Source organism: Chitinophaga rhizophila (assembly GCF_019492185.1).
Taxonomy (GTDB): Bacteria; Bacteroidota; Bacteroidia; order Chitinophagales; family Chitinophagaceae; genus Chitinophaga; species Chitinophaga rhizophila.
This window is the reverse complement of record NZ_JAICCF010000005.1, coordinates 57,672-173,014: the sequence shown is the minus strand read 5'-3', so window position 1 is coordinate 173,014 and position 115,343 is coordinate 57,672. Positions and strand designations below refer to the sequence as shown.

Annotated in this window: 83 protein-coding genes (2 of these 83 cut by a window edge); 30 read left to right on the top strand and 53 right to left on the bottom strand. The window is 46.7% G+C overall.

Translation table 11 applies throughout. From position 1 onward, the window contains the following. Positions 1–1,205, top strand: partial view of a SusC/RagA family TonB-linked outer membrane protein gene (locus tag K1Y79_RS24975; protein WP_220252943.1) — the end only. It extends 2,245 nt beyond the left edge of the window; the window shows 1,205 of its 3,450 coding nt (coding positions 2,246–3,450); the start codon falls outside the window, past its left edge; it ends in the stop codon at positions 1,203–1,205. Between the two features lie 94 nt (positions 1,206–1,299). On the opposite strand, the gene K1Y79_RS24970 is transcribed toward K1Y79_RS24975, so the two are convergent. Next, the gene (locus tag K1Y79_RS24970; RefSeq protein ID WP_220252942.1) at positions 1,300–2,241 is read right to left on the bottom strand and encodes an aspartate carbamoyltransferase catalytic subunit; all 942 of its coding nucleotides are present in this window, start codon (positions 2,239–2,241) and stop codon (positions 1,300–1,302) included. Positions 2,242–2,326: 85 nt separating this feature from the next. Continuing rightward, positions 2,327–2,848, bottom strand: a complete 522-nt coding sequence (pyrR, locus tag K1Y79_RS24965; RefSeq protein ID WP_220252941.1) for a bifunctional pyr operon transcriptional regulator/uracil phosphoribosyltransferase PyrR — start codon at positions 2,846–2,848, stop codon at positions 2,327–2,329. Between the two features lie 135 nt (positions 2,849–2,983). On the opposite strand from pyrR, the gene K1Y79_RS24960 reads away from it, so the two are divergent. Further along, the gene (locus tag K1Y79_RS24960) at positions 2,984–3,463 is read left to right on the top strand and encodes a peroxiredoxin (protein WP_220252940.1); all 480 of its coding nucleotides are present in this window, start codon (positions 2,984–2,986) and stop codon (positions 3,461–3,463) included. A gap of 99 nt (positions 3,464–3,562) precedes the next feature. Here the strand turns inward: K1Y79_RS24960 and K1Y79_RS24955 are convergent, their stop codons facing one another. From K1Y79_RS24955 to prfB, 4 genes are all read right to left on the bottom strand, one after another. Continuing rightward, positions 3,563–4,495: a hypothetical protein gene (locus K1Y79_RS24955; protein WP_220252939.1), complete on the bottom strand. Its 933-nt coding sequence runs from the start codon at positions 4,493–4,495 to the stop codon at positions 3,563–3,565. Positions 4,496–4,498: 3 nt separating this feature from the next. Next, complete coding sequence (locus K1Y79_RS24950) at positions 4,499–5,899, bottom strand: MBOAT family O-acyltransferase (RefSeq protein WP_236059834.1); 1,401 nt, start codon at positions 5,897–5,899, stop codon at positions 4,499–4,501. A 287-nt stretch (positions 5,900–6,186) separates the two neighbouring features. Then, entirely contained in the window at positions 6,187–7,821 is a 1,635-nt protein-coding gene (pruA, locus tag K1Y79_RS24945) for an L-glutamate gamma-semialdehyde dehydrogenase (protein WP_220252937.1), read from the bottom strand. A gap of 287 nt (positions 7,822–8,108) precedes the next feature. After that, a protein-coding gene (gene prfB / locus K1Y79_RS24940; protein WP_220252936.1) for a peptide chain release factor 2 occupies positions 8,109–9,198 on the bottom strand; the annotation gives its coding sequence in 2 pieces (ribosomal slippage) (positions 8,109–9,137 and positions 9,139–9,198; 1,089 coding nt in all). A gap of 89 nt (positions 9,199–9,287) precedes the next feature. Between prfB and K1Y79_RS24935 the strand changes: the two genes are divergently transcribed. After that, a complete protein-coding gene (locus tag K1Y79_RS24935; RefSeq protein ID WP_220252935.1) occupies positions 9,288–10,091 on the top strand; it encodes a hypothetical protein in 804 nt (267 codons plus the stop codon). A 157-nt stretch (positions 10,092–10,248) separates the two neighbouring features. Beyond that, positions 10,249–11,898: a glucose-6-phosphate isomerase gene (pgi, locus tag K1Y79_RS24930; protein ID WP_220252934.1), complete on the top strand. Its 1,650-nt coding sequence runs from the start codon at positions 10,249–10,251 to the stop codon at positions 11,896–11,898. Positions 11,899–13,354: 1,456 nt separating this feature from the next. Here the strand turns inward: pgi and K1Y79_RS24925 are convergent. The 5 genes from K1Y79_RS24925 to K1Y79_RS24905 all read right to left on the bottom strand — a co-directional run bounded on the left by K1Y79_RS24925 (position 13,355) and on the right by K1Y79_RS24905 (position 19,011). Next, positions 13,355–13,780 carry a DUF3276 family protein gene (locus tag K1Y79_RS24925; RefSeq protein ID WP_220252933.1) on the bottom strand — a complete coding sequence of 142 codons (426 nt, stop codon included), beginning with the start codon at positions 13,778–13,780 and terminating at the stop codon, positions 13,355–13,357. A gap of 160 nt (positions 13,781–13,940) precedes the next feature. Then, complete coding sequence (locus K1Y79_RS24920; RefSeq protein ID WP_220252932.1) at positions 13,941–15,737, bottom strand: ABC transporter ATP-binding protein; 1,797 nt, start codon at positions 15,735–15,737, stop codon at positions 13,941–13,943. 84 nt (positions 15,738–15,821) lie between these two features. Further along, on the bottom strand, positions 15,822–16,751 hold the full coding sequence (locus tag K1Y79_RS24915) for a phosphoribosylaminoimidazolesuccinocarboxamide synthase (RefSeq protein ID WP_220252931.1): 930 nt from the start codon (positions 16,749–16,751) through the stop codon (positions 15,822–15,824). A gap of 135 nt (positions 16,752–16,886) precedes the next feature. After that, complete coding sequence (locus K1Y79_RS24910) at positions 16,887–18,257, bottom strand: exonuclease domain-containing protein (RefSeq protein ID WP_220252930.1); 1,371 nt, start codon at positions 18,255–18,257, stop codon at positions 16,887–16,889. Positions 18,258–18,429: 172 nt separating this feature from the next. Continuing rightward, positions 18,430–19,011: a DUF4142 domain-containing protein gene (locus K1Y79_RS24905; RefSeq protein WP_220252929.1), complete on the bottom strand. Its 582-nt coding sequence runs from the start codon at positions 19,009–19,011 to the stop codon at positions 18,430–18,432. A gap of 317 nt (positions 19,012–19,328) precedes the next feature. On the opposite strand from K1Y79_RS24905, the gene K1Y79_RS24900 reads away from it, so the two are divergent. Then, complete coding sequence (locus K1Y79_RS24900) at positions 19,329–19,901, top strand: TetR/AcrR family transcriptional regulator (RefSeq protein WP_220252928.1); 573 nt, start codon at positions 19,329–19,331, stop codon at positions 19,899–19,901. 57 nt (positions 19,902–19,958) lie between these two features. After that, positions 19,959–20,990, top strand: a complete 1,032-nt coding sequence (locus tag K1Y79_RS24895; protein ID WP_220252927.1) for an alkene reductase — start codon at positions 19,959–19,961, stop codon at positions 20,988–20,990. A 269-nt stretch (positions 20,991–21,259) separates the two neighbouring features. On the opposite strand, the gene uxaC is transcribed toward K1Y79_RS24895, so the two are convergent. The 8 genes from uxaC to K1Y79_RS24855 form a co-directional block, all read right to left on the bottom strand. Next, positions 21,260–22,693: a glucuronate isomerase gene (gene uxaC / locus K1Y79_RS24890; protein WP_220252926.1), complete on the bottom strand. Its 1,434-nt coding sequence runs from the start codon at positions 22,691–22,693 to the stop codon at positions 21,260–21,262. A 28-nt stretch (positions 22,694–22,721) separates the two neighbouring features. Further along, on the bottom strand, positions 22,722–24,386 hold the full coding sequence (locus K1Y79_RS24885) for a UxaA family hydrolase (protein ID WP_220252925.1): 1,665 nt from the start codon (positions 24,384–24,386) through the stop codon (positions 22,722–22,724). Between the two features lie 10 nt (positions 24,387–24,396). After that, positions 24,397–25,842 (bottom strand): tagaturonate reductase, encoded by a 1,446-nt coding sequence (locus tag K1Y79_RS24880; RefSeq protein ID WP_220252924.1) that lies wholly within the window; start codon positions 25,840–25,842, stop codon positions 24,397–24,399. Between the two features lie 50 nt (positions 25,843–25,892). Beyond that, complete coding sequence (locus tag K1Y79_RS24875) at positions 25,893–27,785, bottom strand: DUF4350 domain-containing protein (protein WP_220252923.1); 1,893 nt, start codon at positions 27,783–27,785, stop codon at positions 25,893–25,895. Positions 27,786–27,963: 178 nt separating this feature from the next. Beyond that, complete coding sequence (locus tag K1Y79_RS24870) at positions 27,964–30,147, bottom strand: glycosyl hydrolase family 28 protein (protein ID WP_220252922.1); 2,184 nt, start codon at positions 30,145–30,147, stop codon at positions 27,964–27,966. Positions 30,148–30,167: 20 nt separating this feature from the next. Then, the gene (locus tag K1Y79_RS24865; protein WP_220252921.1) at positions 30,168–31,817 is read right to left on the bottom strand and encodes a RagB/SusD family nutrient uptake outer membrane protein; all 1,650 of its coding nucleotides are present in this window, start codon (positions 31,815–31,817) and stop codon (positions 30,168–30,170) included. A 27-nt stretch (positions 31,818–31,844) separates the two neighbouring features. After that, positions 31,845–34,805: a SusC/RagA family TonB-linked outer membrane protein gene (locus K1Y79_RS24860; RefSeq protein WP_220252920.1), complete on the bottom strand. Its 2,961-nt coding sequence runs from the start codon at positions 34,803–34,805 to the stop codon at positions 31,845–31,847. Between the two features lie 302 nt (positions 34,806–35,107). Further along, positions 35,108–36,739 (bottom strand): glycoside hydrolase family 43 protein, encoded by a 1,632-nt coding sequence (locus K1Y79_RS24855; RefSeq protein WP_236059833.1) that lies wholly within the window; start codon positions 36,737–36,739, stop codon positions 35,108–35,110. A gap of 62 nt (positions 36,740–36,801) precedes the next feature. Between K1Y79_RS24855 and K1Y79_RS24850 the strand changes: the two genes are divergently transcribed. After that, positions 36,802–37,824 (top strand): LacI family DNA-binding transcriptional regulator, encoded by a 1,023-nt coding sequence (locus tag K1Y79_RS24850; RefSeq protein WP_220252919.1) that lies wholly within the window; start codon positions 36,802–36,804, stop codon positions 37,822–37,824. Between the two features lie 7 nt (positions 37,825–37,831). Here K1Y79_RS24850 and gap read toward each other — a convergent pair whose 3' ends face one another. Beyond that, complete coding sequence (gene gap / locus K1Y79_RS24845) at positions 37,832–38,839, bottom strand: type I glyceraldehyde-3-phosphate dehydrogenase (protein ID WP_220252918.1); 1,008 nt, start codon at positions 38,837–38,839, stop codon at positions 37,832–37,834. 20 nt (positions 38,840–38,859) lie between these two features. After that, complete coding sequence (locus K1Y79_RS24840) at positions 38,860–39,864, bottom strand: GlxA family transcriptional regulator (protein WP_220252917.1); 1,005 nt, start codon at positions 39,862–39,864, stop codon at positions 38,860–38,862. A gap of 135 nt (positions 39,865–39,999) precedes the next feature. Between K1Y79_RS24840 and K1Y79_RS24835 the strand changes: the two genes are divergently transcribed. Beyond that, positions 40,000–40,827 (top strand): helix-turn-helix domain-containing protein, encoded by an 828-nt coding sequence (locus tag K1Y79_RS24835; protein ID WP_220252916.1) that lies wholly within the window; start codon positions 40,000–40,002, stop codon positions 40,825–40,827. 253 nt (positions 40,828–41,080) lie between these two features. Here K1Y79_RS24835 and K1Y79_RS24830 read toward each other — a convergent pair whose 3' ends face one another. The 5 genes from K1Y79_RS24830 to K1Y79_RS24810 form a co-directional block, all read right to left on the bottom strand. Further along, complete coding sequence (locus tag K1Y79_RS24830) at positions 41,081–42,073, bottom strand: MBL fold metallo-hydrolase (protein WP_220252915.1); 993 nt, start codon at positions 42,071–42,073, stop codon at positions 41,081–41,083. A 45-nt stretch (positions 42,074–42,118) separates the two neighbouring features. Then, positions 42,119–43,192, bottom strand: a complete 1,074-nt coding sequence (locus tag K1Y79_RS24825) for a serine hydrolase domain-containing protein (protein WP_220252914.1) — start codon at positions 43,190–43,192, stop codon at positions 42,119–42,121. A 175-nt stretch (positions 43,193–43,367) separates the two neighbouring features. Beyond that, the gene (locus K1Y79_RS24820) at positions 43,368–43,589 is read right to left on the bottom strand and encodes a hypothetical protein (protein WP_220252913.1); all 222 of its coding nucleotides are present in this window, start codon (positions 43,587–43,589) and stop codon (positions 43,368–43,370) included. 83 nt (positions 43,590–43,672) lie between these two features. Then, the gene (locus tag K1Y79_RS24815; RefSeq protein ID WP_220252912.1) at positions 43,673–45,235 is read right to left on the bottom strand and encodes a M1 family metallopeptidase; all 1,563 of its coding nucleotides are present in this window, start codon (positions 45,233–45,235) and stop codon (positions 43,673–43,675) included. An 18-nt stretch (positions 45,236–45,253) separates the two neighbouring features. Beyond that, positions 45,254–45,676, bottom strand: a complete 423-nt coding sequence (locus tag K1Y79_RS24810) for a secondary thiamine-phosphate synthase enzyme YjbQ (protein WP_220252911.1) — start codon at positions 45,674–45,676, stop codon at positions 45,254–45,256. A gap of 135 nt (positions 45,677–45,811) precedes the next feature. Here K1Y79_RS24810 and K1Y79_RS24805 point away from each other — a divergent pair, with 135 nt between their 5' ends. Together K1Y79_RS24805 and K1Y79_RS24800 are read left to right on the top strand one after the other, a co-directional pair. Continuing rightward, entirely contained in the window at positions 45,812–46,657 is an 846-nt protein-coding gene (locus tag K1Y79_RS24805) for a universal stress protein (RefSeq protein WP_220252910.1), read from the top strand. Positions 46,658–46,765: 108 nt separating this feature from the next. Then, the gene (locus K1Y79_RS24800; protein WP_220252909.1) at positions 46,766–47,983 is read left to right on the top strand and encodes a PAS domain-containing protein; all 1,218 of its coding nucleotides are present in this window, start codon (positions 46,766–46,768) and stop codon (positions 47,981–47,983) included. Between the two features lie 65 nt (positions 47,984–48,048). Here K1Y79_RS24800 and K1Y79_RS24795 read toward each other — a convergent pair whose 3' ends face one another. Then, a complete protein-coding gene (locus K1Y79_RS24795) occupies positions 48,049–48,789 on the bottom strand; it encodes a metallophosphoesterase family protein (RefSeq protein ID WP_220252908.1) in 741 nt (246 codons plus the stop codon). Between the two features lies 1 nt (position 48,790). After that, positions 48,791–49,534 (bottom strand): nucleotidyltransferase, encoded by a 744-nt coding sequence (locus tag K1Y79_RS24790; protein ID WP_220252907.1) that lies wholly within the window; start codon positions 49,532–49,534, stop codon positions 48,791–48,793. A 178-nt stretch (positions 49,535–49,712) separates the two neighbouring features. Here K1Y79_RS24790 and K1Y79_RS24785 point away from each other — a divergent pair, with 178 nt between their 5' ends. After that, positions 49,713–50,186, top strand: a complete 474-nt coding sequence (locus K1Y79_RS24785) for a lipocalin family protein (RefSeq protein WP_220252906.1) — start codon at positions 49,713–49,715, stop codon at positions 50,184–50,186. Positions 50,187–50,437: 251 nt separating this feature from the next. On the opposite strand, the gene K1Y79_RS24780 is transcribed toward K1Y79_RS24785, so the two are convergent. The 3 genes from K1Y79_RS24780 to K1Y79_RS24770 all read right to left on the bottom strand — a co-directional run bounded on the left by K1Y79_RS24780 (position 50,438) and on the right by K1Y79_RS24770 (position 54,451). After that, positions 50,438–51,049: a DUF4269 domain-containing protein gene (locus K1Y79_RS24780; protein ID WP_220252905.1), complete on the bottom strand. Its 612-nt coding sequence runs from the start codon at positions 51,047–51,049 to the stop codon at positions 50,438–50,440. Positions 51,050–51,058: 9 nt separating this feature from the next. Next, entirely contained in the window at positions 51,059–51,880 is an 822-nt protein-coding gene (locus tag K1Y79_RS24775) for an ATP-grasp domain-containing protein (RefSeq protein ID WP_220252904.1), read from the bottom strand. Positions 51,881–51,961: 81 nt separating this feature from the next. After that, positions 51,962–54,451, bottom strand: coding sequence for a glycoside hydrolase family 95 protein (locus K1Y79_RS24770; RefSeq protein WP_236059832.1), 2,490 nt, complete (start codon positions 54,449–54,451; stop codon positions 51,962–51,964). Positions 54,452–54,882: 431 nt separating this feature from the next. Between K1Y79_RS24770 and K1Y79_RS24765 the strand changes: the two genes are divergently transcribed. Both K1Y79_RS24765 and K1Y79_RS24760 read left to right on the top strand, forming a co-directional pair. Further along, entirely contained in the window at positions 54,883–58,962 is a 4,080-nt protein-coding gene (locus tag K1Y79_RS24765) for a hybrid sensor histidine kinase/response regulator transcription factor (protein ID WP_317197503.1), read from the top strand. 10 nt (positions 58,963–58,972) lie between these two features. After that, a complete protein-coding gene (locus K1Y79_RS24760) occupies positions 58,973–59,542 on the top strand; it encodes an SMI1/KNR4 family protein (RefSeq protein WP_220252902.1) in 570 nt (189 codons plus the stop codon). Here the strand turns inward: K1Y79_RS24760 and K1Y79_RS24755 are convergent. After that, positions 59,539–60,615, bottom strand: a complete 1,077-nt coding sequence (locus K1Y79_RS24755) for a WD40 repeat domain-containing protein (RefSeq protein WP_220252901.1) — start codon at positions 60,613–60,615, stop codon at positions 59,539–59,541. The two genes, K1Y79_RS24760 and K1Y79_RS24755, sit on opposite strands and share 4 nt — an antisense overlap. A 155-nt stretch (positions 60,616–60,770) precedes the next feature. On the opposite strand from K1Y79_RS24755, the gene K1Y79_RS24750 reads away from it, so the two are divergent. From K1Y79_RS24750 to K1Y79_RS24730, 5 genes are all read left to right on the top strand, one after another. Next, complete coding sequence (locus tag K1Y79_RS24750) at positions 60,771–61,241, top strand: VOC family protein (RefSeq protein WP_220252900.1); 471 nt, start codon at positions 60,771–60,773, stop codon at positions 61,239–61,241. 727 nt (positions 61,242–61,968) lie between these two features. After that, positions 61,969–64,824 (top strand): TIM-barrel domain-containing protein, encoded by a 2,856-nt coding sequence (locus K1Y79_RS24745; protein ID WP_220252899.1) that lies wholly within the window; start codon positions 61,969–61,971, stop codon positions 64,822–64,824. 105 nt (positions 64,825–64,929) lie between these two features. Beyond that, positions 64,930–68,043 (top strand): SusC/RagA family TonB-linked outer membrane protein, encoded by a 3,114-nt coding sequence (locus K1Y79_RS24740; protein WP_220252898.1) that lies wholly within the window; start codon positions 64,930–64,932, stop codon positions 68,041–68,043. A gap of 18 nt (positions 68,044–68,061) precedes the next feature. Then, on the top strand, positions 68,062–69,624 hold the full coding sequence (locus tag K1Y79_RS24735) for a RagB/SusD family nutrient uptake outer membrane protein (RefSeq protein ID WP_220252897.1): 1,563 nt from the start codon (positions 68,062–68,064) through the stop codon (positions 69,622–69,624). Positions 69,625–69,653: 29 nt separating this feature from the next. Continuing rightward, positions 69,654–70,418: a hypothetical protein gene (locus K1Y79_RS24730; RefSeq protein WP_220252896.1), complete on the top strand. Its 765-nt coding sequence runs from the start codon at positions 69,654–69,656 to the stop codon at positions 70,416–70,418. Between the two features lie 109 nt (positions 70,419–70,527). Here the strand turns inward: K1Y79_RS24730 and K1Y79_RS24725 are convergent, their stop codons facing one another. Together K1Y79_RS24725 and K1Y79_RS24720 are read right to left on the bottom strand one after the other, a co-directional pair. Continuing rightward, positions 70,528–70,914 carry a hypothetical protein gene (locus K1Y79_RS24725; RefSeq protein ID WP_220252895.1) on the bottom strand — a complete coding sequence of 129 codons (387 nt, stop codon included), beginning with the start codon at positions 70,912–70,914 and terminating at the stop codon, positions 70,528–70,530. A 101-nt stretch (positions 70,915–71,015) separates the two neighbouring features. Further along, entirely contained in the window at positions 71,016–73,016 is a 2,001-nt protein-coding gene (locus K1Y79_RS24720; RefSeq protein ID WP_220252894.1) for a glycoside hydrolase family 19 protein, read from the bottom strand. Positions 73,017–73,389: 373 nt separating this feature from the next. Here K1Y79_RS24720 and K1Y79_RS24715 point away from each other — a divergent pair, with 373 nt between their 5' ends. From K1Y79_RS24715 to K1Y79_RS24690, 7 genes are all read left to right on the top strand, one after another. Then, positions 73,390–74,250: an alpha/beta hydrolase gene (locus K1Y79_RS24715; protein WP_220252893.1), complete on the top strand. Its 861-nt coding sequence runs from the start codon at positions 73,390–73,392 to the stop codon at positions 74,248–74,250. Positions 74,251–74,794: 544 nt separating this feature from the next. After that, entirely contained in the window at positions 74,795–76,048 is a 1,254-nt protein-coding gene (locus K1Y79_RS24710) for a PAS domain-containing sensor histidine kinase (protein ID WP_236059831.1), read from the top strand. A 21-nt stretch (positions 76,049–76,069) separates the two neighbouring features. Beyond that, complete coding sequence (locus tag K1Y79_RS24705) at positions 76,070–77,128, top strand: response regulator (RefSeq protein ID WP_220252892.1); 1,059 nt, start codon at positions 76,070–76,072, stop codon at positions 77,126–77,128. Positions 77,129–77,214: 86 nt separating this feature from the next. After that, positions 77,215–77,598 (top strand): hypothetical protein, encoded by a 384-nt coding sequence (locus tag K1Y79_RS24700; protein WP_220252891.1) that lies wholly within the window; start codon positions 77,215–77,217, stop codon positions 77,596–77,598. Positions 77,599–77,690: 92 nt separating this feature from the next. After that, on the top strand, positions 77,691–78,119 hold the full coding sequence (locus K1Y79_RS29605; RefSeq protein ID WP_394370783.1) for a MauE/DoxX family redox-associated membrane protein: 429 nt from the start codon (positions 77,691–77,693) through the stop codon (positions 78,117–78,119). A 93-nt stretch (positions 78,120–78,212) separates the two neighbouring features. Further along, positions 78,213–78,431, top strand: a complete 219-nt coding sequence (locus K1Y79_RS24695; protein WP_220252890.1) for a hypothetical protein — start codon at positions 78,213–78,215, stop codon at positions 78,429–78,431. Positions 78,432–78,494: 63 nt separating this feature from the next. Continuing rightward, positions 78,495–79,565 (top strand): hypothetical protein, encoded by a 1,071-nt coding sequence (locus K1Y79_RS24690; RefSeq protein WP_220252889.1) that lies wholly within the window; start codon positions 78,495–78,497, stop codon positions 79,563–79,565. On the opposite strand, the gene K1Y79_RS24685 is transcribed toward K1Y79_RS24690, so the two are convergent. The 8 genes from K1Y79_RS24685 to rmuC form a co-directional block, all read right to left on the bottom strand. Then, positions 79,559–80,917, bottom strand: a complete 1,359-nt coding sequence (locus K1Y79_RS24685; protein ID WP_220252888.1) for a RagB/SusD family nutrient uptake outer membrane protein — start codon at positions 80,915–80,917, stop codon at positions 79,559–79,561. The genes K1Y79_RS24690 and K1Y79_RS24685 overlap by 7 nt on opposite strands. A gap of 11 nt (positions 80,918–80,928) precedes the next feature. Continuing rightward, complete coding sequence (locus K1Y79_RS24680; protein WP_220252887.1) at positions 80,929–84,168, bottom strand: SusC/RagA family TonB-linked outer membrane protein; 3,240 nt, start codon at positions 84,166–84,168, stop codon at positions 80,929–80,931. A gap of 52 nt (positions 84,169–84,220) precedes the next feature. Continuing rightward, entirely contained in the window at positions 84,221–85,444 is a 1,224-nt protein-coding gene (locus tag K1Y79_RS24675; protein ID WP_220252886.1) for a FecR family protein, read from the bottom strand. Between the two features lie 54 nt (positions 85,445–85,498). After that, the gene (locus K1Y79_RS24670) at positions 85,499–86,011 is read right to left on the bottom strand and encodes a sigma-70 family RNA polymerase sigma factor (protein ID WP_220252885.1); all 513 of its coding nucleotides are present in this window, start codon (positions 86,009–86,011) and stop codon (positions 85,499–85,501) included. A 138-nt stretch (positions 86,012–86,149) separates the two neighbouring features. After that, a complete protein-coding gene (locus K1Y79_RS24665) occupies positions 86,150–86,530 on the bottom strand; it encodes a response regulator (protein WP_220252884.1) in 381 nt (126 codons plus the stop codon). Between the two features lie 27 nt (positions 86,531–86,557). Further along, positions 86,558–90,169, bottom strand: coding sequence for a response regulator (locus K1Y79_RS24660; RefSeq protein WP_220252883.1), 3,612 nt, complete (start codon positions 90,167–90,169; stop codon positions 86,558–86,560). A 390-nt stretch (positions 90,170–90,559) separates the two neighbouring features. Further along, positions 90,560–90,685 carry a hypothetical protein gene (locus K1Y79_RS29350; RefSeq protein WP_262903201.1) on the bottom strand — a complete coding sequence of 42 codons (126 nt, stop codon included), beginning with the start codon at positions 90,683–90,685 and terminating at the stop codon, positions 90,560–90,562. 172 nt (positions 90,686–90,857) lie between these two features. Further along, a complete protein-coding gene (rmuC, locus tag K1Y79_RS24655) occupies positions 90,858–92,291 on the bottom strand; it encodes a DNA recombination protein RmuC (RefSeq protein ID WP_220252882.1) in 1,434 nt (477 codons plus the stop codon). Between the two features lie 297 nt (positions 92,292–92,588). On the opposite strand from rmuC, the gene K1Y79_RS24650 reads away from it, so the two are divergent. Further along, the gene (locus K1Y79_RS24650) at positions 92,589–93,194 is read left to right on the top strand and encodes a porin family protein (RefSeq protein ID WP_220252881.1); all 606 of its coding nucleotides are present in this window, start codon (positions 92,589–92,591) and stop codon (positions 93,192–93,194) included. Positions 93,195–93,278: 84 nt separating this feature from the next. On the opposite strand, the gene K1Y79_RS24645 is transcribed toward K1Y79_RS24650, so the two are convergent. The 3 genes from K1Y79_RS24645 to K1Y79_RS24635 are packed head-to-tail and all read right to left on the bottom strand — an operon-like array spanning position 93,279 to position 97,245. Further along, a complete protein-coding gene (locus K1Y79_RS24645; protein ID WP_220252880.1) occupies positions 93,279–94,979 on the bottom strand; it encodes a DUF885 family protein in 1,701 nt (566 codons plus the stop codon). An 8-nt stretch (positions 94,980–94,987) separates the two neighbouring features. Then, entirely contained in the window at positions 94,988–96,235 is a 1,248-nt protein-coding gene (locus K1Y79_RS24640) for an NAD(P)/FAD-dependent oxidoreductase (RefSeq protein ID WP_220252879.1), read from the bottom strand. A gap of 8 nt (positions 96,236–96,243) precedes the next feature. Further along, entirely contained in the window at positions 96,244–97,245 is a 1,002-nt protein-coding gene (locus K1Y79_RS24635; protein ID WP_220252878.1) for a 4-hydroxyproline epimerase, read from the bottom strand. Positions 97,246–97,765: 520 nt separating this feature from the next. Here K1Y79_RS24635 and K1Y79_RS24630 point away from each other — a divergent pair. Then, positions 97,766–101,380, top strand: coding sequence for a PAS domain S-box protein (locus K1Y79_RS24630; protein WP_220252877.1), 3,615 nt, complete (start codon positions 97,766–97,768; stop codon positions 101,378–101,380). Between the two features lie 233 nt (positions 101,381–101,613). Here K1Y79_RS24630 and K1Y79_RS24625 read toward each other — a convergent pair whose 3' ends face one another. Beyond that, positions 101,614–102,378, bottom strand: coding sequence for a hypothetical protein (locus tag K1Y79_RS24625; protein WP_220252876.1), 765 nt, complete (start codon positions 102,376–102,378; stop codon positions 101,614–101,616). A gap of 272 nt (positions 102,379–102,650) precedes the next feature. Beyond that, positions 102,651–104,813 carry a DUF6055 domain-containing protein gene (locus K1Y79_RS24620; protein ID WP_220252875.1) on the bottom strand — a complete coding sequence of 721 codons (2,163 nt, stop codon included), beginning with the start codon at positions 104,811–104,813 and terminating at the stop codon, positions 102,651–102,653. Positions 104,814–105,109: 296 nt separating this feature from the next. Between K1Y79_RS24620 and K1Y79_RS24615 the strand changes: the two genes are divergently transcribed. After that, entirely contained in the window at positions 105,110–105,796 is a 687-nt protein-coding gene (locus tag K1Y79_RS24615) for a response regulator transcription factor (RefSeq protein WP_220252874.1), read from the top strand. Positions 105,797–105,858: 62 nt separating this feature from the next. On the opposite strand, the gene K1Y79_RS24610 is transcribed toward K1Y79_RS24615, so the two are convergent. From K1Y79_RS24610 to K1Y79_RS24600, 3 genes are read right to left on the bottom strand one after another with little or no spacing between them, the layout of a single operon-like run. Then, entirely contained in the window at positions 105,859–107,277 is a 1,419-nt protein-coding gene (locus tag K1Y79_RS24610) for an APC family permease (RefSeq protein ID WP_220252873.1), read from the bottom strand. Positions 107,278–107,295: 18 nt separating this feature from the next. Further along, positions 107,296–108,744 (bottom strand): aldehyde dehydrogenase (NADP(+)), encoded by a 1,449-nt coding sequence (locus K1Y79_RS24605; protein WP_220252872.1) that lies wholly within the window; start codon positions 108,742–108,744, stop codon positions 107,296–107,298. Positions 108,745–108,754: 10 nt separating this feature from the next. Next, positions 108,755–109,669 carry a dihydrodipicolinate synthase family protein gene (locus tag K1Y79_RS24600; RefSeq protein ID WP_220252871.1) on the bottom strand — a complete coding sequence of 305 codons (915 nt, stop codon included), beginning with the start codon at positions 109,667–109,669 and terminating at the stop codon, positions 108,755–108,757. A gap of 329 nt (positions 109,670–109,998) precedes the next feature. On the opposite strand from K1Y79_RS24600, the gene K1Y79_RS24595 reads away from it, so the two are divergent. Then, a complete protein-coding gene (locus K1Y79_RS24595) occupies positions 109,999–110,874 on the top strand; it encodes an AraC family transcriptional regulator (protein ID WP_220252870.1) in 876 nt (291 codons plus the stop codon). A 79-nt stretch (positions 110,875–110,953) separates the two neighbouring features. Beyond that, positions 110,954–111,949, top strand: coding sequence for an L-glyceraldehyde 3-phosphate reductase (gene mgrA / locus K1Y79_RS24590; RefSeq protein ID WP_220252869.1), 996 nt, complete (start codon positions 110,954–110,956; stop codon positions 111,947–111,949). A 120-nt stretch (positions 111,950–112,069) separates the two neighbouring features. Here the strand turns inward: mgrA and K1Y79_RS24585 are convergent, their stop codons facing one another. The 3 genes from K1Y79_RS24585 to K1Y79_RS24575 form a co-directional block, all read right to left on the bottom strand. Further along, entirely contained in the window at positions 112,070–112,885 is an 816-nt protein-coding gene (locus K1Y79_RS24585; RefSeq protein ID WP_220252868.1) for a hypothetical protein, read from the bottom strand. Between the two features lie 1,077 nt (positions 112,886–113,962). After that, complete coding sequence (locus K1Y79_RS24580; RefSeq protein ID WP_220252867.1) at positions 113,963–114,736, bottom strand: phosphosulfolactate synthase; 774 nt, start codon at positions 114,734–114,736, stop codon at positions 113,963–113,965. Positions 114,737–114,806: 70 nt separating this feature from the next. Continuing rightward, a protein-coding gene (locus K1Y79_RS24575) for an EamA family transporter (protein ID WP_220252866.1) crosses the window boundary here: on the bottom strand, positions 114,807–115,343 show its 3' portion. 408 nt of this gene lie beyond the right edge of the window; only the last 537 of its 945 coding nucleotides appear in the window; its start codon lies off the right edge, out of view — the gene reads right to left on this strand; its stop codon occupies positions 114,807–114,809.

Sequence of the window (115,343 nt, the reverse complement as noted above, 5' to 3'; positions counted from 1 at the left end):
GGAGACTGAACAATGAGAAATGGTTTGCATCTGCATTCAGGTTCGTTGACGAGTTCAAATTACGTGCATCCTGGGGGATGTTAGGCAACTTTAACTGGCGCAGCGGGCTCAATGACTTCAATTATCGTGATCAGTTACTACATCCTGCAGGTTATCCGCTGATCTATTATGAAGATAACGACCGGTACATCCCTGGTAACAATAACTGGGAAACCGTATCTACCACCAACGCCGGTCTGGACCTCACCCTGTTTAAAGGCAGACTAAATATCAATGCAGACTATTTTGTGAAGCATAACAGCCGGATGCAGATTGCGGAGCAGACATTTCCGCAGGTTAACTGGCTGGCCCCCAGGTTCTACAATGCAGTACTACGCTCCTGGGGATGGGAACTAAATGTGGGCTGGCGTGATAACCGCGGACCGTTCAGCTATTGGGTAAATGCAAATATCTTTGATGATCAGAATAAGATTTTAAGCACCAGTGGACCATCGGCCTGGCTTAATGGCAACAACCGCGGACTGAGCGGATTGCCCTACAACGCCATTATTGGTTATCAGGCGCAAGGCTATTTCCAGCGTCCGGCAGATATTGAAGGTCACGCCTATCAGGGTATTGTGGCTGCTCCCGGAGACATCAGGTACGTTGATGTAAACAATGACGGCAAGATAGACGGGGGCAGTCATACACAGGGAGACCACGGAGATCTGGTATATCTGGGTAGCTCACAGCCACGTTATTCCTTTGGATTTGACGCCGGCTCTTCCTGTAAAGGATTTGACTTCTCTATCTTCTTCCAGGGTATCGGTGCAAGAAAAGTACTGGTACCTGGTAAATATGCGATGCCGTTTGTAGATGGCTGGCAACAACCTTGGTTGATACATACCGACCATTGGTCCCCAACAAACCAAAATGCTGAATTTCCCAGATTATATTCCGGGAACAGTCCGAATCTGCAACCGTCTTCCTTCTGGGTAATGAATGCATCATATATCCGCCTGAAAAACCTTCAGGTAGGCTATACTTTCCACTTTGATAGAAGCCATCCGCTGGTAAACAGTCTGCGTGTATATTTCTCCGGACAGGATCTCTGGGAGGCCAACCGTATGCGCATTAGGTACTACGATCCTGAGCAGGCTACCAATATTGGTTATCAGTACCCATTCTTTCGCTCATTCACTATCGGACTGAACGCCAGCTTCTGATATACTGCCGCAGGACTAACCAGTCACTTTCTGACATAAAAAAAGGGTGAAAAAGCATACCGCCTTCCACCCTATTATTTTCTAGTTGTGTTTGTTACTCTACTACTTTGCCAGCTTTCTTGCCTGAAAGCAGGTATAGCACTGCCATACGCACTGCTACCCCATTCTCTACCTGGTTCAGGATGATAGAATGACCGGAGTCAGCTACATCAGAATCCAGTTCCACGCCACGGTTAATCGGACCAGGGTGCATCACAATGATTTCTTTCTGAAGGCTGTCCAGCAGTTTTCTGTTCACCCCGTAAGCCAGGGAATACTCCCGGAGGGAGGAGAACAGCGGCGTATTCTGTCTTTCAAGCTGAATACGCAGAACATTTGCTACATCACACCATGCCAGTGTCTCACGGATATCATAGCTAACGTTCACACCGAGTGCCGCTTCCATATGCTTAGGTATCAGTGTAGGCGGACCAACAACTGTTACTTCAGCCCCCAGCTGCCTGAGGCAGTAGATATTGGAAAGTGCAACCCTTGAGTGCATGATATCGCCACAGATCGCAATCTTCTTTCCTGCCACACTGCCGAGTCTTTCTCTGATAGAGAATGCATCAAGCAATGCCTGGGTAGGATGTTCGTTAATACCGTCACCCGCATTTACGATGGGTACGTCAATATGCCTGGAGAGGAAGTGAGGTGCCCCGGTAGCGGAGTGTCTCATCACCACCATATCCACTTTCATGGACAGGATATTGTTCACCGTATCGATAAGCGTTTCGCCTTTGGAAACAGAGGAACCTGATGCGGAGAAATTCACCACATCGGCCCCTAGCCTCTTTTCAGCCAGCTCAAATGAAATACGTGTACGGGTTGAATTTTCGAAGAATAAATTAACGATAGTGGTATCCCTGAGCGAAGGAACTTTCTTGATTGGTCTTTGTAAAACCTCTTTGAACTGATCAGCTGTTTGGAAAATAAGTTCAATGTCCTGGCGCTGCAGGCCGCGAATTCCGAGAAGATGATTTACTGATAATGACATTTAAGATGCAAATATAAATGACCTGACTACAAATCCCAAAATCAAAATCAGGATGCGGACAATCGGGCGCATCCATCTGTTCCGGTTATTCAAGGATAACTTCATCTTTCCCATCACGTTCGGCCCAGCGAACCTTCACCTTTTCAGAGATGATAGCGTCTACGGTACGACCGGTATAATCCGCCTGAATAGGCAGCTGACGGGTAAAACGGCGATCTATCAGTACCAACAGCTGCACATCAGAAGGACGCCCGAAATCGAGCATTGCATCGAGTGCAGAACGGGTAGTACGACCGGTATATAATACGTCATCTACCAGGATCACCTTTTTGTTATCCAGGGAGAAATCAATAGTTGTCTCGTTAGGTACATGCAGGGAAGTATTGAAATCATCTCGGTAAAAGGTGATATCCAGCTTCCCGTAATTAATATGTACTCCGGGCAGTAATTTTTTCAGAGTGTGGTAGATCCTGTCTGACAGATAAATACCTCTCGGCTGCAAGCCTATCAGCACACTCTGCGAGAAATCCAGCTGATTTTCAATCAACTGGTGACAAAGCCTGTCTACGGTTATGGCCACCTGCGTACCATTCAATATGGTCTTCAAAGTTTGCGGATTTAAAGCGTCAAAAATAATGATTAATAGCGGGTAAGAAAAGTTTCGGCCGTATTTTCTATTTCGTGCGTACATTTAACATTACAAATACAGATGGAAACAAGATCTATACTTATAATCCTATTTATGATTTTATTTGGTAAAGCCCAGGCACAACTGAAAGCTGGCGACAAGGCGCCGGTATTTACATTACAGGACCAGGACGGTCAGACATTTGACATCAGCACTGTCATCGGCAAACATCCGATTGTCATCTTTTTCTATCCTAAAGATGAAACCAGTGTTTGCACCAAAGAAGCCTGTTCTTTTAGAGATGCTTATGAAGATTTCACCAAATTAGGGGCTAAAGTGATTGGTATCAGCGGCGACAATGTAGCATCACACAGAAGTTTTGCAGATCACCACCGCCTGCCCTACACATTGCTTGCAGATGAAGGAAATAAAGTACGCAAGCTATTTGGCGTACCCAAGAAAGTATTTATTCCTGGCAGAGTGACCTACGTAGTGGATAAACAGGGTGTGATAACGTATGTGTTTAATAACATGACGGACGGGCCAAAGCATGTGACAGAGGCGCTGAAAGCGGTAGAGGGCATGACGAAGTAGCACTACTTATACAAGGACTACAATTGTAGTTTAACTGAAGTGCTGATAGCAAGAGGCTCTTATACGGCCTCCTTCCTGTCAGCACTTTATATTTTAAGTTCACAGATGCTCATTAATAAATGACTGTCTATCCTTCTCAGAAACAGACAATAAGCCATTTTTAAGCATTTTATTCATCCATATGGAGAACCTGCGCGCCCCATAATAGTTCAGATGCTCAAGGTCTGCATATTCTGTATCAGCAATCGGGAAAGCAGCAAAATCAAGAAAGGGAATGTCATTGAAGTATTCACGTCTTACCTGTTCAAAGACCCGCTCGCTTCTACGTCCCGGGAACTTGGGATGTGTCGGTGTTCTTACCAGGTATACCTGCTTCCCATTCTGCAAACAAACATCAATACACGCTTTCAGATAGCGCAGGTTCTCCCTGGAAAGGGAGGTATCTGAACCAGTAACAGGTAATTGTTGCTGGATGGCCAGCAGGGAGTCCAATTTATTGACATTGTTGTAGTAGTACCCGCCAATAACACTTGTATAGGCGTAGTTATTTGTGAGAATATTAAAAACCTGCCGCTTCAATGCAAAAGAAGACGAGGTAATATATCCGCTCATATTATGAGCAAACAGGAGACGACGATCTTCTGAAGCTATAAATGGCGCATAGATGGGGTATTGCCTTTCCATGTAATTATCGCCCCATATCCATTTATTCATGGGTGCAGCCACCTGGTTATTACTAAACTCAATAAATACCGCCTTGATGTGCGGATTCTGCGCCAGTACATTTTTGACTTTAGGAAGCGTATAAAAATAAGACTCACCGGAAGATGAAAGATTCTTTGCGCCTGCGATCAGGGTGTCATTATACGCACATTCCGGATGAGAGTGCCCTAGTATGATAAGTGTATCTGTATGCAGTATCTCAAAACGCGCCTTTCTGCTCAGGATGCGGTTACCGGTAATAATCAGTACCGTAACGAGCAAACTGAAGACAAAAGAAACCATCACCAACCTCCTCAAGAAGTGCCACATATACTAAAATTGAAAGTAAATAAATTGATTTTGCCTTCCTTGGAGCGAGAAAATCATAAAACCAATCAGCAGATAAAAGGCTACCCTGACCACCGCCGGACGGGACTGGCCGAACTTTGCAATTGCGTACGGCTCTTCTCTTCCCAACCATTCAATCCAGAGGAAAAAGAATACCAATATCAAATTTACATATGCATAGTTAATAGTTGGAAACGAGGGCCATTGAAATAAAGAGGGTGAGAATACTGCACGCAGTATCTTCCAGGCATGTGTAAGACTTTCCGCTCTGAAAAAAATCCAGGCAATGGTTGTCAGGGTGAAGGTGAAGGTAATACCCCGAAACTCTGTGAATGAAGGGAAACGCCTACCCTTAGCTACGATATCCAGGTGTTGCCTGTTCTTCCCAAGTAGCAGCAAGGGCAGAAAATAGCAGGCATTTAATACTCCCCAGACAATAAACGTCCAGTTAGCACCATGCCATAGGCCGCTTACGAGAAATATAATAAAAGTGTTCAAGACAGTACGCCATAGGCCCCTACGGTTACCACCCAAAGGAAAATACAGGTAATCACGGAACCAGGTAGTCAAAGAGATATGCCAGCGACGCCAAAATTCGGCGATGTCTCTTGAAAAGTAGGGATATGCAAAGTTCCTTAGTAGATTAATCCCCAGTAGTCTTGCCGTACCGATAGCAATATCAGAGTAACCTGAAAAATCACCATAGATCTGTATAGAAAAGAAGAAAGCGCCGAGCAGGTATGAGCTGCCTGAATACTCGGCCGCCGGGTCAAACAGTATGTTAGCGAACCTGGCACAGTTGTCGGCAATGACAATTTTCTTAAACAGTCCCCACAGTATCTGACGCATCCCATCTACAGCGGTATCATAGTCAAATGTTCTTGTTGCTTTAAGCTGTGGCAACAGATGGGTGGCCCGTTCAATCGGCCCAGCTATCAACAATGGGAAGAAGCTGACGAAAAACGCATAATCAATATAATTCCTTTCTGATCTGATACGATCCAGATAGATATCAATGACATAAGATAACCCATGGAAGGTATAGAAGGAAATGCCTATTGGCAAGATCAGATCCAGCGTAGACAGATTTGTTTCTACCCCTATACCAGATAATGAATCTCTCAATGAAAGAACGAAGAAATCATAGTACTTAAACACGCCCAGCAAAACCATGTTAAGGCATATACTCAGCCAAAACCAACGTCGCTTTGCTGAAGGTGTTTTGGCCCCTTCTATCTGTATTCCTATGCCAAAGTTGAGTATGGTGGAGAAGATAAGTAGAAATAAAAAGCGCCAGTCCCAGCAAGCATAGAAGAAGTAGCTTGCTACCAGCAGCAATAGGTTTTGCAAGCGTACACGCTGCCGGCATGCCAACCAATAGAGCAAAAATATTGTGGGTAGAAAGATAGCGTAATTGATCGAATTAAATAACATACGGTTTGTTGGACACAATTCAGCTCGCAAGGCTGAACAACAATGTCACTGTTCAATAGTCACATATAAACGAATGCGACCTTATTTTCAGGGCGCCAAGATATAAAAAATCTTCGTTGTTCAGTACTCAAATTCTGTAAAACCTGTCTGCAGGCGGTTGTACCATATAAACAAAAAGGCGTCCCATGGATGATGAGACGCCTTCTATTAATTATCTATTAATAATCTGATTCCGGAGACTACTTATCTTCTTTCAGGAACGGATATCTGTAATCTGTTGGTGGTACCAACGTTTCCTTTATTGTTCTTGCGCTCAGCCAACGGTAGAGGTTTAATGCAGACCCGGCCTTGTCATTGGTACCGGATGCTCTTGCACCACCAAAAGGCTGCTGGCCTACTACTGCGCCGGTTGGCTTATCATTGATGTAGAAGTTACCAGCTGCGTTTACCAGTCTAGCAGTTGCACGATCTATAGCGTAGCGATCCTGTGAAATGATGGAACCGGTCAGTGCATAGGCAGAAGTAGTATCAAGGATATCCATGATCTCTTCAAACTTATCGGCTTCATATACGTAGATGGTCAGCACGGGGCCGAAGATCTCTTCGCACATGGTCACATATTTCGGATCTGTTACTTCAATAACAGTCGGTTCGATGAAGTAACCTTCTGCCTTATTGTAGTTACCACCGGCAATGATCTTTGCAGCAGGATCTTTCTTCGCGTTATCGATGTAATTAGCGATCTTATCGAAAGAGCGCTCGTCGATCACAGCGTTGATAAAGTTACTGAAGTCTTCGGTAGTACCCATTTTCATGGTTTTCAGTTCAGCAACCAGTCTGGTTTTTACTGCTTCTGCGATATTGGAAGGCAGGTAAGCGCGGGAAGCGGCAGAGCATTTCTGTCCCTGGTACTCGAAAGCGCCACGGGCCAGTGCAATTGCCACTACATCTGCATCAGCCGATTTATGAGCAAGTACAAAGTCTTTACCACCTGTTTCACCTACGATACGTGGGTAAGTTTTGTACTTATGGATATTGGTACCTATCGTCTTCCACATCTGCTGGAATACGCTGGTTGAACCGGTAAAGTGGATACCTGCAAAGTCAGGATGACTGAAGCAGACATCACCCAGCACCGGACCGTCTGTATAAACCAGGTTGATAACGCCATCAGGCAGACCTGCTTCTTTCAGGATCTGCATAATTACGTGAGCAGCCAATACCTGCGTGTATGCAGGTTTCCATACCACTACGTTACCGCACAAAGCAGCAGAGGTAGGCAGGTTACCGGCAATAGCGGTAAAGTTAAACGGTGTGATGGCTACTACAAACCCTTCCAGCGGACGGTATTCCAGGCGGTTGTGGATACCCTGCGGACTGTAAGGCTGTTGTTTGTATATATCGGCGAGGTAATGAACGTTGAAGCGGAGGAAGTCAATGAACTCGCAGGCACTGTCAATTTCAGCCTGATAAGCATTTTTACTCTGCCCCAGCATAGTTGCAGCATTGATATGGTAGCGGTATTTGGTGGCTACCAGTTCTGCAGCTTTCAGGAATACGGCAGCACGTTGCTCCCATGGAGTATCGGCCCATTTGGAACGGGCAGCCAGCGCAGCGGCGATAGCGTCTTTAACATGGCTGGCATCTCCTTCGTGGAAATGACCCAGTTTATGCTTTATTTCGTGAGGAGGACGAATATCGATAGTCTTACCTGTACGCACTTCTTTATCACCGATGTACATCGGGATATCAAATTCCTGACTTTTAAAAGCAGCCAGTTGTTTTTTCAGTGCTTCCCTTTCGGGGGAACCTGGTGCATAGCTGTACACTGGCTCGTTGGCAGGTGCAGCAAATTGAAAATAAGCATTATGCATTCTCAGATGTTTTTGTTTTCGATCTTGTTGTTTCTACTCCGTATACTATGTAAGTATAACTGGTATTGTTGTAACGTCATAACGCACCGGCGGCTGTATGTCTTTTCTCTGGCAAATGCTGGCACCGGTCGTGCTTTTAATGTCAGCCGGAAGTCTGATAATGGCCATTACTGTTGCAGGCAACAGGTAGTGTACCTGTACCTTCCGGCGTGTAGTATAATATGCAAAAGTGCTGATAAGTTGAGTGTTATCAACTTATCAGCACATGGCATATGGGCAAAGTTACGTTATTCTTCTCCTTTGGACATCATCAGGTAAGCCTTAATGAAGCCCTCCAGTTCGCCGTCCATAACAGGCTGAACGTTCCCTACTTCGTAATCTGTACGGTGATCTTTGATCATCTTGTACGGATGGAATACATAGGAACGGATCTGTGAACCCCATTCGATTTTACGCTTATTGGCGTTGGCGGCATTTTTAAGTTCCTCCCGTTTGCGCAGTTCCTCTTCATACAAACGGGATTTCAGCATTGTGAGGGCCTTTTCACGGTTCTCACCCTGCGTACGTGCCTGCTGGCATTCGATGATGATGCCTGAAGGGATATGCTTTAAACGTACTGCGGTTTCCACCTTGTTAACGTTCTGACCACCTTTACCACCGGAACGATAAAACTCCCATTCCAGGTCGGCAGGGTTGACAGCGATTTCAATAGTGTCATCCACGAGCGGATATACAAATATGGAAGCGAAGGAGGTATGTCTGCGGGCGTTGGCATCAAACGGAGATATACGCACCAACCGGTGCACACCGCTTTCTGCTTTGAGCAATCCGTAGGCAAAGCTACCGTCAAATTCCAGGGAAGCCGACTTAATACCAGCGCCATCCCCGTATTGTACATCAATTTCAGATACTTTCCAACCCTGTTTCTCACCGTACATACGGTACATGCGCAACAGCATCTCTGCCCAATCCTGGCTCTCGGTACCACCGGCGCCTGAATTGATGGTGAGCACTGCCGGCATCTCATCTTCCGGTTCGTTCAGTGTTGATTTAAACTCTAATTCGTCGAGAGCTACAGTTGCTGCTTGGTAGGCCTGTGCTACTTCTTCCTCGGAGGCTTCGCCTTCCTTCTGGAAATCAAGCAGTACAGCGCTGTCCTCAATAGCAGTCTGCACATTGTCATACAAGTCTACCCAGAACTTGTTGACTTTTATCTCTTTCAGTATGGACGTAGCCCTGGCGTTGTCGTCCCAGAAGCCGGGGGCTAGCGTTAACTGTTTGTCATTTTCTATTTTGGCTATGCGGTCCTGGACGTCAAAGAAAACCTCCCAGGACATGGAGACGGTCCCTCATAGCTTTGAGTTGTTCTGCTGTCATAATGGGCGCAAATGTAAGGAAAAAGGGGAACAATATTTGCGGGACTTTTAGCATATTAATTCCCAGTCAATTAAAAACTATTTCTATCTATGACAACCACCCATAAGACCCTCTATTATAAGAACCGTGCAATTTTTAATACAATAGGGTACATAGTGGTGATCGTTGTGAATATGCTAGCCAACCTTAATGTAATTAACAACAGAAACACAGGGGATATTTCTGACAAATATGATAATCTCTTTGTACCTGCGGGTGTAACTTTCTCTATCTGGGGAGTGATATACCTGACATTACTCGGCTTTATCATCTATCAGCTATGGCTGGCTTTTTCCAAGGGACATACTGAGGCCCTGGGGCCCTTTATGGAACGACTCCGGGGATGGTGGCTGATCAGTTGTATGGCTAACTCCTGCTGGCTCTTTGCCTGGCATTATGAACTACTGGCCGTATCTGTATTACTTATGCTGACGTTACTGGTTTGCCTGCTGGCTATCCATCTGAACTTCAACATTGCTCTTCCCCGCGCGGGAACCAGGATAGAGAAGCTGTTCATACATGTGCCTTTCAGTCTTTATCTGGGCTGGATCTGTGTGGCTACTGTGGCTAACATTGCTGCCTTCCTCGTTTACCTGGGATGGAACGGGATGAGTGTTCCGGGGACTATTTTTCTCATTTTGTTATGTACTATCGGATCAACGTTGCTGATTATACGCAGACATAACATCATTGTAGGCCTGGTGGCTATTTGGGCGCTTTATGGTATCATTATGAAACGGCAATCTATCGGTGGTGCAGCCGAAATGCCCATTATCTATGCATGCCTGGGTGCCATGTTAATTATCACTATCAGCGGCATCTGGCGAAAGATTGCCGACAGAAGATTGTCATAACGGATGTCAGAATCCGCCTTTCCATTGTATATTTTACCGGTCATGTGCTATTCCCCGCCCGAAGCGGCTACCTTTAATATTGGTCCTCATTTCCGGGCTTTTGGTCCATAGACTATCTAACTATTTTATTACTTTTGATACCATAAAATGCGTTTTTATGTTCCCAACGACTAATCCTACTGCTACAAAAGCCTGGCAACAGCTGCAGCAGCACGCTACCAAGATGAAGGAAACGCACCTGCGCTCATTATTTGCGGAGGATGCAGACAGATTCAATAAGTTTACTCTTTCTTTTGAAGATATACTGTTCGACTATTCCAAGAACATCATCACAGAAGAAACGCTTCAATATTTACTGCAACTGGCGAAAGAGACAGGTGTTGAAGAAGGTATCAAAGCCATGTTCAGTGCTGAAAAGATCAATGCTACTGAAAACAGGGCGGTACTGCACACAGCACTCCGTAACTTCTCTGGCCAGCCGGTAATGCTCGACGGCAAAGACGTAATGCCTGAAGTACAGGCAGTACTTAATAAAATGGAAAGCTTTACCAACCGCATTCACAGCGGAGAATGGAAAGGTTATACCGGCAAGCCTATACGTTACATCGTTAACATTGGTATCGGTGGTTCAGATCTGGGCCCGGTAATGGTAACAGAAGCCCTGAAACCTTACTGGAAAGAGGGTATTCAGCCGTATTTCGTATCTAATGTAGACGGTACACATATCGCAGAAACACTGAAGAAAGTAACGCCGGAAGAAACCCTTTTCCTGATTGCTTCCAAAACATTTACCACCCAGGAAACGATGACCAACGCGCTTACTGCCCGCCAATGGTTCCTGGATGCAGCAAAGGATGAAGCTTTTGTAGCTAAACACTTCGCTGCCCTCTCTACCAACGAGAAAGCGGTAAAAGCATTTGGTATCGATCCTGCAAACATGTTTGAGTTTTGGGATTGGGTCGGAGGCCGTTATTCCTTATGGTCCGCCATTGGTCTGAGCATCGCACTGACTGTAGGCTATAGTAACTTTAAAGCCTTACTGGAAGGTGCTCATGCGGTTGACGATCATTTCCGTACTACTCCGCTGGAAAAGAACATCCCGGCTATCATGGCCCTGATCGGACTGTGGTACGGCAACTTCTTTGACACTGCAACCGAGGCTATTCTTGCCTACGACCAGTACATGCACCGCTTTGCTGCCTACTTCCAGCAAGGTAATATGGAGAGCAATGGTAAATATGTAGACCGCACCGGTAAGCCTGTTTCTTACGAAACCGGCCCTATCGTATGGGGTGAACCAGGCACCAATGGACAGCACGCATTTTATCAGCTGATCCATCAGGGTACCCGTATTATACCTGCCGATTTCATTGCACCGGCTATCAGCCACAATCCTATTGGCGACCATCATGTGAAGCTCCTGTCCAACTTCTTTGCGCAGACAGAGGCTTTGATGAATGGTAAAACGGAAGCGGAAGTACGTGCAGAACTGGAGAAGTCTGGTCTAAAAGAAGATGAAATAACACAACTGCTGCCTTATAAAGTATTTACCGGAAACAGACCTACCAACTCTTTCCTGGTAAAACAAATCACTCCAAGAACACTGGGATCACTGGTGGCACTGTATGAGCACAAAATCTTTGTACAGGGCGTTATCTGGAATATTTACAGCTTCGACCAATGGGGTGTTGAACTGGGTAAACAGCTGGCTAACAAGATCCTTCCTGAGCTGGAAAGCGCTGATAAAGTGACCAGCCACGATGCATCTACCAATGGCCTGATCAATGCCTGGAAGCAGATGAAATAACCTAGTTGATTGTATAATTGAATAACACAGGGGACTCCGCAAGGAGTCCTTTGTTGTTTGATACCAGGTCTGGTGTACAGGGTGGCTGGTTCTAGCTGTTTACTTGTATGATTATTGGCATATTATTGCTTTATGCCTGTAGCTTCGTTGGACGGCAGTTGCTATATCCCGTGGGTAGGTTGGCAACGTTCTGGTCATATGCTTGGACTACCTTTGGACTATGCTTGGACTACCCTTGGACTACCCTTGGACTACGCTTGGACTACCCTTGGACTACGCTTGGACTATGCTTGGACTATGCTTGGACTATGCTTGGACTACCCTTGGACTACCCTTGGACTACCCTTGGACTATGCTTGGACTATGCTTGGACTATGCTTGGACTACCCTTGGACTACCCTTGGACTATCCGCGTTATATCTGAGTAGCGGCCCAACTATTTCTCTCCTACGTGCAAGGTTAACGCTTATACGGCCCTGGCACGGTCTCAATACTGGTGCTGGTAAATCCTTATTATAACAAGGCAGTACCCATACTGAACAATATTCGCATTGTTATGACAATCTAATTCCACCTAGGTTCCTGTTTGGAGGTACACTCATTAGGCGCAACACCAGTATTGTCAAGGACGTAAGAATACTATAATCAAGGTGAGACTCAACGCAACAGGAGATTCTGTATGAATGTAATAAGACTATAATCAATATAAGATTCAACGCAACTGGGTTGTGGGTACAGATGTAATAAAATATTGATCAGCGTGGGCTTTAGGGTAACAGCGGTGTAAGTACACATATAATATCACGGGAATCAGCATAAGATCCAGTGCAAAAGGGATGTAAGTACAGATGTGATCAAGTATTAATCAGCGTGGAGCTCAACGTAACAGCCACGTAACTACACATATAATAGTACGGGAATCAGCATAAGGTCCAGTGCAAAAGGGATGTAAGTACAGATGTGATCAAGTATTAATCAGCGTGGGCTTGAGAGTAACAGCAGTGTAAGTACACATGTAATAGCAGGGAAATCAGCATAAGATCCAGTGCAAAAGGGATGTAAGTATAGATGTAACCAAGTGTTAATCAGCGTGGAGCTTAGCGTAACAGCCACGTAACTACACATGTAATAGCAGGGGAATCGGCATAAGATTCAGCGCAACAGGGTTGTAAGTACAGATGTAATGAAATATTAATCAGCGTGGAGCCTAGCGTAGCAGCGGTGTAAGTACACATGTAATAGCGATGTAATCAGCTTCAGATTCAACGCAAAAAAGGGGTAAGTAAGAATGTGACAAAGCGTTATTCAGGCCGGGTTTAAACATATTACAGAGATAAGCAAACATATAAACAGGGGGCTATTATCAAGGACGGCACTACTAACTTAAGTACATAAAAAAACCTCCGGAGAAACCGGAGGTCCTATATATCATCAAATAAAATGATCTAAAATTTAATTACCATTTATCTACGTCTTCGCTGTGGGAAGAAGCAGAAGCAGCAACAGGAGCCGCAGCAACAGCAGTTTCAACTACTGATTCAACGGAAGACTCTGCGCCTTCGCCATCTTCATCATCACGTACATAGTCATGGTTGTAGGCATCAAAGTCGAAGTCGGGCATCAACTCAGTCTTCACATAGTTGATGGTCTCTGTCAATGCATTCAGGAACTTGTTGAAGTCTTCCTTGTACAGGAACACTTTGTGCCTGTCATAACCATTGTCATTGAAGCGTTTTTTGCTTTCGGTAATGGTCAGAAAATAATCATTTCCACGAGTGGTCTTTACATCAAAGAAGTAAGTTCTTCTTTTGCCCGCTTTCAATCGTTTAGAAAAGATACTGTCATTATTTCTTTCCTGCTGATTGGTATTTTCGTACGCCACAGTTGATAGATTTAAGTTGTTAACGAATCAAATCCTTTTTTCCAATAAGAAACAAATATACTATTAGTTTACAAATATCAAAATAATTTTAAATGATTTTGAAAAATGATAGAATACACCAGTAGCTACTGATTTACAGGTATATATAAGAATGTGATTACTATTCTATTATAGTTTCCTCTTCTCCTGACTGCTGACGGGCATATAACTCTGCATAATAGCCATTTAAAGCCAGTAAATCGTTATGCGTGCCCGTTTCAACAATCCTGCCTTCGTCAAGTACAATGATCTTATCAAACTCAAATAACGCAAAGATGCGATGGGTTATAATGATAGCAGTTTTATCTTTCAGATAAGCGTAAAGGTTACCAATGATTTCCTTCTCCGTACGTGCATCAACAGCCGACAAACAATCATCAAATACCAGCAGGTTAGGATCTTTGATCAACCCACGGGCAATGGAGATACGCTGTTTTTGTCCACCGCTCAAGGTCACGCCCCTCTCTCCTACCACCGTATCAAAACCTTCTGCAAAACCAAGAATGTCTTTCTCTACCGAAGCCTGACGGGCGGCAGCTCTTACTGTTTCCGGGTTAGCTTCCGGCGTACCGAAACGGATGTTGTTCTGGATGGTATCTGAGAAAAGGAAGACATCCTGCGGTACATAGCTGATCTGACTGCGCAGGCTATCCAACTTCAGATCGCGGATATTGTGTCCATCCAGCAATACTTCACCTTCCTGCGGGTCATACATCCGTATAAGCAACTGGGCGAGTGTAGATTTGCCGGAACCGGTACGGCCAATTACGGCTACCTTTTCGCCTGGTTTAACACTAAGATTAAAGTCTTTGATAGCCTGAATACCTGTATGTGGATAGGTGAAAGAAACGTTCTTTAGCACCACCTCTCCTTTGATGTCAAAGGCAGTGGCACCTGGAGTATCGGTAATAGCTGGTTTGGTATCCAGAAATTCATTGAGACGCTGTTGGCTGGCAGCGGCACGCTGTATCATGGAGGCCACCATCCCAATGGAAAAGAAAGGGAACATCAGCATGTTCACATATATCACAAACTCGGCAAGGTTACCGATGGTAATATTTCCGTTGATCACCTGCATCCCACCTATAAAGATGGTGATGACCACACTGAGCCCTATCATCAGTGCCATACTTGGCTGAAAGAGGGCATCTGTTTTGGCCAGGCTGACAGAACTGATCTTATATGCCTCACTTGCCTGTTCAAAATGTTTAATACTATCTTCTTCCTGCACATAGGATTTGATGACCCGGATACCGGAATAGGACTCCTGGGCAATGGAAGTGATATTGGACAACTGTGCCTGTATACGTTCGCTTTTTCGGTGAATAATATGATTCACATAATATATAATCAGCGCAAGTACAGGCAGCGGTGACAGGGTATATAATGTCAGCAATGGATTGACGTCAAGCATGAGGTATACTACAATCACAATCATGAAGATGGTGCGTGTGGCATACATAATCGCAGGGCCTACATACATACGCACTCTCGATACGTCTTCCGTGATACGGCTCATCAGATCGCCGGTACGGTGCATCTTAAAGAAGTTAAGATCCAGTATCTGGTAGTGCTGATAAATTTCGTTCTTGAGGTCATATTCGATATAACGGCTCATTACAATGAGGGATTGCCGTTGGAGGTAGAGGAAGAAGCCACTGAGAAGGGCGAAGAGAAGGATACTGATACCGTAAAAGGCCAGTACACTGGTGAAGTCACTACGAAAAGCTGCTTTGAGGCCGGTATCACTCAGGAGATTGTAATTGTCCAGGTTCATGGCCAGCAAATCAAATATCTGCCTGACCATAATTGGCTGAAACACACTGAATACGATGGATACAGCTGTACAGGTTAAACCAGTAAGGAACCTCCATTTGTATTTGACAAAGTATTTGTTGAGTGTGGCCAGGTGTTTCATATTGCTCTATAGTCAAAATGTCTGTTGCTGAAACCACAGCAGGCATATTAGTCATATATGCCTGCCGGGTAGTTGTCAGTCTGCTTATAATGTCTTCAGCGTTTCGATAATCTTCTTTTCAGCATCTGCCTGGGAAACGTCTTCCTTTACAAATTTCTGACCAGTGATATTCTCGAACAGCTCTATATAACGTTCGCTTACGCTGCTTACAAATTCGTCGGTCATTTCAGGAACCTGCTGTCCATCTTTACCCTGGAAACCATTTTTCATCAACCACTCACGTACAAATTCTTTACTCAGCTGTTTCTGTGGTTCACCGTTTTTCTGTTTTTCCTCATAGCCCTCTGCATAGAAGTAACGGGAAGAATCCGGTGTATGGATTTCGTCAATAACATAGATGGTATCCCCTATTTTGCCAAATTCATACTTTGTATCAACCAGTATCAGGCCACGTTTTGCTGCCAGCTCCTTCCCACGCTCAAACAAAGCAAGGGTGTATTTCTCCAGCTTTTCGTAGTCTTCTTTACTAACGATGCCACGGGCGAGGATCTCTTCGCGGGAGATATCTTCATCATGGCCTTCGTGTGCTTTGGTCGTTGGCGTAATGATTGGAGAAGGGAAGAAATCATTCTCATTCAGGCCTTCAGGCATAGTAACACCGCACAGTTGACGCTTGCCGCTTTTATAAGTCCTCCAGGCATGGCCGGTGAGGTTACCGCGTACAACCATTTCTACAGGGAAAGTTTCACATTTCAGGCCAATAGTTACGCTTGGCAGGGGAACGGCCTTTACCCAGTTTGGAACGATATCCTTTGTAGCTTCCAGCATAATAGCCGCGACCTGGTTTAATACCTGTCCTTTGTAAGGAATGGGGCGGGGTAATACAACATCGAACGCTGAGATACGATCGCTTACGACCATTACCATCAATTTGTCGTCGATAGTATATACATCTCTTACCTTTCCTTTATAAAAAGCTGTCTGACCGGGAACCTGAAAATTTGACCCTAACATGAATAATAAATTACCTATTAAAAGTGAATAAATGAAAGCCTTCATTTACAAGCTGTTGACAAGGATATCAACAACGAGTTATGCATTCAGATGCGCAAAAATATGTTAGGTTGAGGGATTTATCACAGATTATCTCTAAGAAAACTTCAAAAGCTCCTGGTCATGATTACCCGCATGTGAGTGTATCAGATTAAGAATGTATTCATTTTCAGGATACTGGGTCAGCCATTCTTTTACCTGCAATCCTTCTGTAATTGCGGTATCGCGTGGTATATATCCCATACCGTAGAAGCGTCCTTTTTCCATCAGGATGCAACTCTGCTCAAAGGCGTCGCGGCCTGTGCCCATGATGGCGAATGTAGGCTGTTGCTGCTGCATATGGATGATGGCAGCCTTGACCCGAAGATTGTACGTTTCCGGAGATTCCTGCTTGTGACAGGCACCACGGCAGGTATGATCAGGGATGGGAGAACAGGGGCCTTCTCCTTTCTGAAGGAAGCACATCCGCGGACAAAGATCAAATTCCCGGATCAATCCCCGCAACATCTGGTGTCCCTGGATGAGGAGTGGGAAGGAATGTAAGGGCGTTGAATATTTACGGCGTTTTTCGATCGCCAGGCGCAGATAGCCCTGCTGGTCCTGGAAGCTGTAAAAGCCGTACTTAAACTCTATATATTTCTGCGAATAGTTATAGATAGGCCAGAGGCGCTTAATTTCCACACTTTCCAGGATATGCGCCATCAGCTCCGTACCGGTAACTTCATGGGAGATACTATAGATATTGCGTAGAAACTCTTGTCGTCTTCTGCCTGCGCTATTGCCGGTGAAGTGACTATTTACCCTTTTACGGATATTCTTAGCCTTACCGACGTAGACGACCTTGCCCTTTTGATCATGGAAGTAGTATACGCCTGGATTGCCGGGCAAGCCGGTTACCTGTTCAGGAGGAAGATTAGGCGGCAGGAATGATTCTTTGGAATGTGCGTTCAGTGCATGTGCTATGGCCTTGTTGACGTCCTGCTGAAGCAGCATGCCAAACAGCTTTACAGTAGCTGCGGCATCTCCTGTTGCCCGGTGCCGTTGTGTAACGGCAATCTGCAATGATTTGCAGAGGTTACCAAGGCTGTAAGACGGCAGACCAGGTATAATTTTACGGCCCAGCCTGACGGTACACAGCTTTTTGCTGCGCAGCTGATAGCCGGCTTTAGCCAGATGATATTGAATAAAGGAATAGTCGAAATTAACGTTGTGTGCTACAAAGATCTTGTCATGTAACAATGTGTAAATGTCGCCGGCCACCTCATCAAAAGAAGGTGCATCCGCGACCATTTCGTCACTGATACCTGTCAGGGATTGGATATATCGGGGGATTGGCTGGCCGGGATTGATCAGCGTCTCGTATTGCTGCATGATCTCTCTGCCATCATAAATATAAATGGCTATCTCTGTGATGCCATTCGCACTGGCGTGGCCGCCTGTGGTTTCTATATCAACTATTGCGTACATAACTCTCCACTCGTCGAAACAAATATAAACACAAGTTGCAACGTGGAGAATTATTTATCAAAAAGAAGAGTTGTTAGCCTCCAGGAGCGACATTCCCGAACTCAACAATCACATCAAGACACCCGGAAACTAACAACTACTTATTTTAACAACCTACGCTAGTCGTTGTTCTTTATTTCTTAGCGTTTTTCATCGCATCCTGGATGGCCTTAGCGGTATCCTGGTGAGATTTCAGGACAGGCAATGTGTTACCAGCCCATGTCTTCAGATCCGGATCGGTCAGGTTCTGAGATGCTTTGTCAAACATATCTACGTCTTTATCATGGTCTTTTACCATCATATCGATGAAGTGTTTGTCAAATTCTTTACCGGACAGCTTGCTCATATCTCTGAGGTGTTCAGAATAGTCGCTGCCTACGCTGTCAGGTAGTGTAATATTTTTGCTCTGTGCGAGTCCTTTCAGTTCGTCGCTTGCCTTTGAGTGGTCACGTACCAGTAATGCACCAAAGTCTTTGATACGCTGGTTAGTGCCTTTTTCCTGTGCCAGTTTACCAGCCTGTACTTCCAGCATGCCGCCATCCGCAGCTTTTACAGCAAAATCAGAGGATTCTTTGTCAACCGGAGCGGTTTCCTTATTTACTGCCTGTGCGCTGTCTACCGCATCTTCATGTTTAGCTTCTGTGTTTCCAGAGTTACAAGCCTGAAACATCCAGGCGGCCAGCATTGTAGCGGCAATAAAAGTGAGCTTTTTCATGTCTTCCTTTTTTGGTTTAACAAAATTGATGTATCGTCTAACGTGTAGTACCGTGCTAACGTGTAGTACCGTCACAAGCTACAATTTGCAAAAAGGGTACCATGCCGGCTCACTTCGTCTGGCTGGGAGGCAGGCGAGTCAGTCTGGGCGCGCTATGGCAGCAGATATGAGTATTGCGGACTGTACTATTTGATAATCAGGCACTACGAGAATATATAAGGTTATTTTGTAGATTGTTTTCCCCGATTCAGCCAATTCCGGAATGCTCATTCTAAAAATATTTTGGAACATTCGTTCTGTTATCCTACTTTTGCATCATGGCACGCAACAAGGCATTTGATCCTGAGGAAAAGCTGGAGAAAGCGAGGGATCTCTTCTGGGAGAAGGGGTACAATGCTACTTCTATGCAGGACCTTTGTGAGGGAATGCAGCTGAACCGGGCCAGTATATATGATACTTATGGCGACAAATATGCCCTCTTTCAACAGTGTCTGCAGAACTACGCGAAAGAGAAGCTGTTTGACTACAAACAATGTTGCGGGAAAGGATCACCTCTCGGGGCAGTGGAGAGTATCATAAGAAAAGCGGTCCACAACAGGAAAGAAGGGAAATCCTGCCTGATGGTTAAGACATCCTTTGAACTGGCTTCAATGGATGATGGCATAAGACAGATAGTACAGGAACAGGCAATGCAAAGCATAAATGTCTTACGGGAGTTACTGGAAAAGGCACAACAGATGAATGAGATACCGGCAGAAAAAGATCCGGCTACGCTGGCGCAATTCCTTTATGCAAGCTTTAGTTCTCTCTGGTTGATGGACGTATTATTCGGTGATAAGGCAATGTTGGAGCGCATGGCGGACCATATATTGTATAGCATCAGGCATTGATATTTTTTTGACTTTTTTTGGAACAATCATTCTGGAATTATTTTAACTGAAAAGCCCATGTATCCAACATTACTATCATCCGCTACTATAGGCAATTATGCCATTTCCAACAAGGTGGTTATGGCACCCACCTTATCTAAACTACGCGTTCCTGCGGGCATACCTAATGACGTGATAGTTAAATATTATAGCCAAAGGGCTAAAGCCGGCCTGATCATCGCAGAAGGTACCGGTCCTGCAGAAAATGGAATGGGTCAGGCAGATATGCCAGGCATCTATAGCAAGGATCAGATATCAGGATGGAAAAAAGTAACAAAGGCTGTTCATGAGAACGGAGGCCGGATCTTCCTGCAGATCAAACACACAGGACGTATATCGCATCCTGCAAACATGCCGGCTAAGGCAGACATCATCGCTCCTTCTGCAATCACTGCCAAAGGGGAAATATGGACTGAGCGACTAGGGTGGCAGCCACATGCTACGCCAAGAGCGATGACAACATCAGAGGTAGGGAAAATGGTCCAGCAATATGTGAAAGCAGCAATACAAGCAATAGAAGCAGGATTCGACGGAGTGGAATTACACGCAGCGCAAGGATATTTAATGGACCAGTTCCTGCACCCTGATACTAACCAACGTACTGACAAATACGGCGGCAGTATTACCAACAGGGTACGGTTTATACTCGAAACTGTCGCAGCAGTTAGTCATGCAATTGGCAGACACCGCACAGGCATCCTTCTGTCGCCATATAGCCAGGTAAACGACCTGCAGCATCATAATCAGATAGACGCTACTTACGAATACCTGACCGACGCGCTGGATACTTACGGCCTGTCCTACATTCATCTGCTGACAGAACCAGCTACTCCGGCGATGTTAATTGCCGGTATACGCTCTCGGTTCAATGGAACATTGATATTAAATGGCGATTACAATGCTCTGGAGGCTGAGCAAACAGTGCAGAACGGACTGGCAGACCTGATCGCATTTGAGAATCCATGTGTTTCCTCCCCCCTCGCAGGCAAATTTGAAAGTACTGCCAGCGAACCGCTCAAAAAACCCAATTACGCTTGCGCGAATTGTTAATCATAAATCTGAGAGTTGTTTTAGTTGTTTTCACTTCCGTAACGGAAGATCTGTTGCGGAAATGTTTTCTACAGTAGCAATTACATAAGGCACATTAGCGAAGGATATATAGATAGCTTGTTAAAAGATAAAGGTCTGTAGAAAGTGAGAGAAGGATGATAGGGGATAACAATTCTCCAAATAATCCCGGAAGTATAAAATAGGCGTAATGCCTATTTTATACTGACCTGCGGATGATATACTTGCTGCCCCTGATGGGGCATTTCTATTTACCTGGTCACACCAGCTTCTACTGATAGTTCTTTCCAGTTGAAATACTGCTGCGCATTGTAATAACAGATATCTTTTACTACCTGCCCTATCCACTCTACATCGTTTGGTAATTCACCATTTTCTACCTCCTGACCAAACAGTTCACATACTATTCTGCGGAAGTATTCATGTCTTGGGTAAGATAAGAAGCTGCGGGAGTCCGTCAACATACCTACAAAACGGCTAAGTAGTCCCATATTGGATAATGCATTGATCTGTTTAATCATGCCGTCTTTCTGGTCCAGGAACCACCATGCTGAACCAAACTGCACCTTACCTGCTACAGAACCGTCGTTGAAGTTGCCGATCATGGTAGCTAGCAACTCATTGTCTGCCGGATTGAGGTTATACAATATCGTTTTGGCTAGCTTGTCCTGGCTATCCAGTCTGTCGAGGAATTTCGCCAGCGCCCTTGCCTGAGAAAAGTCGCCGATAGAGTCCCATCCAGTATCCGGACCAAGCAGGCGCATCATCCTGGAGTTATTGTTCCTTAATGCACCGAGATGATACTGCTGTACCCATCCTTTTTCCCAGTCCCATTCAGCCAGCTGTACCAATAAGGCTGACTTAATTTGGCGGATTTCAGTCAGGCTGAGCTTCTGACCGCTTCTAACCTTAAGGAAGATAGCATTGATATCCTTTTCCAGGAAATCTTCTGCATAGATCTCTTCAATACCATGATCAGATACAGAGCAACCCTGTGATGCGAAGAAATCATGTCTGTTTTTCAGTGCATCCAGCAGATCACTATAGGTATCAATGGTGATACCAGCAGCTTCTTCCAATTTACTGAGATAGGCATTATATTTTTCAGGATCATCTACATTCATAGCCTGATCTGGACGGAATGCGGGCAGTATGGGTATTTCAAAGCCGTCGGTGCGCAGCTGATGATGATACTCCAGGGTATCTGCCGGATCATCTGTTGTACATACCAGCGCAACATTCATCTTACGGAGCAAGTTACGTGTGCTGAATGCCGGTGTTTCCAGTTGAGCGCTGGCGTTGTAGTAGATATCCTTTGCAGTTGCAGGACCTAATATATCATGTATATCGAAATAACGTTGTAATTCCAGGTGCGTCCAGTGGTACAACGGATTACGCAATGTATACGGTACTGTGGCCGCCCACTTTTCAAACTTCTCCCAATCAGACCTATTACCGGTACAATAACTCTCATGTACACCGTTTGTGCGCATTGCACGCCATTTATAGTGATCACCATACAGCCATGCCTGTGTAAGCGTACCGAACGTAGTATCAGCAGCGATCTGTGAGGGTGGAAGATGACAGTGATAGTCTATCACAGGCATATCCTTCGCGTAGTCATGATACAAACGTTTGGCTGTGTTGTTACTCAGGAGGAAATGTTCATCCAGGAACTTCTTCATTATAGACGTTTTAATGTTGGTTAGTAGATTACAGTGATACACCTCTTTTCCAGGGAATAAAATCGTCCTGTCCGTTGATGACGGATCTGGCTTGGGTAACTCCACTGGCTACATCAATGACATAATTCAGGATACGTTCTCCGGCTTCCGGAATAGACTCTTCTCCATCGATGATAGTGCCTGTATTGATATCTATGATGTCTGGCATGCGCTCATAGAGCTTGGTATTACTGGATAGTTTAATAACTGGCGTGACAGGATTACCGGTAGGCGTACCCAGGCCTGTAGTAAACAGCACGATGGTAGCGCCAGCCCCCACCTCTGCGGTAGTTGACTCTACATCATTACCGGGTGTGCAAAGCAGGTTAAGTCCTGGCTTGGATACCTGTTGTGGATAGTCCAGTACTGCTGCCACCGGAGAGGTACCTCCCTTTTTGGCAGCACCAGCTGATTTGATAGCATCTGTAATCAGTCCATCCTTTATATTACCAGGTGACGGATTCATGTCAAAACCGGAGCCAGCTTCTTCAGCGCGCCGTTGATAAGTACGCATCAGTTCTATGAACTGCAGTGCATCATTCTCATCCACACAACGGTCGCTCATCTCCTGTTCGACTCCGCAGAGTTCTGGAAATTCGGACAGAATTACAGATCCACCCAAGGCAACCAGCAGATCAGATGTATAACCAATAGCGGGATTTGCTGATATACCTGAGAAGCCGTCAGAGCCACCGCATTCCAATCCGATACACAGCTTTGAAAGTGGCGCTGGCTTACGTTGTATCTTGTTTGCTTCTATTAGTCCGGCCATTGTCTGCTTTACAGCAGCAGTGATCAGAGCCTGCTCTGTCCCGGTCTGCTGTTGATCCAGTATAAACAGCGGTTTGCTGAATTGAGGTGAACGCTTACGAATCTCCTCTTCCAGCATGTTGATCTGAGCATTCTGACAGCCGAGGCTTAATACGGTAGCACCGGCTACATTGGCATGTGTGATATATCCGGCAAGAAGACCGCATAAAGTTTGTGCATCCTGTCTTATACCACCGCACCCACCATCATGCGTGAGGAATTTAATACCATCAATATTTTCAAACAAGCGCTGTTGACCATTACCGGCTTCTTGTTCTGTATAGGTTGTTTCCAGTATTGAATCAGCACCTGCACCATTCTTATACTGTTCTACCAGCTTGCGGGCAAAAGCGGCATATTTTCTCGGACGTCCATAACCCAGTTCTTCCACCAGTGTTTCCCGCAATACTTCAACATTCCTGTTTTCGCAGAATACCATCGGGATCACCAGCCAATAATTGCCTGTACCTACACTGCCATCAGGTCTGTGATAGCCCTGAAACGTACGGTCTTTCCATTTCGAGACATCTGGTATATGCCAAGCGGTCTTGCGTGATTTGGCCAGCTGAAAGTCACTGGCAGCATGTTGAACATTTCCTACGGCTATCCTGGCTCCTGCCGGCAAATCCGTTTTTGCGCGGCCAACCAGTACGCCATACATAGTTATTGCATCCCCGGTTTTCAGCGCTGTCTCTGTAAATTTGTGCTTCGCCGGAACATCATCTGTCAGTATATATACCTGGCCATTGTCCTGCACCTGCTCTGCTTTTTTCAGGTCCGTGAGTGCCACCACCACATTATCCTGCGGATGTACTTTCAGGACTTTCCTTTTCAATCCCGTCATATTCGTTTATTTAAGCTATCGTTGTTTCTTCTGATACTCGTCTGATTAATGAAGGCGCTCCTTCATGAAGTAATGCGCCCAGCATGACTGTTACTGCATGTGCAAAGCCTGGTAGCTTCGTCAGGTCAGTGCTCCACATAGCAGCATCTTTCAATACTGTCTGGACCAATACGGCGGGCTCCAGCCTTTGCCATTTTTCTTTAAAATAGTCTGCATGATCATCTGTAACCTGCCCATCCCGCATGAACAAGAGGAATGCCGCAAATCCGAGCGCCATTAATGCAGGCACTTCGTCTGCACGCTGATAATGCCTTATAATGATAGGAATCACCCGCATTTTCATTTTAGAGGTATACTGCATGGTGATACTCAGCCAGCGATGTTCAATGTATGGGTTCCTGAAGCGGTCCAACACACTTCCCGCGAAGCGCAGGGCTGCGTCTTCACGGATGGCTACATCTGTGATGGCAGGCACGATTTCGTGCTGCATTAATGCAGAGATACAACTTTCCATTGCTGGATCTTCCATCGCATCTTTCACAGTCTCAAAACCTGCTAGTACTGCTAGTCCGCAGCTGAGTGTATGAGTGCCATTCAGGAGGCGCAATTTCAGTTCGCGAAAGATATCAATATCCGGGGCTAACACGACGCCACTGTCAGCGGCAGCAAAAGATAACTTCTTTTTAACCGCCTCATTACCTGTTTCTATTGCCCATAAAGCATAGGGTTCAGACATGATCATCAGTTTATCCTGATAACCTAGTTGTTCTTCTACTGCAGCCTGTGCAACTGCCGGAAGCGCGCCCGGTACAATACGATCCACCAGTGAGTTACAGATATGGTTAGCGTTTGTTAACCAGTTGATGAAATCACCTTCCAGCTGGTTCTGGTTTGCCAGTGCCAACAGGATGTCTTTCAGTTTGGTACCATTATCCGGAATCAGCTCAGTAGGAATGATCACCATACCTTTGCTATTGTCACCACCGAAGTGTTGATAGCGCTGTAACAGAAAGGCAAGCAGCTTACCTGGAAAAGAAGCAGGTGGTGCAGCATGTACATCGTCATCAGTGAGTGTGATACCCACCTCTGTGGTATTAGAAATAATGATCTCCATTTCAGGATCTTTAGCACAGGCTAATACTGCCGGCCAGTCACTGGCAGCAGATAATACTCTGCTCACAGCGTCGTTTACAACATATTCCTCTACTCTCCTACCCTGCATAATACCCTGGATACAGTGCGTATACAGATAGTCCTGTTCGCCGTAAGCATCCGTATTTCCTTTATCAGTAGACTTCACCACCACTACACGGCCATTGAAAATGCGGCCCTTATTAGCCTTATCAATGAAATAGTCAGGCAATCCGCGTAACAAGACGCCCGTACCAAACTGGAGTACCTTTTCGGGCAACACAGGACGTTCCTTTTCTTTCAGAAACTGTTTATTCAATTGCATAGTTCATATTTAATGCGTCAATGCACCACTTCCATCGACAGTATTACGAATTATTTCCGACGTGTCTGTCTGAAGATCCATTCAGTCAGATCGGTCGCTGCCTGATAGTTCTCAAAAGATGCAGGTAGCCGGCGGCCATCCAGGTATTCGTTATAAAACCAGGGATCGCCTATTGCAAATACTGCTCCTTTACCCACTTTAGCAGTTGCCATAATCACATCACCCTTATCCGTATACAGTGCTTTGGCAGGCTCTTTCAGTTCAAGGGTAGAGATCTCCTTGATATAGATTTTCTTCGTTTTAGTAAACACTGGATTGCCTGGTGGCAGGAATAAAGCACCCTGTTCAAACTGCCTGCCTTCTACATGGTTCCGGCTATCTTCTTTGAAACGGATACCGAACTTCTCTGTCAAGGTATTGAAGGCTTTGATTTCAGCGTTACCTGCATCATTCTGCAGAATAACCAGCACACCGCCCTTCTCCACCCATTTATGGATCTCAGTAGCATGAGCTGCTGTCATTAAGTTAGGCTTTGGTGTCTCTTTCTCAGTGTCCGGATCAACAATGATAAGCACATTGGATTTGGCCAGCGTTGCTGCTGTAGGGGCTTCGGATAAGGTATTGGTTACAGCACCTCTGTTGTGAAATATATGCGCCCAAAGCGAGAAACCGCCGTTGTCCATTTCATTCCATACGTAGTGCCAGGACTCCTGCTGACCAGTAATACCTTTTCTAAATTCATTATTGAAGTAGTTATCCAGTGTAACAGTTACGTTCTTACCTGTTTTCGGGATTGCTGCCTGCTCCATTTCATTGGCAGCCATCATATAAGCGCCAACGCCTTTAGGGTCATTGGTTACAACCTTTTCACTCAGGTAGTACTCGTAACTACCGTCTCTGTAGGGATCGCCACCCAGGCCGGCTACACTCACCGTACCTTCCAGGTTAACGCCTCCTTCAGGCGCGGTACGGATAAACTGCTTCATAATACCCTTATAACCCTTTTCGGCAACTGCGCTGTAAGTGGCGGGCAGATAACCCAGTCTTACACCTTTGGCCAATGCGTATACAAACATGGAAGAAGCAGAGGCTTCCAGGTAATTACCTTTAGCATTAGCTTTATCCAGCACCTGATACCAGCAGCCACTAGCTGGATCCTGGTATTTTTTAACTGCTACAGCCATCCTGTTCAATATCTGCAGGAGACTGTCCCGGCCCGGGTGAGCAGCAGGATAGTATTCCAGTGCGTCAACCAGCGCCATGCCATACCAACCCATGGCGCGACCCCAGAAATTAGGAGAGCGACCAGTGGTCTTATCCGCCCAGCGTTGTTCTCTTGACTCATCATATCCATGGTATAATAGTCCTGTCTTTTTATCCAAAGAATGCTCTTCCATCAATACAAATTGACGGGTGATGTCCTTGAATGCAGCTTCGTCATGGTGCATAGCAGCATACTCGGCATAAAACGGCTCTGCCATGTACAAACCATCTAACCACATCTGATAAGGATAGCGCTTCTTGTGCCAGAAGCCACCCTCTTTGGTACGTGGATGTTTGTCCAGCTGTGCTTTCAGTTTATCAGCAGCCAGCTTATATTTCTCCTCATTTGTTACTTTATATAGCAACAACAGCGCACGGCCATTCTTAATATGATCAATATTATAATCTTCAACCTTGTATGTTCTGATTGTACCATCTTTCTCAATATAGTGGTCGATGCCCTTCTGGATAAACTGAAAGTACTTTCCATCCCCGGTATTCTTCCAAAGTCCTGCAAAACCTTCCAGTACAACTCCCTGATCATATGTCCAGTGTGCACGCCGTCCAGCCAGCTGCAGGGAATCTCCCCAGATCCTGATCATAGTCTCCGCCATCTTTGCCGACTGTGCAAAGCTAATAACAGGAAACAGCAGCAGTAGCGTATTCAGTAATTTCTTCATGTCTGTATTTATGATAGTCTGGTTCTATTAATATTTGAAATAACCATAGTGCAGGAATGAGGACCCGTTTTGTATACAGGTTGATAATATGAACCTATAAAGCCAATCCGCATGATTATCCTGACGGATACTATCCTCCCTCGGCAGGATCTTCACCCCCATTCCTGACCAGTGATCATTATTTCTTACTTACCTGTTTACTATCCTGCACATTCAGTTTTCCGTCGTCTTCTGTAATCAGCTTCACATTGGTCATACTGATATTATTTCCAACGATACAGTCGCCGGCTTTTTTGGCTTTGATAGTAATATCTTTCAGGAAAATATCGCTGATCGGCATCTCAGGCAGGCCGCGGATAAAGATGGCTTTTTCTGCGCCGTGACATACCACATTACTGATGTGGAAGTCCCGGAACTGCGGCGTTGCCTCTGTAACAGGATGCAGCTCTACCTTCGGCGCTTCCCGCTTTTCTCCGGCAAGTACTACCGGGTCTTTGGCCATATAGTACATATCAAACAGAATCGCTTCTGCCGGAATGTTCTTCATGTTGATATTGTTCACATAGATCTTCTCTACGATTCCCCCACGGCCGCGGGTAGTCTTAAAACGCAGGCCGATATCTGTACCAAGGAAGGAACAATTAGACACAAACAGGTTACGTGCACCACCTGACATTTCACTACCTACTACAAAACCGCCGTGTGCATGATAAACAGTACAGTTATCAACAATCACGTCTTCAGTAGGCACACCGCGCTTGCGTCCCTGTTCATCACGTCCTGACTTGATACAGATACCGTCATCACCTACATCAAACGTACACCCTTCTATACGGGCATAACGGCAGGACTCCAGGTCAATACCGTCGCCATTCTGCGCATACCATGGATTTTTAGCATATACATCGCGTAAAGTAATATGTTCGGTCAGTAATGGATGCAGACACCATGCCGGAGAGTTCTGGAACGTCACGCCTTCCAGCAGTACGTATTTACATGCTGTCAGCACCAGCATATTAGGACGCAGGAAGTCCTTGATATCATTGTAATCTGCCGCTGTTTTCTCTGGTGATATGACACCGGCCAGTTTGGTATGAGAGCCTTTCTGTGACTTAGCAGTCGGATACCAGGTGCGTTTATCCTCGCCTTCTATACCTCCTGATGCCAACAACTTCCGCCACTGAGATTCAGTCAGCTTGTCTTTCTTAACAATACGCCATGCATCGCCGCCACCGTCAAGGATACCTTTACCGGTGATAGCAATATTCTCTGCATTGGTAGCAGATACTGGCGGCTGGCAGCGCATTGCTCTCAGACCTTCATAGTTAGTCTCGATAAGCGGATACTGGTCAAAGTCTGTAGTAAACTGCAACACGGCATTCGCTGCCAGGTGCAGGTTTACATTACTCTTCAGCACAATAGGGCCGGTAAGCCACAGACCCGGAGGAACCATTACTACGCCGCCACCATTGCTGTTAGCCTTGCTGATTGCTTCATTGATACTCTTGCTGTTCAGCGTTACGCCATCGGGTTTCGCGCCGAATGATACGATACTCAGCGTGTCCCTCCTGAAATGCGGCTCATAGATCTCCGGTAATTCATAGCGGTATTTGCCTTCAAATTCCAGCTTAGCCAGGTATTTCTCCAGGCCGATATTCTTCTCCTTAATCTCTCTGGCTACCAATCCTGCAACGAGGGTAGCACCATAGGTATTAAAGTGTGTATTGTCGGTCACGCCATTAGGCAAGGTAGTATAATGACCTGCCGGTGTAGTCTTAAACAACTTCTCGGAGCCAGCAACGCCATGTTGTATCAACAACGCTTCGCTGCTTTTATGCAGGTCAATCAGCGGTACTTTCAGGCTAGCGGCTACCTGGCGTACTACTCCAGGGTAATCGCCGTGCTGGTCTACAAACGCGCCTTTCTCATCAAACTTCCTGCGTTGTACAGATGTAAGAAGAACAGGATTCGCGCCTTTCGCCCGAGCCTCCTTCACAAAGCGGATCAGATTGTCCTTGTAAGCCCCTTTAGGAGCAGCAAAACGGGTCGAATCATCCTTTTTAGCATCATTATGCCCAAACTGGATGAACACCCAATCTCCGGCCTTTAATTGCACCAGTACGCTATCCCAACGATGCTCATTAATGAAACTCTTGGTACTGCGACCATTAACTGCGTAGTTCTTTACCGTTACGCCTTTTTGCAGGAACAGCGGAAACAGCTGTCCCCATCCTCTTTCCGGATTATCTGCCAGTGGCTTGTCAGCCATTGTGGAGTCTCCGATCATAAACACGCGTGGCGGATCATCTGTCGGTATCCAACTAATCAAAGGAATAAGCAGCGCCAATAGATACAACTTCATGAGCTTTCGATTTAATGGTATTACTGATAATTTGGATTCTGAGTAAATTCAGCTTTGTTAGTCACCGCATCGATCTGGTCCTGCGGGATAGGACGAACATTATGGAAGGACTGGAAATTTCTCGCTGCGTCAGGATTATGTGCAGCAATCTGTGTACCCAGTTTACCGGTACGTTTCAGATCAAACCAGCGCAGCTGTTCTCCTGCCAGCTCCCTCGCCCTTTCCTCTAATACAAAGTCAACGGTCATCTGCGCTGCAGACACTTCCATTTCCTGTTCGTGACCAGGAATAGCGGCACGTTTACGTAGGACATTGATATACTCTGCTGCTTTGCCAGGATTGCTCAATTTGATCTGTGCCTCTGCAGCAATCAGATATAATTCAGCCAGCCTGATAATATATGCGTCTCTCGCGCTCTGTTCTTCATTCATCGCAGCACGCGTAGGATCGTCAAATTTCTGCAGCGATACATAACGGGTACGGTCTTTACCACCCTGATTGTCATAGTAACACATGTTCCTGTCATATACACGGTATCTCTTACCGGCAGTATCTGCATTAGTTACTACATATTTGGTACAGATGATAGCGGTATCACCTAGTTTCATTCCTGCGGGAGCTGTCTTCAGGTTATTACACAGCCATACGGATTTGAAGGTTGCATTATACCGTGCATCTGCTTTTTCATTGAACAGATCCAGCAGATACAATGTTGGCATATACCTGTTGAAAGGACGGCCATTCAGTACATCGCGCTGCATACCTGGCAGATCATCATATTTCATAGCAAACATCAGATGCCCGTTGTGTGCGCCGCGGGAGTGACCATTCGGATACAAGGTAGCATCCAGCCTGTCGTCAAAAACAAGGTTTTTCATATAGTTCACTGCCCATACAATTTCCTTGTTCTGAAGGTTATCCATTCTCCACAGGTCTGCATACTTCGGTACTAGCGTATAACCATAGTTGTTGATTACAGAATCAGCCAGCGCTGCTGCGCGGTCATTCATGCCACGGGTCAGGTACATGCGTGCCAGGAATGCCTGTGCCGCAGGTTTGGTTACTCGTCCATAGTCAGTGGTTGTAACCGGCAGGTTATTAACCGCTATATCCAGGTCACGGAAGATCTGTGCATAGAAGGTATCAACCGGGGTGCGGTTAGCTGTAGTTTCAACGCCTTGGGTTTCTGTCACTGTAAAGTGTACACCACCCCACATCTCTACTACATGCCAGTAGTAGAAGGCACGGAGGAAATGCAGCTCTGCATCGCGCAGGCGGCGTTTTTCTTCCGGGAACCCCGCATTACCTACCCGGCCGATTCCTGTGTTACACAGGTTGATGGCTGAATATAGTTGTCTCCACAATGCGCTCATCACGCCATTGCTGGCCTGGAGATTGATGTACTGTGTAATATCTGGATACTTATCTCCGGTACCACTTGTCCAGAGGTCAGTGCCCATTTCAGAGATACTATACCCTTCCTCTTTTCCATACCACCAGCGGTTGTAGGAATAGGCGGCGCTTACCAGTGTCTCAAAGCCTTCGGGGGTACTGAACACCTGGTCTACTGTAAGGCCGGAAGGATTGTATTCTTCCAGTTGCTTGTTACAGGCGGCCAGCAAACCTGCGCCTGTGATAAGTACGATAAAAAGATTTATATAGCGTTTCATGACTTGTCAGATTAATTTGAATTAAAATCAAAATTCTACATTCAGACCGGCAACGTACATCTTCGTCAACGGATTGCTCAGATCTCCTCCTCTTTCCGGATCATAATCCTTCACTTTACTGAATGTGAACAGGTTCTTACCTGTTACGTAAATACGCACATTGCTCATATGCATACTTTGCAATGCTGTTGCCGGCAGTGTGTAACCCAGGGAGATGTTACGGATCTTCACAAAAGAACCATCCCTGTATCCCAGTGTCCTGATGAAAGGCGTACCATCTTTTGATACGCTGGCATTCGGACGGGGATATGCGTTTGTTTCACGTTCCGGTGTCCAGTAGTCGTGCGGCGCACTATTCTCCAATCCCTGCGGATCATACTTGCCTGCATATTCTGAGTTGATCCATTGACCGATACGTGCAAACACATAGAAGTTCAGATCAAAGTTTTTGAAGCGCACATCATTGTTAAAACCACCGCTCCAGGTGGGCACTTGTGTACCAAGTATGGTACGGTCCTGAGAGTTCAGTACGCCATTTCCGTCCCTGTCACGTACCTTGATATCACCCGGTTTATATCCGAAAGAAGCGGCTGCATCTGCCTCTTTTGTCTGCCAGATACCCGTCTTCTCATAATCGAAGAACACTCTCACCGGTGAACCGATAAACCAGCCATTTGCGACGTCATTGGTATTTGCGTCGGCGAGGGCCACTATCTCTTCTTTGTTTTTAGAGAATACGATATTAGATGTCCAGGTCACTGATTTGCTTCTTACGATAGTTGTATTAACACCAATCTCAATACCCCTGTTTCTTGTCTTACCGATATTCTGTATCACAGTGCTTACGCCGGAAGAGGAAGGCAGTGTTCTCTGCAACAGCAGGTCTCTTGTCTTCGTATCGTAATAGTCAATCGTCGCTCCGATCCTGCCATCTAGGAAGCTCATATCAACACCAAAGTCTGTGGTGGCAGACAGCTCCCATTTCAGATTCCGGTTACCGATCTGGCTACCGATACCATATGCCAGGGCTGAGTTGGTATCATCATAAGAGAACGGAATCTTACTCAGATAACTTGCCGTTGCATAAGGCGGTACCGCGTCATTACCTGCTATACCAAAGCTGGCACGTACCTTCAGATCACTGAACACACGCTGGCCACGCATAAATCCTTCATCAGAGATGCGCCATGCTCCTGCTACAGATGGGAATAACGCCCATTTGTTGCCCGGAGCCAGCTTAGAACTTCCATCAGAACGAGCGGTCATCGACAGGAGATATTTACCCTTGTAGCTGTAATTGATACGGCCCGTAAATGATATCAGTTTATTTGCCATATAACTGGAGCGAATGGCTACGCCACTCACACTATTTTGTAGAGCGTAATATAGTTGAGATGGCAGCAACTGTCCTTCACCCTGTAAAAAACTTGAATCCCGCTGATCAGAAAGTAAGCTCGCTACGCCGGTGAGGCCAAAGGTGTGGTCGCCAATTTTCTTTGAGTAGCTAAGGACGTTTTCCCAGCTGATATACCGTCTGTTGCCACTGTTATACTGTGACCTGGAAGTTGAGGCGGTGGAGCGCTCAATGGAGTTTTTAGAAGCAAATATCCCGGTGCGTGCATTGTCAAGCGTCACACCCAGGTTAGAGCGGAATGACAGTCCTTTCAGGGGTGTCAGTTCTACATAAGCATTAACAAATGTACGCGTCACCCGTCCATTGTTCTGGTAAGCATTTGGCTGCTCATCTGCCAGTGGATTGATCATGGAGCCCATATTAGGGAACAGGATCAGCTGACCTTCTTCGTCAAACGGCAGGTTCAGGGGTACAATCTTATTCGCCTGGTTCAGGGGGTCGCGACGGCCGCTCTGGTCATAGTAAGTCACCTGACTTTGCATACCTACCTTCAGATAGTCCGTTACTACCTGGTCGAGGTTCAACCTGGCGGAATAACGTTTCAGGTGATCCAGTTTGAAGATACCTTTCTCATCGAAGTAGTCGAGCGACAGGTATACTTTTGTCTTTTCAGATCCTCCGGATACGCTCACCTGGTGATCCTGCTGGAAGCCATCATGGATCAGGAGGTCGGCGTAGTCAGTCCACAGGTTATTCTTTATCGCGTCAACTTCTGCACCATTAAAGATCAACGGATCATCCGCTTCACTTCTCCAGCGGCCCGTAGTGCGGTTAGCCTCTCTTTTCTGGGCTATGTACTGCGGACCGGTTGACATAGCAGGATAGCCTGCTACCTGAGACAGACCTGCATAAGTATTTACAGATACACGGGGCTTGCCGGAAGCGCCTTTTTTGGTGGTAATGATAATTACCCCGTTTGCACCTCTGGAACCGTATACGGCAGTCGAAGAAGCATCTTTCAGTACTTCCATGGACTGAATATCGTTAGGGTTAATATCCTGGATGTTTTCGTACTGCACACCATCAACAATGTACAGTGGACCATTATCTGCACGGATGGACCTGTTACCTCTCACCGTTACATTGATTCTTGCACCGGCTGCACCACTGCTTTTGGTAATATCAACGCCGGGCAGTTTACCCTGTACAGACTCCATTACGTTGGTAGAAGGTACTTTTTTCAGTTCTTCGCCCTTCACAGAGGTCACTGCACCGGTGAGGTCACGCTTTCTTACTTCACCATAACCTACTATCACTACCTCATCCAGTTGTTTGTTATCCTTTTCGAGTTTCAGTGAAAGGTTTGTATTACCATTAATCTCCTGCGTCGATGACAGATATCCCAGGTAACTGATTACCAGCACACCTGTTTTAGCATCGGGAACGGCAAGGGAAAATGCGCCTGTGGCGTCTGTCTGCGTGCCTGTTGTGGTGCCTTTCAGCTGCACGTTAACCATAACAAGGGGTTCTCCGGTTGTGGCGTCGGATATCTTCCCTTTAATTGTCTGGCGTTGCGCAAATGCCGCAGCGGCACTAACCAGCAACAGCCAGTAGATCAATAGCAGTTTTTTCATAACGTAACGTGTTATATATTTCTTCTAAAATTGGGTCTTTTGTGTCCGGATCGGATCGATAAATACTGCTATTTCAGCAATATTAGGTGTCACTGTTTTGTTCTTCAGTCATCATACAGGTATCCCCAAAAACAATTCTACAGCTATATTCATTAATAGCGAAAGGAATGGAAGTATTTATTTACGCAAACGTTTGCGAAAAGCAAAGCGGGAAGGTCTAAAAATCAGCGAGGTGGAACCAGGAATCAGGTGGTCATTCCTGGCCCCTGGTCCGTATCTGTAGTTGCTGATTTCGTGTTGTCTTATTTAGTTATTCTGAACCAGTCATAGTCAGCAAAGCCGGCATCATTGATCTGCGTATCCCTGGTACAGTAAATACCTACCTTAGCGCCAACCCACCGACCTGGTTGTGCAGTGAATGGCTTGCCTGCGTCGGTGAACTGTGTGCCGTCCAGACTATAGCTAAACTGACATACTGCGTCTTTGACTACCGTCACCCTGAACCAGCAGGTATTGTTATCAAGTGTTTTCAGTACTTCCTGCTGCTCTTCCGCCCCTTTATCGGCCTTGAGACAGGAGGTATATACCAGTTTAAGTGTATTGTTTTTGCTGATCAATGATATACCTGCATAGTCAACGCCCAGTACAATCAGACCGGTGCGTTCTCCTTCCAGTTTAGGATTTGGGGTAAAGGTGCATTTGGTAGTAACAGTGAAGCTGTCAGCAGGAAACTTCTGCAACAGCAGGTTTGGCGTTTGCCAGAGATTGCGGGTGGAATCGGGTATTCTGGCGGAGAACAGGCGCAATACACCCTTTGCCGGGTAAGCCATCATCCAGGTACTTACCGGATTTGCCTGCCATTGCCATTGTTTCCCTAAAGCAGCACCGTTAAATTCATCTGACTCAGGCGGTGTCATCACCGGCATCCCTGCTAATGGCTTATTCCAGGTCATCACCGGCTCTCCTTTACCATCACCGTCAGGATCTGTGCCTATTACCGGCCAGTCCTTTACCCACTGCAACGGTTGCAGATGCACTACACGTCCGTAGGCATTCTTGTCCTGGAAATGCAGGAACCAGCTGCTGCCGGAAGGCATATCCACCCAGGCACCCTGGTGCGGACCATTCACCGGACTTTTACCCTGATCCATCACTATCTTCTCTTCATATGGACCATAAATATTCTTTGAACGCAGTACCAGCTGCCAGCCGGTGCTTACGCCTCCTGCCGGCGCAAAAATGTAGTAGTAACCATTCCGTTTGTAGAGTTTTGGCCCTTCCAGGGTGGGATGATCCGGATGGCCATCAAACACCAGGACGCCCTCATCCGTAACAGCAGTACCTGCTTCATTCATCCTGTTGAGTGTCAGGATGCTCTTGATGCCTGCCCGGCTGCCTGCCCAGGCATGTACCAGGTATACTTTGCCATCATCATCCCACAGCGGACAAGGATCTATCAGCCCCTTACCTGCCTTTACCATCACCGGCTCAGACCAGGGGCCGGCTGCATGCTTTGCCTTGATCAGGTAGATACCGAAGTCAGGATCAGGATAATAAATATAAAATTCTCCTTTATGGTAACGGATAGATGGTGCCCAGACCCCATTGCCGTGCTGTACTTTGCTGAAATGGACAAAAGGTGGCTGCCTGAATAAGGCATGTCCTACCAGTTGCCAGTTCACCAGGTCCTTTGATTGGAGTATCGGTAAGCCCGGCGCTGCATTAAAGCTGGAAGCTGTCATATAGAAATCATTTCCTGCACGACAAACATCAGGATCAGAATAATCAGCATTCAATACCGGATTTTTATAGGTACCATTTCCCAGGTCTGCCACCCAGGATTGTGAGCGCTGTTGGCCGTAGAACAGCGACGGGAGGCACATGCCTGCCATCATAAATAGCAGCTTCTTATTCATCAGGAAAGCGTTTTTCATACGTGTTAGAATGACACTAATATAGTATAAAATAAATTATAAGTATATTTACTCCTTACGTTATGAAATTTGAAGCTGCCACTATAAAAGATATAGCCATTGCGCTGGGGTTGTCCACCTCTACGGTGTCCCGTGCCTTACGGGATAGTCATGAGATCAGTATCGCTACCAAACAGCTGGTACTGGAGTATGCCACGAGGATCAACTACCATCCCAATCCTATTGCGCTTAGTCTGAAGGAAAAAAGAAGCCGTTCCATCGGCGTCATCGTTGCGGAAATTGCCAACAGTTTTTTCTCCCAGGCTATCAATGGTATTGAATCTGTTGCGAAAGACAAAGGATATAATGTGATGATCTCCCAGACGCATGAGTCGTTTGACAAAGAAGTGATGACATTGCAATACCTCGCATCCCGCTCTATTGACGGACTACTGATCTCTGTATCCAGTGGTACTGAAAACCTGGATCATCTGAAAGCATTACACGAAAGAGGATTCCCTATCGTGTTTTTCGACCGTATTGTGGAAGAAATACAGACACATAAGGTAATGGTAGATAATTTCAGGGGAGCATATGACGCTACCTTACACCTGATCAATAAAGGGTATAAACATATTGCAGTCATTGCCGGCCCGGAGAATCTGTCTATCAGCAGGGAACGTATTGCCGGATACCGGGAAGCGCTGGCACAGACCAGGGTAAAGCCAGGTAAGGCACTGATTAAGTACAGCCGTTACGCCGGACTGCAATTACAGGAAGTAGAACAGGCCGTGAGCCAGCTGCTGAAACTACGCCCACGACCTGATGCTATATTTACCGCGTCAGATAAACTGACCACTAACTGTATGCGGGTATTGAAAAGTAAAGGCATACGCATCCCGCAGGACATTGCCCTGGTGGGATTCTCTAACTCTGATCTGATTGAATTGTTACATCCGCCACTGACGGTAGTGCGGCAGCCCGCTTTTGAAATGGGTCAGATTGCTACAAGCCTGTTGCTGCAACTGATTGAGAGTAAAAAGCCAGTGAAGGAATTTGAAAGGAAAATCCTGAATACTAATCTGATCGTACAGGCGTCTTCCTGAGCAGCTGTTATGCATGTGCAGCAGTCAGCCGTTGTGCCATCTGCACAGTCAGTTCTGCTATCCTGTTAGAGATACCCACTTCATTGTCGTACCATGCCACTACTTTTACTAAGTTTCCGATGGTACGGGTCAGGGATGCATCCACTAAAGAAGAATGTGTATTGCCCAGTATATCTGCTGATACCAGCGGTTCTTCTGTATACTCCAGCACTCCTTTCAATGTCGTTTCTGCATGGTGTTTGAATAATGCGTTGATGTCAGCGGCAGTTGCCTGTTTCACCAGGTTCAGGGACATATCTGCAATAGAACCATCTATCACAGGCACTCTGTAAGAAAATCCGTCCATCTTACCTTTCAGCCCAGGTAATACATCGCCGATAGCCTTGGCCGCCCCTGTAGTTGTAGGAATAATTGACTGTGTTGCGGCACGCGCTCTTCTGTAATCTTTATGCGGCCCGTCCTGCAACATCTGATCCATCGTAAAAGCATGTACTGTACTCATATAACCGGAAGCAATGCCATACTCCTTATCCAGCAGGTATAATACCGGCGCAATACAGTTGGTAGTACAGGATGCGGTAGACAGTATCTCATCTTCGTCAGTAATCAGCTCATCATTCACGCCTGCCACTATCGTCTTTACATTGCCGGTTGCCGGTGCAGTAATTAATACCCTGCCTGCTCCTGCGGAAATATGCTGCTGCGCCAGCTCTCTTTCTGTGAAACGGCCTGTTGACTCAATCACCACATCTATTCCCAGGGCGTCCCAGGGTAATTTTTCGGGAGATCTTTCATTCAATAAAAGTATCTTCTTCCCGTTTACAATCAGGTGCTGGTCATCATGCGTAACAGTGCCGGGGAACTTACCATGGGAGGTATCATATTTGAGCAGATGCGCAAGCAGCCCGATATCTGTCAGGTCATTAACAGCCACTACTTCCACTCCTTTCTTATCCTGTAATGCTCTGAGTGTCATTCTGCCTATGCGTCCGAATCCATTAATAGCAACTTTCATCGTAGTATATTTTTAAGTGATCAATCAACGGTGTGTAATGATGTTCTGAAGGTGCGCCGGTAGTCGCTGGGCGATACCATCATATGCCGCATAAATGTGCGCCGCATGGATACCACTCCTCCCAGCCCGCACTTCTCTGCAATCTGCTCCATACTGAGATCGCTGTCTTCGAGGTATTTCCTTGCTACTTCAATCCGCAGCTTTTCTACAAACTTGGCGGGCGTCATGCCCGTCTCGCGGAGGAATACCCTGTTGAAATTTCGCAGACTCATATTACTGTGGGTTGCGAGTTCCTCCACGGTGAGGTCATGCTGTAAATGCTGCATCATCCAGGGTTGCAGTTTTCCGGCAATGGAGTTCTCCATAGAGTGTATCTGCAATAAGCTGCTGAACTGCGACTGATAGCCAGTTCGCTTCAGGAATAATACCAGTTTACGGGCGGCAGCCAAAGCGATATCCCTGCCATAATCCTCCTCCACAAGCGCCAGTGCCAGGTCAATCCCGGAAGCCACGCCACCGGACGTATACACATTGCCATCCCGTGTATAAAACGGATTGGTATCGACCTGTATGTCAGGATAACGGCGTTGAAACTCCTGGCTATGTTCCCAATGGGTAGTCGCCTGCCGGCCATGGAGTATGCCCGCCTCTGCCAAGGCATAAGTGCCAATACAGACAGAACCGATACGGCGCATCTTCGGATAGGCATCATGCAGCCAGTTGCAGAAACGCCGGCCGGTTTCAAGATTTCTTATAGAAAAGCCAGCGACGATCAGTGTGTCAATCGGCCGGTCCAGTTCATCTACCTTCGCCGGACATGTAAATTCCAATCCACCCTTAGTAGCTACCTTCCTCGTACTCAGCGGAGAGGCAAGGACGATCTCATAGCCAATATCATTATCAGCAGCGGTTTCAGATAACATCTTATCTGCGGCGGTAAAGACATCCAGCGGACCGGCTATATCCAGCAAATAAGTACCTGGCATAGGTACGATAACAATTAATTTCTTTTGGTTTTCCGGCATACAATTGCTTGAACAGGTTAAAGGTAGGATTGTTTTGGGGTGGCACAAATGCCATAAATGATACAATTTGTGCCATAGGGTTCTAACATCTAATGAGCTGATTGGGACAAGTAATATCCTCCTTATCTTCGTCACATGCAAACCCCTTCAGCATATCTCACTGGTCATATCGCCGTTCCGAAAGAATGGCAGGACATTTTTGACCCGTTTTATTACATCATCAATCAGCAGCAGGAAGCTGTTACACGCATTCTCTCCCCTACGTTCCAGACCATTCTGGTGTTTAATTTCGGAGCGCCGGCCTACATTAAGCCGGCGGCGGAACAACCGTTGGCTATTGACAACAGCCTGGTCATCGGACCGGTGAAACTGGCGCTTGAATATACTATTCCGGCGCAGGGGCAAATGCTGGTAGCGAACTTCAAACAGGATGCTTTCTACCGGTTCTTTGGAAGACATCTGCAAACGTATACTGACTTCCTGCTGCATCCGGATGAGCTACAGGGCGATCACTGTTTTGCTGACGTGTGGCAGGAGCTGAAGGCATTGCCGGATATGGAGCAGCGGGTTGGAAGTCTGCTGGAATTTGCAGCAATTTATATCCAGGAGCGTGACAAAGACTCGGAAGATATTGTCAATAACAGCGAAAATGATAGTGTGATTAATCCGGTAAAGGAGATTGCAGATAAGCGGGGACAAAGTGAACGTAATATTCAGTTGAAGTACAAGAAATACCTGGGTTATAGTGCAAAAGAGATGAGCCGTTATCAGCGGTTTAAAAAGACACTGGCCCGGTTGCAGGGAAAATCTTCTTCGACGGTGGACTGGTTTGAGATGGTGTATGAAGGAGGGTATTATGACCAGAGTCATTTGATTCGCGATTTTAACCACTTTTTAGGCCTTTCTCCGGCCCAATACCTGAAATTACAGGAGACAGTTTGCATTGCCTGCGGACGCTCTTAACGGGGCTTAAAAACACAAAATTGAGCACGTGCTATGAAAGGTGATTTTTGACCACGGAAAGACAGGGGTATTTTTAGGGTGTTTGTTCGTCGCTTGGCCGTCGCTTGTTCGTCGCTTGTTCGTCCCTTGTTCGAACGGAGTACTTTTGCCAGTATATTGCACCAGGAATCAGCTACGTGCCAGCACGTTTTTCTGATTTTGGAGGCCTAAACCGTTTTTTACACGAAAACTGTCAAAATTCCTCAATTGCCAGTCATATAGGTAACATCTCTCCTATTTTCCTGTTTTCCAGGCGACCATGTATGTATTCCTGTTGCTTCAGGTGCAACAAGGCCGATATCGGATCTCCCATAGGTTCATCTGCCAGATCGAAGGTACCATAATGCATAGGGATCATTACACCGGCATGCATATCATTACAGGCTTTCACCGCATCCTTCGGAGACACATGACTTTGAGCCATAAACCATTCGGGCTTATATGCACCGATACCAATGATGCAGTAATCTATGTGCGGGAAGATACGGCCGGCATCTGTAAAGTGGCTGCCGTAACCTGAATCGGCAGCGAAATAGATTGTCTTTCCTGCGCCCTGTATCACAAAGGCACCCCATAATTGCCGGTTCACATCCCGTAGGCCCCTTTTCGTCCAGTGCCTTGCCGGCAGATAGCAGATCTTTATCCGGTCATCCGTGTTATACTGCTGGTACCAGCCTGCCGCCTGAATGTTATTACTGTTGGTAAACCTGTGCAGCAAGGATTCCATCCGGAGCCCGGTGAGATAAGTCGCACCTGGATTGTTATCTGCCACCAGCTGCAGACTGCGTTTATCACAGTGATCAAGATGATTGTGAGAAATCAGCACATAATCCAGCCCTTTAAGGTGAGCAGGTTCAATAGGAAATGTCACCTTCCGTTTGATCAGCGGAATATTATAGAATACAGGGTCAATCAATAGCTGAATACCCGCCAGGCGGATAAAGAAAGTAGCATGTCCCAGCCATACAATGCAATCATCGGGAGCGTGCAGAAAGGCTGCTGACTTATCTATAGCAGGATGCCATTGTTCCTGTTTCTTTTCCGCTCTCTGGGGATTAGACTGAAGACGCCATTTCAGCACATCTCTGAGACTATATCGATGCGGAAACTCATAGTTGACAAATCGTCCCTGCCCATCGACAGGTGTTCCCTTCCATTCAAAAGGTAGTTGCAGGCCATGCAGTGCCGGATTTGAAACATATTCCATAGCAGTGATTGATCGTACATTATCAAAGATACGCTTTCGCAGATGTTATCGGCCATAACGCACTGACAGAGCTTTCAGCAGTACCGCGATGCCTTCCTGTGCAGCCGCTGAAGATACATTGGTAAAGATAATATATGCCCTGTCTGCCTCCCTGATCACCTGTACCTTTGTAATGAATGCACCCGCATTACCTTCATTCGCAGCAATATGATGGCCGGTTTCCTGATCAGTTTCATTAAACCAACCATAAGAAAACACCGGCATACTATACAATAGCTGCTCAAAGGTTTGCTGTGGCAGCAACGCACTTTTACCCTTCAGACCTTTTAGCGGGAGCTGTATAAAGCGGAGATAATCTTCCAGACTGACGTTGATATTACCTGCCGCCAGCAGCCAGTTCATTTTGTAGTCTACAGATGGCCGTAAAGGCTGTAGCTGTTCGTTGTGCCCCCAGGGTTGTAGTGTATCTTTCAGGTTGGGATAATCAAACTGGAAGTCTATGTGCAGCTGTCGGCCCAGATCAGCCACTAACTCTTTATAAGGCTTCCCTGCGGCCTTTTCCAGCATTAACCCTGCCATGATGTAGTCTACGTTGGAAGGCGTCATTTTGTTAGCGTCCAGCTTCATCGGAGACTGTGTCAGGAAGTTGGCTGCCAGCTGCTTCCGTTGCGCCGCATAGTCGCCATGCAAGTCGGTAAATGCCGGCGTGGATGAGGTATATGTATACCCCTGTACCCGGCCTCTGAAGGTCAGCAGATTGGCTAGTGTAACGGTATCATAGACATAGCGCGTGCGCCAGCGCAGTTCAGGAAACATGGACAGAAATGTGGTATTCCATTGTAACTTATTTTCCTTCACCAATAAGGCGGCAATAAACGCAGTAATAGCTTTGGTGTTTGAGCCTATATGAAAACGGTCGCCGGCTTTTACAGGATATTCCTTATTCATACGCTGTACGCCTATCGAATGACAGGCCAGCACACTATCCGAAGAAACAACAGCGAAGGCCATTCCCGGGATCTGGTATTGCCTGCGGATGCTATCGGCAAGGGATACCACAGATTGCGACCGGACCGTTAAGGTTGTAATAATAAACCCTGCAAGCAGTAAATATTTCATATATGCAGATCAGTTAGTGTAAGTAGGTATCTGTAAACTGGAAGGCGCTGTTATCTTTGCTTGGACACCAGTGATTGCCGGCAGACCGGTTTACTTATTGCTGCGGAAGACAATCACATTGCCGATGATGTGGTTGTCCACGATCAGCAACTGGCCTGCAGGATCAATCAGGAAGTTACGCAGATATTCTCCTGGCATAGCGTGCAGACGGAGGAAGCGTAGCCAATGAGCACAGACGCCGGCGTTCTTCGCTTTGCCTATTCATATGGTAGATGTGGATACCCTCTTTGTTTTTCGCTGTGTTATAAGCACCAACGAACAGGTAAGTATCATGCCGGTAGCCGGCATGGAGCAGCAGCATAGCCAGCAACAATAGTAGCGGGAAGCGTTTCAGCAAGGCGAAGCGATTTATTGATAGGCAATCAGGATGCCTGATCATCGTACTATCCGGCGTCCTGTATGTACTGACGGTTGTTGCTATTACTCGAACCTGTCTTCGATTAACAAGTTTGTGCGCGGATCGATATGAATCAGCTCTGCGCCAGGTATACTGAGCATAGTAACGCGATCTTTGATAAGGATGCGCTGTATCTCCGGATTGTTGTCTGCTTTATATTCCAGCGGAAAGGAGAACAGTGTTTCCTGCAATTGCTCTACCACCATGGTATGTGGGTCGTTCCCCTTGCGTACCGCCAGCACAGGTACGCCGGGCGTATGCAGCCATTGTTGGAAGAAGGCTGTCAATTCCTGTCCGCTTGCCTGTTCCATCGCTTGTCTGAAATTGTCGGTATTAGCGTTGCGACCATTGTATGCAGCGAAGTAGCTGCGGATACCTTTCCAGAAAAGGCTGTCGCCTACCTGACGGCGTAACATGTGCAGCACCCATCCACCTTTCTCATAACTGTTAGCATTGAGCAACTGCATGTAACCACCCTGCCTGGAAGTATCTACTACAGGTGTGTGGCGGCGTTTGTTAAAGGCGATAATCTTTCTGCGGTCAGCTTTCATACCTGCAGCCAGCGTATCTGCCCCGTATTTGTGTTCCATGTAGACGTGTGTCATATAGGTAGCAAATCCTTCGCTGAGCCATACGTGTTCCCAGCCGGTTTCAGTCACTGCATCACCGAACCATTGATGGGCAATCTCGTGTGCGATAAGAGGTTCTATAGTACGAGCGCCTACTGATTCTTCTTCATAGAAGATAGCTCCTGCGTTTTCCATACCGCCAAACATCGTTTTAGACTGCACATTGGCCAGCTTTTTATAAGCATAAGGGCCGAGTTTACCGATGAAGAAATCAAGCACTTCGACAGCCTTGGCATAGTCCTGAAAGCCACGCGCTTTATTCTGGGGATATACATAAGTATAAACAGGAATCCCTTTCACATCGCCGGGATGGTCTATGGCAAAGTCGGCCACGCCTACAGCAAAGACTTTTGTAGGCAGCACGACCTTTTCCTGGTAGCGGGTGCGCTTCAGCCGGCCGGGAAGATTTGTCTCTTCCGTCTTCAGTCCGTTAGCGACTACATTGTAATGATCGGGCGCGATGATGGTGTAATCAACGGCTGCTTTATCGGAAGGATGATCTATAGAAGGCAGCCAGTAGTGGGCCCTGTTTGGCCAATTATCAGTAAAGAATGTACGTTTGCCGTACATGTTGGTGGAGATGATCAGGCCGTTGGCAGGTATACCACTGTAGGCAATACGGTAGGTATGCGTTTCGCCTTTCTTCGCGCGGATCTGCAGGCGTACGCTTTCCCGCTGTTGCCGGAAGGCGACAGGCTTTTTACCTTCTGTTACCATTGACACAGCCATACCTGTGTCGCGGCCGGATCTGCCGACGAGGTCCAGGCACAGTTCGCGGGCATCTTCTTTAAAACGTACAGTAATGCCCGTTACTGCACTTATTTTGTCGGTGCTGTCACTTAAGGTCAGGGATATATCATAGTGTTGTACATCCGCTTGCAGGTTCTGAGCTGTTGTTGTAATGCTTGTACTCAGGATCAGCAGGAAGGCAGGAATCAGCTTATTATATAAATTCATGTGTAATTATTCGTTTTATTATTCTCCCCATACAGTGATCACCAACCTTCTGTTACCGCCCGCATTGCGATGTTCGCACAGATAGATACCCTGCCAGGTACCTAATGCGAAATTGCCGTTACGTACAGGTATCATGACGGAGCTGCCCAGCATTGCCGCTTTCAGGTGGGCGGGCATATCATCCGCCCCTTCGTAGTCATGTTCATAGTCAGGATCGTTTTCAGGTACCGCTTTGCTGAAATACATTTCAAAGTCCTGTCTTACTGTAGGGTCAGCATTTTCATTTATGGTGAGCGATGCGGATGTATGCTGAATAAATACCTGGCACATGCCCGTTTTGATATCTCTGAGCTGTGGAATAGCCTGCAACACTTCGGTTGTGATCAGGTGGAAACCTCTTCTTCGTTCCCGCAGCACCAATGATTCCTGGTATATCTTCATAGTTTCAAGTTTATATGGCTGATTTGAGCTGCTACCAGCTTGGTTTTCAGGTGCAGTTGCAACAGAAACCGGTATATTTTTTTCTGATTTCAGCAGGACAAACTTAACTTAGTATGAGAGAAAAATGAAATCGTTATGAAAACATTACTGATTCCTGTTGATTTCTCCGCCACGTCTGACAACGCTGTTAATTTTGCCATTGAGTGGACGAAGGCGTATGGGTATGACCGCATTATCCTGTTAAAGACCTTCTACGACACTGTTTTTGATCATATTGTTGTTTCGGCGGAGTATGCCCCTGTCAGTCCGCACTACATGGCAAGGGAGCGGGAGCAGGCTACTGACAGGCTGGAAGACATTTCACGTGAAATATCGCTCAAGACCCGTGGCGTTAATGTTATTGCTATGGTCAGTGAAGCGCCGTTGCTCAGGGCCATTATGGAAGTGATACGTGAGGAATCGCCGGAACTGATTGTACTGGGTAGTGACAATTTCAGTTATTCCAGCGGCAGTTTCATTGCCGGAAACCTTATTTCAATCGCGAAAGCCAGTCCGATCAGGGTATTGATTGTACCTGCCACTTACCAGTATCAGCCGGTACAGAACATCCTGGTGCCATGTGACTATGCGGCGCTTGACTCGTTGAATAAAGTGAGGGCACTACAGATTCCTCCCCAGTGGAAAAACAGTAAGCTACTGGTATTCAATGTAGATCCGAAAGAAAGGTATCTGCAACCGGACGAGCAATTGCTGGCGGCAGAGGCCCACGTGCATGACAGGTTAAGGGATTACCCTCATGAGATCCGTTACAGTAATGATAAAAATATCATCAATGGTATACTGAACTTCATCCAGGAGAATAATATCCAACTGATTATCTCATTACCGGGTAAACATAGTTTTCTGTATTATCTGACACATAAGAGTATTTCAGATGCTATCTGCCGGAATGCGCAGGAGCCGGTACTGATCCTGAAATAGGTTCACCCCTGATTTCAGGTATTTCCCGACATATACTTATCCATTGACAAAATAGTTAATATGTTTGTGTCATTAATTGATTATCTTTTCAGTTGAATTGTCCTCAATATGCCAACAAGGAAGAAGTCCTATAAAGAAAGCCATCACTCTTTACGTACCCGTTTATTGGGTTCGGGAGAGGTGTTTTCCTTTGGGCATAGGATGTTCAACCTGACGAGTATCATCACCCTGGCCATTCTCTCAGCGTTTATCGCAATCAATCTGATTATCAATGAAATGCAGGCAGCGTTGTTGGTATCGGTGTTATTTTGCGTACAGTTATTCTTCTATGTGCTGTCGCGGAAGTTCCGCCAGTATAAAAAGATCATAGTCTGGTATGTAGTGGCCGTATATAGTGGCCTGATATTCAACTATTACGTCAATGCCGGGATTAATGGTCCCAGCTTGTTGCTGTTTTACACCACGTTTCAGCTGGCGCTGAATGTATCGGCGAGGAAGAAATACATACTGTGGATGATATTGGGAATCGTGATTCCGGCAGGGCTTATCTTCACCGAGCTGTACTATCCACAGTCTATTATCAGCACTTACGACAACAAGACAGATAAAATGATAGATCTGTTCGGCTCTTATGTACTGGCGCTGGTATATATCGTGTTTGCGAGCAATAGCTTTAAGCGGGAACTGGAAGCACAACACGAACGGGAGAAGAAGGATGCAGCAGAACTGATGGAGTATGGTATAAGGCTGCAGGCGTTCTTTGAAAGCTTGTCCGATAACTTTATCCTGCTGGACAAGGAGATGAAGATACTCTACTTCAACAAGGCAGCGTATGACCTGTCTATAACTCATTATGATACAGAGATAACATTATATCAGCGGGTGGATGAGTTTATTCATGACTCGAATAAGAAAGGTTTTTTTCACGGGTTCAATACGGCGCTTAGCGGGCAGGCCATCACGATGGATTTCCGCAGAGTATATGCAATCCAGGATACCTGGTGGCAGATTACTTTTAATCCTGCCCGCAATGACAAGGGAGACATTATCGGTGTTACAACTGTGATGAAGGATATTACCGAAGCCTATCTGTACAGACTGCGTATTGAACGTAAAAATGAGTTGCTGGAGAAGATTGCGTTCATACAGGCGCATGAGTTAAGGGGACCGCTTACCTCCGTGCAAAGCCTTATCGGCCTCATTAAAGACGAATACTGCGACATGGACCTGGTATATACCCGAAAGCTGGAAGAAGGCCTGAACAGGCTTGATGACAAGATTAAAGAGATCGTGGCTTTGTCATCAGAGCACAAACGCGATATATAATAAAAAAAGGCCGATGATATACACCGGCGCAGGTAGAAAATATTTCCTGGAATAGACACAAGGCATTAGACTTCCAGCATATAGACCGGCAGTTCATAGCCAGCCTTCACTAATACCGGTTTAGCCACATTATACACTTTCACACCACCTGTCAGTGTACCTTCAAGCGTACCCATATGCGCGTGGCCATGAAATACGGCAGTCACCTGACGGCGTATCAGCGGTTCTGCCAAACGGGAGGAGCCAAGGAAAGGGAAGATAGCTTCTGGTTCACCGACAACAGTCTCCTGCATAGGCGCATAATGCAATACTGCTATTTTCTTGAGATGTTCGTGCTGCTGATCTATTCTTGCCAGTGCCCTGTCCAGATGAAGAGCTTCATCCACCGCTTCCTGTACGAAGGCTTTCATGGCGTTTTCACCAAACATAGAAAGCATATAGTTGTCAAATCCTCCGCCGAAACCTTTTACACCAGCAAAGCCAACATCATGTATCACAACTGCTTCCCCATCGAGGATATGTACGTTTTCATTCTGTAAGGTTTGTCTGATTAACTTCTGGCGGCCTTTTTCATAATCATGATTGCCCAGCACGGCCACAACAGGAATAGAGCAGGCTTTCAGCTCATCGCTGAGTATCTGCGCTTCGCTTTCATCACCGGTATTAGTGAGGTCTCCGCAGATCACCAGGATATCGGCCTGGCGGGATATCTCTTTAAAATAATCAACCCACTTGTTCTTATCTGTATCCGTTACATGTATGTCTGCCACAGCAGCGATCCTTACCTTCTTATTTTCAGCGTCCATATTAAACCGTTTTTATAGTCATTCCTTTATAATGCCAGTCTGTGATATCAATGGCATACTGTGTCTGATCTATTAATGGCCCTCTGCAGACCTTTTCCAGTGATGGCGGAATATCGTATTGTTCTGCTGCACGTCTTACCAGTTCATCAAAGAGCCAGCGGGGCACAATTTCGGCATAGTCTGATGGATACACGAACTGAAAGTTGATGATCTGTGAAAGCAGCAGGTGCCAGTACGGGTCGAGGCGGTGCAATAGCTTTTCCCAGTTGAGTTGTTTACCATAACGAAGTAGAACATGGTTAACATCTGCACCGTCAAAACGTTCCCTGTTTTGGATGAACACTTTACTCCAGATCAGTTCTTCAGCACCGATAAGTCTAACGGTATGGTCCATGACGACAGCCTCCGTTGAATTAGCGTACCAGGTTTCATCTACGACGCAGATGTTGTTGGTACTGCTAAAGATAAGATCAATATAGTATTCATCTTTGTACACTTTGGCCAGCCAACGTACGTCCGTCAGCTCTATCTGGTACCCATGTGATGAGAACAGCTTTAGTATATCCGTGTACTGAGTGGGTGTACAGAATATATCCAGGTCTTTGGTATCCCGGTAAAGTCCTGTATAGCTGAACAGGGCGAATCCGCCACCCAGCATAAAATCAAGCTTGCTTTCTACAAGCAACGCCAGCGCCTCACGGTAAAACGTCTGGGCGACCTGTTTTTGTTCCTCCGTCGTTATCATACTAACACACATCTAAAAACTATGCCGTGGCATAATAACAGCAGCCTTATCAGGCGAAACACCGGCATTTACTTATCATGTATAAAAACTAAGTACAGGAGAGCAGCAAATAATTTTCCTGTTATGTGAAGATTTTGCCCCATTCACTATATTTGAAGTAAACTCATAATATATCCATATGAAATGTATTCCACTGATAGCAATTGCCGTTACATTATTAATGTCCTGTGAAAACAAGCCGGCTGCACCTGCGGAGGCAGCGACGGATGGTTCCCGTATTACCGGTACCTGGAAACTGATCAGTGCAAAAAGCATTGAAAAAGGCGATACTACGGTGACCGCACCTGTATCCGGGCAGGAAACAATCAAGATATTCAATAACAGTCATTTTGCCTTCTTTACTCATGATCTGCAACATGGTACTGATTCTGCCACCGCCGTCTTCGGATCTGGCAGTGGTACCTATACCCTGGCCGGCGATACTTATAGTGAACACCTGATATATTGCAGCTACAGGGGCTGGGAGGACAAAGATTTTACATTTAAGATGAAAGTAAGCCAGGATACAATTGTGCAGAGTGGAGAAGAAAAGATTGACAGTCTGAACGTGGACCATCAGATTATCGAAACATATGTAAGAGTAAAGAGTTAGATGCCGGTTATTGTGCATCAGGCAACGCTAAGCCAGATAGCAGGAGCAGCGTAATTGATGACGTTTCCACGTGAAAGATACTATCTGAAGCAACTATAGCAACAGCAGTAAGATTTTGCAAAATCGTCTTCCCTACGATGCAGAAAATGACAGCTCATCTGAAAACGCGACACTTGTCACTTTATACTAGTCCCTTATAAACAAAGAGAGCGGCTTTCTACCAGGAGCAGCTCTCTTTGTTTTTTATGCAGTTACAACGAGGAGGTAGAATCTTCCAGTTTCAATAACTCGAGGTAGGCGTTACCGCGAATACCCAAAGCTTCGCAAAAAGCAGGTTCAGTTTTATAGCCTGCTAGTTTCAACCGGATGACCTGCTGTCGTAAACTTTCGCCATATTGTAACAATAAGCGGTGTTCAATCAGCATATGTCTGTAACCCATTTGTTCCTGTACTGGCAAGGCTTGTGCAAATATCTCAATCGGATAACCTTCTTTGTCAAAGTTAGCGACCACGCAGTCGTGGCCATAGAGGACCATTTCTGTGATGGTAAATGCAGCTTCTTCACCAAACAGATTGGTGATATCCTGCATGAACAGTTCCTTATCTGTAAAAGAACACAGGATGTCCAGATCACTACCAGGTATATTGACCCCGATAGGGATAGTGCCGGCAAGCACCGGTTGCCAGGTAGACAGCATGCCGAGAATGCCGGATGCTTTCAGCAATGAGAAGACCTCCTGTTGTACAGCAGAGCCGTATTGCAGATAGCTGATATCGAAAAAGTCTGTGTGGCTATTGAAATTACCCATTTGTGCAAAGTAAAAGGCAGGCCACGCGGTGTGGCCTGCCTCAAATATCAGCATTTTTCCTGTCTATTTACAAAGCCTATCCAAAGCAGCAATGTATCGGGGGATACTGTTTTCCTCGAACACGGTGTACAACAGTGGCTCTATCAGCTCCAGCTCCATCAACGCCAGTTTGCCGCCTGTCAATACACCATCTACCCTGGTATACAGTGCGCCCTCGGCAAAGCGGCGCACCAGCGCTGTTGCTTTCTCAACAACTCCCGGTGCAGGAGTGACTGCGTGTATGGTAGCGCCGTATTGCGGCTGTACACGGAAATCGCCTTGTTTAGGCTTTTTCACAATCGTATGACTGTACTCGCCTCCGAAGAAAAGCATTGACCACTCACCGTCATGAATCTCTTTCATAAACGGCTGCGCAATAAAAGCTGCTTGTGGTAGCAGTTCATTCAAGACATGGGTATGGAGATCTGTCTCTCCTTTTATGAGCGTGAATGTATTTTTTGACCCACCGCTTACACACGGTTTTACAATAATCTTGTCTGTACCTAATCTATCAAAGAGGCCAGGCAGATCTGCTGCCGTGTCCTTTTCCAGGAAAGTGGAAGGAATAATATCAAAGCCTGCATCAGCTATCTCTTGCAGGTAATGCTTGTCAGCGTTCCATAATACGGTGGACACCGGGTTCAGTAGTCGAACATTGGCAGCAGATAACTCCTGCAGCCAGTGAGTGAAGTCTGGCAGCCGGTTATGGTAATCAAAAGGCGACTTCAGGATTACCAGATCGAATGAGCGCCAGTCTGTTGAACTGTCTTTCCAGTCTTTGGCAATTGCTTCCCAGCCTGTATTGTTAAGAGCCTGCAGCAGGTTGCTGTCTTCATTTCTCGCCATATCAAACAGATTGGCGGGATCTTCACATATTAAAGCTAATCGCTTCTTGTCGGACATACTATATTAATTATCTCACTTAATCTATTCAGCTGCCAGTAAGGTATATACATTACCAGCGGTAGTTTTCAGCGCATAAGGAAATCCTGCTGACGCATCTTTCGGTTTCATAGGGGATAATTGCGCATTAGCACCCGCTTTCAGCCTGTTCTTACTCAGTAGGTAACAGGTACCGGTTTTATCCGCGTGAATCGTAACACGGGTGAGTTTACCCCCTTTCCAGCTCATATCAACTGTGTGTGCACCAAAGGCGCGAAGTCCCTTTACCTCACCGGTTGCCCATGCGTCAGGTAAGGCAGGCAGCAGGCGAATCATACCCGACTGGCCATTTAGCAGCATCTGGGAAATACCGGATGTGCCACCAAAGTTACCATCTATCTGAAAAGGCGGGTGCGCACAGAACAGGTTAGCATAAGTACCACCGGCATTGTGCATATCAACCGATCCTTTACCGGTTAATGTGAGTAGTTCACGCAACAGCTTATAAGCATGGTTGCCATCCTCCAGTCTTGCCCAGGTGTTGATCTTCCAGGCCTTACTCCAGCCGGTACCGCCATCACCTCTAATTTCAAGCGTACGTTTTGCTGCATTAGCCAGTTCAGGTGTGGCTGACGGAGAGATCTGATCACCGGGGAATAAGGCATATAAATGGGAAATATGGCGGTGTTCAGTTTCAGCAGCCGGCCAGTCATTTGACCATTCCTGCAGACTGCCGTCTTTACCAACTTTAAACGGATACAGACGATCAGCGGCTACCTGTAAGGAGTCCCGCAGTGCATTGTCTATCTGTAATACTTCACCGGCTTTAATAACATTGTTGAACAGTTCACGAATAATGGTCATATCCATAGTAGCACCTGCGGATACAGATTCCTGGGTACCGTTCGGTAGTAAGAATTTAGTCTCAGGAGATGTAGAAGGGGCAGTCACCAGGTAACCGGAAGCAGGGTCTTTCACCAGCCAGTCCAGGCTGAAAAGAGCTGCCGACTTCATAATCGGATAGGCAGTATCACGGAGGAACTTTGTATCACCGGTATAATTATAATGCTGCCACAGGTATTGGCATAACCAGTTGCCACCCATCATCCAGTTAGCCCACTGAGGATCTCCCTTGCCTTTGTCGCCTACGGGATTAGCAATAGCCCAGATATCTGTGTTATGGTGCGCTACCCATCCCCTTGTGTTGTAGAACTCTTTGGCTGTATTAGCGCCCGTTTTAGCAAGTGCTTTCAGCAAGTGATAGAGGGGCTGCTGCATTTCACTCAGATTTGCAACCTCCGCCGGCCAGTAGTTCATCTGCGTATTAATGTTGATAGTATAGTTGGAACTCCACGGCGCACGTAACTCCTTATTCCAGATACCCTGCAGGTTAGCCGGCGCTGCCAGTGTGCGGGAACAGGAGATTAGCAGATAACGGCCATACTGGAAGTACATACTTTCCAGAGAAAGGTCTTTTCCTCCCGCAGTATAACGGCGCAACCGCTCGTCGGTAGGCAGTGCAGCATGCTCCTCGCCAGAGAGGCTGAAAGCTACGCGATTGAAGTACTGCTGGTAGTCTTGCTTGTGACGTTTCAGCAAGGTAGCGTAAGGTACTGAGCTGGCTTTGTTCAGTTGCGTACCGGCAATCGCTTTTTCATCCAGTCCTTCACTATCCGGACATTTATCGTAACCATTGAAGCTAGTAGCAGCAGTGAGCAACAAAATCGCTTCTGTTGCGCCTTTTACAGCAATACCTGTAGTATCTGTAGTAACCTGGCCATCTGCACTGATTACCCGCATACGCAATTGGTACCGCATACCATTGCAACTTCCAGGCGCTTCATATTTAATTGGTTCCTTGTTATAGTTTACGTAGTTGGGGTCAGCATGTGAAGGCGCTTTACCGCTCATGGCAATTTCCTTCTTCCCGGCAACAGTCAGTTTATAGTGCAGCTGACTGGAAGGATCTGCGGTAAATTGCAATGCACCCTTCTTGCTGGCTTTCAGTCTGATCACAATGACCTGGTCTGGAGCAGAGATAAACATTTCACGTGTGTAAGTGACGCCACCGCTTATGAAACGCGTAGTAGCAGTTGCATCAGCAATGTTGAGATCACGATAGTATTGAGATACGAGCGTATCTGGTAGCTGCTGGCGGATGCGTACATCTCCTAAAGGCAGGAATGATTGTGAGTATGCGCCCTGCATTTTACGCAGAATGCTATCGGCAGCATGGTAGTTTTCTTTGAATAGTGCTTCTCTCACCGCAGGAAGATGCGTAGCGGCATCCGGATTAATACTTTTACTGACCGGACCGCCTGACCACAACGTGGCTTCATTCAGCTGGATCAGCTCTTCCCTGGTACCGCCAAATACCATAGCACCTACTCTTCCGTTGCCTAGTGGAAGCGCCTGCGACCATTCAACTGCCGGTTCATTATACCAGAGCGTTAATCTTTTATCTGTCTGTTGTGCATGTAACTGACCCGCCCCTAAGGCTAATATCAGTGATAAAGAGAGACCTGTTCTTTTCATATCCGTGACAAAATAAGCAAATACAATAATAGGCAAGTTTAGCCCTTTTAAGGGGGGAATGCAAACGATTGCGCAAAAAAAGAGAACAAAACCTTGGTAATCACTTAACGGGGCATTACATTTGCTCCGTAATCATATATTGCCGGGATCAGGTGATGTTGACCCAAAGAAGTGAGCAAATGGACGAAACCCGGACCGATAGCTGATCAGCCAAAGAATCAAAGAAGAACATCAACATAATTTCATCATATTCTGTTAAAATAATATTAAGCATAGATAGCTAAACTTTTTATGGACCTGAGTACCATAACGTGGAATTTTAGCACAAAGGTCGAATTCTTTCGACCTTTCTTTTTTTATTTAAACCAGAGGCTCTATATTGTAGGATCGACATTTATTTTGCAGAAACATATATCCGCGTTATTATACAAGTGAACATAAAACAACTCATTCTACTCCTGCTGGTGTGTTTGCCAATGTGGCTGAAGGGACAAAGCATATCTTCACAGTATCAATTGACCCGGATAGATATCACTCAGGGACTCTCAGGTAATCAGGTAAATTGCCTCCTTAAAGACAGCCAGGGCTTTATGTGGTTTGGCACCATGTCAGGACTTAATCGTTTTGATGGCTACAACTTTAAAGTGTTTCGTCAGGATATCAGCGACTCGGCCAGCCTCTCTGACAACTTCATTACACATCTGATGGAAGGTCCGGAAGGACTACTATGGATAACACACCGTAACGGGCAGAATATCTATCATCCTGAAAGTGGCAAGTTTGAACGTAATGTACGTCCTACGCTTCAGCGCTACGGTATACCCGGCGACTCTGTCAGTCAGATCATGCAGGATAATACTGGTACCTATTGGTTTGTGCTACCCAAAAATGGACTATTCACCTACAATCCTACTACTAACAAAGCCAGGAAGATCGCACTGCAGAACAGCGGACCTGTAGCCGCAGTGGCACAAGACCCATCCGGCCATATCTGGATACTGTTAGCAAACGGCTACCTCCAGGAATTGGATGCACGCACATACCTACCCATGTTCCATACTGCCCTGCCTTCCCAGAACGGACGCAGCAACCAGCAGGAATACCAGATGATGGCAGATAACGATGGCGATCTCTGGATCATCAATAACACGGATCTCCAGGGTATCTATTACTATCAACAACGTACCGCATCCTTTACTCACTATAACCAGAACACCGGTGCATTGCGCCTCAATAACAATATCGTACGTGGTGTAGTACAGGATAACAAAGGCCTGATATGGATCGGAACTGATCATGGCGGGATCAATATTATTGACAAAAACAGGCAGACAATTGAATACCTGACCAGCAATAGTGAAAACCCTAAAAGCCTGAGTCAGAACAGTATCAACGCCCTGTACAGGGACAATACCGGCATTATCTGGATCGGGACGTATAAAAAAGGTATCTGCTATTATCATGAGAATATCGTAAAGTTCCCGCTCTACCAGCATGAAACATTCACGACCAACACGCTGCCCTATAATGACGTGAACCGCTTCGTAGAAGATGCTGCCGGTAACCTATGGATCGGCACCAACGGCGGTGGACTGATCTATTACGACCGTACCCGTAATACCTACAGGCAATACCTTCACAATGCTGGCAATCCTAACTCGCCCAGCAGCAATGTTATCGTAAGCCTGTGGATAGACAAACAGGAAAAACTCTGGATCGGTTCTTATTTCGGCGGACTGGATTGTTTTGACGGTAACAAGTTTACACATTACAAGCATAACCCTGCCGATCCTGCCAGTCTGAGTGATAATAGCGTCTGGGAGATCTTTGAAGATAGTAAACAACGCCTGTGGGTAGGTACACTTAGCGGCGGACTAAACATCCTGGACAGGGCAACAGGCTCATTCCGGCATTTTGCCAACGGAGCCCCCAATTCTATCCGCTCTCCTTACGTATCTGCCCTGCTGGAAGATAAAGCCGGAAATATATGGATCGGTACTGCTGACGGGGTGGACGTCATGAGTAATGACGGCCGTTTCACGCATTACAGCAGCATTGATAAACAAGCCGGCGGACTGAGTAACCGGAATGTAATCTGCCTCTTTGAAGATAGTCGCGGACTGATCTGGATCGGCACACATGAGGGCCTGAATGTTTATGACCCTATTACCCGTAAGATTACCATCCTCCGGAAGGAACACGGTCTCCCCGACAATACCGTGCTGAATATCCTCGAAGACAGTGACAGCACTTTGTGGATGAGTACTACTAATGGTATTATTAACCTTGCACTACTACAACGCGGCCCGGTCTTCAAAATCAGCTGTAAACAATACGATGAATCAGATGGTTTGCAAGGCAGAGAGTTCAATGAGAATGCTGCACTTAAAACACGTAAAGGAGAGATTATATTCGGCGGCGGTAACGGTTTTAATATCTTCTATCCGCACCAGATCGCTGTGAATACAACCATTCCACCGGTCGTATTTACTGACTTCCAGATCTTCAACAAAAGCATATTACCTGGTGAAATGCTGAACGGCCATCAGTTGCTGGAACAGTCTATCACTCATACAAAACAGATTACCCTGAAGTATAGGGAGAACGTCTTCTCGATTTCCTTTGCTGCACTCAATTACTTCCATCCGGAGAAGAATCAGTATGCCTATCAGCTGGAGGGGTTCAACAGCGACTGGCTTACAACAGATGGTGCCGTGCGGAAGGCTACATACACCAATCTTGATCCCGGAGAATATATCTTCCGCGTCAAAGCCTCCAATAACGATGGTATCTGGACAACTACCCCGCTGGAGCTACATATTACTATTCTCCCTCCTTTCTGGAAAACGCCGCTGGCATTTATACTATATGCACTAATGATTATTGGTGCGCTGATACTGGCCCGCCGGGTGGTATTGGAACGGGAAAGACTGCGCTCACGTATTGAGCAGGAAAAGCAGGAGGCACAGCGTATTCACGAACTGGATGCATTGAAAATCCGCTTTTTCACCAATATCAGTCATGAGTTCAGAACGCCATTAAGCCTGATCATTACGCCATTGGAAAAGATGATCAGCAAGGGCGTAGAGTCCAACATCCAGCAGCAACTGGTACTGGTGCAGCGCAATGCCCGCCGCCTGCTGAATCTCGTTAACCAGCTCCTGGACTTCCGTAAGATGGAGGTGCAGGAAATTAAGCTACATACCACTGAAGGAGAAATAGTATCCTTTATCAGAGAACTGACCACTTCCTTCTCCGATCTGTCGGAAAAGAAGCAGATACACCTGGACTTTCATAGCAGTGTTAAAGAACTGCATATGCAATATGATCCTGACAAAATCGAAAAGATCATCTTCAACCTGCTGAGTAATGCATTCAAGTTTACACCGGAACATGGCAACATCTCCGTCGATGTACAGTTGCAGCATGGAGCTATGCTGGCTATTATGGTCAAAGATAACGGTATTGGCATACCTGGTGAACAACAGGAGCGTATCTTTGAAAGGTTCTTCCAACACGATATCCCTGGCTCATTGGTTAACCAGGGTAGCGGTATAGGTCTGAGCATCACCCGGGAATTTGTGAAGCTACATGGCGGGACTATTTCCGTAGATAGCGCCCCAGGTATGGGTAGTACTTTTATCATCCTGTTGCCTGTTCGTGGCCTCACACAAGAACCGGTAACTACGCCGACGGTCAGCACCAACATCCTGTCGGCAGCAGTACCGGCAGACAAGGCCCCAGCACCTTATGCAGGTAAGAAACCGGTATTGCTACTGGTAGAAGACAATGAAGATTTCCGCTTCTATCTGAAGGATAACCTTGGCATGCACTTCCATATAGTGGACGCCGCGAACGGCAAACAGGGCTGGGAACTATTGCAGGGAACCGTGCCTAACCTGGTAGTCAGCGACGTCAACATGCCTGAAATGGACGGACTGGAACTATGCCGGCGCATACGACAACAACAGAAACTGGCGCATTTGCCGGTAATATTGCTCACGGCACGTGCCTCAGAGGAAGATCAGCTGGAAGCGCTGGATAACGGAGCCACAGACTATATCACAAAGCCTTTTAACTACGAAGTACTGTTGTCGAGGCTTAGGAATATTACCTCACAGCAGGTATCGCTGAAGAAGACCTTCCAACAGCATATAGAGGCCCATCCTGAAGAGATAGCCATATCTTCCCAGGATGAGCTGTTCCTGCAACAGGCCCTGCAGATAGTAGAGAAAAACATCTCCAATCCAGACTTCTCTGTAGAAGAATTAAGCAGGGAACTGCACATGAGCCGGGTGTCAGCCTATAAAAAGTTATTATCCATCACAGGGAAAACACCACTGGAATTTATCCGTTCTATCCGCCTGAAAAGGGCGGCTCAGTTACTGGGTAAGAGTCAGCTAACGATAGCAGAAGTAGCTTATGAAGTAGGATTCAATAATCCTAAGTATTTTGCGAAGTATTTTAAACTGGAATATGGCGTATTGCCTTCAGCATATAAGAACACTTAAAACGGAATTTATGCAGGCGCTCCTCAATAAACTTGATCAGTACATTAGTTCCAAACGGGCAGACTACTACATCACTTTACAGCCAGGTTTATCAACCGATGCTATTACCGCACTGGAAAAAACATATGGTATTACTCTGCCTTCGGATCTCCGTGCCTTGTATCAATGGAAGAACGGACAGCAGGCAGATGCGTACGACGCCTTTGTGAATAACTCCATGTTCCTGCCCCTGGAACAGGCGTTAGATACCGCCAAAGAACTTACCGGTATGATAGGTACTGACTTTGAAATGGAAAACTGGTGGCATCCTGCCTGGATACCCTTGTTTGACAATGGCGGAGGCGACTACATCTGCTACGATACTACCGGGGTATTTACCGGCATCAAAGGACAGCTGATCGAATTTTGGCATGCGGATAATGACAGGGATACTATTGCCCCGGACCTGACCACATTCCTCAATACCATCAACCAACTATATGCAACCACAGATCCGGAAGACTTTGATGAATACTTTGAAGTAAAAACTCCGGACGGTTACCCTAAAGGGAACTTTGCCGGAGAGCCGGGCAAGCGCTAGAAAAGCTCTTCCGGCAGGTTATACAACCGTACTTCTCCAGCGTTATGCGTCATTACTAACTGTTGTTGCTTGTTTACACAAACGGTCACTACTTCTCCTGCATAATCAATCACTTTTGCGGGATCTGTAGTTGGACGTCCGGCCAGATCGTATGCCCTGATCTCACATTGTTCAGGTAGTAATTCTCCGATACATTGCATATGCTGCCTGTCTATCAGCAACAACCTGCCAAAACGGGAGAAGGCCAGCAAAGTTTTATTACTGATATACTCTACCACATAATCGAGGTTGTCACAGTCTTCTTCACAGGGATATTCATCTCTTCCGTTGAAGATCTCTGACTGCGTTACTGTGGCTACCGGCTGACAATCCGGGTAATTATATACAATAATGCCATCGTCATAATGCGGAGCCGTCACAAATTCACTACCATCAGGGGTAAATGAACCCATGATCCTGTCAGTAGCCTGATTGAGCAGTATGCATTCTATTTTACTATCGTTCAGAGAGGCTTTAAAGAGCAGGCAGCTGTCTTGTCCGGCGGCAGCTGAAATAAGTACTGACTCCTGATCCGGAGCAGGGTGAATCGTGTAATTAAACTCCTGGTTACCATCCATCATCCAGGTATCCTGCACTTTGTAATCCTTCCGGCGCACCGCATACAATATATCATTTTCCATCGCAGAGCTGGCAGGTACAATAAACCAGATGAGCTGTCCGTCGGCAGAAAAAGTACATGACGAACCTAGAAAGCTGTTCCATGCTTCGTGTGGAAACACCCATTCCAGCTGGCCATCCATATCGAATAAACGAATATTGTCTTTACCGGCAATAGCCATTTGCTGACCGTCAGGACTTGCAGTAACAATACAATTCACGTAATCTGCCGTCTGAGCCTGCAGATCTTTCTTCCAGATCTGGCGAAGGTGTTTATCCAGTCTGATAACGTGAGGGTCTTTATTAAAGTTGAGGAGGTATCCACCATCAGCCAGTTCTGTAATACTGATCGGGTTAGCTTCGAGTGCCAGACGCTGGTGTATGTCAAGCGGTATTTGTGTGAATGTAGTTTCCATAGTTAACGCTTCATGCAAAGTACCGGTAAATTACCCGTAATACAAACTTAAAGATACCTGGCAGAATCCCCCCTTCAGGAAGTCCTTTTTACCCCGCACCTGAGTTCCGTATCAGCAGTAAGTTTGCTGTATCAAAACACCTAAAATCATCAGTTATGCAAAAGATTACGCCATTCCTCTGGTACGACGGACAAGCCGAAGAGGCAGCTCAGCTCTACACCTCGCTTTTTAAAAACTCAACCATTGGTAAGATCAGCCGTTATCCTCCAGGCGTACCGGGTCAGGAGGGAAAAGTAATGTCGGTAGAGTTTACGCTGGATGGGCAGGAGTTCATTGCATTGAATGGCGGACCGCACTATTCATTTACGCCGGCAGTGTCCATGTTTATCAGATGTGAGACACAGGAAGAAGTAGATAAATTGTGGGATGCGCTATCTGCAGGCGGACAGCAGGACAGATGCGGCTGGCTAAAGGATAAATTCGGGCTTTCCTGGCAAGTGGTGCCAAATGGTCTGCAGGAGTTATTACAGGATCAGGATCGTGAGAAAGCGCAACGGGCAGCTGCTGCAATGATGAAGATGGATAAGCTGGATATAAGGGTATTAGAGGAAGCGGCCAAGGGATGATAGAAGATATGATAGGTAAAGAAGCCTGGCGGAAGATACCGGCGGGCTTTTTACGATCATTCTCTGACCGATTCAGACATTTTGTCAGTATTTGAATAGATGGTTGTGTACCGGTAACAGGAGTATCCTTTCCCCAACATATAGTCACAGTTGTTATCACATCTATTAGCTTGCCACGTAAGAGCTTTATAGTGTCCCGGATTACCGAATCTGACTGCATTTTAAGTTATCTGATCCAAACGTCTTCACACTTGGACCAAATAGCTAAAATAGTATCGCTATTACACTCTCCCGGTGATATTGCTTGTTCGTCGCTTGTTCGTCGCTTCTTCGCCGCTTGTTCGTCCCTTGTTCGTCCTTACAGTATCCAGTATACCAAAACAGGCTATATCTCTCAATGTTAACCAGTTACATTTTCCTATCCTTTTTACCACTGATACTATATTACCAGATTCTACTTCTACAGCATTTACCCCTCCCGATCATCTTCCATGACCCCGTCAACCATTCTCTTAAAACTACCCTTTAACAAATTGCACCCGCTGAAATCCGCAGTTTTACTGGTAAAAACACCCGCCAGTTAACATTTGCTACCCTAATCTAAAACATTCCCATCCCCTCCATCTTATACCGGACTGTTAAATTTGTCCACACACGTTAGCGAAAGAAACATTTAATAATATACCATTTATAGCCAACAAACAGCCATCAGATCAATTCCATCGATATGAAGAAAAAGAGACTTTTTTCGGTCGTAGCATTTACATTCTGCATGCAATTCGCCTATGCAGGAAAAATCGAAAGACTTAAAGACGGAGTACTGGTAAAGTTAGAAAAGACTACTGCCGGAGGAGTTAAACAGGTAAAACTGCAGGTTATTACTGATAATATTATCAGAGTAACTGCCAGTCCGGCAGACTCCATATCTACAACTCCCAGCCTTATGGCCGTCGTATCCGGGACCCGGGAGGTGAAATGGACCAGTGAAGAGAAAAACAATCAGGTCACCCTGAAAACCAGCAAGTTAGTAGCGAGCATTGACCTAACCACCGGCGAGGTAGTATTTAAAGACCTGAACGGTCGCGTAATACTCCAGGAAAAGAAAGGTGGTGGGAAGACATTCAGCCCCATTGTCGTAGATGGTAAACCCCTCTACAAGTTGCAACAGGTATTTGAGTCGCCGGCAGATGAAGCTTTCTACGGTTTAGGACAACACCAGACAGGCCTGATGAACTACAAAGACCAGGATGTTAACCTTACGCAGTATAACTCTGTAGCGGTCATTCCTTTCCTGGTATCCAGCAAAAACTATGGCATCCTTTGGGATAACTACGCTATCACCCGTTTCGGTGATGACAGAGCCTATGAGCAGTTAGGTAGTCTGCAGTTGACAGATAAAACCGGCAAAACCGGTGGTCTGACTGCTACTTACGCCCTACAGCAAAAACCAGATAGCATCTTCCTGCAACGTCAGGAATCAGCGGTGGACTTTACCTTCCTCCCTGACCTTAAGAGAATGCCGGCTGGCTTCCCGATGGGTAAAGGTGTAATTACCTGGGAAGGAAATATAGCTTCCCAGACAGGTGGCATGGAGAAATTCTACATGATGACCTCCGGTTATGTGAAGGTATGGATTGACGGCCAGGTAAAACTGGACAAATGGAGAGAAGGCTGGAACCCTGGTCCTTCCGTTTTCAATCACTTGCTGCCCCCGGGTAAACAACATCAGATAAAGGTAGAGTGGATACCGGAGTCTGACCAGGCGTTTGTATCGCTCAAACACCTCTCTCCTACCCCGGCTATATTAAAAGATAAAGCGGCCCTGACTTCAGAGGCAGGCGAAAAAATTGACTACTATTTCGTGTACGGTCAACAGATGGATGACGTTATCAATGGCTACCGTACTGTGACCGGTAAGGCGAGCATCGTACCTAAATGGGCGTTGGGCTACTGGCAGAGCCGCGAGCGTTATAAAACACAACGCGACGTGATCAGTACTGTACAGGAGTTCCGTAAAAGGCAGATCCCACTGGACAATATCGTGATGGACTGGTCATACTGGGAAGAAGATGCGTGGGGCAGTCAGGATTTCGATCCGGCACGTTTCCCGGATGCGAAAGGTATGATCGATTCCCTGCACAATATTTACAATACCCATTTCATGATCTCTGCATGGCCGAAGTTCTACAAGGACATCCCGAACTACAAACTCTTTAATGACAAAGGGTGGTTGTACAAACAGAGTATCAATGACGGCGTGAAGGACTGGATTGGAAAGGGTTATGTTTCTACATTCTATGATGCGTTCAACCCGGGCGCACGCGAACTGTTCTGGGAACTGCTCAGCAAACACCTGTTCAGCAAAGGTGTAGATGCATGGTGGCTGGATGCAACAGAACCGGACGTATTATCTAATGCATCCATCGACTACCGTAAACAACTGATGAATCCTACTGCGATAGGACCATCTACCCAATATTTTAACGGTTATGCATTGATGAACGCGAAAGGCATTTATGAAGGACAGCGCCAGGAGAAACCTGATCAGCGCGTCTTCATCCTGACCCGTTCCGCTTACGCCGGTATGCAGCGTTATGGTGCAGCTACCTGGAGCGGCGATATCGCTTCCCGTTTTGATGAACTGGCAAGACAAATACCTGCAGGTCTCAATTTTGGTATGTCTGGCATGCCTTACTGGACAACAGACATAGGCGGCTTCTTTGTAGAAAATAAATATGATCAGCCGGATCCAAAGGGTGAAGATCTGACAGAATGGAGAGAGCTGAATGCGAGATGGTTCCAGTACGGGGCTTTCTGTCCGCTGTTCCGCGCTCATGGCCAGTATCCTTACCGCGAACCATTCAATATTGCACCAGAGAACAGCATCGAATATAATTCAATGGTGTATTACAATAAGCTGCGTTACCGTTTAATGCCATATATTTACTCCCTGGCCGGACAGACTCACCATAAAGGTTACACGATGATGCGTGGTCTGATGATGGATTTCGGTAGCGACACTGCCGTACGCCAGATCGGGGATCAGTTTATGTTTGGTCCTGCGCTGCTGGTTAATCCGGTATATGCTTACAAAGCGCGTAGCCGTAAGTTATACCTCCCTGCCAACACCGGCTGGTACAATCTGTATGATGGAACTTATACGGAAGGTGGACAATATGTTACCGCGGATGCGCCGCTGGACAGGATTCCGCTGTACGCTAAAGCCGGCAGCATTATTCCGTTCGGTCCTGCATTACAGTACACAGCGCAACGCCCGGCAGATACAATCACATTGTATGTATATGCAGGCAATAACGGGAAGTTTACTCTCTACGAAGATGAAGGCGTGAACTACAATTATGAAAAAGGACAATACAGTAATATTCCTTTCACATATGATGACGTGAACAAGACGCTGACTATTGGCAAACGGGAAGGTAAATTCCCTGGTATGCTGCAACAGCGCACATTCCGCATCGTGAAGGCAGGAAAAGAAAAACCAGTACGTATGGACTTTGATAACGCACAGGCGGTTGTCATCAGATATGACGGTACTGAAAAGAAAGTTTCACTAAAAAACTAACCAGAGTAAATGAGATAAAAGAACAAGTGCATTTAACACGTTGTGAATACCAATTCACGTATGACCATCAGTAAAAAAAAATCCCGTAACTAATATTCTAACATTATGAAAACTGCTTACAAAATCAGAGATTTTGTGACTGCCTGCATGATCCCGGTATCATGCGGATTGAGCAGCGCGCTAATACTAACCATGTTATCCGGTAATGTGGCAATGGCGCAGACACCCAAACGGGCGCTTTCAGGTAAAGTGACCACAGGCAAGGATAATAGTCCGCTACCAGGAGCCAGCGTACGTATCAAAGGTACCAACAACGGTGCCATCACCGATGGTACTGGCGGCTTTAGCTTGCAGGTAAGTGACAGCGATTCGCTTGAGGTAACACTTGTAGGCTTTACAAAACAGGTACTGTCAGCCAGAGGAAGAACCTCTCTTACCGTTAATCTGAGTGAAGGATCCACTGGTCTGGACGAGATTGTGGTAGTAGGTTATGGTACCGAAAAGAAAAAGCTGGTAACCGGTGCGATTGACCATGTGAACACACAGCAACTGGAGCAGAACCACTCCCTCCGTGTTGACCAGGCATTGCAGGGTCAGACGCCGGGTGTACAGATCACTGCCACCTCAGCACAACCAGGCGAGAGCATGAAAGTGCGTATCCGTGGTACAAGTACTGTAGGGAATGCCGATCCGCTGTACATCGTGGATGGGGTACCTACTTACGACATCACTTACCTGAATGCTTCTGATATCGCTTCTATGGATGTACTGAAAGATGCGGCATCCTCTGCGATCTATGGTGCCAGAGCGGCCAATGGTGTGGTACTGGTAACAACCCGTAAAGGCCGTGCAGGAAGCATGAAGATCACTTATGATGCCTATTATGGTACACAAAACCCTTCGCATAAAGTCGCATTACTGAACGCACATGACTATGGTGTGATCATGAATGAAATGGCTATCAACTCAGGCAGCCAGCCATACTTCACCATGGAAGAACTGGGCCGACTGGGTAAAGGCACTGACTGGCAGGAAGCTATCTACAATAAGAACGCGCCAATGCAGAACCATTCCCTGAGCTTTGCCGGTGGTAATGATGTATCTGTATTCTCTTCTTCAGTAGCATATACAGAACAGGAAGGTATCATCGGTGTGGGCGGCCAGTCTAAATTTGACAGGGTGTCCTTCCGCATGAACAGCGAACATAAGATGTATAAGGACATCATCATCTTTGGTGAGAACCTGACCTACACACAGTCCCGTAAAAGAGGTATCGGTGTAGGTAATATCTACAGCAATGGTATCCGTGCAGTATTTAATACCAGTCCGCTGTTCCCTGTATATGACGAAAATGGTAACTACGGTAAGCCTACTCCTATCAATCCGGAAGAAGCTAATCCGGTGGCTATGATGGACTATCAGAACCAGAATAGAGACAGGACCAATCGTCTGATAGGTAATACCTATTTGCAGATATCTCCTATCAAAGGACTGACTATCCGTACCGACTTTGGTATCAGCACCAGCAATACAGATTCCAGAAGCTACTTACCGATCTACGCACTCTCTACCAACGTGATCAACTTACGTTCCCGTGCTACACAAGGTATCTACCGTGCAAACGAATGGAACTGGGATAACACCATCAATTACCAGAAAGAAATAGGCAAACATAACTTTGGCGTACTGGTAGGTACAAATGCCAACAAACGTGTTGAAAGCTTCCTGAACGGATACAAGCAGGACCTGACGAAAGCAGGCCTCGACAATGCTGTCATCAACAATGGTACTACAGATAGTACACAACGTATCTTTGGCGCTGATAGTACAGCAACTATTTACTCTTACTTCGGACGTCTGAGCTACTCTTATGCGGACAAATACATGTTCACAGCCGTACTCAGATCAGATGCGTCTTCCCGCTTCGGACCTAATAACCGCAGAGCTACATTCCCTTCAGTATCCGTTGGATGGGTACCTACCAATGAGGATTTCTTCAAACCTACCTGGCTGGACTTCCTGAAGATCCGTGCAGGCTGGGGACAGAACGGTAACCTGCCACAGGGCTACTTCGGATACCTGTCTACCATCTCCACCCAATACCTGGGTTACTTCTTCGGTAGCGGAGATAATCCTTTCGTAGGTGCAGCGCCAATCAGAATATCCAACCCGGATCTGAAATGGGAAACATCTGAGCAGGCAAACATTGGTTTTGATGCGAATTTCCTGAAAGACTTCACCCTCACCGTTGACGTATACCGCAAGACTACTAAAGACTGGCTGGTACCAGTGAACGTACCTGCAGTATCAGGCGCTGCCAATGTACTGCTGAATGGTGGTAACGTACGCAACCAGGGTGTAGAGATCTCCCTCGGTTACAACCACACATTCAAAGATCTGAGCGTAGGCGTTAATGGTAACATCGGCATCAACCGTAATGAGATCACTGATATTCCAAACATGGAAAAGATCATCAACGGTTCTACTGCTATCACCTTTGCCAGCATGCCTGAGTTCTATCGTGCACAAGTAGGCTTCCCTATGGGTTACTTCTACGGTTTCAAAACCGCAGGAATCTTCCAGAATGAGCAGGAAGTATCCAACTACGTATCGAAAGAAGGTAAGATCATCCAGCCTAACGCACAACCCGGAGATGTTCGCTTCCAGGATCTGAATGGCGATGGTGTAATTGACAGTAAAGATCAGACACAGATCGGTAATCCATTCCCTAAGTTTACATATGGTTTTAATATTAACCTGGGTTATAAAGGCTTTGATTTCTCTGCAGCCCTCTATGGTACACACGGTAATCAGATCTGGGATGGTACGCATGACTACTCACGTCCGCTGAGCAACTACACAACAGAAATCCTAGGTCGCTGGACAGGCGAAGGCAGCTCTAACCGTTTACCACGTGTAACAGACGGTTCTGAACTGAACCAAAACTGGATCCGCTCTTCCGACCTGTATATTCACAATGCTTCCTTCCTGCGTGTAAAGAGTCTGAACCTCGGATATGATTTCAAACAGGTGCTGAAAAACATTCCGCTGGGTCAGCTGAGATTGTATGTAGCAGCCACCAACCTGTTCACCTTCACTTCGTATAGAGGCGTAGATCCTGAAGTAGGCTATGGTCCAACCGGATGGGCATCTGGTATTGACCTGGGTACTTATCCGCAGCCTAAGACCGTACTGGTAGGTTTGAACGTTAAATTCTAATCAGGTAAATCATTCCACATGAAAAAGATATTTGCTTCCATTATAGCTATCTCGGTCTTTGCTGCCTGCAGCAAAGACTTCCTGGAGCACTCCCCTGTTGATCAGCAGACGGAAACCTCCTTCTATCAAAATCCAGATCAGGCGTTACAGGCACTGGTAGCAGTGTACAATCAGCTGAACATCGGCGATTTCGACAATATTCACCTGGTATCTGAACTGGCCAGTGACAACTGTTTCGGTGGCGGCGGCACATCAGATCTGACCTGGAAACAATGGGATCGTGGTCAGGAGTCATCTAACATGAACCTGGGTGTATGGCAGAAGTACTACACCGGTATCTACAGAGCCAATGTATTACTGTCTAAGCTGGAAGGTGTAAACTGGGGTGCTGACAGCACACTCAAAAACACATATGCAGCAGAAGCCCGTTTCCTGAGAGCGTACTTCTATTTTGACCTGGTTCGTTTCTTTGGCAATGTACCGCTGGTAACTAAACAACTGACGGTATCAGAATATAACACGCCTCAGGCTACACCTGCAGATGTATATAAACTGATTGCAGAAGATCTGAAGTTTGCAGCAGAAAGATTACCGGCTATCGCTTATGCAGGTATTCCAGGCTCCAACTATGGCCGTGTAACCAAATGGGCAGCTGAGTCACTGATAGGACGCGTATTCCTGTATTACACAGGTTACTACAATCAGAATGACCTGGCAGGTGTAGTGACCAAAGCACAGGCTATTAACTACCTGGAAGATGTCATCACCACAGGCGGTTATGATCTGGTAGACAGCTTCCCGCGCTTGTGGCAAGCTGCAGGCAGATCCTTCGTTGGCGAGGACAATAAAGAAACTATCTGGTCTATCAAATTTACACACAAAGGACTGGGTAACTGGGATCAGAAAAACGGTAACCGTATGCAGGTACACATCGGCATCCGTAACCAGGTACTGAACCCTTATTATAAAGGCTGGGGTGCAGGTACTGTGAACCCTAGACTGTGGAATGCATATGATGGCAACGACACCAGAAGGAATGCATCCATCATCTCTATTGAAGATGAAAACCTGACAGGTTATGCTGTAGGAGATCAGTCTCAGTATACCGGCTATTTCTGGAAGAAATACCAGCCGTTAAATGAAGGCAATGCAGACAGCAAAGGCGGTAACTTCCAGATCGATAATTACTTTGACAACATCGTTATCCGTTATGCAGATGTGTTACTGATGGCGGCAGAACTGAACCTGGAAGGTAACCTTAGCAAAGCGCAAACCTACTACAACCAGGTACGCGACAGAGCTTTCCTGGGTACCTCCGGCAGAAAAACGCTGACCACTGCTGATGGTAAAAGGCTGATAATGGAAGAGAGAAGACTGGAACTGGCACTGGAAGGAGTAAGATACTGGGACCTGCTGCGCCAGGGTATGAACGTAGCGAAAGCAGCTATTGACAATAACAGCAGCGATCCGCAGTTCGTAGTAAACTTCCGTACAGAAACACAGGGACTGTTTAAAATACCTGAGCAGGAAATTAACCTTTCCAGCGGTGTGTATAAACAAAACCCAGGATGGGCGAATTAATGTTGAATCATTCCACAAAAAACTGCATCATGAAAAAGTATATCACCTTATGCCTGCTGGCGTTATCTACCGTGCTGGTATCCTGCACGAAGGAAGACGAAGAGAGCATGGCAGGACCTAGTATATCACCGAGCAACCTGAAATTCACCGTAACACAGCAGCCAGGACATGACAACGTGGTTATGCTGAACAGCCAGACAGAGGGTAGCTATATCCCATTCTGGGAATTTACCGGCGGCTTCTCTAAGAGAAAAATGGATACCATCAACCTGCCTTTCGCAGGTGACTACACCATCCGTTATACACTGTATACGCAAGGAGGGCCTGTTGCTGACTCTACCAATATCACTGTATCAGAAAATGACCGTGAGTACTTTGCAAGCCCCTTATGGAGCCTGCTGACAAACGAACAGGAAGGTAAAACCTGGGTGTGGGCATCAGATATTCCGGGAGGCATCTGTCATGGTAATGGTTCAGGAGAAGCTACTGCTCCTGAGTGGTGGCAGAATGGCATTGGCTATCTGACCGAACAGGGCGTACAGGCCGATGAAATGACATTTGATCTGAATGGTGCAAAGAACTATACCCTAAGCCATGGCGGCAATGCCAGGAAAGCACTGTTTGAACTGGATACAGCCAACAGGACACTGAAGATCATCGGTAGTGATATCAGCCTTGGCAATAAAGTGACTTACGTGATAGTAAAACTGACTGCCAATGAACTCACCCTTGCACAGCAGGGTGATGGCTGGAGAAACATCTGGATGTATAAGCGCAAAGGATTCAACTACTAGTTTTCGGGATTTAAGATGGAAATAAAAAAGGGATGAGGTTTCGTACTTCATCCCTTCTTTTTTAACCCGAAACAAAGCACCCGCTTATTTGACTATGCGGACACACTGACTACCTAACTGTAATTGTATCAGTGATAAACTCATTTTCTCCTGATACAAACTGAAGATAATAAGTACCTGGTTTCTTTTCGTTGAATCTATAGGTCGTTTCCCTTATGGGCATATCCATAGTACAGATCATTCCTTTGTAAACCGCTTCTACTGTAATTGTACGGGTATTGCCACTGTTCTTTTCGATGAACTTGTGAAACTGTCCGCAGCCATTATTGACACGGAAATAAACTTTAGTACTACCATCCTTGGTGGTGGCAGCCTTCTCAATCATTGTTACATCAACTTTTGCAAAAGACAGACCTTCTGCTGATGGGGTAGTTTTTTTGCTACATCCGGCCATGGTAAATACAGCCAGGAACATGACAATCATTGGTTTCCTCATATATATTGTTTTTTTACCCCTTTCCTCAATAAGGAAAGGGAACTGTACCCTTAACGCACAGAAAGCCCGTTTGGTTACAGTTCCCTTAAAAATTTAATATCTTATCTGATGCGAATAACCTTTTTAGCACCTACTCCGCCATATCCTTCCTTATCTACTTTCAGTATCCAGGTACCTGCCGGTATCTGACTGATATTTACCTGTACCTGCTGATCTGCTCTCCCTGCCGGCATCACTACCTGCTGCAGCACCGGCTGACCAGTAGTACCGTCCACCAGTGATAATAACAGCCTCTCTTTAGCCGTACCATCTACACGTACTGTCAATATATCACCTGTCACCGGATTCGGATATACCGACAAAGCACCTTTCGTTACTGTCACTTCACTAACTGCTGTTGTTACTACACCTGCAGCGGCCACCGGACAATTGCCAATAAACGTCCACGGCTTGGCATCACCTGTATTGATATCTGGCTGATCACCCTGTGTCCACCATTTAGCCTGGTAGATTTTATTACCATAAGCTACCCTGTTACCCTGCAAATAAGTACCGCCAGCCGTCCATCCGGTTACACCACCGCAGGACTGACCGGTACCTCCCCCATCTCCGCCATTACCATTACAGGTTCCTACTACCGCCCAGGTAGTATTTGTGCCGGGGATATCACCCGGACCTGCCCACCATTGGCTACGATAAATGACGCCATTATAACGTACAATATTACCTGCAGTCTCGTATGTTTTGCCCGACTGCCAGGCCGGTAAAGCCGCACAACCTTCAAAGGTCTGACTGTTCCAGACCGTGAACGTAATCGTACTTACTACTGAGTCCTTGCCGTTCCTCAGTCCGACAGCAGTCGCTGTATGCTGCCCGTAGGCGTTGGGTGTCCATTGAATACTGGCACCTGCCTGCCGCAGCCCACCCACTTTAATGAATACCTGTGTGATCTCATTCTTCGGATCGCTCTTGCTGACTGCAAGCGTAACCGGCGAAAGAGAGGTCACGCCTATAATACCATTGGCCGGAGCTGTGAATGTCAATGCGGTGATCTGGCTACATTCCGCATTATCAATAGTGAAGCGAGGCATATTGGCACAACCGCAATTAGCAGGATTGTTGCCGCCATTCAGCTCCATACTCACCTGTTTAATACCTGTATACCGCTGGAAGTGGCCAATACGACCAAGCACCTTGGTATTCTCAGTACCGCTGCCACACTCAACGCCCCCGTTGATAATATTGACAGTAGCGCCGAATCCGGGCTTCAGTCCGCTGGCAATCTGGGCTGCCGTAGGCGTCCATTTACCGGGAATCATAACGTCATGGCAGGAAGGCTTCGGATATTGCTGTGCCATCCAGAACCAGATACCTGTCTGAAAAGCAATCACTCCTTCCTGGATCACCCTTTCCGGGTTAGCCAGCAGGATGTTTTTGTCTCCGAAGATAAATTCACTGGCCTGTCCGTAGTTATAGTTATAACTCAGCTGAATAGGGCCGCGGCCGTGATAAGACTTACCAGGTGCAGGCGGATAGTTTACATCATCTTCTGCGCGGTACCCGATATTGTTGGTGCCTTCATATCCTACCTCTTCTCTGAAATACAGGCCCCAGGCGTATTGTCCGCCGGGAGCTGTCGGCCAGCCGCCCGTCGTCTCCTGCGAGATATTGGCAAGGAAAGCCATAAGCTCACGTTTTCTGGCGGTGAGATCACCTTCTCCTGCAAAGGTACCATAGTCTATTTCCTCGCGGATAATAGCATTGGGTGAAGTGTTAAAATCAGGATCCAGGCGGATCACCACTGTCGCACCGGTTGTTTTATCAACGCGGGTCAGCTTGTAGGCATTGGTAGCACAGCGCCTTTCGGAGATGATCTTGATGTTGGACATCCTTCGTACCGCTTCGGTGAAGTTGGCATAGGAATAAAAATCCTTTGCCGGCGTTGTAGGCAGTGTACCTCCACCGGTACGGTCGTCAGGATTAAAGCGGTGTGGAAATAATACGTCCCATTCGGCACTGGTAATAACGTCAGTAAGCGTCTGGGAGAAAGCTGTAGACATACAGCATAGCAATAGTAAGACGATGAAACGCGCTGTTTTCATAGCATAGTGATTTGTGTACCCGGCGGTACGATGATTATTTTGAGTCATAACAAATATAATCATTCGTTCTCCTCCTGCATACGAATCGTAGTACGGTAGAAGTACTTGTCCGGCGAGGCACCTCATAATTAATTGAGCATACGATTATTAGGTAACTGCTATCAGAAAATAAGGTCATGAATACTCAGTAAGACTGCTATTGTTCTTCACCATTAAAGACCATAAAGGGAGCTACCTTGGTCAGCGCCTGGTTACGCTATCAGGCATAAACCGCGAGTCATTCCTGTGATGGAAATGATAGCAGTATCCTACAGAAATAGGCACCCATGAAGTCGGGTGTTTTATTACATTTGTTACACAAAGCTTTCCCCGTATGAAGAAACTATTGTATCTGTTTTTATTACCCGTATTTACTATGCAGGCATTTGCACAACAGCAGGAAAAAGATATCATATATCTGTGGCCCGGAGCAGTACCTGGAGAAACGGCACCGAAGAAAGCCGCCGTACCAACCAGCGACAGTAGCAGAGGCGTAACGCGACTCACCGATGTTACAGATCCCATTATGCAGGTATTCCTGCCGGAAAAGGGCAAGGCGAATGGTGCAGGCATAGTGATTTGTCCAGGCGGTGGTTACCAGATACTAGCCATTAATCTCGAGGGCTATGAAATAGCCCGGTGGCTGAATCAGTTAGGATATACAGCTTTTGTGCTGCAATACCGCGTGCCTCAGAAACAAGAGGGCGCATTGCAGGATGTGCAGCGGGCGCTTCGCATCGTGAGAGGGCGTGCAGCAACATGGCAACTTCAGAAAGACAAAATCGGGGTATTGGGATTTTCTGCCGGCGGCAGCCTGAGCGCCAGGGCAAGTACACTCTATAATAAACAAACCTATACTCCAGTAGATGACAGCGACAAGGAGTCTGCCCGTCCTGATTTTGCACTCCTCATCTATCCCGCCTACCTCGATCAAGGGGCTAACCGTACTCTTACACCGGAATTACAGGTTGACAAACATACACCGCCTGTTTTCCTGTTTGCCACTGCCGATGATACCTATGCCAATAGCGCACTAGTAATGGCAGGTGCATTACGTGATGCCAAAGTACCAGTAGAGTTGCATATCTACGCAACAGGCGGTCATGGGTATGGCCTCCGTCCGGATAACAGTGCCGGAAAAGCCTGGCCGTTGCTGGCTGCGGATTGGCTTCGCCGGAATACCGGAGAGAAGTAATAATCTGTCCCGTTTTTGTATTGATCATGATTTGTTTGCCGGGGCAACTCCGTCCCAGGCATAGAAATTTTCTGCCTTTCACACTGGTATTTTCCGTCAGTTTCAGCAGTCTGCGTAGTTCAGTTACCACATGGTATCGCTCTGGTATTCATATTTATCAGGCACCAATTCGTCACCAGAAGGTCACCTCAATATCCCGGCGATATCGAAGTGACCTTCTGGTGACGAATTGGTGATGGAATGGAGTAAAACACTAACCGACACCAGGCGGACAAATCGGCCAGGTATTGCGACATATGCACATATATTTTTGGGATGATAAATAGTCGAAAAGCAGATCACCTTATAACTTTCCATTGATTTGCAATGCATTATGGAAAATGGTAGTCCGTTCAAACACTCCGGTATACTGCATGCCCGGTTAAAGATGAGCATTATCAGGCAGCAGGGTGACCGCGATCATATGTGAACATGGTGCTGAGGTGGAATTTTACAGTCTATAAACTATATTTACCAGATATTCTTTTAACGGTAAGTATTAAGTATGAAGAAGAAGTGGTTCACCAAGCTGATAGCAATGTTCCCGGGTAATAGCATCTACAAAAAAGAATATAACAAAGAGCTGCAACGTTTTGAGGCGTTGTTTAACTATGCCAGCATCGGTATACTGGTGACTAATCAGCGGGGACAGATCGTCCTGATCAATGATTTTGCCCTCAGGCAGTTTGGCTATGAGCGGGAAGAGCTGATGGGCGAGTATATTGAAAAGCTGATGCCTAAGCGCTTCAGAGAGCGGCATGTAGGCCACCGGGATCATTACAATCACCATCCGCAGAGCCGGCCTATGGGTATTGGGCTGGACCTCTTTGCAGTGCGGAAAGACGGCGCGGAGTTTCCGGTGGAGATCAGTCTGAGCCAGTACGAGCATGAGGAAGGGGCCTTTGTCATCTGCTATATTAATAACATCACAGAGCGGAAGAAGGCAGAGGAAAAGATTGAGAAGCTGAATAATGAACTGGAGCATAAGATCAGCGAACGTACGCAACAGCTCACCACTGCATTGGAGCAGCTGGAACAGTCTAAACAGGAGGTAATGACAGCGTTGAATAAGGAGAAAGAGCTGAGCGAACTGAAATCACGTTTTGTGTCTATGGCATCTCATGAGTTCCGCACGCCGCTCAGTACGATTCTGTCATCTGCGTTCCTGGTGAACCAGTATATAACAGAAGCAGAGCAGCCTAAACGGAGTAAACATATACAACGGATTATATCGTCAGTGACGCTGTTAACGGAAGTATTGAATGATTTTCTGTCGGTGGGAAAGATTGAAGAAGGAGGCGTACAGGTACGCACCAGTACCTTTGATTTACAGCAACATATACATTCCATCATCCAGGAGATGCAGGATATTGTGCAGGAAGGTCAGCACATTTCATATGAGCATAAGGGCGCTACATCTGTACAGCTGGATCCTTCCCTGCTGAAACATATACTGTTAAATCTTTTGGGGAATGCGATCAAATTCTCTGGAAAACATACTGTTATACAGGTACATACAGAACATACCGGAAATAATGTAATATTGAAGGTGAAAGACGCCGGTATAGGCATTTCTCAGGAGGACCAGCAACATTTGTTTGAGCGCTTTTTCAGGGGCGCGAATGTAAGCAATATACAGGGTACAGGTCTTGGTCTGCATATCGTAAGCCGGTATGCGGAACTGATGAATGGAAATATTACATGTGAAAGCGGACTGAATGAAGGCACGACCTTTACGGTTACTTTCCGGCAACTATAATTAAAAGGAATAGCACTATAAATGAAAACGATCCTGCTGATAGAAGATAATGACGATATTCGCGAGAATACTGCCGAGATACTGGAACTTGCAAACTATAGGGTTCTTACGGCTGAAAACGGGAAAACCGGCGTGGAGATGGCACTGGAACACCAACCTGACCTGATCGTGTGCGATATTATGATGCCTGTGCTGGATGGGTATGGCGTGTTACACCTGTTGCAGAAACACCGGGAAGTCGAAGACACTCCATTTATATTCCTGACCGCCAAGAGCGAGCGCGGAGACTTTCGCAAGGGAATGGAGATGGGAGCTGACGACTATATCACAAAACCTTTCAGCGGTACCGACCTTTTAAATGCAGTGGAAAGCAGGCTAAAAAAGTCAGAACTTAAAAAACAGGTTATACCTCCGGACATGGAAGGAATACAGCAACTGCTATTGACAGCCACAGGAGCCAATCCGTTGAAAAAGCTCATGGATGAAGGCAACACTGACAGGTACAAGAAGAAACAACTGATTTACCAGGAAGGTAATCGTCCTACCAGCCTTTATTTTATCCAGAAAGGCCGCGTGAAGACCTATAAGGTGAATAATGATGGTAAAGAGCTGGCGGTGAACTTATACAGTGCCGGCGAATTTCTGGGGTATGTAGCCTTATTGGAAGGCAGTAATTATCATGAGAATGCAGAAGCGCTGGAAGCATGCGAGCTGACAGCCATTCCCAGAGAAGACTTTGAAACGCTGATCAATAACAACCGTGAGGTAGCGCAGCAGTTTATACGTTTGCTGGCGAAAAACATTACAGAGAAGGAACAGCAACTGCTGCATCTGGCCTATAGCTCTCTGCGGAAGAAGGTGGCAGAGGCACTGCTTTTCCTGAAGAAGAAATACCATCATGTTACCGATCAGCCTTTCTCTATAGATATTTCGAGAGAGAACCTGGCAACAATTGCCGGTACAGCTACAGAGTCGATGATCCGTACCCTGGGAGATTTCCGAGATGAGAAGCTGCTGGAGATCAAGCAGGGAGTGATTACTATCCTCAATGAGCAGAAATTGGCGAATCTGGTGAATTGATGATAAAAATCAGTTTTTCCGCTGATGGGAGTCCTGTGCTACCGGTCAGCAAGCTGCTATCTTTACATCAGATAAGATAGTTAGTAATGGAAGTTCTGCTGAATGAATTAACCGCTTTTAGGAAACAGCTGGCTGCGTTGGAGAATCGCAATATTGCATTGAAGACCCAGCTGGCCCATATTTTACAATATCACTTTGACCGTTCCCTGCTGGACAGGCTGGAGTACTTCCATAATGTCTTTCTCCAGCAGGATACTCGTTTTGAAGCGCTACGCGGTGAACTGGCTTTGCAACAGGCATGGCTGAGCGAGAAAGATATGAATGCCATCAACTATGAAAATATTAGAACCCACCAGGTACATATCCGTGCAAAGTTAAAGTCAATGGAAACAGATTTGAAGCAATTGCTGACAATCTTTCTCAATTATGTGCAGGATCATTTTCCAGCTGTTCCGACATCTGTCCTTTGATAACCCTTACTAACCCGCCGCATTATATTATCCCTGAGAAATACTTTAGATGATTTAGAAATTTATCCTATATTAGAGAAGTGTTATATCCTATGTCAAGAAAATTGTTAATCGATATCCTCTCAGCTTTACTGGTTTTCCTTTTTATATATACCGGTATAAGCAAGTTACTGGACTACCATACCTTCCGACGGCAATTGGGACAATCGCCTTTTATCACTTCATATGCATCTGTTATCGTCTGGGCATTACCATTGGGGGAAATTATCATCGCGGGACTTCTCTTGTATAGCCGCACACGTTTATTGGGGTTTTATCTTTCTTTTTTCCTGTTAAGTCTTTTTACTTTTTATCTGATAGCTATGCTACGGCTAAGTTATTTTATACCTTGTTCTTGCGGTGGAGTATTGCAACATCTTTCCTGGGACGCGCACATTGTTTTCAATATCGTCTTTGTCATATTATCAACTATCGGGGTACTGCTGCACGTAAAACAAATACGTACACAATCTGCTATCTGATTCTGATTTCCGGACCAAACGGCATTTAATACAGGGGGAGCCGAAAACCTTCAGAACAGAGTAGGCATTACATTTTATTCAACAAAACACACCATGAAAAAGACACTCACGTTAGCTTTTTTCGCTGCCGTATGCGCAGCCGGCACTGCTGTTGCAGGCAAAATGCAACAGGACACGCAGTGGTTACTGAATGATGATTCCATTGTAACTGGTACATCTGCCCAGATCAAAATACTTTACTGTATTGGCGCCAACAATGTACAATGTGCTGTTAGCCTGACCGGTATTACCACCATCATCAGAAAAAGCTGATAACTTTTAATGGCAGGAAGCACTTGCAATAAGGCTTCCTGCCTTGCTCCGATCTAATCTTTTATGAGAAAAAGTATCTATACCTTGCTATCACTGCTGATAGCTGCATTCCTTATTGTGGCCATACTGGTATTGACTGCGCCTGCTCCTAATAAACAACCCAATGGCTTTAAAAGGCAATACCTGGAAGCGTCACCGCTACCTGTAACCGCCACGCTGCCTACCGGCAATAATAATATACTGGATATTGCAGGCGCTGATGACAGCCTGTATTATTTCTCTGTACTACGTGACCCTTCAACTATCATTGCGAGCTCACTTCAGGCTAATGCAATAGCTGACACCTTCCGGATAGAACTTAGTCCGTCATTTAAAGATTCAGTTAGTGAATACTTTTTCACCCAGTATAGTAACAATCGTTTCTTTGTATATGGATATAATATTCCTTCGGTATGCGAGACAGGGCGAGCAGGCAATATACGTTTGCCCCGACAGCGAAGTTATAACCATGGCGGCTTCTCCCAGGCACAGGTATTAAGGGACAATCAACACTTTGTACTACGGAAGCTGCACATCCAGGAGAAAGACCAGCTGTTTGTACGTGTCACCCTTGACAATGACAGCCTGCATATGGAAAAAGGATTGTCAACACTGCACAGAGATGGCGGCATGAGCACAGATGGCGCAATGACTTACGACAGGACCACAGGATTGCTTACTTATGTATATTACTACAGCAACAGATTTTTCACCTTTGACAGCACTTTGCAACTCGTCAGCAGCGGTCATACGCTGGATACCTTCAGTGTATCAAAGTTCAGTATAGCCACTAACAAAGATGAGAAAAGTCAGGTGTACATGAATGCAGGCCCTGATCAGATGGTCAATGGGTTCAGCTGCGCAGATAATGGGGTATTATATGTGCAGGCAAAACTGAAAGCTGACAATGATGATGAACGTATGTTTGGAAAATATACCGTGATTGATATGTATGAGATTAAATCCGGCAGATATAAGGGTAGCTCTTACCTGGATATTCCGGCACGCACTAAGATTAATCAGTTGTTTGTGAAAGGAGATCAGCTGTTGGTGCATGGTGAAACACATATATACCTGATGAAGATAGCCTATTGATAACCTTCATTCTGTTTCAGATTAGGATTTCTGTTCAGTTCTTCCTGTGGAATAGGATATAGTGCCGCTGTTTTTTTCCATCCCGGCTTCAGGGCTTTCATTACACTGTCCAGTCTTTGGGTACGGCTTAAGCTGATCCAGCGGTCACCCCATTCTGTAAATAGCTCCCGGCGACGTTCCTTTTCTACATACACCAGGCAGGAGTCGCGCATGGTATCTGCGGATAAGGGGGGTAGTCCGGCCCTTACTCTTAATACGTTGAGGTCTGCAATAGCGGTGCTTGTCTGATTTAGCATAGCGGCAGCTTCGGCGCGGATAAGGTATTGTTCCTCTATACGCAGCATCATCAGATACTCTTCCCTGCCAGGTGCAGCCGCACTCCTGTTACGGTATTTACATGCGTTATAATATAGCGATCCTGCGAAGACGAAGGAGTTTGTCCAACTGCTTTTGCGCTTATCTGACGGTTCAAACTCCTGCATAAAGTCATTGGTGAACGGATAAAAGGAAAAGTTGCTGGTAGCGGCTGCCGGCAGAAAGAACTGTCCTATAAAAGTATAGCCTTCGGGACGCCATAACTGCAGGATAGCCGGCCGGCTGTTTCGCAGAAAGACACTATCCAATGAGATCAGTGGTGTATAGTCTCCGGCGTTAATGACCTGGGAGGCTGCGGCTGCAGCTTCTGCCCACCTCCCCTGGTGCAAGTATACACGGGCCAGCATTGACAGCACTGACCACTTGTTAGCCCTTACCTTCTCTCCTGTTACATAAGAGGCAGACAGTAATAAGCTGGCATCTGAAAGGTCTCTTGTAATCTGCTGATAGATGGCAATGATACGAGCATTAGGGGCCAGCGCTGTCTGATTGATATCAGTTACTGTGATGAGTGGTACTTCTCCCCAGCAGTTGACCAGATAGTAATAGGAAAAGGCACGCAGAAACATGGCCTCACCAGCTAGTTGTCTTGCTTTTGCCGGAGACAGGCCGTTGTACTGTGTTATACCTTCCAGCATGGCGTTTGCGCCGTATATTACCTGGTACAACTTCCTCCAGCAGGACAATACCTGTACATCCTCAGAAGGTATTGCGTTGTTAACAAACTTCAGCTGACTACTATTGAGTGTAGTCAATTCATCTGCCGTCATCCCGTTAAGGACCGGTAGTATATTGCCTGGGAAATAATCAGACAACTGGTAGTACAGATCTGCTACGGCAGCATCTGCCAGACGGTCGTCTGTATAGATAGCTTCGGCAGGAATTTCATCCGCCGGAGAATCGACTTTGATCAGTTGCTTACATGAAATCGTGAGCAATAAGCCGCAAAGAATAAAACACATTACACGGTACGACATACTCTTTCAGCTTATAATGTTAACTGAATACCACTTGTTATTACTCTCAGTGCAGGTACGAGTATCTGGGTCTCAGGATCTGCTGCTTTATAGCCAGTTACCGTTACCAGGTTTTGTCCCTGCAGATAGATCCTGCAAAGTTGCAATTTCAATCTTTTTAGTACCGCTGCCGGCAAGGTATATGTGATAAACAGGTTTTTTAACCGTAAGTAGGATGCATCCTCATAAACAGCGTTGGATAATGCCAGTTTTGCACTCTGGTCATATGCTGTGTTACCCGCTGTGGCAGTAGACCGGGAGATACTGGTTATATCGCCAGGCTGCCGCCAACGGTGTAGACTTTGCGTCAGCTGGTTAGCAAATTCACCGGGACGCACTGCTGGTACTACACCCTGTTGCTTATTAAACTGCAGGAAGAAACCAAGACTGAAATTTTTATAACTCAGGTCATTCTGTATACCACCGTAATAAGCAGGATCAAGATTGGCTATTGTTACAAAGTCATTAAGCGTGGATAGCTTACCGTCTTTATTTAAATCTTCAAACTGTACCAGGCCTGTCAGCGGATCTACGCCAGTAAAATGGTAGCCCCGGAGTATATTAAGCGACTGGCCAATTACGTATGCATTAGCATAAGACGATACCGCCAGACTATGAAACTTCTTCAGCCTGTTATTGAAGAATGATATGTTGGCAGAAGTTGTCCATTGGAAATTGGTATTGCTGATGTTACTGGTGCGGACTTCAAATTCCCAGCCGGTATTCTCAACGACTGCGGGGAGGTTAGCCTGGTAGCTGGTGAAGCCGGTAATACCGGGCAGTTGATACCCTACCAGCTGATTGCTACTGCGGTTACAATATTTGGCAGCAGAAAAGAAAAGCTTATCCTGCAGGAAACCTAGCTCTATTGCAGCTTCCATTTTACGGTTCTCTTCCCAGCTATAGTTGTTGTCGGCAATGCGTAATGGCGCGAGTGTATTCTCACCCAGGTAACTGGCATTATTACCATAGTTACGCATGTATTGATAATCAGTGATCTGGTCATTTCCGGTAATGCCTCCGCTGGCTCTGACTTTACCAAAACTTAGCCAGGGCAGTTGTTTCAGGAAAGGTTCTTCTGTAAATACCCAGGCTAATCCGACAGCGCCAAAATCACCGAACTGTCTGCCAGGACCGAAGCGGGAAGAACCGTCTCTCCGGTAGCTTACATTCAGCAGGTACTTCTTCTGCCAGTCGAACGTAAGGCGGGTGAAGAACGATACATACCGGTATAGTGCATAAGTATCCGGCCTACGGATGATTGTATCAGCATACTGTAATGAAGTCATATCTGCTTCATTGGTATAGCCTTGCCCTATGGCCAGAATACCTTTTCTTGTTGTTTGTTGCCAGGTACCTCCTGCCAGGACGTGCAAGTTCGCCTTTCCGAGACCGAGGTTATAATCTGCCTGCGGCTCCACAATAAAAGACTGCCGGCTATTTTCTGCTGAGCGGATAAAGCTGGTCGGCGCGTTATTAGGATGTTGGGTAGATTGTGGAAAAGAGAAGAACTGTTTCATTTTGATATCTGACAGTCCGAGGCTAGTCTTTAGTGTAAGCCCGGGAGACAACCTGTATCGCAGTACAAGGTTGGTCAGCAGGTTATTTGTCTTACTTTCAGCCTGTTGCCGCATATGCGCTTCAGGATTGTCAAAAGCAGACCCCCAGTATAGCATGCCTGCACTGTCATACAACGGGTAGTTGGGCGGCAACGCATAGAAGTTGAATATATCACTGGCGATACTCTTGTTTCTGTCAGCCATAAAGCTGGCGGAGAAATTTGCCTCCAGCCTGTGTTCCGGGTGCTGGTGCTGAAAGCTGGCCCTGAACCCGCCACGCCGGTATCCCAGATCGGCAGGTAATACCGTTCCTTCCTTATAAAAATGCCCTCCTACCAGGTAGTTGTTATAACTATTACCGCCTGACATATTGAGCTGTGCATTCGTGATAGGGGCAGTTCCTCCCAGTAGTTTCCTGAACCAGTTGGTATTCTGCGTCGAGTCCCAGAGCAGCAGGTCAGGGGCGTTAGCGGCAGAGGGGCGGATATCGTCATTAACAAAAGCCTCTTTCCTCAATGCCAAGTAATCACGTATGTTCAGCATCGGCATATCACCGGCCGTCACACCTATACCTGTGCGGATGTTAAGATCTGCTTTAGCCTTTCCAGGCGTGCCTTTTTTTGTGGTGATAAGCACCACTCCGTTTGCACCACGGGAGCCATAAATAGCGGTAGCATCGGCATCTTTCAGGATGTCGATACTTTCTATATCAGCGGGATTGATGCTGTTAAAGGGACTAATACGTCCTGCGGCTCCGTACAGGTCTTCTGTATTATTGAGTGGCGTAATGTCAAACGGAACCCCGTCGATAATGAACAGGGGATCATTGCCGGCGGCAATTGAGTTACGCCCGCGAATGAACAGTTTCACCTGAGCACCGGGTAGTCCGCTGGTACTGGTCACCTGTACACCGGGTGCCTGGCCTTGCAATGCAGCAAGGGCATTGGCTACAGGTTGTGCTTCCAGCTGTTCGGCAGTAATTCTGCTGATAGCTCCGGTCAGCAATCTGCGGCTGCTGGAGCCATACCCGATCACGACAGTAGCATCAAGGGTATTGACAGCATCTGCCAGCCTTATATCGTGCAATCTGACGCTTTGCAGTATAGTGTCAACCGTACGGTAGCCTAAAGAGGATATATGCAACGAAGCTGGAGGACTGATATTGAACAGTTCAAATTCACCGTTGGCATTCGTCGTCATACCTCTTCCTGTGCCGGTCAGCACAACAGTTGCGCCGGGAATTGGCTGATTATTGATATCTGTGATACGCCCCCGGATGGTGACATGAGGGGCAGGATTCATAACGGGCGCATTTTTAGTTGTCTCTGCAAGCTGCAGATAGATGCGCCTGCCTGTTTTAAACCAGCTGACGTTCCTGCCTTTCAGTACATATGCGAGTACATCTTCCCAGGGCGCATTTTTATAACGCAGGGAGACCTTTTCATTACCGTCGATGATGGCATTATCAAAAACGAAGTAGTAGCCCGTTTGACGGGCAATGCTCTTAAAAACGTTATTTAGTGATATATTCTTACCGGTAATAGTCACCCTTGAGCTATCTGCTGTTCCCCTGGCCGCCTGTAGGATAGCAGGAAACAACAGGCAGCACGTTAACAATAGGATTCTGATCGCCTTACAAACATGCTTTACCATCTTTTCAGTTTATGGTACTGATATTACAGTTGGCTTTCGAAACAGATGTGGCTTATTTTGATCTAAGATATATCTTATCCTCCGTAATACGATAGGTTATATTGGATGTTTTGTCAAGGCTTTCCAGAAATTCTGTGACTGGTTGATCACGTACAATCACACCGGTCAGCATCTTACTAGCCAGTGAAGGTTCGTCAAAGTGCAGTTGCTTACCGTACCAGTGGAAAAGTACAGCCTCGAGTGTGCCCAGCGGTTGATTATAGTAGCTATATTCACCTTTTCTCCAGGCAAGGGTAATAGCTTCATCAAAATTGCTTTGCTGCTGCTGATAGCCTTTACGGTATATTGCTTCCATACCTGGCCTGAGCAATACACTGTCATTGTCTTCCGTATCGCTAATAACGCTTCCTGATACCAGGGACGTAACGATAATAGAATCGGAATAAGCGTTGATATTGAACGATGTACCAAGCACTTTCACCGCGGTTCCGGCAGTATGTACTATAAAAGGCTGATCTGCCTTCTTAGCGATATCAAAATAGGCTTCTCCTTCCAGGTATACTTCCCTGTTTTCGCCGTCAAATGAGAATGGAAATCTGAGCCGGGAAAAGGCATTCAGATGTACGACTGATCCGTCAGAGAGCTGCACCTTATAGTCTTTACCGGTGGGTACAAACAGCGTGTTCCATCCTCCTGCGCCATCTACAGGCTGGAATGACAACATGCCCTCCTGCGGTTGCAGACGGGCGTTCTGGGTACTGATTTCTTCGCTTGTCTGACCCGAAAGACGGATCGTATCGCCTTCTTCTACCAGCAAACGTACGTCACCCCAAACGGGAACTGCCGCTATCAGCTCTGCATTTCCGTCTACGATTACTGCGGCTGACCGGCTTCCGAGTAGATAATATCCCGCTACAGCTACCATCAGCGTTACTGCTGCTGCCAGCCACCATTTGCCGGATGACCGGGTAGCAGATGGTTCATGCATGGAAATTACCGGCGTTTCAGGTATTGCAGGGGGAATATCTTGCTGGGGTTTCTTTTCCTGATCGGCATGCAGCAGGGATAATACGCTGCTCCAGGCTCTTTCGTTATGAAGATCATTCATAAAGTCAGGGCCAACGGCGTCGCGCGCGCCTTCCAGCTCATCCAGACAACGTCTTACGTTAGGATCTACCCGGGCAATCTGCTCCAGGTAACGGTTATCTTCATCACTGATGTCGCCGCTTAGCTTTTCCAGTATCAGCTGAAAAATATGTTCCTCGTTGTAACTCATGTGGGAAAAACAAAGTTCTTACTCATTAAAGGGCAATAGGTTTTTCGTTGGCACTCATGGATAGATCCGGAGTATCAGGGCTTTCAGGGCAGCTTTACATTTGCTTTTCAAAAGGTGCATACCATGCAGTATAGTAGATAAATCCGGGCGGAATCTTTCGTCTGATAAGAGAGACAAACTCATTCCTGTGCCACCGTCCAACGTCACCTGTCTCCTTCGCAGTACCAGCAACCACCGTAAAGGTACGATCACCTGCTGCATCAGTAAGAACCCCGGATCGTTCGACAACCGGTTATTGGAACCTTTTTTCAGAATGTTGACACAACTGTTATGTACCAGTCTGTAAAAATATCCTCCAACCGAATGTTCTATTTCCAAATATAATTTCTCTTCCCAAACCTTCACAAACAACTGCCTTACCAGTTGCTCTGCCTCATCCATGTTGTTCAGCATCATCCTTGCTTTCAGACAGAGCGGCTTGTAGTATTTCATAAAAAAGTACTGATAAGCCTTTATCTCGCCCTCTTTAAGCACGATAAGCATTGCCGAATCATCCATTTGCTGCATAACAGTTGTTTTGGGATATGTTAACAGTTGTTAACGTAAATATCCGTTTTCCGGCAGCGTAAAAGAGTTAATTACATGTTAACACGCATATATTACACGTTGTTTCACACGTGAAAGATAACTAATATTTGGACGCAATTACATATTGAATTTATTTTTCAGCAGGTCTAGCAGCACCTCCTGATCGATGGGCTTGGAAACATACTCCGAAGCCCCTGCTGCCAGGCACTTCTCACGATCACCCACCATCGCCTGCGCCGTAACCGCTATCACTGGTATACCAGATAATTGCTCATCTGACCGGATAATTGACAACGCCTCATAACCATCCATTTCCGGCATCATCATATCCATCAGGACTACCCCAACGTCTGGCTGCTCAGACAAAATCTGCAATCCTGCCTGTGCATCCATTGCCGTAAGACATTCGTAGCCTTTGACTTTCAACACCATGCGTAATGCGTAGATGTTCCTGGTGTCATCGTCAATGATCAGCACTTTTTTTAAAGAGGATCCCATGCTGTTTAGTTCTTGTTCTTTTAATGATCAACTTCTGGTATTATCATACAACCAGACGCGTAGTAACGATACCAACTGATCTATATCAACCGGCTTAGAGATATAATCAGACGCTCCGGCCTTGATACACTTTTCCCTGTCTCCCAGCATCGTCTTGGCCGTTACTGCCAGTATAGGTAAATATTTGTATTTCGTGTTGCTCCTGATAGTACGGATCGTCTCATAACCATCCATTTCCGGCATCATCATATCCATCAGCACAATGTCAATCTTCGGATTATTTTCCAGCTGCTGAAGCGCTTCTTTTCCATCCAGGGCCGAAATAATCGTCATCTTATGCTGTTCAAGCGCCTTCGTAAGCGAGAAGATATTCCGTACATCATCATCTGCAATCAGCACCGTCTTGCCCTGCAACACTTCTTTAAGTGGCATCTGCTGCTTTCTTACCGGCTTATTATGATTCGCCTTTTCCTCTACCAGGTGCAGGAATAACGCTACTTCATCCAGCATACGCTGATAAGAATGTGCTGTCTTGATCACAATAGAATCTGCATACTGACGGATGCGGTTCTCCTCTGCCCTTGACAGGTTCTTACCGGTAAAGATGATGATCGGCAGATTCTCCAATCCCGGATTGCTCTTTACTGTCTCCAGCGTCTCATACGCATGCTGGTCAGGCACGCCCATATCCAGGATCACACAGTTCACGTCCTTCTTCTGTAAAGCCTCTACGCTACTGCTGATATTGCCGGTAATCTCCGTGCTTACACTGAAGTTTTCCAGGAAGAATGCCAGTGCCTCCGCATGTTTGGGATTCTCCTCTACTATCAGCACTTTCTTCGGATTCTTAGTCAGCGCATTTTCCAGCTGCTGGAAGATCCGCGGCATCTGCTCCAGCGCCAGCGGCTTGTCAATGAAGTCAACTGCGCCTTTCTGCAGACTCTCCCTTTTCGCCTCCAGGGAAGAAATAATATGCACTGGTATCGGGCGGGTAACCGGGTTAGACTTTAGCGCCTCCATTACCTGCCATCCACTTTGTACCGGCAGTACTATATCCAACAGTATCGCTGCCGGCCTGTATCGCTGCGCCATTTCAATACCATGGTCGCCACGTACTGCTACGATGCCTTTATACCCCCGCTTACGCGTAAAGTCCAGCAGGATACCTGCATACTTCGTATCATCCTCGACGATCAGTATGATCTTATCATCTGCTTTCAGACTATTGCGGTCGTCAGGTATTTCCTGTGGTATCTCTGAAGCAATAAATTCATCCCTTTTCTCTTTCGCCTGCACAGCCTCATGGTAGACTGCTTCTGCCTGTTGCTGTGTAGCCGGGGGCGGCGTACGCTCTTCCTGTTCCTGCGGACGAACAGGTATGGTTACCACAAACTCACTACCGCGCCCAGGCTCACTCTCCAGTCGTATTTCTCCGCCAAGCAGCTTTGCCAGCTCCCGGCTGATAGATAGTCCAAGACCGGTGCCGCCATATTTACGGCGGGTAGACCCATCTGCCTGCTTAAATGCTTCAAATATCATCTGCTGCTTATCTGCTGGTATACCAATACCGGTATCCCGCACGGCAAACCTTACGATAGACGGATCCTGTGACAGTGACGTCACCTGTAAAGTCACTGCTCCTTTCGCTGTAAACTTCAATGCATTTGACAGCAGGTTTTTCAGTATCTGCTCCAGCCGCATCTTGTCTGTCTCAATAAGCGCGGGTGCCTCCGCCATTACCTCAACGTGCAGGGCCAGATTCTTCTCCCGTGCGATAGGTGCAAATAGCGCCTCCATGTCAGTACAGATCTCGTGCACAGGTACCGGCGCAAATTCCAGGTCCATCTTCCCCGCTTCTATCTTCGACAGGTCCAGTATCTCATCAATCAGGTTGAGCAGTCCTTTACCAGAACTCTGTATCACCTGTGCTGATTCTATCTGGTCCTCGGTCAGGTTCTGTTCATTATTCTCTGCCATCAGGCGGCTTAATAACAGGATAGAGTTCAGTGGTGTACGTAGTTCATGCGACATATTGGCCAGAAACTCTGACTTATATTTTGTGCTGATTTCCAGCTCTTCAGCTTTCTTCTGTATATCCAGGTTACGCTCTACAATCACCTGGTTACGATCTTCCAGTAAGCGGGAACGTTCCTCCAGCTCCTGGTTGGCCTGCTGCAGCTCTTCCTGCTGTACACGCAGTTCCTCTTCGGATGCCTGGAGCTTCTGTGCCTGTGCTTCCAGTTCGGTATTGATATTCTCCAGTTCACTATGCTGCACCTGCAGTTCTTCTGATTGTGCCTGTGTCTCCTCCAATAGTTCCTGCACACGACGACGGTTTTCGGAAGTATTGATAGCCAGACCGATGTTATGCGTAACCGATTCCAGGAACGTCAGGTCATTAGGCTGATAGTCTATGATAGATGCCAGTTCGATAACGCCTCTCACATGTCCCTCATAAATGATCGGTACAGCGACTATATTACGCGGACGGATTTCTCCGCTGGCGTAGCTAATGGTAATATCTTCCGGGGTAATATCTTTCAGTAATAATGTTTTGCCGCTGGCTGCACACTGTCCCACAAGCCCCTGCCCTACGGTAAACTCCTGACGGCGACTGGTATTGGAAAGTGCGAAGCTGGCTGTCAGATGTAAACGGTTGCCTGCGCCAGACAAATAAAGCGCTGCTACCTGGCTCCTCGTATATTCTGCCAGGAACTCTACGATATGAGCAGCAAGGGTAGGTACATCCTTTTCGCCTACCATTTTGTTAGACAAACCGGCTACTCCTGTCTGATGCCATTCCTTCTCTGCCAGCTGACTAAATGAAGTCTCCAGTGAATGCGCCATCCTGTTCAATGCGACTGACAAACTACCCAGTCCATCCTTCTGCTCGTCGTTCACACGGGTGCTGTAATCGCCGGCTGAGATCCTTTCTGCTATACCGCGGATAATATCTATACGGCGGGTGATCTCACGGTCTTTATCTTCCAGTGCATCCTGCAGGCGGGAGCGCTCTTCAAAATCGCGTTTCACCCGTACATAGAACACAGACGTGATCAGTAAAGCCAGCAAGGCTGCAATTACTATAAGAACAGGGGTATATCCCGATATACGATTCAGATTCTGCGTTCTTACTGCCAGTAATCTCTTCTCCCGGTCTTCCATTATACTGGTAAGCCGGCGTGCATCATTCATGATAAAACGACCACTCTGCAGGGTATCTACACTAATAGCCTTTCCGGTTCTTCTGCTATTGATGGATTCCCGGAGTAATGCCTGCCGCCTGATCACCAGCAGGCGCAATTGCTCTACCCCGATCTGCTGCTCCGGATTATCTGCTGTGAGCTCTCTCAGTGAATTGATGGTCATCAGCACACTATCATACGCGCCTTTATAAGGCTCCAGGAACTGTTCATCCCCCGTCAGCAAATATCCCCGCTGGCCGGTCTCTGCGTCCTTCATGTATGACAGCGTGTTTTCCAGTTTCAGGATGACCGTATTGGTATGATCCACCTGGTAGGCGCTTATCAGAAGATTGCGGATACTAAAAAATGATGCTACCGAACTGACAACCAGCAGTAACAGCGATACTCCAAATCCAATCAGCAGATTTCTTTTAAAAGTAGCTTTCACTTTCATCCATTTAGTTAAAAATTGTAAACTCCGCATCCGGCATGTTATACCTCCATCCCCCTGGCCTTTGCTATCAGGACAGGACTATGACAGCTAGTTACCAGGCTGTTGGCATACGGTATAAATAGCTTACCAGAATCAGCTATCGAAAGCAGCGATTCTGGGGTAAACTGTGTATATTTTGCCACACATTGCTGAAACCAGACTCCCCACTATGTCCTTGAGGCGGTACTTTCAATACCCCCATCAGTAACATGCGGTAATCAGTCAGCGATGTATGTAATCGTATATTTCCCTAAAAACAGGTTATGACCATTTGGCGTCTTCATATTCCACGCCGTGTGTATGCTTCTGTTGACTGCCGTTCCCCCGGTGGCCCTCTCCGGCTGGAACTATCTATACCTTTTCCCTGGTAGCAGCAACTCCTTCATAGGCAGGGTTGATGATAAAATCACCCTTCTTCACTTTCTTCCTGTTGTAGCACCTGGCTTTCTCCGGATATATCGTAAAGATACACCTCATCAGCAGTCATCTTACCGCGGTGTCAAATTCGGAAGACTAATTCGTGTATTCGAACATGTACCCTTTCCGGGCGATCGTTTCCGTTTACTACCCCCACATTACGCCCTGTTTAAAATAAGGCAGGAATATGACCAGCAGCTCGCACTAACCAGTGCTATACCCTGTCAGCACATCATAAATTGTTTGCGGTGCCTTGCTCTGCCTCTCCTGGTATCAGCTCTTCCTGCTGCACGGCAGAGTGCCTTACGCCTGCTTCTATTGGTTTCACATCTGGCAGCGTCTGTTTCAGCGCCGGCCCCAGGTGATACAATTTCCGTGCCTGTGGCATAAAGCGGCTCTCTAACGAAGCCACCGCGTCATTATAATGACCGAGTACTGTTTTCAGACTACCGCCGATGTTAGTAAAATGCCTGAGTAATACATTCGTACGGTTATATAACTCTATGCCTGCGGCACGTATATCTTCAATATTCTCTGCTACATGCAGCTGCTGCCATACAAAACCTACTGTACGCAGCAGTGTGATTAACGTGGTAGGTGTCGCAAATACCACCCTGTTTCGTATACCATCTTCGATCAATGTAGGATCTGCCTGTAATGCTGCGCCAAATGAAGACTCTATCTGCATATACAGTATCACATAATCAGGCGAAGACTTCCACTGACTCCAGTAGGCTTTGGCACTCAGCTGTTTCAGGTGCTCGCGTACTGCCTGCGCATGCTGGTTCAGCAACACCCTGCGCTCATCTTCATCCTCTGTCTCAAATGCACGCATATATGCGCTCAGTGGTACCTTCGAGTCAACAACAATTGTTTTACCCTCCGGTAAACGAATAATCATATCCGGACGTAAGGTGCCCTCTTCCGTATGCACAGACACCTGTTCACTGAAGTCGCAATGTTCTGTCATACCGGCAAATTCCACCACTCTCCTCAGTGCAATCTCCCCATAGCGGCCCCTGATATGTGAAGTCTTCAGCGCACTCACCAGACTATGCGTCTCTTTCTGCAATTTCTCGGTACTTTGCTGTATGCCGAGTATGAACTGGTTGATCTGCCCGTACTGCTGCTGACGACTACTCTCCAGCTGACGCATATTTTCGTCAAAGCGGTGCAGGGTATCCGTCAATGGTTTCACCAGTGCATCAATAGCCTGCTGGCGCTTATCCAGATCGCCCTTCGCATCCGTCACCTGCGTTTCCAACACTGACTTAGCCAATGCCACAAATGAGGCATTGTTATGCTTCAGCGCTTCGGATGATATCGTATTGAAGGCGTCTTTCAGTTGCTCATTTGACCGATCAATAAACTCCTGCTGTTCCCGCAGCCGGTTCTCTGCCTCCCGGTAACGGGCTTCTCCGTTACTCTCAATACGAATTGTCTCCTCCTGCATGATCTGCAAACGGGTGTTCAGCTGCTCAATATCAGCCTGTTTGTTATACAATTCGTTCCGGTATGCTACTGATGACTGTTCAGCTGTGGTGAGCTGCGTTTCCAGCACGGCAATCCTTGTCTTTAACTGATGACTCCTGGTGACAACCTTAATAACCGCTCCCAGGGCGGCGCAGGAGATCAGGGCGAAAATTATTATGATAAGTTGATCCATATTCGACTACAATGTTACTGGAAAACAATTATAATAAAAAAAGAAGGGATGCACCTCACTGGCAGTAAACGATACTTTTCCACTGTTCGTCGATGATTATAGAGCGTCTGTCCTGTTATGCCAGTAGGTCTTTAAACCCGCAGCTGCAAACGGTATCTAACTCCGGGTAAAACTTTTGAGACATAATAATTATGATCTAGCATGAATTACGTATGTTTGCCCGCGAATTTTTTAGCCTGAATTGCGTACAAGCGACGTAATTCAATTTTGATCATCTGTAATCGTCAAATAGTATCTATGAAAAAAGGATTATTACTGGCAGGGATCCTAGCAGTAATTACAGGAACTGCAGCCAATGCACAACGTGTCAATTACGGTTTGAAAGCAACGTTGATGTTCTCTAACATCAAGGGAGAAGGACTTGAGTCAGGCTTCAAACCAGGATTTCAGGGAGGTGCGTTCTTTGAATTTAACCTGACAAAGGACAAAAAATGGGGTATCCAGCCAGAATTGCTTTTTACACAGAGTTCTGCTAAAAAAGGAACCGATTTTTCCCGGAGATATGTGACGCATCACAATACCTCCGCCAGGGAGAAAATCTCCATGAGTGCTGCAACCGTTCCATTACTGGTACGCTACTCACCGATCCCTGCACTGACCTTCAACCTCGGTGCACAATACACCTATATGTACTTCATCGATGAAAACCTGCTGAAAGGCAACAGGGACGCATTCAAGAAGAGCGATGTAGGCGCTGTAGCCGGTGCACAGGTGAACGTAGGTAACGTACGTTTCATCGGCCGCTACGTAATGGGTCTCAGCAACATCAACAATGTTCCTGCTCCACAATACGACTGGAAAACAAACCAGATTACCGTGGGTATCGGCGTGGCATTCAAATAGCCCCTCCGGCCCCCTACAGATCATATTACGCGAAAGGGCCTGCATGGTGATGCAGGCCCTTTCGCTATTACATACATTCAGCTGTTACAACTTATAAAACCGCCAGCTCGTCCGGAAATCTTTCCCTAACTGCTGATTTGTCAAAATCGCCCGCACCATCTCTACCGGCAGACTGTTTTCCTTCATTACCGCATCATGGTACTGCTGATAAGTCATTTTCCCGCTGTCAACCAGCTCTTTCTTCAGCGCCATGAACTGCAAACCGCCAATCATATACGCTACCTGGTATAAGGGGCTGTAATCGCCTTTAAATGAACGGCGCACCTCCCCGGCTGCATTCGCCCGCTCATGCCCTACCCTCTCCACCAGGAAGTCGATACATTGCTGCGGCGTCCATTTGCCCAGATGATAGTTAAGTGAAAACAATATACGTGCACAACGGTGCATCCGCCAGAACAACATCCCGATCCTGTCTTCCGGAGAACGTGGGAATCGCTGGTCCCACAACAGCATCTCCCAGTACAAAGACCAGCCCTCTACCCAGAATGGTGTATCAAAGTTCCGATAGCTCTTATACCGATTGTTCATAAATTGCTCCAGCGCATGACCGGCAAACAGCTCGTGATGTACTGTAGCCCGCGAAAAATGCGGATTGTTCCCCCTCATACTCATCAGCTTATCCCCCTCCTCCATATCATCCGTCGGATACGATATACTCAGCACCTCCCCGCCGGTAAAGAACGGATTCACCAGCTGCCGCTCCGGCGTCATCATGATCATCCGCCAGGTCTCCTCTGCCAATGGTGGTATAGTAATGAGATTCTTTTCTCTCAGAAAGGCCATGGACTCATCGTATATTTTCATAATGGCATCCGGTTGCTCGCCGGCGGGCACATACGTATTCTTCACTTTCTCCATCGCCTTGTGCCAGTCCTTGCCAAAACCCATTTCCTGGCTCGCTTTCAGCATTTCTGCATCACAGAAGGCAAACTCCTTATTCGCTATCTCAATCAGTTCTTCCGGCGTATAAGGAATCATTTCCTGCTGTAGCTGACGCACCAGTTCATCCTTTCCGATAGGGAAACCTACGATACCGCTGCCATCATCCTTTACGCCCGGCAGGGCCTTCGCCTGCTGCTCCCACAGTACGGCGTAACTTTTCAGTACGCTATCCAGCTTCTTATATGGTGCCGGCACCCACCAGGTAAACAGGGGATCATAGCCGTTATAAAAATCATAAATACTATGTATGGCTGTCCACAGCCCCCTGGCCGTACTTACGCCTCTGCGCAGCTGATAGATGTCCAGCCCTTTGGCAGCCGGCAATTGCCTGGCCTTTTCCTGCAGCGCTGCTGCCATATCCCTCAAGGTAGCGGCCAGTGCCTGCGCATCCTGCTTCACTCCCCGCCTTCTTAATTTCTCTGCTGCATAGATTTTATCTGCCTCCGGAAACCATCCGGCTACTTTGTTATATTCTGCTGCCTCCACATCTAACTGGCGGATCTCTTCCTGCAATTTCATTTTGAACAGCACATATTCCACGCGTTCTCCTGTTGCCAGCTGGTCAAAGTTGATGCGGCCCAGCTGTTGCAGGTAGTCGCTGTGAAATGTTTTGAGCCTTTCCCGTCTTTCGGGTGAGTTTTCTATCCGGTAAAAACGAAGCAGGCTGCCCTTATCTGCATCATAGTGTTGTTGCAGCGTGACCATGTCTTTTTCCTGCGCAGTGGCGCTACCGGCGGCGATGAGACATCCGGCTGTTAACAGACAGTAAATAAATTTCTTCATAAGTTCTTTTAACTGAATCTTTCAACTTTAAACGGAGAGATATTCATAGATGTCGGGGTTCCGGCTACCAGTTCACCGACCAGTTTGCCCGTGGCGGCTCCCAGGCTAATACCCAGCATAGAATGCCCTGTCGCTACTGTCACGTTCGGATAACGTTCCATATTACCAATATGCGGCAAACCGTCTGCACTACAGGGCCTATATCCGTACCATACCTGGTCTGCCGGTGGCAGTGGTACATCATACGCGGGAAAATATCGTTTTACTGATTCCAGGATGCCCTGTACCCGTTGCATCCGTGGCGGTGCATTTAGTCCGGTAATTTCCATCGTGCCACCAAAGCGGATCTTATTACCATTCATAGGAGAAATTGCTACGCGCGCTTCACTGAGAATCACGGAGCGTCTCACTTTATACGGGGCGTTCTCCAACGTGACGGAATATCCGCGGCCGCCAACCATAGGTATCCGGAGTTGCAGTTCACGGGCCAGCTCCCGGCTCCATACTCCTGCTGCCACCACTACATGGTCTGCGGCATATACGCCACCCAACGTCTTTACGCCCTTTACTTTATTCCCTTCGGTCACAAAACCGGTGACTTCTTCCTTTCCCCGGAAAAGTACGCCGTTTCTTTTCAGATACAGTTGCAAACTACGCATCAGCTGATTCGGATAGAGTTGTGCATCACCCGGGAAATATACTGCGCCGAGCGCCCGGATTTCTGTATCCGGTTCCATTTGCTGCAATGTGGCTTTATCGATCAAACTTGCTTTTATTCCCAGTGCGGCGGCATCCCTGACGGTATCTGCTGCATGGTGTTCATTTTCCGGTGTGTTATATAGCTCCAGCATTCCCTGCGGATCGTACGAAAAGTCCAGTCCGGGTACCTGCGCCCACTCCTCATACAACTGTTTACTGAGCAGGGCAATATCCCGCAAAGGAACTGCAGACCGCTCTACATGCTCTTTTGTGGCGCTTTTCATGAACTGCAATCCCCAGCTGATCATGCTGCTGCTCAGACTGGGCTTGATATAAAAAGGACTTTTAGGATTGAGCATCCATTTCAATCCCTGCCGCACAATGCCAGGCGTTGCCAACGGCACAAAATGACTGGGACAGATATACCCGGCATTGCCATAAGAGCATCCGTCCGACAGGTCGGTCCTGTCAATTACTGTTACTGTATATCCTGCCTGCTGCAGATAAAAGGCACTGCTCAGGCCTATTATTCCTCCGCCAATTATGATTACTTCCATATTGTAGTTTAAATCACCTGTAATCCGTATGCGTACGGATCATCTTCCGGATCAATTGAGATGGTATTATACCCATATATCCTTGCCCAGCCTTCAATACCCGGGCGGATAGCCGGCACGCCAGCCACAGTCGTTTCTTCCTCTATCGTACCGATAAAGCGGGATCCGATAATACTTTCATGTATAAACTGATCCCCTTTCTTCAGTTTCCCTTTGGCATACCATTGGGCCATACGGGCAGAGGTACCAGTGCCGCAGGGAGACCGGTCTATGGCTTTATCTCCGTAGAATACGGCATTCCTGGCGGTAGATGCCGGGTCCATCACCGCGCCTGTCCACAGTACATGCGAACAGCCATTTATATGAGGATTGTCAGGGTGTATGAATGTATGTTGCTCGTTAATTCGCTTACGCAGTTCCCGCGCCCAGCCAATCAACTGAGAAGCGGTATAATGCTCAAGGCCGGGGAAATTCTCCTGAACATCTACAATGGCGTAGTAGTTGCCTCCGTAAGACACATCCACCGTCAGCGGTCCCAGGTCAGGACATTCCACCACAATGCCGGTAGCGGCCAGGTACGAAGCCACATTGGTCAGCTTGACGCTCTTCACCTTTTTACCTTCCTGCTTATACTCGATCAGCACCAGTCCTGCCGGCGCTTCCATCCGCACAATACCGGGTACCTTCGGCTGAATCAACCCTTCCTCAAGCGCAATGGTAATCGTACCGATGGTGCCATGCCCGCACATTGGCAGACAACCGCTGGTTTCAATGAACAATACGCCTACATCATTGGCAGGGTCATGAGGCGGATACAGTATGCTGCCGCTCATCATATCATGGCCACGCGGCTCAAACATTAATCCTGTTCTTATCCAGTCATATTCTTTCAGAAAATGATTACGCTTTTCGCTCATATTATTTCCGTAGAGGACAGGCCCTCCGCCGGCTACTAACCTGACGGGATTACCACAGGTGTGCGCATCGATACAAAAAAATGTTTTCTTCACGTGTATTCCTTAGTTCTGTTTAACGAGATTTGGTTGATTCCCCATTCTTTCAAAAATACCTGTTGGCGCTGAATAGGATATTACGGGTTTTCACCAATGGTTTGCAGAAATTAACATAAATCACCCGGACTTCCGGCATGCAGCGTAAATTTCTTAGCTACTCCGCCTGCCTCCACTACATAAATTCCGGTAGCCAACCCTGCCGGTAAACCGGGAAAGTTCCCGGCGTGACACGTACCACCTTATTCCTGCTTATGATAAAAACATTTAGTCGTCAGATGTGTTATGTAAATGAATATGGTGCCGCTATATGACCCGTCAGCCGTCACAGCCTATGGAGAAGCAAGATAACTTATGCCATACAAGCAAAGCAAACTTCCCCTGGCGGTCTGATCAAAGGTACCATCAGCGGCGGCCAGCCCTGTAACCGGAAGATTATGCTAACTGGCAGATCCATCAGATTTGAAAATCAGTATGTATTGATTATCTGACTATATTGCGTACATAGTTCCATGTTCATATGAATGAGAATGCTGCCCCAAAAAGTGAGACGGAAAGGCTAAGAGCGTTACAGGAATACGGGCTGCTTCAACTCACCCCGCAGCCGGCGCTTGATCAGTTCACAGAACTGGCCGGCCTGACATGCCAATTCCCCTTTTCCGCCATCTGCATTGCCGGAAACGACCTTCAACTGATCGTTTCTGCTACAGCTGTACCCGGTATCCGGGAAACATCGCCCGACTGGGGCTTCCTGCAGCACATCCTGCACAAACAAACATATACCGAGGTAACAGATACACTCGAAGATCCTGTCACGCGCGACAATAAAGCCGTCATTGATGCGCCACATATACGCGCCTTTGCCGGCTTCCCGCTGATTGACAAACGCGGCTTTGTATTGGGTGCATTTTATGTGATGCACACTACTCCTGCTTCGTTAACTACACAACAGCAACAGGCATTACGCATCATCACCGACAAGATCATAGAAACAATCCGGATCAACAGACGAAGAACAGAAAATTATTACTTCACTAAATTGTTTGACCTGAGTGAAGGACTGCTTTGTATAGCCGACTTCTACGGCAAACTATGGAGGTTCAATGACGCGTTTACCACGCTGCTGGGATGGACTGCGGATGAACTGAATAACATGTCAGTGCTGGACCTGGTACATCCCCAGGACGCGGCAGGTACCGCCCGTGAACTGGAGCATATGGGGTCCGGCGCATCTACCGTCCTCTTTAGTCACCGGGTGCGCACAAAAGCAGGCGGCTACCGGCACATACAATGGGTAGCCACTCCGGAGGCACATACCGGTAATCTGTTTGCGATGGGCCGCGATATTACCAGCGAGCGCATCAAAGAACAACAGCTGATAGAAAGTGAGACCAACGCCCGCACCTTCTTTGAAAACTCCCTGGGCATGATGTGCCGGCATGACCTGGATGGCAACATCAATTACGTTAATAAAGCCAGTGCCGACAGTGTAGGCTATACCACGGAAGAACTGATGCAGATGACCCTCTTCGAGCTGGTCCCTGCCTCCTATCATGATCACCTGCGGCAATACCTTATACAGATCAGGGAAATAGGGAAAGTGACCGGTTTGATGCATACCCGGCACAAACAAGGACACGTGCGCATCTGGCTCTTCAATAATGTACTGATCAATGACGGGAGTGGCAACGCCTATGTCATTGGAAATGCTGCCGATATTACCGAGCGGCATGAACTGGAGAATGACCTTAAACGCACAAAGGAACTGCTGGAACGTACCAACCGGGTAGCACGCATCGGTGGATGGGAAGTTGACCTGGTGAAAAATGAACTGCATTGGTCCTCCGTTACCAGGGAAATACATGAGGTACCACCCGACATGGTACTCACTCCCGAAAATGCATGGATTTTCTATACCGGCGATAATGAACAGCTACTGAATAAGGTAGTTGAAGAAGCCATCACCCATAATACGCCCTGGCAGATAGAATTACAGATACTGACCGCCAACGGCAATAAACTATGGGTGCAATCCATCGGCTACGCAGAATTTGAAGACGGTATCTGTAAAAGACTATACGGCACCTTCCAGGATATTGATGAAAAGAAAAAAGCTGACATAGCGATACAACAATCCAGGCAGCTACTGGAAGATGTACTGCGCTCTGCCTCCGAAGTAAGTATTATAGCGACTGATGATACAGGTGTTATCACACTGTTCAACAAAGGAGCAGAAAGATTGCTGGGTTATACCGCTGCAGAAGTGACCGGCAAAGACTCCTGGAACATCCTCCACGCTGAAGAAGAAATTGCTGCCAGAGGAATTGAGCTTTCCAGGGAATACGGGAAACGCATCAAAGGCTTTCAGGTATTTACACACATACCAGACATAGAAGGCTCTGAGCGCCGGGAATGGACCTACGTACGTAAAGATGGCTCCGCGATTATCGTATCCATGGTGGTCACACCTATCAAAGACAACGCTGTCGTAACGGGCTACCTGGGAATTGCGATTGATATCACCGAACGTAAGAAAGCAGAACGCGACCTGAAAGAAGCGAAATTGCAGGCGGAATATGCCAGTAAAGCAAAGTCAGAGTTTCTGGCTAATATGAGCCATGAAATCCGTACGCCGCTGAATGGGGTGATCGGTTTCACCGACCTTGTGCTGAAAACGGCGCTCAACGAAACGCAGCAGCAATATATCAGCATCGTTAACCAGTCAGCCAATTCCCTGTTAAGCATCATCAATGATATACTTGACTTTTCCAAAATCGAAGCCGGCAAGATAGAACTCGATATCAGCAAATGCGACATCTTTGAATTTAGCAGTGAAGCCAGTGATATCCTCAGTTTTCAGGCGCAACAGAAAGGGCTGGAAATGCTGCTGAACGTATCGCACGAGCTGCCCCGCTTTATGTGGGCAGATAGCGTACGGTTAAAACAGATCTTGCTGAACCTGTTGAGCAATGCTGTCAAATTCACAGAAAAAGGAGAAATTGAACTGGAGATCAGACCAATCGCCCACCCCTCTCCTGGTATGACTACCATCCGTTTTGAAGTAAGAGATACAGGCATCGGCATCCGTAAGAATAAACAAGAAAAGATATTTGAAGCTTTCCTGCAGGAAGACATTTCTACTACCAAAAAATATGGAGGCACCGGCCTCGGACTAAGCATCTCCAATAAACTACTCGCGCTGATGGGCAGCAGATTACAGCTGGAAAGCACGCCCGGAAAAGGCAGCAGCTTTTTCTTTGAGCTGACCGTTAAAACGGAAGACGGTGCCGCTATTACCTGGGAAAACATGGACCTGGTCAAACAGGTACTGATCGTAGATGATAATGAGAACAACCGTATCATCGTACGGAGAATGCTGCAGCTTAAAAATATCAATTGCGACGAAGCGGCGAATGGTATTGAAGCCCTGCAGTTCCTCATGACGAAACAACATTATGATGCCATACTGATGGACTACCATATGCCAGTCATGGATGGCCTGGAGACCATTCGCAAGATCAGGGATAACTTCAGCAACCATGCGTACGAACCTGCCATTGTGCTGCTGCATAGTTCAGCTGATGATGAAAAGCTGATCCGTGCCTGTGAGGAACTGAAAGTGAATCAGCGGTTACTGAAACCGATTAAGATACAGGAGTTATATCATGCACTTTCCCATCTGTATGTGAAAAAAGACGAGGAAGAAAATACTTATCAACTGAACAGGGAAACCAGGAAGATCAAAGGAAATATCCGTATTCTGATTGCAGAAGACAACCCTATCAATATGCTGCTTGCCAGCACCATTATCAGGAAAATAGCTCCCGCCGCACAGATCATAGAAGCAAAGAATGGAAAAGAAGCATTTGAAAGCAGTGAAACGCAACTACCCGACATTATATTCATGGATATCCAGATGCCAATTGTCAATGGCTATGAAGCGACGGGCAAAATCCGGGAAATCAGCCGGCATGTACATATACCCATTATTGCATTAACTGCCGGCAATGTAAAAGGAGAAAGAGAAAAGTGCCTGGCGGCAGGGATGGATGACTTCGTAACGAAACCCTTTGTAGAAAGTAATATCGTCACCATATTTGAGAAGTGGCTGACACGTAAATCCGTAGATAACTAACCCCTTAAGGCACATGAACGCACTAGCATCCCGGCCTGCTGGCAGCGATGTCAACGTGGACTTGAGATGGAAATGAATACTTGCCTGGTTGATGTCGGAGAAAACAACTAAGGGAAAAACATGCACATAGCTATACTGCTACAGTGATGAACTGAGGTGTAATGGAATGGTAATGGTTATTGAAGATCGGGTGTAGGATAACAAACATCATTCATCAGCGCACAGCTGCATACCTATTCAAGCAAACAGCACTCAGGCATTGGCTGCGGATGTTGTAATATACTATAGCTGTCCAGCTGCCTCCTGTACGCTGCAATAGACGGAAATGACACCCGCTGACTCATTTTCACCGGCATTGGCGGCAATATCCCTGCTATATCTGCCGCCAGGTAGCGGCTATCAGCAGATATACCATTCCGTGTAATACCCCTCACCTGTATGGTTAACAGCAACGCACCATGACCAGGTACGTTCATATCAAGCATTGCACCTGCAAAGCGGCTGCCAGCTGCTATCGTCATTGTTTCAGTATGACAGCCTCTTACCGTTCTGCTGTTGCAGTCGATCCGCGTAGCGATTACCTTTACTTCCAGTGCAATAATGCCGTTACACTTCGCTATCTGCTGCGCAGGAATAGCCAGTTTACCGTCTGCCAGCAATACAGGAGCTGCTGCAAAGAACCTGCTGATACCAGTATCAGCATTGAAGCGGAAGCCTTTTATACCCTGCGGATGACTACCGTTAGCAGCAATCAGCAGTTTCGTAAGACGGTTGATATGACTGGTATCACACAGCACATCCAGCTCCTGGTATATCGCCTTACGAATGAAAGCGCCCCTTTTGCTGGCCATGCCAAAGCGCATAGCAGCCAGTTGTGTAGCCTTCGTTTGCCTTACCTGCTTTGGCTTACTACGCAGCCAGTGCCTGCCGTTACGCCGATACCCGATGGTATCGCCCAGCGCTCCGGTATAAGTTAAAATAGATGTTTGTTTTGCCATGACTAATGATGATGTTAAGGTATAAATTTACTGCTTTCCGTGCAGGGTCGAAGCGCGCAGGATTAGTGAATATCGAATGGTAGCCGGTCAGCTTTTGAAAAACCTGTAATACTGCATGGCTGGCGGTTGAATACGTGCCGGTCAGCGAGGCGGTGGCATTGATAAATAGTAAAAAAACACCGGGTCGGCAGTAAATACCTGATATGTTATCATCGTATACTGCTAACCCGGCGTTGAATGCCGGACGTTTAATTACCGGCTATTGACCTTACTCAATTCCTGCTCACCACTATCTTACGTGTAAACACATTCTTTCCTGCTACTTTCAGGATATATACACCTGGCTCCAGCTTCTCCGTAGCACCATCCAGGGTAAAATTAGGCGTTGCTTTTATCCTTTTATTCAGAATAATAGTTCCTGCACTGTTATATAGAGAGATCAGCACATCTTCGTCTGGCGTGAAGTTACGCATGTTGATATATATCTGTCCGTGCGTCGGGTTAGGATATACAATCACCTCCTTTTCTGCGCTTACTGCAGCATGCGTTGCAGCAGCGGCAGCACAGGCTACGTTGCCGGAGAAAGCCATCTGTGCGTCGGTGAACTGCGTATACGTTGCATTGACATCCACATTGGACGTATGAGACGCCGGTCTGCCGTCGCAGTTGGAACGGCCGTTGTTGGTATGCGGCACCTGCAGATAAACACCTGCAGTACTACAGCTGCTGATTTCCGCATCTCCGCCTACCGTCACACCAGATCCGAAGCTGGTACCCCACTGCATCGCATTACCTTTGATAACGGCAGTACCTGACACTGTACAGTTGTTAAGAATAGCATTTTCACTGACGTTGGCGCTGCCGGAGATGTTACCTCCCCATACATTAGCATTGCCGGTGATCACCGCATTATTCTGTACAGTAGCATTCTCCACCCAGGCCGTACCGTCTATCCTGGCATTGCCGGATATGTTAGAAGTACCCAATACGATGGCTCTAGGACCGACATAAGCAGTAGCTGCCACCGTGGCGCTGTTAGCTACCCAGCCGCCGCCATTGGCATGTATGCGGCCATTCGTTTTGTAGGCAGCCCGGAAGTTGGACTGGTATCCTTCCGGAACAGCATTGGCGATCCGCAGTTCATACGGATACCGCTTGATCTTTGGGAAGCCTGGTTCCCATACGTAAGAGGTATGAGTGGTAGGAGCGCCCATTACTACCAGGAACAGCCCTGTTTCATTGCTGCTCATCTGAAAACTGATCTGGCTTTCATTAGCGCTGTTCAATGCGCCGTACCGGGATACAGTACCATTGGCATTCGTAGCGACGAAGCCATATCGCCAGCCGCCTGAATTGTTCACTTCCGGATGACCTTTAAACTTCACCGTTACGTTACGGGAAGCACAGGTAGGATGTAAAGGGATGATGTTATAACCATAGTCCTGCGGTACAAAGGCATCCGGCACAACATATCTGCCTGTAGCAGCATTGATCTGGGTCAGCATAGTGTATAGCCGCCAGATGTAGTGAGGCTCTGCTGTACGCAATGCTTCTCTTGCGCCCCTCATAATATTACCGAAGTTGTTGCTGGAATAATCATAAGTTACCTCACGTTTTGCATAGTTGTAGAGGAAGTCATTCAGTTGTGACTGATTCCATCCTTTCAGCCGGCGGTAGGTAAGCAGCGGATGTTCATTCGCCAGCGACTCTTTCCACAGCCTGTTAACCATATTCAGACCGTCTGTATCCTGAATTGTATACAGCCATTTGAAGGTCCCGTAGTGATGCCTGGTAGAGCTCAGATGAAAACTCTGCGTAGCCATCCAGCGGGGCAGATCATCACCGGCAAAGCGGGGATACATCTGCGTACGCATATAGTTAGCATGTGCTTCCCAGAAGAAGCCTGCAGGCTCCCATCCCACATAACCGCCACCAACAGTATTTTCCTGTATAGAGATCATTCCCTGTAAGGAATGGGTCAGTTCGTGACTCAATACTGCACCGTCACGGGTAGAGTTGGGATGCACCCACATTGCGCCGATGGTATTACCGTAAGAACCGCCGAATGCCCAGCCGGACGGGCCGCCCGTACCCCAGGTATCATTCATCACAATGATGATCTTGTATTTTCCCAGGTTAGTGTTTGGCGCATCAGAACAGAAGCCTAACTGGGTGACAAATTTGGTGTAGATCTTCTCCAGCGTATCGCACACTGCCTGTGGATTGAACCGTAAATTAGGATCGGAATAGGTAGCCGGGTTTGTACCAACTACGTTACCCCAGAAAACGATGAAGTTGGCAGACTGATAAGACTTGCTGTAAGACCAGGTGTTCAGCGGCGCAGCGGAAAATTCTGAGGGAATAAAGATCGTTTTCTGCGCAGTAAGGGTACCTGTCATTAACAGGCATAACAATAACAGTACATGTGTTTTCATGAGAGATGTTTTTAAGCGTACAGTTAACAAAAGGGTTTGTGGAGTCGGGCTACAGGTTACTTAAGGCTTTTCTACAGGTGGCTGTCACACAATTAAAATTAGCAGAAAAGCGTACCGGCCCCATGCTGGATATTAACGTATATGGGTTGGATTTTAACAGAAACCACCTGTTGGGAACAGGGCGGCTGTAAGTAATGCACCAGGAATGGCATCAGGAACAATATCTGTTCCCGGTTGTTTTATATAAAAGCGGCAAAATTCAAAATTGATTTAGAATTGGGGAATAATATTGTGGTATGAAAATACTGATCATTGATGGCGAAGTGGCTTTGTCGCAGGTGATGATCTCCTATTTATCAGCCGAAAACTACAGATGTGAGTACGCCGGTACTTACAACAGGGCACAGGCCAAAATCAGCATATATGAGTACGATTGTATTTTACTGGACCTGGATCTGCCGGATGGAGATGGAAGCAAGCTGCTGGAGGAAATCAAAAAGAAGGACAGGCAGGAAGGTGTGATTATCATTTCAGCCAGACAATCATTTGAGGATAAGATAGCTGCTTTACAGCAAGGCGCGGATGATTACCTGACAAAACCGTTCTATTTGCCTGAGTTATCTGCCCGTATATTTTCTGTTATCAGAAGAAGGAAGTATAACAATTCGAATATTATCAGGCAGGATGCACTGACTGTTGACCTGCTGGCAAAAACTGTACAGGTCAATGATCTGCCCGTGCCGCTCACCAGAACAGAGTTTGATTTGCTGTTATATTTTATCGGGAACAGGAACAGGGTGTTGTCCAAACAGGAACTGGCCGAACAGCTGTCCGGTGATATTGCCGGACTGCGGGACGACCATAATGTGATATATGCACATGTGAAGAACCTGAAAAGGAAGCTGCATGACAGCGGGGCAGGCAGGTACCTGAAGACGATCTATGCTACCGGGTATAAGTGGGAATATAGTTCGCCTGACTGACTGTAGTACATATCAGTCAGCAGCGCGCTGTAAGTCGGGAGAAGCTGCCTGGCCCGGGAAAGCTACTCCTTCCTGCTCCATACCAGGTAGTACACTGGTATGCCCAGCAGTACGATACAGAGTCCGGGCCATGTATAAAGCGGTTTATAGACCAATAACGCCACGCAAATGATGCTGGCGGACACTATATACAGCAGCGGCAGGACAGGGTAGCCAAACGCCTTATATGGCCTTGGCAGCTCGGGTCTGGTACGACGCAGGCGGAAGATGCCCGCAATGGTCAGGATATAGAAGATCAGTACCACGAAAATGACATAGTCGAGCAGTTGTCCGTACCTGCCGCTCAGGCATAACAACGATGCCCATACACATTGTATCCATAAGGCCTTGCCCGGCACGGCATTCTTGTTGAGTCTACCCAGTTGCCGGAAGAAGACTCCGTCCCGGGCCATTGTGTAGCATACGCGAGCACCAGAAAGTATCAGTCCGTTGTTACAGCCAAAGGTTGACACCATGAGCAGTCCGGCGATAATATAAGTACCCCTTTCTCCGAAAATCTTAACAGCGGCAGCTACCCCTACCCTTTCGTTTTCTGCGAATGCGATTTCACGCAGTGACAGCACACCCAGATAGACCAGATTGGTGGCTGCATAGATGACAGTAACGATGAGTGTACCGAGGAAGAGGCTTCTGCCGATATTGCGTTCAGGGTTTTTAATTTCACCGGCGATGAAGGTGACGTTGTTCCAGGAATCACTGCTGAACAGACTTCCCACCATACTACCCGCGATGGCCCCCAGGGCGGCAAAGCCTGCGCCCGCATAAGCGCTGAGGTGAACGGCCTGGTTTGTTTCCTTCATCTGCTGCAGCACGAAACCGCTTTGCCAGTTAGCATCCCATACATCGCGTTGCGCTGCGAAACAGCCAAAGACGATCAGCGCCAGTAAGGCGGCAATCTTAGCCAGGGTGAAGCCGGTCTGAATGACCTTCCCTTCTTTTACGCCGAGCGTATTAATGAATGTCAGGAGGATAATCAATGCGATAGCCGTGAGTTGTGCAGCAGAAATGGAGAGGAACCCGAGATCTGCTACTATATGCTTTTCACTCAGGGCAGGAAAGATATATGCCGAGAATTTGGCGAAAGCTACACCTACGGCAGCAATAGATCCGGCCTGAATGACAGTAAAGAAACTCCAGCCAAACAGGAAACCCGTCAGCCGGTTAAATGCCTCTTTGAGATAGACGTACTGTCCCCCTGCCTGCGGAAACATACCACTTAGTTCGCCATAACTGAGAGCGGCGGTAAGTGTGAGTAATCCGGTAATAATCCATATCAGCACCAGCCAGCCTGCGGAGCCCACATTACGGGTGATGTCGGCGCTTACGAGAAAGATACCTGAACCGATCATAGAGCCGGCTACAATCATGGTAGCGTCCAGCAGTCCGAATGACCGCCGGAAAGATGTTGGTTGATCTGACATAGGGTTATTTATAGCTGTTTATCTTACAAACTGGTTATCTACCTGTCTCCAGATGCCCAGGGGATTAGCTGCTTTCAGCGCATCCGGCAGCATATCGTCTGTAAAGTTCTGGAAGCATACCGGTCTTACCCATCTTCTGATAGCGCTGGTACCTACTGAAGTAAAACGGGCGTCCGTAGTAGCGGGGTACGGACCACCGTGTACCATGGCAGCACATACTTCTACACCAGTAGGCGGGTTATTGAGAATAACACGGCCAGCCAGCGTAGATTGTATAGCAATCACGTCTTTCCATTGCGTAGTATCAGCCTGGGTACCTACGATGGTAGTAGTAAGTTGCCCATGCAGACTTTTCAGTACTGCAATAAGTTCAGTTTTATCTGCACATTCAACCAATAGCGAGTATGGGCCGAAGAGTTCTTCTTTCAGCGCCGGGTTTACGAGGAATGCCGCGGCAGTAGTACGTGCCAGCACCGGCCAAGCCTCCAGTTCCGCAGGTGCAGTTGATTCATTGACCAGCGCTACCTCCTTTTCCTGTAATATGCGGGTGCGCCCTTTCTCATAGGCCTCACAGATTCCTTTGTGCAGCATCTTCTGTGGAGCAACAGCTGCGATAGCAGTACCCAGCTGAGTGACAAAGTCTTCCAGCGCCTCACTCTTCAGACCGATCAGTATGCCGGGGTTGGTACAGAACTGTCCCATGCCCAGTGTGACAGAGGCAGCAAAGGTCTGTGCCAGCTGTGCCGCCTGTGTGGCCAATGCATCAGGATAAAATACTACCGGGTTGATACTGCTCATTTCTGCGAATACCGGAATAGGTACTTCCCGTTGTGCAGCATAATTCAGTAGCGCTGTTCCTCCCTGGAACGACCCGGTAAAACCTACACCGGTCGTCAGCGGATGCATGACCAGCTCCTTCCCTACAGCATTACCTTCACCAGTTACATGCTGTACGGTATGGGCAGGCATGCCGCTTTTGCTGATAGCTGCTGTGATAGCCTCAAATACCAGCTGTGAGGTGCCAGGATGCGCAGGATGACCTTTGATCACTACTGTTGCTCCTGCGGCAAGTGCGCTGGCCGTATCTCCGCCGGCGGTGGAGAAAGCGAAAGGGAAATTGCTTGCGCCAAAGACGACTACAGGGCCAACCGGCAACAGCATGCGACGGATATCCGGGCGGGCAGGCGTATTATCGGGCCTGGCAGTGTCTATGACAGCTTCCACCCAGCTGCCTTCCTGTAAGACTGTAGCAAACAGTTGCAGCTGTGAAGTGGTGCGGGTTATTTCACCGTTCAGCCGTGCCACAGGCAGGTTGGATTCTGTATGAGCGATGGCAATCAGCGCTTCACGGCGTGCATTGATCTCGGCAGCAATTGTTTCAAGGAATGCAGCCCTGTTGGCAGGTGTTATGTGTCTGTACTCCTCAAAGGCAGCTGCTGCGCGCTGCATAATTTCATCTATCTGCATAATAAGGTGATTAAAGTGAAAGATAGTCAGGCAATGCTGGTCTGGCCGCAATAGCTGTATCAATAACCTGCAGGATGCGGGTTCTCTCTTCGCCTACCAGTTTAAGACGGGGTGCTCTGACTTCTTCGCTGCCAAGTCCTGCCTGCTGTTCTGCCAGTTTAATATACTGTACCAGTTTAGGGTGCAGGTCCAGTTCAAGCAATGGCAGGAACCAACGGTAAATAGCCAGCGCCTCTGCAATACGACCGGCTTTGGTAAGTTTATAGATCGCTACGGTTTCAGCAGGAAAAGCACATACCAATCCGCCTACCCAACCATCTGCGCCAAGAATCATCTCTTCCATCGCCAGCGTATCTACTCCACACAGGATACTGAAACGGTCACCGAACCGGCTGATCATGCGGGTTACATTGGATACATCGCGGGTAGACTCTTTAACAGCCTGTATATTGCTAAATGCCTGCAGCTCGTCGAATATAGCAAGTGTTACTTCTATTTTGTAATCAACAGGATTATTATAGATCATAATAGGCAGTTCTGTAGATGCAGCTACTGCTTTGAAGTACTCAGCGGTTTCACGTTCATCACTTTTATAGCGCATAGGTGGTAGCAGCATCAGTCCCTTTGCACCCCAGGCTGCGGCAAGTTTGGCCTGCCTGATTGCCTCGCTGGTAGAGCCCTCTGCAATGTTCATAACAACCGGGATCTTTCCCGCTACCTGTTCTACTGCATACTTGGTCAGTGTTTCTTTTTCAGCAGTAGTAATGACACTGGCTTCACCCAGTGAGCCGCCTAAGATAACACCGTCAATACCGGCAGCTATCTGGGCCTGCAGGTTCTTACCGAATAATGGAAGATCCAGTTCATCAGCAGGGGTAAATTTTGTGGTAAATGCGGGAAATATTCCTTTCCATTCAATAGCCATAGAAGAACAATTTTTGTCAAAAGTATCAGAAACAGCGAAAGAGAGCCTATCTGATAGTAATCAATTATTGCCTGATATTAACCTGTTTTGAGGGGTTGTCCTGTCTATAGACAGGTAGTTAACCTTTTTTTGACCCGATCTGTTATTTTTTTACAGAATCCGGGTTAAAATTTGTAATATTGGTACATAGTGAATAATTGTAGATTTCACACTCATTGAAGCCGAGAAGATCAACCAAAGTGACGCGTCATTGCTGCGTAAGAAAAGTTTAAGACCTGTAAATACATTCCTGCAAGCCAACTTGCGCTTACTATTAAAATTGCTGACTGATGAAAGTGTTACAGTTTACCATACCTGTTCCGCTGGACAAATCCATTATCGTACAGAAGGACGTACTACCTCATTTTTACCCGCATCTGCACAGGCACCAGGAGATCCAGCTGTCGTGGATACAACAGGGCGAGGGCACGCTGGTGGCAGATAACAACATGCATCCGTTCCGTCCTAATGAGATATACTGGTTAGGAGCTAACCAACCGCATATCTTCAAAAGCGAGGCATCGTACTTCCAGCCTAAAAGCCGGAAGAAGATTGTGGCATTGGTGATTTTCTTTAATCCTGACGGAGACCTCTCCGGATTCTTCAATCTGCCAGAGATCAAAGTATTGAAGAACTTTATACAGCAACATCAGTCTGGCTTTAAAGTACCTCCGGATCATGCCACGGAGATCTCAGGCCGTATGTTAAAAGTGGCTAACAGCTCTGGGACAGAGCAGCTGTTACAGTTTGTCGAACTGTTGAAACAGTTGTCAGCCTGTCCCGATATGACGTCTCTATCTTCAGGTCAGCGTACACAACCCGTCAGCGAGCATGAAGGTATCCGCATCGGTACTATATACAACTATATTATGCATCATTACGATAAGCCGATTACGCTGGAAGATGCAGCAAAGCAGGCTTGTATGACACCACAGGCATTCTGCCGTTTCTTTAAGAAGCATACACTGCACACTTTTGTATCATTCCTGAATGAGGTACGGATTAATGAAGCGTGTAAGAAACTGACAGACGGCAGTTATGATAATATAGCTACGGTAGCCTATACCTGTGGTTTTAATAGTATTACCAACTTCAACCGGGTGTTTAAGTCCGTTACCCAGCAATCGCCCAGTGAATATATGAACAGTTACTTCCAGAGCGTGTAATAAGCAGTGATATATTAGCCGTGTGGTATAGGAAATCCTGATTGTTTCTCCTTATATTGTAAGGCTAAAAAACCACATTATGAGTGCTTATGTACCTGCAAACGACCGGTATGACAGTATGATCTATAACCGTTGTGGCAGAAGCGGTATCCGTCTTCCGGCTATTTCCTTAGGTCTCTGGCATAACTTCGGATCAATAGATAACTTTGAGAATGGCCGCTCCATCATCCGCCGTGCGTTTGACAAAGGCATTACCCATTTTGATCTTGCAAACAACTATGGCCCTCTACCAGGATCTGCTGAAGAGAATTTCGGTGCCATATTACAGAAGGATTTTACAGGTCACCTGCGCGATGAGCTGATTATCTCTACAAAGGCCGGCTATCATATGTGGCCTGGTCCGTACGGGGAATGGGGCTCCCGCAAGTATGTACTGTCCAGCCTTGATCAGAGCCTGCGCCGCATGAAGCTGGACTACGTCGATATATTCTACTCACACCGCCCTGATCCCGATACCCCTATCGAAGAAACCATGGGTGCGCTGGATACAGCAGTACGCCAGGGTAAGGCCTTGTATGTCGGACTGTCTAACTATACAGCCGAGCAGACCGCTGCGGCATTGGAAGTACTGAAATCACTGGGTACTCCCTGCCTGATTCATCAACCTAAATACTCCATGTTTGAGCGGTGGGTAGAAAACGGGTTGCTGGATGTACTGGAAGCGAACGGCGTAGGATGTATACCATTCTCTCCGCTGGCCCAGGGCTTATTGACCGATCGTTACCTTAAGGGAATACCTGAAGGTTCCAGAGCCAGCAAACCGAGTGGCTTCCTGAAGGCCGATCAGATAACACCGGAAAAGCTGGATCAGATACAGCGCCTGAATGCAATTGCATTGAAGCGTGGTCAGACACTGGCACAGATGGCGCTTGCCTGGCTGCTGAAAGATCAGCGTATCACAACAGTATTGATAGGTGCCAGCTCTGTAGAGCAGCTGGATAATAACCTCGGTGCGTTGAATAAGGTACAGTTTGACACAACGGAGCTGGCAGAGATTGAGGCCATACTGAAGTAATGAACAACAACATCACAAAACAGGGAGTAAAGCAGGTATAACAGGCACTCCCCTATAATAAAACAGGGTGTATCAAATGCTGATACACCCTGTTTTTCTTTTCAAAGTAACGACGATCTGTTATCTTTTGGTATAACGGAATCTTGTCGATTTGGTTTCAGTGGTGACTATGCCGCCGGTTACTGTCTTAATGGTAGACTTTTTAGTAACGGGATATCTATCCTCGTCATAAGTATACACATTTGTTTCAGTAACTGAATCCTTTCCGTGTGTGATTGTTCTGGTCAGCACATTGTTGGAAGAAAAGCCGGATGCATCAGCCGGGTTGATCAGAAACAGTTCCAGTTGTCTGGACAGATAATTCACCCGATCGTCATAGGTGTAATTGGTCGTAACAGTATCTGCTATTTCCTTACCGTTGACGATGGTGATGGCAGTCTGTCTGAGCAGGTTACCTTTACCATCCCAGGTCAGTGCCACTCTGTTAAACAGCGCGAGCGTGCCTTGCGCATTCGGCGCTGCCAGATAGAGAGCTTCCGGGCGTCCCACAGCATCGTAGGCAATGCTGTCATGTCTGACAATCATGCCGGAGGTCTGTGAGTAGCTGTTAATTTTCAGCAGCCTGTTGGTATTATCATATGCCAGGCTGACTACCTTTTGCAGGGAAGAGGCACTATTAACCCCCACAAGTAATTCTGTTTGTATGCCATTGTTGTACACTGGCTGTGCATAGTAGGTAGTGCTACCATCTTTTGCACGTGATTCGTACAATGATATCCTGTGATGACCATTGTAGGTGATAGCAACGCTATCGGTTTCCGTAATAATGTGCTCCATCAGCTTCATGACCAGCTGTGGCTGTGTTGCATTCTCGTCATCTTTACAGGCAATAAAGAACATCCCGAGTGCAGTGGCACTCAATAACAATCGTTTCATGGTTTCCGTTGATATGTATTCTGATTTATAAATCCGGGCTATAATACTCTATATATAAACATTTCAGATGACAATGACTTACAAATGCGGCGCAAATATAAGTATATTTTAAAATATCAGACTTACTTACTAAAGGATAACACGCAAATAACAATGCCTCCCCATGTCTTACATACGGGAGGCATCATTAATATTGATTCAGCGGACGGTTACCTTATCATGTAACACATCTTGTATACAGCGTTTGCATTACCGGTTGCAGTAGAGATGTGTACTGTTGCTTGTACTGATTTCATGGTAACAGGACAGTTTTCAGCATCACAGATGTATATACTGGCAGCAATGAAGCTACTATGACGGTAATTATTGATAGCAGAAAATATGTCATTAGCGGAGAGCCCTGACGCTGCTTATTCCACGTATAGCATGAACAACCAAAGTTGTTGAGCACTGTTGGAAGATAGACAGGCAGGTTAAGATTTAACCAAGGTTCACCGTTTATTTTTTGCGGTGTAAAGATATGGTAAATTATAAACATCTGTTTAGCGGCGAAGCAGACTTTTGCATTTCTATAACATATCGATAAGGCAAGGGGTACTAGTAAATGACTGGAAGGTCTGATGAGTATGTTCTGTGAAGTATCTCAGTATCAAGCGTTTGATGGACGCATGCAGGAAACCTTTGTTCAGCAGCGGTAACCTGGTATGATATATAGCATTGTCTAATTGTATGACAGTCAGCAGCCTATCAACGGCTGATATAAGCCGATAGCAAAAGAAGTGATATAGTGTGAATACGGCCGGGTATTTAACGCCCTGTTACGCCCAGGGCAATAGCCTGATATAGTAATGATATATCCTTTAACGGCGAATCTTTTGTAGAGGAATACTTTTGCCTGTGAATAAATGGAGATCCGTAATATGCTGATTCATTCACCGCCTTATAGTATTCAGCGATATCTATAGTGCCAACCGGAGGCTGATATGCTTTATGGCTGATGTACATCACCACAGACTATCATGCATAGAAAAAGCCGGTTATTGCTAACCGGCTTCCCAATAGTATGATGTGTATCTTTTATCTGGTTCCATCCAGGAAAAAATGGAAGCTATCGCCCCGCAGGCCTACGCGCATTGCTTCCAGGGATATCACTTCATTATAAGCAATGTTTCCCAGGTTGGCATTACATCCCATAAGATCCAGGAAATACAGCTGCTGGTCCTTTCTGGGCGCTTCCCATATAATCTTTTCTCCGGGTACCTGCGTCAGGATTTCCTGCACCAGGCCTTCTCTCACCTCGCCTGAATCACGATACAGCCCTACGTTACCCGTTTCCCTTGCTTCCGCGATGATGTATTCAGATCCGGCAGACAGTTCTGCTTTCATCAGTTCAATCCATTTATAGGGAGGCGTGATATGTTCACGGTCTTTATCCTTTGACCCGATTTCGCTTAATACAGTACCAATTTTTGCCAGCTTTTCTATATACCCGCACTTCTCTGCATGTGGAATAGAAAGGGAACCATCAGATACTTCAAAGTAATTGATGCCGTATTTTTTTGATACCGCTATAAAGTCATCAAACTGATTACGGATAATGAATGCTTCAAGCAGCAATCCACCAAAATAAACGGGGATGTTATATGACTGATATACTTTGATCTTTTCGTCCAGATTAGGCGTAACGTAAGCCGTTCCAAAGGCCAGTTTAACCATATCTACATGGGCAGCTGATACAGACAGGAAGTCCTTAGTATCCTGCAGGCTCAGCCCCTTGTCTGTCACCATTGTAATACCAAATGAACGAGGTTGTTTTGTACGTTCGGGGATTTTGTCCAGGTTAAAATTCATTTTCCTACAATTTTGTTGCTGCGATTTACTTCCTTTAATAAACTTCGGGGCAAAGGTATTCAAAAAATGGTCAGGCACGTTGCCGGTTAGCAGATAGTTTATAAGCGGGGAAATTTGTTAACAGTACGCCTACCAGTATGACAAACATAGCCAGCAGCTGCATCCAGCTAAGTTGCTCATTTACAAAAGCCCAGCCCATCAGCACCGCCACTACGGGATTAACGTAGGTATGGGTGCTGACCAGTGCAGGCGGACGCACCGTTATGAGCCAGGTAAATGCCATATAGGCTATCAGAGAGCCAAAGAATACGAGGTATAGTAAACCAGCCCATGCCTGTAAGGGTACCCGCTCGAAATGAAAGCCGGACCACTCCCCTGTCGCGCCACTCAATACCCCACTCGCAATAGCAGCTGCCAACAGCTGTATACCACTGCTAAGTACATTAGGAATCCGCTTATTGAGGTTACCTTCAGCATGCAATGCGCCCGCCACCCAAAAAACGGTACCAAGCAAGATAGCGCCATAGCCTACCCATTGCATAGACACCCCAGTTTCTGGCTGTGCGGCGCTACTTCCTCCTCCAAAGAATAGTATAATACCCCCAAA

Bases quoted from the DNA above. Each gene is read 5' to 3' on its own strand.
- K1Y79_RS24970 (WP_220252942.1), bottom strand. From the start codon at position 2,241: ATGTCATTATCAGTAAATCATCTTCTCGGAATTCGCGGCCTGCAGCGC.
- K1Y79_RS24735 (WP_220252897.1), top strand. From the start codon at position 68,062: ATGAAAAAGATATTTGCTTCCATTATAGCTATCTCGGTCTTTGCTGCC.
- K1Y79_RS24885 (WP_220252925.1), bottom strand. From the start codon at position 24,386: ATGACGGGATTGAAAAGGAAAGTCCTGAAAGTACATCCGCAGGATAAT.
- K1Y79_RS24775 (WP_220252904.1), bottom strand. From the start codon at position 51,880: ATGGCGAGAAATGAAGACAGCAACCTGCTGCAGGCTCTTAACAATACA.
- K1Y79_RS24625 (WP_220252876.1), bottom strand. From the start codon at position 102,378: ATGGCAAAACAAACATCTATTTTAACTTATACCGGAGCGCTGGGCGAT.
- K1Y79_RS24730 (WP_220252896.1), top strand. From the start codon at position 69,654: ATGAAAAAGTATATCACCTTATGCCTGCTGGCGTTATCTACCGTGCTG.
- K1Y79_RS24880 (WP_220252924.1), bottom strand. From the start codon at position 25,842: ATGCAATTGAATAAACAGTTTCTGAAAGAAAAGGAACGTCCTGTGTTG.
- rmuC (WP_220252882.1), bottom strand. From the start codon at position 92,291: ATGGATCAACTTATCATAATAATTTTCGCCCTGATCTCCTGCGCCGCC.
- K1Y79_RS24835 (WP_220252916.1), top strand. From the start codon at position 40,000: ATGCAAACCCCTTCAGCATATCTCACTGGTCATATCGCCGTTCCGAAA.
- K1Y79_RS24750 (WP_220252900.1), top strand. From the start codon at position 60,771: ATGCAAAAGATTACGCCATTCCTCTGGTACGACGGACAAGCCGAAGAG.
- K1Y79_RS24675 (WP_220252886.1), bottom strand. From the start codon at position 85,444: ATGAGTTACAACGAGGAACATATTTTTCAGCTGATACTGGAAAAGCTA.
- K1Y79_RS24860 (WP_220252920.1), bottom strand. From the start codon at position 34,805: ATGAAAAAACTGCTATTGATCTACTGGCTGTTGCTGGTTAGTGCCGCT.
- gap (WP_220252918.1), bottom strand. From the start codon at position 38,839: ATGAAAGTTGCTATTAATGGATTCGGACGCATAGGCAGAATGACACTC.
- K1Y79_RS24760 (WP_220252902.1), top strand. From the start codon at position 58,973: ATGCAGGCGCTCCTCAATAAACTTGATCAGTACATTAGTTCCAAACGG.
- K1Y79_RS24605 (WP_220252872.1), bottom strand. From the start codon at position 108,744: ATGCAGATAGATGAAATTATGCAGCGCGCAGCAGCTGCCTTTGAGGAG.
- K1Y79_RS24660 (WP_220252883.1), bottom strand. From the start codon at position 90,169: ATGAAAGTGAAAGCTACTTTTAAAAGAAATCTGCTGATTGGATTTGGA.
- K1Y79_RS24815 (WP_220252912.1), bottom strand. From the start codon at position 45,235: ATGAATTTATATAATAAGCTGATTCCTGCCTTCCTGCTGATCCTGAGT.
- K1Y79_RS24870 (WP_220252922.1), bottom strand. From the start codon at position 30,147: ATGAAGTTGTATCTATTGGCGCTGCTTATTCCTTTGATTAGTTGGATA.
- K1Y79_RS24915 (WP_220252931.1), bottom strand. From the start codon at position 16,751: ATGTTAGGGTCAAATTTTCAGGTTCCCGGTCAGACAGCTTTTTATAAA.
- K1Y79_RS24795 (WP_220252908.1), bottom strand. From the start codon at position 48,789: ATGGACGCTGAAAATAAGAAGGTAAGGATCGCTGCTGTGGCAGACATA.
- K1Y79_RS24650 (WP_220252881.1), top strand. From the start codon at position 92,589: ATGAAAAAAGGATTATTACTGGCAGGGATCCTAGCAGTAATTACAGGA.
- K1Y79_RS24810 (WP_220252911.1), bottom strand. From the start codon at position 45,676: ATGAAGATATACCAGGAATCATTGGTGCTGCGGGAACGAAGAAGAGGT.
- K1Y79_RS24695 (WP_220252890.1), top strand. From the start codon at position 78,213: ATGAAAAAGACACTCACGTTAGCTTTTTTCGCTGCCGTATGCGCAGCC.
- K1Y79_RS24935 (WP_220252935.1), top strand. From the start codon at position 9,288: ATGACAACCACCCATAAGACCCTCTATTATAAGAACCGTGCAATTTTT.
- K1Y79_RS24800 (WP_220252909.1), top strand. From the start codon at position 46,766: ATGCCAACAAGGAAGAAGTCCTATAAAGAAAGCCATCACTCTTTACGT.
- K1Y79_RS24685 (WP_220252888.1), bottom strand. From the start codon at position 80,917: ATGTCGTACCGTGTAATGTGTTTTATTCTTTGCGGCTTATTGCTCACG.
- K1Y79_RS24600 (WP_220252871.1), bottom strand. From the start codon at position 109,669: ATGGCTATTGAATGGAAAGGAATATTTCCCGCATTTACCACAAAATTT.
- K1Y79_RS29350 (WP_262903201.1), bottom strand. From the start codon at position 90,685: ATGAGGTGTATCTTTACGATATATCCGGAGAAAGCCAGGTGCTACAAC.
- K1Y79_RS24690 (WP_220252889.1), top strand. From the start codon at position 78,495: ATGAGAAAAAGTATCTATACCTTGCTATCACTGCTGATAGCTGCATTC.
- K1Y79_RS24830 (WP_220252915.1), bottom strand. From the start codon at position 42,073: ATGGAATATGTTTCAAATCCGGCACTGCATGGCCTGCAACTACCTTTT.
- uxaC (WP_220252926.1), bottom strand. From the start codon at position 22,693: ATGAAGAAGTTCCTGGATGAACATTTCCTCCTGAGTAACAACACAGCC.
- K1Y79_RS24855 (WP_236059833.1), bottom strand. From the start codon at position 36,739: ATGAAAAACGCTTTCCTGATGAATAAGAAGCTGCTATTTATGATGGCA.
- K1Y79_RS24780 (WP_220252905.1), bottom strand. From the start codon at position 51,049: ATGCTGATATTTGAGGCAGGCCACACCGCGTGGCCTGCCTTTTACTTT.
- K1Y79_RS24755 (WP_220252901.1), bottom strand. From the start codon at position 60,615: ATGGAAACTACATTCACACAAATACCGCTTGACATACACCAGCGTCTG.
- K1Y79_RS24720 (WP_220252894.1), bottom strand. From the start codon at position 73,016: ATGAAAACAGCGCGTTTCATCGTCTTACTATTGCTATGCTGTATGTCT.
- K1Y79_RS24585 (WP_220252868.1), bottom strand. From the start codon at position 112,885: ATGAAACGATTGTTATTGAGTGCCACTGCACTCGGGATGTTCTTTATT.
- mgrA (WP_220252869.1), top strand. From the start codon at position 110,954: ATGAGTGCTTATGTACCTGCAAACGACCGGTATGACAGTATGATCTAT.
- K1Y79_RS24620 (WP_220252875.1), bottom strand. From the start codon at position 104,813: ATGAAAACACATGTACTGTTATTGTTATGCCTGTTAATGACAGGTACC.
- K1Y79_RS24715 (WP_220252893.1), top strand. From the start codon at position 73,390: ATGAAGAAACTATTGTATCTGTTTTTATTACCCGTATTTACTATGCAG.
- K1Y79_RS24955 (WP_220252939.1), bottom strand. From the start codon at position 4,495: ATGTGGCACTTCTTGAGGAGGTTGGTGATGGTTTCTTTTGTCTTCAGT.
- K1Y79_RS24785 (WP_220252906.1), top strand. From the start codon at position 49,713: ATGAAATGTATTCCACTGATAGCAATTGCCGTTACATTATTAATGTCC.
- K1Y79_RS24900 (WP_220252928.1), top strand. From the start codon at position 19,329: ATGGCACGCAACAAGGCATTTGATCCTGAGGAAAAGCTGGAGAAAGCG.
- K1Y79_RS24745 (WP_220252899.1), top strand. From the start codon at position 61,969: ATGAAGAAAAAGAGACTTTTTTCGGTCGTAGCATTTACATTCTGCATG.
- K1Y79_RS24665 (WP_220252884.1), bottom strand. From the start codon at position 86,530: ATGGGATCCTCTTTAAAAAAAGTGCTGATCATTGACGATGACACCAGG.
- K1Y79_RS24920 (WP_220252932.1), bottom strand. From the start codon at position 15,737: ATGAAACACCTGGCCACACTCAACAAATACTTTGTCAAATACAAATGG.
- K1Y79_RS24905 (WP_220252929.1), bottom strand. From the start codon at position 19,011: ATGAAAAAGCTCACTTTTATTGCCGCTACAATGCTGGCCGCCTGGATG.
- K1Y79_RS24610 (WP_220252873.1), bottom strand. From the start codon at position 107,277: ATGTCAGATCAACCAACATCTTTCCGGCGGTCATTCGGACTGCTGGAC.
- K1Y79_RS24595 (WP_220252870.1), top strand. From the start codon at position 109,999: ATGAAAGTGTTACAGTTTACCATACCTGTTCCGCTGGACAAATCCATT.
- K1Y79_RS24705 (WP_220252892.1), top strand. From the start codon at position 76,070: ATGAAAACGATCCTGCTGATAGAAGATAATGACGATATTCGCGAGAAT.
- K1Y79_RS24875 (WP_220252923.1), bottom strand. From the start codon at position 27,785: ATGAAGAAATTACTGAATACGCTACTGCTGCTGTTTCCTGTTATTAGC.
- K1Y79_RS24725 (WP_220252895.1), bottom strand. From the start codon at position 70,914: ATGAGGAAACCAATGATTGTCATGTTCCTGGCTGTATTTACCATGGCC.
- K1Y79_RS24615 (WP_220252874.1), top strand. From the start codon at position 105,110: ATGAAAATACTGATCATTGATGGCGAAGTGGCTTTGTCGCAGGTGATG.
- K1Y79_RS24740 (WP_220252898.1), top strand. From the start codon at position 64,930: ATGAAAACTGCTTACAAAATCAGAGATTTTGTGACTGCCTGCATGATC.
- K1Y79_RS24805 (WP_220252910.1), top strand. From the start codon at position 45,812: ATGAAAACATTACTGATTCCTGTTGATTTCTCCGCCACGTCTGACAAC.
- K1Y79_RS24910 (WP_220252930.1), bottom strand. From the start codon at position 18,257: ATGTACGCAATAGTTGATATAGAAACCACAGGCGGCCACGCCAGTGCG.
- K1Y79_RS29605 (WP_394370783.1), top strand. From the start codon at position 77,691: ATGTCAAGAAAATTGTTAATCGATATCCTCTCAGCTTTACTGGTTTTC.
- K1Y79_RS24850 (WP_220252919.1), top strand. From the start codon at position 36,802: ATGAAATTTGAAGCTGCCACTATAAAAGATATAGCCATTGCGCTGGGG.
- K1Y79_RS24680 (WP_220252887.1), bottom strand. From the start codon at position 84,168: ATGGTAAAGCATGTTTGTAAGGCGATCAGAATCCTATTGTTAACGTGC.
- K1Y79_RS24865 (WP_220252921.1), bottom strand. From the start codon at position 31,817: ATGAAACGCTATATAAATCTTTTTATCGTACTTATCACAGGCGCAGGT.
- K1Y79_RS24710 (WP_236059831.1), top strand. From the start codon at position 74,795: ATGAAGAAGAAGTGGTTCACCAAGCTGATAGCAATGTTCCCGGGTAAT.
- K1Y79_RS24580 (WP_220252867.1), bottom strand. From the start codon at position 114,736: ATGAATTTTAACCTGGACAAAATCCCCGAACGTACAAAACAACCTCGT.
- K1Y79_RS24895 (WP_220252927.1), top strand. From the start codon at position 19,959: ATGTATCCAACATTACTATCATCCGCTACTATAGGCAATTATGCCATT.
- pgi (WP_220252934.1), top strand. From the start codon at position 10,249: ATGTTCCCAACGACTAATCCTACTGCTACAAAAGCCTGGCAACAGCTG.
- K1Y79_RS24645 (WP_220252880.1), bottom strand. From the start codon at position 94,979: ATGAAGAAATTTATTTACTGTCTGTTAACAGCCGGATGTCTCATCGCC.
- pruA (WP_220252937.1), bottom strand. From the start codon at position 7,821: ATGCATAATGCTTATTTTCAATTTGCTGCACCTGCCAACGAGCCAGTG.
- K1Y79_RS24670 (WP_220252885.1), bottom strand. From the start codon at position 86,011: ATGCAGCAAATGGATGATTCGGCAATGCTTATCGTGCTTAAAGAGGGC.
- K1Y79_RS24840 (WP_220252917.1), bottom strand. From the start codon at position 39,864: ATGCCGGAAAACCAAAAGAAATTAATTGTTATCGTACCTATGCCAGGT.
- K1Y79_RS24790 (WP_220252907.1), bottom strand. From the start codon at position 49,534: ATGATAACGACGGAGGAACAAAAACAGGTCGCCCAGACGTTTTACCGT.
- K1Y79_RS24960 (WP_220252940.1), top strand. From the start codon at position 2,984: ATGATTTTATTTGGTAAAGCCCAGGCACAACTGAAAGCTGGCGACAAG.
- K1Y79_RS24770 (WP_236059832.1), bottom strand. From the start codon at position 54,451: ATGAAAAGAACAGGTCTCTCTTTATCACTGATATTAGCCTTAGGGGCG.
- K1Y79_RS24700 (WP_220252891.1), top strand. From the start codon at position 77,215: ATGGAAGTTCTGCTGAATGAATTAACCGCTTTTAGGAAACAGCTGGCT.
- K1Y79_RS24630 (WP_220252877.1), top strand. From the start codon at position 97,766: ATGAATGAGAATGCTGCCCCAAAAAGTGAGACGGAAAGGCTAAGAGCG.
- K1Y79_RS24640 (WP_220252879.1), bottom strand. From the start codon at position 96,235: ATGGAAGTAATCATAATTGGCGGAGGAATAATAGGCCTGAGCAGTGCC.
- K1Y79_RS24825 (WP_220252914.1), bottom strand. From the start codon at position 43,192: ATGAAATATTTACTGCTTGCAGGGTTTATTATTACAACCTTAACGGTC.